This window comes from Pseudomonas sp. 58 R 3 (assembly GCF_900006605.1).
GTDB lineage: Bacteria > Pseudomonadota > Gammaproteobacteria > Pseudomonadales > Pseudomonadaceae > Aquipseudomonas > Aquipseudomonas salomonii.
The window spans coordinates 115343-228605 of record NZ_CVTT01000059.1; the positions used below are offsets into that span (position 1 = coordinate 115343).

Sequence of the window (113263 nt, forward strand, 5' to 3'; positions counted from 1 at the left end):
CTCGACCCGCTCCTCGTGCTCACTGCGTTGCGACATTTGATTGGCGCAGCCGCTGACCAGCAGGGCGCCGCACAAGGCGGCGCCCCCCAGGGCTCTGGTGTTTCGCTTGAACATGACTTCTCTTGATCTGGTTTTCAGCGACGAATACGCGCCTGAAGGAAAGACAGCACGTCAGCCACCGGCAACGGTTGGGCGCAGGCTTCGGTCCGGCTCTTGTATTCCAGATTGCCATCGGCCAGGCCGCGGTCACTGACCACGATACGGTGCGGGATGCCAATCAGTTCCATGTCGGCAAACTTGATGCCCGGGCTGGTTTTCTTGTCCCGGTCATCGAGCAGCACTTCAAAACCGGCAGCCGTCAGTTCGGCATACAGTTTGTCGGTGGCTTCGCGTACTTGCTCGTTGTCGTAGCGCAGCGGTACCAGAGCGATCTGGAACGGTGCCAGGGCGTCGCTCCAGATGATGCCTTTCTCGTCGTTGTTCTGCTCGATGGCAGCGGCAACCACGCGCGATACGCCAATGCCGTAGCAGCCCATGTCCAGGGTGATCGGCTTGCCGTTCTCGCCCAGCACTTCGCACTTCATCGCCTTGCTGTACTTGTTGCCCAGCTGGAAGATATGCCCGACTTCGATGCCGCGCTTGATTTCCAGGGTGCCCTTGCCGTCCGGGCTTGGGTCACCGGCCACCACGTTACGCAGGTCGGCCACGGTCGGAACCGGCAGGTCACGCTCCCAGTTCACGCCGAAGTAGTGCTTGTCGTCGATGTTGGCGCCGATACCGAAGTCGCTCATCAGCTCGACCGAACGGTCGATGATGATCGGCAGCGGCAGGTTCAGCGGGCCCAGCGAACCGGCACCGGCGCCAATGGCGTCGCGCAGTTCGGCATCGGTGGCCATGACCAGCGGGCTGGCCACGCCAGGTTGCTGGGCCGCCTTGATTTCGTTGAGTTCGTGGTCGCCACGGATCACCAGGGCGATCAGCTTGCCTTCTTCTTCGGCGCGCACGATCAGGGTCTTGATGGTCTTTTCAATCGGCAGATTGAATTTTTCCACCAGGGCCGCGATGGTCTTGGTCTCTGGCGTGTCTACCAGGCGCAGTTCTTCAGCCGGTGCGGCGCGGGACGTTTCCCGTGGCACGGCTTCGGCTTTCTCGATATTCGCCGCGTAATCGGAACCGTTGCTGAACACGATATCGTCTTCGCCGGATTCGGCCAGCACGTGGAATTCGTGGGAGCCGGCGCCGCCGATGGAGCCGTTGTCCGCTTCAACCGGGCGGAATTTCAGGCCCAGGCGCGTGAACACGTTGCAGTAGGCGGTGTGCATGCGGTCGTAGGTGGCCTGCAAGGACGCCTGGTCTGCGTGGAACGAATACGCGTCCTTCATGATGAATTCGCGGCCGCGCATCAAGCCGAAGCGTGGGCGGATTTCATCACGGAACTTGGTCTGGATCTGATACAGGTTCAACGGCAGCTGCTTGTAGCTGCTCAGCTCGTTGCGCATCAGGTCGGTGATCACTTCTTCATGGGTCGGGCCGGCGCAGAAGTCGCGGCCATGACGGTCCTTGAAGCGCAGCAACTCAGGGCCGTACTCTTCCCAGCGCCCGGATTCCTGCCACAGCTCAGCCGGTTGGGTGCTCGGCATCAACACTTCCAGAGAGCCGGCGGCGTTCATTTCTTCGCGAACGATGGCTTCGACCTTGCGCATCACCTTCAAGCCCATGGGCAGCCAGGTGTACAGGCCGGAGGCCAGTTTGCGGATCATACCGGCGCGCAGCATCAGCTGATGGCTGATCACAACCGCGTCGGAAGGCGTTTCTTTCTGTGTGGCGAGCAAATATTGACTGGTACGCATGGTAGGCCGTTGTCGGTTGCTTGAACTTGAAATGACTTGGGATTGTACGGGCGGTTGTCGCTGGAGTACAGGCGTGAGGTCGTGGCGGTGTTTCTGTTGAAGTAGAGCCTGTGTGGGAGCTGGCTTGCCTGCGATAGCGGTGTTGGATTCACCATCGCTATCGCAGGCAAGCCAGCTCCCACATTGACTGAGTCAGGTCAGTCTTCTGCGGGAGGATTCAATCGCGCCCGTCGGCTTTCCTGAAACCAGTGCAGCGCAATCAGGAACAGCGTCGGCACACCCAGCAGGCAGGTGATGATGAAGAAGTTGTGATAGCCGAACTTCTCCACCATCACGCCCGAGTAGCCACCAATCAGGCGCGGCAGCAACAGCATGATCGAGCTGAGCAGCGCGTATTGGGTGGCGGAGAACTTGAGGTTGGTCAGGCTCGACAGGTAGGCGACAAACGCCGAAGTAGCCAGGCCCGAACTGAAGTTATCCAGGGAGATGGTGAAGATCAGCATCTGCAGGTCGGGGCCCATGTCGGCGAGCATCACGAACAGCAGGTTGGTGGCCGCCGAGGCAATGCCGCCGATAAACAGGATCGGCAGGATGCCGAAGCGCACGATCAACAGGCCGCCCATACCGGCGCCGAGCAGGGTCATGATCAGGCCGAAGATCTTGCTGACCCCGGCGATCTGGTCCTTGGTGAAGCCCTGGTCGATGTAGAACACGTTGGCCATCACGCCCATCACCGTGTCGGACATGCGATAGGTCGCAATCAGCCCGAGCAGCAGCAGCGCCTGCCAGCGATAACGCAGGATAAAGTCGTTGACCGGCGTCAGCACCGGCGCCAAACCCCGGCGGCCCATGGCCGAGAGGCACAGGGTGGTGAGGATGATGTACAGAATGGCGCGCAGGAACGCGCGGTCTTCCATCAGCAGCTCCCACAGGCTCACGCCGTGGAACAGCACGCTGGCGAAATCGGTGTTGTACAGCTGGGTGAACATCGCCGGGACCGACACCAGCAGCACGATCAGCACAAAGACCGAAACAAGCTGATGTGCAAAGCTGTAGCGCCCGGCCTGCAGTTGGGTGCGCAGTGGTACGTCGGGTTCACGCATGAAGAAGGTGGTCAGCAGCGCCGGGATCATCAGCACGCCGAACAGCACGTAAGTGCCGGTCCAGGCCGAGTGCTTATAGTTGAAGCCGGTGGAACCGAAGCCTTCGGCAAAGAACAGCGCGCCGGCGGTGGCCAGCAGGGCGGCGATGCGGTAGCCGGACATATAGCTGGCAGCCAGCGCGGCCTGGCGGCTGTCGTCGGCGATTTCCAGGCGATAGGCGTCTACCGCGATGTCCTGGGTGGCCGAGGCGAAGGCTACGATGACGGCAATGGCGATCAGCCAGGACAAGTGCTTTTGCGGGTCGCAGAAGCCCATGCCGATCAACCCGAGGATCACCAGCGTCTGGGCAAGTACCAGCCAGGAGCGACGTCGTCCCAGTTTGCCGAGCAGCGGCAGGCGCCATTGGTCGAGCAGCGGCGACCAGACCCATTTAAACGCGTAGGCCAGGCCGATCAGGCTCGCATAGCCGATGGTCTCGCGGGCCACACCGGCCTCGCGCAACCACACGGACAGCGTCGAAAACACCAACATGTAAGGCAAGCCGGCGGCGAAGCCGAGCAACAACAGGACTAACGTCGAAGGGCTGGCATAGGCGGCGAGCGCGGCGCGCCAGGTTTTACGGGGCATGGGCTGGAGTCTGCCTCAGATTTGCGGAAACAAAGCGCGCACTCTAACCGCTGTGCTCTACCGGGCGCCAGCCATGACGCTGAATATCAACGCGATTATTCAGGATACTGACGCCTTCACTGCGCAAACGCGCACGTTGTTCGTCGCCTGAAGCACTGCCCACCGGCAGACTTATCCGACCACCGGCACCCAATACCCGATGCCAGGGCAGGCGGGTGCCCTCGGGAAGCTGGCTCAATGTACGCCCGACCCAGCGGGCGGCCCGGCCCAGCCCGGCCAGGTGCGCCAATTCGCCGTAACTCACCACGCAACCTTCGGGCACTTGCGCCAGGGTCAGGTACAAGGCCGTGCGGCGCATGTCTGCGGGGCTTTGGGGGGCGTCTTCGGGTGTGTGGGGTGTGGGCATCGCCGCGTCTTTATAAAGAGGTGTTTTTGTAAGAAACGTCTGTAATCATTCCGTTGAGAATTGAACTCAATATAAATCCTTGAGTCAGTCCAAGCTATCTAACACGATAACGCCCCTTTTTCGCCATTTTCGAGCCTCGAATTCGCTTATGTTGTCCAGAACCCTGCTCTGCCTTGCTGTTCTCAGCGCCTCCACGCCCCTGCTCGCCGACACCATATGGTTGAAGAACGGTGACCGCCTGACCGGCAAGATCAAAGTCTTCGACGGTGGAAAATTGCTGATTCAGACCAATTACGCAGGGGCCATCCCGGTGGACTGGAAACAGGTCAAGACCCTGGAAAGCGACCAGGAACTGCTGGTCAAGCAGGACGCTTACACCGGTGAAAAGGCCAAATCCCTGAAAGCGGCGGAGGATGGCAAGGTCACCCTGACCAATGGCGAAGCGCCGAAAACCGTGGACTTGGCCAGCATCCAGCAGATCCTCAAGCCAAAGCCTGTGATCGAAGACCTGGTGTGGAAGGGCAATGTCGACCTGGCGCTGGACTACAAACGCGCCGACAAAGACACCAACGACTATGACATCGACTTCAAGACCACCGCCCGTCACGGCCAGTGGCGGCATACCGCCCAGGGCGAATACAACCGCGAGTTCCAGGATGACGTGACCACCACCGACAACTGGTCGCTGGAATATGACCTGGACCGCTTCATCACCGAGCATTGGTACTGGCAGGGCCGCTTGACCTACAAACGTGACAAGGTTGAAGACCTGTCCCGCCAGCGCACCGTCGGTACCGGCCCTGGCTACCAGTTCTGGGACGATGAGCTGGGCGCGTTCTCCCTCGGCTCGCTGGTCAACCGCACCGATTACCAGTATTCGGACGATCGCAAGAGCAACTTCTATTCCCTGGCCATGAAGTGGAGCTACAACCGCTACCTGGTGGGCAAGACCGTGGAGTTCTTCACCAACGGTGAAGTGGGCAAACCGCTGGCCGGGCCGTCCGATTACTCCCTGGATGCGGAAATGGGCCTGCGCTACAAAGTCACCGAGTGGGCGTCGCTCAACCTCAAGGCCGAGCGTGACCTCATTAATGGCGAATCGCAAAGCAGCCTGGACAAGACCCGTTACACCGCAGGCTTCGGCGTCGCCTGGTAAAACAGCCCGGTAAAACCAGCAACGGGCACTCTGGCAACCCGCGCCGATATTGATTACCTTGTGTTGAGATTCATTCCCATAGACGCCATAGGCTGTGGGCGGCTGAACACCCGAGGAGTCATACCGTGAGCACGCAGGTTGCCAAGAACGCCCGAGAGCTGTTGCTCAAGGAATACCGTGGAGCGCTCTCCACATTGTCCAAAGCCATGCCGGGTTTTCCCTTCGGCTCAGTGGTGCCGTACTGCCTCGACGCGCAGGGCCAGCCGATCATCCTGATCAGCCGCATCGCCCAGCACACCCACAACCTGCAAAAAGACCCCAAGTGCTCGCTGCTGGTGGGTGAGCGCGAGGCGGATGACGTGCAAGCGGTAGGGCGCCTGACCTACCTGGCCGAAGCCGAAAAGCTTGAGGATGAGGCGGCGATTGAAGCCGCCGCCGAGCGCTATTACCGCTACTTCCCGGATTCGGCCAACTACCACAAGGCCCACGATTTCGACTTCTGGGTGCTCAAGCCGGTGCGTCACCGTTACATCGGCGGCTTTGGTGCGATTCACTGGGTTGACCAGCTCACCCTGGCCAACCCGTTTGCGGGCCAAGCCGAGCGCAGCATGATCGAGCACATGAACAGCGACCACACCAAGGCCATCGCCCACTATGTGGAGCTGACCGGCCTGCCGACCACTGAACCTGCGCAATTGGCCGGTATCGACAGCGAGGGCATGCACCTGCGTATCGGCCAGTCCTTGTATTGGCTGCCGTTTGCCGAGCCTTGCAACACGCCGACACAAGTGCGCGAAGCCTTGGTTTCATTGGCTCACGCCGACGTCTGGCCGAAAAAAGAAGCCGTCAGCGCTTGAATTCACGAAACGGCGACGTCATCTAAGGTGGACTGGCAAGGCATTCTTGCGTTGAGGAACCATTTGATGCGCCCTTTTTTATTGCTCTTTCTGCTGTTCCCGGTGTTGGAGCTGTTCGTATTCGTTCAAGTCAGCAGTGCCATCGGGTTTTTCCCGGCGTTGCTGTTGATCATTCTCGGCTCGATGCTCGGCGTGCTGGTGCTGCGCGTCGCCGGCCTGGCCACGGCGCTGCGTGCCCGTGAAAGCCTGAACCGCGGCGAACTGCCTGCACAGACCATGCTTGAAGGCCTGATGATGGCCTTGGCCGGTGGTCTGTTGATCCTGCCGGGTTTTATCAGCGATGTGGTCGGCCTGGTCATGCTGCTGCCGTTCACCCGCAAGCTGTTGGCCGGCAAGATGCGCCAGCGTGCCGAAGAAGCGGCGATCCGCCAGCGTGCGTTTGCCGATGACCTGCAACCCCGTGGCGGCCCGGCTCCGCGCCAGCCGTTGGGGCGTGAAGGGGATGTGATCGAAGGCGAGTTCGAACACCGCGACAGCAAATAACCGCATGACCTGCACGGCGCCTTTGGGTGCCGTGTTGCTTTTGCCGCCCGGCATTCATAAAAAATTTCCGTCGCGGCCTCTTGTAATAAGCTTATGCGCCCTTATGTAACGGTCACCGCAAGGTTTCTGGTGGCGACACCAGACAGACTTCCGCGTCTTGCTTGGCGAGGCGCGACCGGCACCGCCGGAATACAACTTGCCGGTATCGATACCGGCCGATGAAAAACACAATTAGGAGAGATCGACAATGAGCAAGCTTCGTCCTCTGCACGACCGCGTCGTAATCCGTCGCAGCGAAGAAGAAAAGAAAACCGCTGGCGGTATTGTTCTGCCAGGTTCGGCTGCTGAAAAAGCCAACCACGGTGTGATTCTCGCTGCAGGCCCGGGCAAGACGCTGGAAAACGGTCAAGTACGTGAGCTGGCCGTAAAAGTGGGTGACAAGGTTGTTTTCGGCCCTTACTCCGGCAGCAACACTGTGAAAGTCGACGGCGAAGACCTGCTGGTCATGGCTGAGAACGAAATTCTCGCCGTTCTGGAAGACTGATTCCCCGCTCATTTTCCCGTTACTACAAAGTATTTAAGGAATATCGATCATGGCTGCTAAAGAAGTTAAATTCGGCGATTCCGCCCGCAAAAAAATGCTCACCGGCATCAACATCCTGGCTGACGCGGTAAAAGCGACCCTGGGCCCTAAAGGCCGTAACGTGGTTATCGAGAAGAGCTTCGGCGCTCCGACCATCACCAAGGACGGCGTTTCCGTAGCCAAAGAAATCGAACTGGAAGACCGTTTCGAAAACATGGGCGCGCAGCTGGTCAAAGACGTTGCCTCCCGTGCCAACGATGACGCAGGCGACGGCACCACCACCGCTACCGTACTGGCTCAAGCCATCGTCAACGAAGGCTACAAGGCCGTCGCTGCCGGCATGAACCCGATGGACCTCAAGCGCGGCATCGACAAGGCGACCATCGCCATCGTTGCTGAGCTGAAAAAGCTCTCCAAGCCATGCGCCGACACCAAGGCTATCGCTCAGGTAGGCACCATCTCCGCCAACTCCGACAACTCCATCGGCGACATCATTGCCGAAGCCATGGAAAAAGTCGGTAAAGAAGGCGTGATCACCGTTGAAGAAGGCACTGGCCTGGAAAACGAACTGTCGGTTGTAGAAGGCATGCAGTTCGACCGTGGCTACCTGTCCCCGTACTTCGTCAACAAGCCTGAGACCATGGTTGCCGAGCTGGACAGCCCGCTGATCCTGCTGGTCGACAAAAAGATCTCGAACATCCGCGAAATGCTGCCAGTGCTGGAAGCCGTTGCCAAAGCCGGCCGCCCACTGCTGATCGTTTCCGAAGACGTTGAAGGCGAAGCCCTGGCGACTCTGGTTGTGAACAACATGCGTGGCATCGTTAAAGTCGCCGCCGTCAAGGCCCCAGGCTTCGGCGACCGTCGCAAGGCCATGCTGCAGGACATCGCTGTTCTGACTGGCGGTACCGTTATCTCCGAAGAGATCGGCCTGAGCCTGGAAAGCGCCACCCTGGAAAACCTGGGTAGCGCCAAGCGCGTGACCATCTCCAAAGAAAACACCATCATCGTTGACGGTGCTGGCGTTGAGCAGGACATCCAGGCTCGCATCACTCAGATCCGTGCCCAGGTTGCCGAAACCTCGTCCGACTACGACCGTGAAAAACTGCAAGAGCGTCTGGCCAAGCTGTCTGGCGGCGTTGCAGTGATCAAGGTTGGCGCCGGTTCCGAAGTTGAAATGAAAGAGAAGAAAGCCCGCGTTGAAGACGCCCTGCACGCAACCCGTGCAGCCGTTGAAGAAGGCGTGGTACCTGGCGGTGGCGTTGCGCTGATCCGTGCTCTGGAAGCCCTGGCTGACCTGACCGGCGACAACGCTGACCAAAACGTCGGTATCGCTGTTCTGCGTCGTGCCGTTGAAGCACCGCTGCGTCAGATCGCTGCCAACTCCGGCGACGAGCCAAGCGTTGTGGTCAACGAAGTCAAGAACGGCAAAGGTAACTACGGTTACAACGCTGCGACTGGCGAATACGGCGACATGATCGAAATGGGCATCCTGGACCCTACCAAGGTGACTCGTTCCGCGCTGCAAGCAGCAGCCTCCATCGGTAGCCTGATCCTGACTACCGAAGCTGCAATCGCCGACAAGCCAAAGGCTGAAGGCGCAGGCGGTGGCGGTATGCCTGACATGGGCGGCATGGGTGGCATGGGCGGCATGATGTAACCCAGCCTTACCCGGCTATTAAAAAGCCCCGCCTGCAGTGATGCAGGCGGGGCTTTTTTGTATTCAAAAATGTAGGAGAACCAATGTGGGAGCGGGCTTGCTCGCGAATGCGGTGTATCAGTCGGTGGATGTATTGACTGACACTGCGCATTCGCGAGCAAGCCCGCTCCCACATTAGGCCCGCGCTATATCTGTCTCAACCCAATGTACGGCGCCGCAACAGCTTCCTGAAGGTCATGCCCCGCGCCAGGGTTACTTGGGCAGCCGGCACAAGTGCCACGGGTTGCGGTGCAGCAGCTTGGTTGAGTGAGCCAGGGCCAGGCAGGTGCGCGAGTTTCTCAACGCCGGCGGCTCGGGGCCACCTCCGGGGTGGTGGGGTAAGGAGCGCATCCTGCGCCGTTGGCCGACGTGCCGTATTGGCGGTGTGATCGCCAGCGTGTTTGTCTTCCATCCGTGGTGATGGCTTGTCCGTAACCGCCAGGCGCGAGGCTGACGCATTACCGGGCACGAATGCGCCGGCAACGATGCACAGCGACAGCATCAAGGTGGGCAAATGCTTCTTACGGGGATGCATGAAAGGGCTCTCCAACCGGGGATTCAGTTGGCGAGGTTACGGGCGATGGGATGGCTTGGCTGTCACAGGCTGTAACAGCGCTCTAAAGAGGGCGCAACGGCAGTACCAGGCTCATGCGTGCGCCGCCCAGCGGGCTGCGGGTTACCGACAACTCACCGTGATGCCACTGGGTTGCGCGCTTGGCCAGCGCCAGGCCGAGGCCGAAGCCACTGGGTTCGTCGCCGCCCATGGCCAGCCGCACGAAGGGCTCGAAAATCTTTTCACGGTTCTCCGCCAATATGCCGGGGCCGTCATCGTCGACATGCAGCACCAAGTGCTGCTCACCCTGATAAGTGGCGCTCACGCACACTCGATCACGGGCATAGGTGATGGCGTTGCTCAAGAGGTTGCGCACGATCAGGTGCAGCAGGGCGCGGTCGCCGATCAGTTCAAGCTGTGCAGGCTCGGTTTCCAGGCTCAATTGGCGATGGTGCCCGTCCAGCAACGCGAACTCCTGGTGCAGCCAGTCACGCAGGTTGATGGGCTCATGCTGCAAATCAGTGGGCGCGCCGGCCATCCGCGCAAAGGCGAGGCTGGCGCGAACCAGGGCTTCGAGTTCTTCGACATCGGTTTGCAAGCGCTCTTGCAGGCGCGCGCGGGTCGGCGGGTCTTCACTTTTGCTCAGCAACGTAAGGGCGAAACGCATACGCGCCAGCGGCGTGCGCAGTTCGTGGGAAACAGCCTGAGAAACTTCGCGGTGGCGTTCGCTCATGGCGCTGATGTCCCGCGCATGCTGTTGCAAGGTCAGCAGCAACGGCGTCCATTCTTTGCCCAGAGCCGGCAGCATGACGTTTGGGGTGCGTGCCAGGGTGCCCAGGCAGTTGTTGAGCGTGGCCAGGTCCTTGTTATGCCGCCGGTACGCGCGCAAACCGAAGGCCAGCAGCAGCAACACCGGCAAGCCTGCGACACAGGCGGTGATCCAGAAAATCGGGAATTTCAGCAGGTCCTTGACCTCGGCGCTTCCCCACATAGGGCCGAATCGGATCACGGTATCGTCGTCCAGCGGGAAGTAACTGATGTCTTCGTCGCTGTTCAGCGCCGGCTGCTGGTGTTCGAGCATGACCATGGCTTCGGGCGGCAATTCGACGTCGTCATACGGAATCAGCTCTACCGGGTACTGGAAGTGCGCGCGCAGGATGTCCATGCGCGCTTCACGCTTCTCGGCAGGCACGCCTTTAAGCTGTTCGGCCACCAGGTAGCCCGGACCGGCCATCAAGCGCAAAAAGCTGTCTTCGCCGACAAACACCGAGGCGTTGGTGCACAGCCACAGCAGATAAAGGGTCAGGCTCGTCCAGCCCGCGCCCGCCACGGCCACCATCCAGGGGCGCAGTTTAAACATGCTGGGCCGCCTGGGGGATTTCGACAAACAGGTAGCCTTGGGCCGTGATGGTCTGGATGGTCACCGGGCAGGCCAGGCTCATCAGCTTTTTGCGCAGGCGCGACACACGCATATCAATCGAGCGGTTAAGCCCGTCGTATTCCAGGCCGCGCAAGCTTTGCAGAAGTTTCTCGCGGGTCAGCAACACGCCACTGTGGCGGGCGAAAATCGCCAGCAATTCGAACTCGGCCACCGAGAACTGCAACGGCGTGCCGTCGAGCCAGGCGAAATGACTGTTGAGGTCCAATCGAAACGCGCCCCACTGATAAGACGCGTTGGGCGCCTGGCGGTGACGGCGCAGTAATGAACGCACCCTGGCCAGCAACAGCAGCGGGTCGACCGGCTTGACCACGTAATCGTCGGCGCCCACGTGGAAACCGGTCAATTGCTCGGCGTTTTCATCCAGCGCGGTCATCATCAGGATCAGCCCGGGGTAGCTGTCGCGAATCTGGCGGCACAGGGTAAACCCGTCGATGCCCGGCAACATGACATCGAGGATCAACAGCGCCGGTTTTTCCTCAAGAATGCGCTGTGCGGCGCGATCTCCACGGTGCTCCACGGCGACGGTAAAACCTTCGGCGCGCAGGAACTCGGCCGTCAGCGCGGCCAATGGGCGGTCATCTTCGATCAGCAACAGGGAGTCGGACATGCAAGGGCGCCATCGCCGGAGGATGGCGCAAGTGTCACGCCCTTGCCCTGTGGTAGGCAAGGGCCAGAGCGCAGCTGTCAGCGTACGCTGATCGCAGGGGGCACTTCCTTCGGCGCCTTCCAGCTCAGCAATTGTTGTGTGTAGCCATAGCTGGCCGCTTGGTAGTAGGTGATGGCGCGTTGTATCAACGGATCATCACTGCCCACGCGTAACTCTTGGCTTTCACCCAGGGCTTGATCGTGGCGACGCAGGCCCTGGCGTGGGCTTAAAATGGCCAGGTCCTTGCCGTCAAACAGCCCCAGATACTGGTAGTTGCCGACCACCACGCGCGGTGGCAACGGGTTGTCCTGCAACAGGTTGCGGCCGAAGAAGGTCGACTCGTAGCTCAGGTTGATCAGGCCCAGCAAGGTCGGCGCAAGGTCGATCTGGCTGGACAGTTGTGCGGTTTCCCGGGCTTCGATCAGCTTGGGGGCATAGATGAACAGCGGGATCTGGTAGTTGGTGATCGGCAAGTCTTCCTTGCCTGCACTGCCGGCGGTGTGGTCGGCGACGAACACGAAAATCGTGTTATCGAACCAGGGCTTCTGGCGTGCCGCTGCGAGGAACTCGCCAATAGCGTGGTCGGTGTATTTGACGGCGCCGTCACGGCCTTTACCGGACTTGATATCAATGCGCCCGTCCGGGTAGGTGTAGGGGCGGTGGTTGGACGTGGTCATCAGTTGCAGCAGGAAGGGCTGCTGCTTGGCGTAGTCGGCGTCGGCAAGTTTCAGGGTTTGCCGGTAGAGGTCTTCATCAGCCATGCCCCAGGCGTTCTTAAACGAAATTTCCGCTTCAGGCACACTGCTCTGGTCGACGACCCGATAACCGTTGCCGCTGAAAAACGCGTTCATATTGTCGAAGTAACCGCGCCCGCCGTAGACGAACACGCTGTCGTAACCGACGGCACCGAGTTGTTGGCCAAGGCTTGCGAAACCGCTTTCACGGCCGATGCGCTTGACGATCGAGCGGCCGGGCGTGGGTGGAATCGCCAACGTGATCGCTTCCAGCCCACGGTCAGTGCGGGTGCCGGTGGCATAGAAGTTATTGAAGTACAGGCTTTGTTTACGCAGCGCATCAAGGTTGGGCGTCAGGTTGTTCTCATCGCCGTTGCTGCCCATGTATTTGGCGCTGAAGCTTTCGATGGTCACCAGCACGATGTTGGGTTTACGCAATGTGCCTGGGTTGTCGATAGTGCGGCGGATATCCAGCGGGTCTGTGCCGATAAAGCGCGCATTGGGTTCACTGAGTTCTGCGCGCAGTTGTTTGGCGACAACCTCGGTTGGCAGGCTTTTGTAGAACTGCGTGTAATCGAGTTCGTTATTGCGAAAGGCGGCAAAAAATTGGTAGGGGCCGTTGCTCGCCAATTCGTTCATATAGGCATTGCCGCCTTGGGCACGCGGGCTGTTCTGGCTGATCAATTGCACACTCAGACCGGCGGCTACCAACAGGCACAGGGCGTTCAGCAAGCGGCCGCGCATTGGCGGGAGCGGGGCGTTCATCGCCGTATTGAACGGCTTGCGCAGGGCCAGGCTCACAACTATCGCCAGCATCGCCAACAAACTGAGCAGTTTGCCGATCGGGTAGGACTCCAGCAGGTTGTTCAACACCTCCTTGGAATACACCAGATAGTCGACGGCAATAAAGTTGAAGCGCACACCGAATTCATCCCAGAACAGCCATTCAGCGACCGCCGTGAACAGCATGGCAAATACGCTTGCGGTGAGCACCGCTTGCAGGAACCAGCGATGGCCGCGACGGCGCCACAGCGCGGGCGGGCACAGCAGCAGGTACAGGCCCAGCGGCAAGGCGGCATACACCAGGAAGCTCAGGTCATAGAGCAAACCCACGCCAAACACCGGCAGCAAATTGCCGCCGACTTCATCCAGATGAGTGATCAGCAGCACGCTGCGGGTCAGCAGGAAAATCACCAGCCAGGTTGTGGTGACGAGCAGCAGAAAACGCATAGGCGCGTTTTTGAGAAACCCCATGTCCATATTCCTTATATCGATGGGCGAGATGTTCAACCTGGCACTGTAGTTAGTGTGTGAAGCTATAGTGAAAAACTTGTTGGAATATGTAATTGGTTGAAAACCTTTATCGGCATGGCTCCAAGGTCTATCCCTGAGCCACACTTGGCCTTAAGCTGCGCGAGCCAACAAGGCCGTTACCGCGTACGGAGACACTGCCCATGCGAATTTTATTGGTTGAAGACAACCGCGATATTCTGGCCAACCTGGCCGATTACCTGGGGCTAAAGGGCTACACCGTGGACTGTGCGCAGGACGGTTTGTCGGGCCTGCACCTGGCCGCCACCGAGCATTACGACCTGATCGTGCTCGACATCATGCTGCCCGGTATCGATGGCTACACGCTGTGCAAACGCCTGCGCGAAGACGCCCGCCGCGACACGCCGGTGATCATGCTCACCGCCCGCGACCAATTGGATGACCGGCTGCAGGGCTTCAAGTCCGGCGCCGATGACTACCTGCTCAAACCCTTTGCCTTGTCCGAGCTGGCCGCGCGCATCGAAGCCGTGCTGCGCCGTGCCCAGGGTGGCGGGCGCCGTGCCCTGCAAGTGGGTGATTTGAGCTACGACCTGGATACCCTGGAAGTCACCCGCGAAGGGCGCTTGCTCAAGCTCAACCCGGTGGGCTTGAAGCTGCTCGCGGTGCTGATGCAAAAAAGCCCGCACGTACTGCGCCGCGAAATCCTCGAAGAGGCCCTGTGGGGCGACGACTGCCCGGACAGCGACAGCCTGCGCAGCCACGTTCACCAATTGCGCCAGGTAATCGATAAACCCTTTGCCAAGCCGTTGCTGCAAACGGTGCACGGCGTGGGTTATCGCCTGGCCGAGGGCCGTGATGGAGTTTAAGCAAAGCCTTGCCCAGCGGATCATCATCGCCTTTGCGCTGATGAGTGCGCTGGTGGCGGGGGCCTTCGCCATGGGCATCGTTGCGACTGTGCACCTGGTGGAAGAAAAACTGATTTCGGCCGGCCTGGGCGGCGACCTGCAGCGCCTGTTGTTGATGGACAGCGTTGAGGACTGGAGCCACCGGCCCGAGCCCGATCAGCTGTTTTACTTCAGCGGCGGGCCTGGAGATTTCGAGCTGCCCAAAGACCTGCGGCACCTGGAACCGGGGTTTCACGAAGTATTCCGCGAAGCGCTGTCGTACCACGCCATGGTTGAAGTGGTAGATGGCCGACGGTATGTGTTGCTGCAAGACCAAAGCGATTTCGAAGAACGTGAGCGCGTGCTGTTTGCCGTGGTGCTGGTGGGCTTTGTGCTCAGCCTGGCGCTGGCGGTGTTCCTCGGTTGGGTGCTGGCCCGCAAGGTGATGGCGCCGGTGGTGCGTCTGGCCCGCCAGGTGCGCCATCGTGACCAATTGCTGGGCTTGGCGCCGCCGCTGGCGCCGGACTACGCCGCCGATGAAGTCGGCGAGCTGGCCGTGGCGTTCGACGCCACCCTGGGCCGCCTGCGTGCGGCCTTGTCCCGTGAGCAATTGTTTACCAGCGACGTGAGCCACGAACTGCGCACGCCCTTGATGGTATTGGCCAGCTCCTGCGAACTGCTGTTGGAAAACCCGGCCATTGACCAGCGTGGTCGCAACCAGGTGCTGCGAATCGCCCGTGCGTGTGAAGAGATGCGCGAGCTGGTGCAGACCTTCCTGATGCTGGCGCGTGCCCAGCACGATGATTCCGGCATGTCGGCCCAAGTCAACCTGACCCAGGTGGCCGAAGATCTGCTCGGCATCTGGCGCGGGCCCATCGAGCAAAAAGGCCTTGAGTTGATCTTCAGCCCGGGAAACCCGTTGGACACTCGCTACAACACCACCTTCTTGCATGCGGTGATGGGCAACTTGCTGCGCAATGCGTTGCACTACACCGAGCAGGGCTTTATCCGCCTGACACTCGAACCCAGCGGCTTTGTGGTGGAGGACACCGGGGTCGGCATTCCCGAAGACAAGCGTGAAGCGATGTTCGAGCCCTTTGTGCGCGGCAGCGAGAAGCGTGGCGAAGGCCTTGGCCTGGGTTTGTCGCTGGTGCAGCGCATTTGCGAGAGCCAGGGCTGGAGCGTCAGCCTGAGCACCATGGAGCCCAATGGCTGCCGTTTTCATGTGGAGTTGAGCCAGGTCAAACCCTGAAAGTAGACCTGGCCGCTATCCTGCCAGAGAACCCGCTAAATCGGCGAAGATGGCCCCATGCTATTGCTTGTGTCTGTAAAGTCTTGAAATGTATGGGATTGGACAGGACAAGTTTTTCACAACGGGTTGACCTGTTGATCACAGTTTGCTGCTTAAGGTTGTAGGCATCAGCTACTGGAGATCCGTTGATGTCTACCCCGATCAAGCTCGATTTTTCCGAAAAGTACGACGATCAGCACGCGCAGAATTATTTGCTCAAGCATCAGGACAATCTGGCTCGCCGGCTGTCCCACAAACGCGACGAGCAATTGGCGCGCGGTGCGCTGGCCATGGCCGGCGAGCCGGGCCTGGTGCTGGACCTGCCTTGCGGTGCCGGGCGGTTCTGGCCATTGTTGGCGGAGAAGCCCAACCGTGTGATTATCGGCGCTGACAATTCGGAGTCGATGTTGAAGGTCGCCACCGTCGCCCAGCCGGCGGAGGTGGTGAAGCGGGTACGGCCTTTGCACACGTCTGCCTTTGATATCGATTTGCCCGATAACGCGGTCGACAGTATTTTTTGCATGCGTTTGATGCACCACATTGGTGATCCGGCGCACAGGCTGGCAATACTGAAAGAATTTCAGCGGGTTACCCGCGACAGCGTGATTATTTCGTTGTGGGTGGATGGCAATTTCAAGGCTTGGAAACGCAAGCGCGCCGAAGCCAGGCGTCGCAAGAAAGGTGAGCAGGAAGGTTACCAAAACCGGTTTGTGTTACCGGCTGCTACTGTCGAGGCAGAATTTGAGCAAGCCGGTTTCCGGGTCCAGGAATCCCTGGACTTCATGCCGCTCTACGCCATGTGGCGAGTCTATGTATTGCGTAAGAGGTAACAGGATGGCAGTTGAGTGCGTATCAGGCAGTCACGTAGCTCCCGAAGAACGATTTGATTTTTTCTGGCGCCAGCAGGGCGAATGGGTCGAGGAACCCAACCGCCGACGCGGTGGTGAAAGCGGTGTGCAGCGAGTCGTGAGCCCGAATGGCCGCTTGCTCTACAGCAAACGCCAGACCGGGCATATTTACCGCAGTTGGCTTCACCCGTTCGGACGCCCGACCGTGTTGCGCGAACGTGACGCCCTCAAAGGTCTGCGTTCGCTGGATGTACGCGTTCCGGAACTGGTGTTCTGCGGCGCGCGCCGTGACCCCGAGCACCAATGGAAAGCCTTGTTGGTGACGGCGTCCCTCGACGGTTTCGACGAGATCGAAAACTGGTACGCCGCCGGTGGCCGTGAGCAGTACGGCGAGTTGGTTCACGAGCGCATGCTCAAGGAATTGGCGGGCACCCTGGCACGCATGCACAAGGGGCGCTGGCAACATGGTTGCCTGTACATCAAGCACATTTTTGTACGCGTGACCGGCGAAGGCGACTCGGCCAAGGTGGAAGTGGCGCTGCTGGATTTCGAGAAGTGCCGTCAGCGCCTGACCGCTTATCGGGCCGCCTCCCATGACATGCTGCAATTGCGCCGCCATTCGTCGTGGAACAGTACCGACTGGGAAAAACTCAGCTACTTTTACGAGACGGCGTTTGGCAGCGCTATCAAGGGTTTAAGTAGATGAAGCTAGAAATAGCACGAGGTGTGTTCCTGGTCGGCGCGTTGGGCATTGCAGCCCTGGCGCTGGCTGCGTGGGAACAACCTCGCACACAAGTGCTCAGTGCGGCGCAGGGTAGCGGGCAATGCTTGCTGCCACGTGTTGCCAAGGCCAGTGTGGCGGCCAAACCGGATCATGAGTTGCTGTTGTTCATGTTCGGCATGTCCCAAGGGATGAGGCCGCAGAGTTGAAAAGATTTTACCCCCCGACAAAGGGCCTTGCGACGCGAGGCCCTTTTTTTATCTCAAATGATCAGGTGCAGATGGTTATCCCAAAGCCCGGCCGGCAATTGCAGCGGCTTGGCCACCAACTGCGGCTGGCGGCAATCGTAGAAGCGGCAACGGCCCTGGCCTGAGGTGACGACAAAGCCATCCGCCACCGCGCCTACGCCCGCGCAGTCGGGCAACGGCCCGTCCAGACGCAGCGCACCGCTGTCCATGTCCCAGATAAAAAACCGGTTACCCCGCGGCGCCGTCAGTGCGACCAGACGCAGTTCGCTGTGCACGGCGACGCTGGCGGTGTAATGCCCCATGGCTTGCAGTTGCTCATCGGCCACCGGGAACGCCACGAACGGCTGCCCCGGACGCTTGATCGCGAGCAACTCGGAGCGCTCCTGGGACGGCCCCATGAACTGCTGCCCGGTGAGGATCGTGCCATCGCTGGCAATCCCCATATGGCGCACGCTGTTCATCTGTTGGCCCAGGGTTTCCTTGCTGATCAGGCTGCCGTCGCGGTGCATCAGCACCAGGCTCGGTTCCATGGCGTTGAGGTTCATCTCCACACGGCTTTCGGCTTCGGTGCGAATGCCGCCGTTGGCCACCACCAGGGTTTCGCCGTCGGGCATCCATGACACCTGGTGCGGGCCGATGCCATGGGTGGAGATTTCGCCGCTGTGCACCAGGCGCTCGCCCTCGAACTTGTACACACCGAGCAGGCCACGGCCGGGGTCGGAGGTGTCGTTCTCGGTGGCGTACAGCCAGTCGCCGCTCTTATGGATGACTGCGTGGCCATAGAAGTGGCGATTGGCATTGGACGTGATGGTTTGCAGCAGTGTGCCAGTACGCAGGTCGATCAGGTAACTCTCGGTGCCCGGGCGACGGGCGACGAACAGTGCAATCGGCAGTGTCGGGTGATTGATGATGTCATGGCAGCGCTGGCCGACCTGTGTGGCAAACACTTGCGTGCCGTCCAGGCGAAAACCCACGGCGTAGTGCTTGCCGTCCGCGTCATCGCGGGCCGACAGCAGCAGCGGTGCCTGCTTCTTTTGTTTGAACAGCGTCCAGCCACCCAACGTCAGTGCGCTGAGCAGCACACTGCCAACCGCCAAAGCCTGTCGCCTGAGCATCATCAGTCACCGTCGTTAGCGTTAAAGCCCAGTTGGATGCCCAACGCCTTGGCCAGATCACCTTCGTGCAGGCGGTGGACCACGTTGAGGCTGTCGTAAATGTCGTTAAGTTGCTGGCGCCCGGCATCATCGGCCAACAATTCGTTGAGCGTGCGCTGGTTGCTGGCGAACAGCTTGAGCGAGGCGGCGTAAGCGGCGTCGATCTTGTCGGCCAACGGCTTCTGCTCGGACCCCAACAGGCCGCGCAGGCCTTTGTTGTCGACACCCACCCACACGGTCTGGGCCGCCGCGAGGCTGGCCTGCAGGCTTTGCAGGGACGACTGGCTGCGCCAGGCATCGGCCTGGAACGGTTGCGGGATGCCCTTGGTCTGGCGGCCCATCGGTGTGCCGAGTTTTTTCTTCAAGGTATCCAGTGCGGTGACCTGCACACGCAGCAGATCAGCGATGGCTTCGTGGGAATCGGCGTAGCGCTGGTTCGGGAACTTGGTCATCTGCGCGAGCATGCCGTCGGTGCTGTTCCAGCTGGCCAGGATCTCTTCGGCCAGGGTTTTCTGACGCTCACCAATGGCCACCAGCAGTGGGCAGTAACGGGCTTTCTGGGCTTCGTCGGCGACGTCGGTCTTGGCGTCGTAGAGGATGTATTCGTAAGCCGACAGGCCTTGCACCACTACGCTGGACTTGGCCAGGGCGGCACCGTCGATCTGCGGCTGGGCGCTGACCAGCCGTTCGACCTGGCGACCCACCAGGTTTTTCTTGTCCGGCCAGAACTGCACTTGCCACGAACGGTTGCCCTCGGCCAGCGGGCCGATCAGCAGCGGTTGCAACTCAGCCCAGGCTTTTTGCGCGTGCAGGAAGTCGGCGCGGGCCGTCTCCAGGCTTTCCTTGCCCTGGCAGTAGGCGAGGGCGCTGACGGCCAGCTGGCGGTCAGCTTCAACCCAGCGGCTGTAGGTGGGCAGGATCACTTGCTTGGCGATGGCCGCCGAGGTCACCGCTTGCGGGTCCTGGGGCGAGCAGGCGCCGAGGGCGAGGGCGGCAAGGCTGGTGAACAGCAACTTGGGACGGAACATGTCGAGCTCCCTTCTGTCAGTGTGGCAATGCTTATAAGGAATTCAGGAACGCCAGCAACGCAGCACGCTGCTCGGCATTAAAGGACAACACATGCTGCTGCGCCGCTTGTGCTTCACCGCCATGCCAGAGCACGGCTTCGAGCAGGTTACGGGCGCGGCCATCATGCAAAAACTGGGTGTGACCACTTACGGCCTGCGTCAGGCCAATGCCCCACAACGGCGGCGTGCGCCAGTCGCGGCCGCCGGCCTTGAACTCGCTGCGGTGGTCGGCCAGGCCTTCGCCCATGTCGTGCAACAGCAGGTCGCTGTATGGGCGAATCACCTGGTTGGCCAATTCAGGTTCGGCGGCCGTGGCCGCCGTGGTGAACGTCGGCTTATGGCAACCCTGGCAACCGGCCTGGTAGAACAGGTTTTTACCGGCGAGCACCTGCGGCGTGTTGACGCCACGGCGTGCCGGCACGGCAAGGTTGCGGGTGTAGAACAGCACCAGGCGCAGGATGTTATCGCTGACTTCCGGCTCGCCCTCGGGGCCATTGCCATTGGGCGCCTGTTTGCAGGCGACTTGGGCGTCGGTGCAGTCATCAAAGGGTCTCAGGGACGTGGTGAGGCCCATATCACCAGAAAACGCGTGAACATTTTGTTGATTGAGGTTGGGTTGCCCGGCTTTCCAGCCAAAACGCCCGAGTACGGTTTGGTGCTGCGCGTCATCCCAGACCCAATTGGCGCGACCGACGAGGGCTTCCTTGTCGGCGGTTTTCGCGTCGGTGTTGCGCAGAATGTCGGCATCGCTGATGGCTTCGAGCAGGCCCAGGCCGATCATCGGTGGCGCAATCCGCGCCGAGAAAAGTGTTTCGGGGTGCATCGGGCCGTAGCCCAGCTGGGTGATTTGCAGGTTTGGCTTGCGTAACTCGACCACGCTGCCGTCCTTGAAGGTCACGTTGACGGGCGTGTAGTCGACCCGCACTTTGCCTTCAGGCGCTACGCCCGGCACGGCCATGTCCTGCAGTTGCCCACCGTAAACCGGCTCAGGCACCACACCTATCTGCTCGATGAGCCTGGCATCCACAGGCGCAGCCGGAATCGACAGGCGCACCAGCATCGACACCGCATTCGGCGCGTCGGGCAGCGGCGGATGGCCACGGCCGTCCTTGATATGGCAGTTTTGGCAAGCATTGGTGTTGAACAGCGGGCCCAGGCCATCACGCGCGGTGGTGGTGGACGGCGCAATCACCCAGGGGCTGCGAAAGAAGCTGTTGCCGACGCTGAAATCCAGGCGACGGGTGGGTGCCAGGTTGGCCGAAGGCAGGGAAAACGCGTTCTGATCGCGCTTGTTCACCGTCGTCGCGCCGCCTGCCCGTGATTCCCCCGGTTCTGCCTTGGTGAATCTGGGCGCGTCATCGCAGGCAGTCAGGCTCAAGGCCAGCAATGCTGAACACAGACGAAGAGGCGAACGGACCATCGGGTTTCCTGCGGCTAAGGCGAAAAATAAGGCCGCAAAGTCTAACAGGGCAGGGCGGATTGAATAAGAGCAATTATCGTTTGGTGGAATCCGATTCATTCCCGCTAGAATGACCGCACATTTTTTCTGGAGGTGGCCAATGCAGGCTCTCGACGCTTTGCTCAACCGTGTTTCCGTGCCGCGTCTGCTGGAACCGGCGCCGACCCAGGCGCAGCGCGACGTGCTGTTCGCCGCCGCCATGCGCGCGCCCGACCACGGCCAACTGCGCCCATGGCGCTTCCTCACCGTAGAAGGCGCCGCCCGTGAGCAGATGGGCACGTTGCTGGCCGAAGCCGCACGCCTGCAGGACGCCGACGCACCGCAAGCCGCTATCGACAAGGCTCAGAATGGGCCGCTGCGTGCGCCGTTGGTGGTGGTGGTGATAGCGCGGTTGCAAGAGCACTTTAAAGTACCTAAATCCGAGCAACTGCTGGCGGCTGCCTGTGCGGCCCACGGTATTTTGCTGGCGGCGTATGCGCAGGGAATTGGGGCGGTGTGGCGCACCGGTGAGTTGTCCTACTCGGCCCATGTGGCTAAAGGCTTGGGGCTGACGGCGGATGAGGAAGTGATTGGCTTCCTCTATCTCGGTACGCCGCAGAATCCTCCGCGTACGGCGGCCAAGGAAGATGTAGCGGCGTTCGTTCAGGCCTGGACTGGCGTCTGATTGTGGGAGGCTGGCTTGCCCGCGATAACGGCCTGTCAGTCATGGATGTACTGACTGACCCACCGCCATCGCGGGCAAGCCAGCTCCCACAGGGATCTTCATTGTTTTGAGGATCGGGTTTATACCTTGAACTGATCCATCAACTTCATTTGCTGGGTCGCCAACGCATTCAGCTGGCTGCTGATCGCCGCCGACTCGGTGGCCTGGCCGGTGAGGGTTTCGGTCACGGTGCGGATCGCCGAGACGTTGCGGTTGACCTCTTCGGCCACGGCGCTCTGTTGTTCGGCGGCGCTGGCGATCTGCAGGTTCATGTCGCTGATCACCGTGACCGCGTCACTGATCTTGCCCAGTGCCTGCACGGCTTGATGGATCTGCCCGGCATTGCTCTGGGCCTGCTGCTGGCTGGAATGCATGGTCGCCACCACACCACGGGTGCCGCTCTGGATGCGCTCGATCACCAGGCGAATTTCCTCCACCGAGTCCTGAGTCCGTTTGGCCAGGTTGCGCACCTCGTCGGCCACCACCGCAAACCCGCGCCCGCTTTCTCCGGCGCGTGCCGCTTCGATGGCGGCGTTCAGGGCCAGCAGGTTGGTTTGCTCGGCAATGCTGCGGATCACTTCGAGCACCGAGCCGATCTGTTCGCTGTTGACCGCCAGCGCTTCCACTTCGGTCACGGCCTTGCTGACCTCTTCGGCCAACGTGGTGATGTCGCGGGTGCTCTGTTCAATGATCGACATGCCGTCACGCGCCGACTGGTCTGCGCCACGGGCGGCGCTGGCAGCGTTGGAGGCGCTGTTGGCCACATCATGGGCGGTGGCGCTCATTTCATTGGAGGCAGTGGCCACCTGGTCTATTTCGCGGAATTGCACCTGCATGCCTTCGCTGGTCTGGCGGGCAATGGCTGAGGACTGGTCCGCCGTGCCACGTGCTTCGGTGATGCTCTGTTTGATCTGCGCAATGGTCGGTTGCAGCTTGTCGAGGAAGCGGTTGAACCAGTTTGCCAACTCGCCCAGTTCGTCCTTCTTGGCGTAGGTCAGGCGCTGGGTGAGGTCGCCTTCGCCGCTGGCGATGTTTTTAAGCATCGCCGCAACGGTGTTGATCGGCCGGGTCACGCCGGTGGCGGTCAGCCAGATCAGCAGCAGGCCGAGCAAGGCAGCAGCGGCGCCGACCAGCAAGGCTTTGAGCGTGCCCGAGGCCTGGGCTTTGTCGAGCACGTCTTGCAGTTTCAAGGTGTCGGCCAGCATCACGTTTTTGGGCAGTTTGATCACCACGCCCCAGGCCTTGGCGTCGGCAATCGGCTTGACCGGGTACACGGCGCGGATCGTGTCATCTTGCTCACGGATCGTGCGGGTATCGTTGGCCATCAGTTGCACGATTTCCTTGCCTTCACTGCCGAGGGTGTCGATCAGATTCTTGCCGACTTTGTCCGGCTGGCCGCTGTACGCCGCAATCAAACCGGTGCTGGACAGAATCTCCAGGTGCGCCGCGCCGTCGAACAGTTCTTTTTGCGCCGCGTCCGTCATCGCCTGCAGCGTATTGAGCGCCAGATCGATACCGACCACGCCGATGACTTTGCCGTCGACGATCAGCGGCAGCGAAATAGTGGTCATCAGCACCTGCTTGCCGGCCACTTCATCGGAATACGGGTCGAGCAGGCACACCGTGCGTGTGTCCCGTGGGCAGGTGTACCAAATGTTGTAGGGCGTGCCGCTGAGGTTGAGGGAGGTTTTGGTCAGGTCAGCCTCGACCATCACCGTGTTCAGTCCTTCGCCGCCAGCGCGGCTCCAGTAGCTGGCGAAACGGCCTTTTTCATTGGAAACGCGGGTTTTGTCGTTGACGAAGTCGCTGTCTTTGCCATCCAGGCCATTGGGTTCGAATGACAGCCAGATGCCCAGTACCTTGCTGTTGCGCTCAAAGGCGGTTTTGACACTCTGGTTGAGCTCTTCTCGCAAGGCGCCGGGTTCCAGCGCTCGTTTGTTGGCGAGGGCGCGCAGGTCTTTGACGTGATCGGCCAGCGCGGTGACCACCACGAGGTTTTCGCCAAAGGTTTTCTGTAACTGCACCGCCTGTTCGGCGGCCTTGGCTTGCAGCAGGTGTTGAATGTTTTGGGTGAGCATTCGCGAGCTTGAATCGCTGATCAAATGGTCATTCTGATCGGTCTCGTGCAGGTTGATACTGATGATCAGCGCTATCACCCCCAGCAGACAAAGGCCCGACAGCAGCACGATTTTCAAGCGGATGGAGAGGGTGTCGAACATAGGTTCACTCGCGATTGGACTCGTTGAAATGCAAGCAGGGCGAGCCAAGTCCATTCGGCGCTATGTCCGGAACATCGGCGTAAATGGATGTTTCATGAGGGAAAGGCGATGAGCGGTCGGAAAAAGACTACACGCCGCGTTATACGGGGGCTGCAAGCCGTTCGGGGCGCGACCAGATCCACAGGTTGCCCAGGCTCATCCCGGCAATCGCCAGGTAGATCGGCCAGCCGTGATCGAGCATCACCAGCATCAGCACGGCGCACAGCAGCATGCTCACGGTGGCGCTGACTTTGGCCCGGCGCGCGATGATCTTGCCATTGCGCCAGTTGAACAGAATCGGTCCGAACAGCCGGTGGTTTTCCAGCCAGGCGCTGAGGCGCGGCGAGCTTTTAGTCGCGGCCCAGGCGGCCAGCAGGATGAATTCAGTGGTGGGCAAACCCGGTATGACAATCGCCACCAACCCAATGCCCAGGCTGACGTAGGCCAGCAGGCCGAAGAGCAGCTGGGCGATTTTTGAGGTGGATTGGGTTTTGCCGGTCATGGGTCGGGTGATCACAAAAATCAATTCGAAATAAGTTTCAAATGTGGGAGCGGGCTTGCTCGCGAATACGGTGTGTCAGTCAATAAATTTATTAGCTGAACGACCCCTTTCGCGAGCAAGCCCGCTCCCACATTTGATTGCATTTCAATTCAAGTGTTACGCCAGTTCAGGGGCGCTAGCGTACGCCTGTTCCAGCAGCACGGTGAAGCGCACAAACGCGTCGATGGCACCTTTTTCTGCCGCGGCTTCTTCTTCGGCGCTGAACTCCAGGCCGTCGAGGGTGCGGGTGAAGCGCTTCCAGCCTTCAGCGCGGCCACCGGCCGGCTCGCCCAGGTGACGGGCACCGAAGGTTTCGCTCAGGCCCAGGCCCACGGCGCGCTTGATCAGGAATGCAGCGCCCAGCTTGGAGCCTTCGGACACGAACAGCCAGCCCATGGCTTCGGCTTTGCTCGGGTTTTTTACCGCGCCGGCAACCGGTGCCGGTACTTCGGTTTCCAGGTCGGCCAGGTCGAGTTTGGCGGCGTCGGCGCGGCAGCGCTCAGCCAGGTCCGGGACGATCTTGATCAACTCGGGGTCGTTGTACAGCGCCACCAGTTCCGACTGGAACAGGTACTGCGCCACCACAAAACGGGCGAAGTTGGCTGGGGTTTCAAACGGCGCGTGGGCTTTGACCAGGGCGTCGAGCTTGGTGTGTGGCGCGTGGGTGATCTGGTTCAGGCGCTGGGAGCGCAGGCTTGGGCGTTCTGCGGTAGGAGAAGCGGTCATCGAAAAATCCTTGAGAAGGGGAGCGCCTGGGGGCTCTAAAGAGAGCTGTTATCAACTAGACGAACAAGAAGACGCGGCACAGTAAAAAAACCTCACCTCGCCGCTGATATAGGGCGGCGAGGTAAGAGCGGCGGTCAGATGTCCCAGATCAGGTTGATCGCGAAGTTGCGACCCGGCTGGGTCAGGCGGTCGAGGTTGGCGGGCGCGGTCACGCCGGCTTCGCCGACGCCGTCGTAGCTGCGCACGTCGTCCCAGTTCCAGTACTTCTTGTCGGTGAGGTTGTAGATACCGCCGTTGATGGTCACGTCGTTGGTGACTTTGTAGAAGCCGGTCAGGTCGACCATGCCAAAACCCGGGGTCTTGAACGGCGCGCTGGTGCTGCCATCCGGGGCGTGGAAGGTGGTGCTGTCGACACGGTTCTGTTTCTTCACCAGCGTCCAGCTGACCAGCGCGCCGTATTGCTCCTGCTCGTAGCCCAGGCCGAACACGCCTTTAAGCGGGTTGACGCTGTTGAGCGGCTCGCCGTTGTCGTCGTTACGGCCGTAGGTGTAGCCCACCGAACCCTGGGTGTAGAGGCCTTGTGGTGCGCCGAACGCGTCCAGGTTCAGGCGGCCTTTGGCTTCAACGCCCTTGATAGTGGCGTGCTTGATGTTGTTGGCTTCGAAGGTTTGGATGTCGCCGCCGGCGACCGAGGCGTCTTCGTCGATAAAGTCGCGGTACTTGTTGTAGAACACCGCGATGTCGAAGGAGCCCTCGTCGAACTGGCCGCGAATTCCGGTTTCGATGCCCTTGCTGGTTTCCGGCTTGAGGTTCGGATTCGGCTCGACGGTGTAGCCCAGGTTGAGGTTTTCAAAGCGGCCATAAAGCGCCTTGGCCGACGGGGTGCGGAAGCCCTCGGCATATTGGCCGAACCAGGTGTACTGATCGGTCAGCGCATAGGTCAGGCCGAATTTTGGCGTGACGCGGTGCCAGGTTTTTTCTTTGTCGCTGACCGGGTAGGCGCCGGTCGGGTTGACGGTGTTGAGGAATTCCTGGGTCAGCTTGGGCTTGAGCCGGGTGTAGTCGTAACGCACGGCGGGCAGGAAGGTCCATTTGTCCCAGGTGATCTGGTCCTGGGCGAACAGCGAGTAGGTGTTAATGGTCGGGTCCGGGAAGTCGCTGGACTTTTTCACGCTGTCGCCGGCAGACGGGCTGGGTGCGCCGATGGCCGTGCAGCCTGAGCCGACGGCGAGGCAGTAGGCCGAGCCCTCGCGCGAACCGCTGACTTTCTGCTGCTTGAGGGTGGTGCCGTAGGTGACCTGGTGATCGGTTTCACCGAGGCTGAACGCCTTGTCCAACTGAGCGTCGAAAACCCACTGTTTTTCTTCGTACAGGGTGTCACGGGTGCGCATGACGCGACGGCCCGGCTGGTAGATTTCGGCGGTGCTCTGGTCGGTCTTGGCGATCTGGTAATTGAGGCTGGTCTTGATACGGTCAGCCATCGGCGAGTTGAGGCCGAAGGTGTTTTCCAGGCCGAAGCGCTCGCGGGTGATGGTGTCGTTACCCGAGCGGGCGCGGTACAGGTTCATTCCGCGACCGCCGATAAACGGTCCGCCCACTGCGTTCTTCAAGTTGACGTCGCGATCATCCTTGAATTTCTCGTAGGTCAGGCCAAGACGGTTGTCCTCGCCATAATTCCAGCCCATTTTCGCCAGGATATTGGTGGTGCGCGCATCTTCCGGGTTGGCGCCGGTGCGGGCCAGGCCGGTGGCGTTGTTGCCGTCGTAGGACTCCATTTCATGGCCATTGCGCTGGCTCAGGTGCAGTAAACCGTCGAAGTCCTGCACGCGGCCGGCGACGGTGCCGGAGGTTAGCCAGCTGTCGTCGGCGGAGCTGTAGCCGGTTTTGAGGCGGGCGCCGACGTCCTGGCCGGGCTTGATGATGTCGTCCGGGTCGAGGGTGAAGTAGCTCACTGCGCCGCCGATGGCGCTGCTGCCGTACAGGGCTGACGCCGGGCCGCGCAGGATCTCCACGCGCTTGACGATTTCCGGGTCGACGTAGTTGCGACGGGTCTTGGCGTACGGGCCGTTGAAGAAGTTGTCCGGCACTTCCACACCGTCTACCTGGGTGAGGATGCGGTCGCCGTCGATGCCACGGATGTTGTAGCCGGCGTTGCTGGCGCGGGTGCCTGCGCCGCCGACCGACACGTTGGGCTCGTAACGCACCAGCTCACGGATGGTATTCACGTTCTGGCGGTCCAGCTCCTCACGCGCATGCACGGTGACAGTGCTTGGCACGCTGTTGACGTCCTGCTCACTGCGGGTGGCGCTGATGGTCACCTGTTGCAGGTTGAGCGTGCTGCCGGCCGGGCGCTTTTCCAGCACGATGTTGTTATTGCCCAGTTTGCGGTAGCTCAGGTTGGTGCCCAGCAACAGCCGGTCCAGGGCCTTTTCCGGCGAGAGTGCGCCGCGTACGCCGGGGGACGACACACCCTGGCCGAGCTCTGCCGGCAAGCCGACTTGCCAGCCGGTCACGCTGGTAAAGGCATTCAACGCCGACACCAAGGGCTGCTGTTCGATGCTGAAACTGTAATTGCCGTGGCTGCGCGCGGCAGGTTCGGCGGCAGTAGCGGCCATCGCCGGCGCGCTGGCCAGCAGGATGGCGGCGGTTAGCAGCGACAGGACGGGCGAAGAGGACCGGCGGTTGAAACGAGAGGACATCGAGAGCGCTCCGGAGATACGAATCTTATAGTTGCGAGCTGATCAAATAGGAATCAGTTGCATTGGCTATAACGAGACGAACCACCTGTAGCTATCGAGTAAAAATAATTCTCATTTAGTTCAAGATGACCAGCGCCGGGTATTCCGAGAGCTTGGCCGAGGTGATGTGCGCCAGGGAGCGCACCACATCCAGCGGTTGATCGAGGCGGTAATTGCCGGTGACGGCCACGCTTGCGAGCTTGTCGTTGGTGTTGACGATCCAGCCGGGGTAATAGCGGCGCAACTCGGCGAGCACTTCGCTCATCGGGCAGTTTTCGAATACCAGGCGGCCCTGGACCCACGCCAAGTCTTTACCGGCATCCAGTTTAGCCGGTTGGCCGAAGCCTTTGGGGCCGATGCGGATACTCTCACCGGCGCTCAGGCGCACGCGGGCATCGTCAAAGGTATTGCTCAAGTCCACGTCGCCGCGCTGCACCTGCACCTGGGCTTCGCCATTGAGGTAGCGCACGGCGAAGTCGGTGTCGCGCACGCTGGCGCGCACGGGGCCGGCGTCAATCTCCAGCGGCAGACCACGGCTGGGCGCCACCTCAAAAAAAGCTTCGCCCTGGAACAGTCGGGCGACGCGCTGGTGGTCCTTGATGCTGCTGGAAAACGCCGAGTTGGTGTTCAGTAACACTTTGGAGCCGTCATCCAATTGCAGGCGCTGGCGTTCACCGACGACGGTGAGGTGGTCGGCTTGCAAGCGCACGGGCAGGCTGCTGAAGCTGAACAGACCGATCAGCAGCACAGCGGCGGTGGCCAGGGGTTTCCAATGCGGCTTGATACGCCGCCACGCGCTGGGTTTGCGCGGCACTGCCAGGGCCACGGCGGCGCTGTGAACCGGCGCGCCGCCCCAGGCGGCCTGGGCCTTGCTGAAGGCGAGCAGGTGCGCCGGGTCGCTGGCCAGCCAGGCATCGAACTCGGCTTGCTGCCCCGGTTGCGGGCATTGCAAGGCGATCAGCCAGTCGAGAGCTTGGTCCATGGCCGCGTCTTGCAACACCTCATGAGCCAGCTCATGGGGGCGCAGTTTATTCGGGTCCGTCACGGTGTTCCTCGGGTCTTCGCCACGTTCTATTCATTTTTCCTACAGCCTGGTTCGACACCTCTGTCGGGTGAAGCTTAAGGCTGATCCAGCCGTTCGGCCACTCCTACACAGATAGCCATGATCAATTTCAGTTCCTTCTGCACCGTGCTCAAGGACACTTGCAACTGATCGGCAATCTCCTGGTAGCTGCAACCGTGCAGGCGGCTGAGGATGAAAATCTGCTGCTGGCGCGCGCTCAACTGGCCCAGGCTGACGCTCAGGTGTTCGAGCAATTGCTCGGCCTGGGTGGCGTCTTCGGGCGTGCTCATCGGCGCGGCGACACTCTGCAGCACGTCCAGCGGCACATCTTCTTGCAGTGTGCGGGCCTGGATGCGGCGCGAGCGTAGATGGTCCAGCGCCAGGTTGCGCGCGGTTTGATAGACGAAGGGTTCGAGGTGATCGATCGGCCGCTCGCTGAGCGCCCGCGTAACGCGCAGGTAAGTTTCCTGCAACAGGTCCTCGGCGGTGCTGTGGTTATTCACCATCCGCTGCAAGGTGCGAAGCAGAATCACCCGCTGGGTGAGAAAGACTTGGTTGAAGCGAGATTGGCTCACAGTGATACCAGACCGGTTTGCAGTTAATGATAATGCTTATCATCAACTCAAATGGCAAGTGGCACTTTGAGATGCTGCGTCGCCACTTAGCAGCGGGACGCGGAGCGTCCGAGGCGGCATTCCCACGCAGAGCGTGGGAACGATCAACAACCTGGTCGGTTTACTCGGCGTTGCAGAGCGCTAGGCAGTTATCCAGCATACGGTTGGAGAAGCCCCACTCGTTGTCATACCACGCCAGTACCTTCAGCAACTTGCCGCTGACCTTGGTGTGATTGGCATCGAAAATCGACGACAGCGGGTTATGGTTAAAGTCGCTCGAAACCAGTGGCAGGGTGTTGTAGCCGAGGATTTTCGAATGCTGGCTGGCTTCTTTCAGCAGTGCATTGACTTGCTCGGCCGTGGCTTCTTTCTTCAGCGTCACGGTGAGGTCCACCAACGACACGTTGATCACCGGCACCCGCACGGCCATGCCGGTCAGCTTGCCCGCCAGTTCCGGCAGTACCAGGCCGACCGCTTCGGCGGCGCCGGTCTTGCTCGGGATCATGTTCTGGGTGGCCGAACGCGCGCGGTACGGGTCGGTGTGGTACACGTCGGTGAGGTTCTGGTCGTTGGTGTAGGCGTGAATGGTGGTCATCAGGCCGCTTTCGATGCCCAGCTCGCGATGCAGCACCTGAGCCACAGGCGCCAGGCAGTTGGTGGTGCACGACGCGTTGGAGATGATCTGGTGCGACTGACGCAAAATGTCATGGTTTACCCCGTAAACCACGGTGGCATCCGCGCCTTTGGCCGGGGCCGAGATGATCACCTTGCGCGCGCCGGCGGTAATATGGGCGGCAGCCTTGTCACGGTCGGTGAACAGACCGGTGCATTCGAACACCACGTCGATCTTGTGTGCAGCCCACGGCAGGTCGGCCGGGTTGCGAATGGCACTGACGGCAATCCGGTCACCATTGACGGTCAGGCTTTCCTGATCGTGGGCGACCTCTGCTTCGAAAGTGCCGTGTACGGTGTCGTATTTGAGCAGGTGGGCGTTGATCGAGCTGTCGCCCAGATCATTGATGGCGACGATCTGCAAATCCTGGCGGTAGCCTTGGGTATACAGTGCGCGCAGGACATTACGGCCGATACGGCCAAAACCATTGATTGCGATACGAAGAGTCATTGGAAAGTGCCTGTCGTCGATTTGTTGTAAGAATTACAAGATTATTCGCATAAAAATAGAAAACAAGCCTTTTTAGTGGCAATATTTTGTTCAATCTACAACGAGTGACCTGAATCAACTGGTCCGATGATTCAAACGACACCCTGCCATCCCATGCGCTGCGGGCGTTTGATCAGCATAGACACTCAGGTCGCCACATCCGTTAGCCTGGAGTTCTACACATGCATCCCCGCGTTATTGAGGTCACCGAACGGCTTATCGCCCGCAGTCGTGCAACCCGCGAGGCTTACCTTGCGCTCATTCGCGGCGCGGCCAGCGACGGCCCGATGCGCGGCAAGCTGCAATGCGCCAACTTTGCCCACGGCGTGGCCGGTTGCGGCACTGAAGATAAAAATAGCCTGCGCATGATGAATGCCGCCAACGTGGCAATTGTTTCGTCATATAACGACATGCTCTCGGCGCACCAGCCGTACGAACATTTCCCTGAACAGATCAAGAAAGCCCTGCGCGAAGTCGGCTCGGTCGGCCAGTTCGCCGGTGGCACGCCCGCCATGTGCGACGGCGTGACCCAAGGCGAGCCCGGCATGGAGCTGAGCTTGCTGAGCCGCGAAGTGATTGCCATGTCGACGGCGGTAGCGCTGTCCCACAACATGTTCGATGCCGCGCTGATGCTGGGCATCTGCGACAAGATCGTCCCTGGCCTGATGATGGGCGCGCTGCGCTACGGCCATCTGCCGATGATCTTCGTACCGGGCGGCCCTATGCCGTCGGGCATCTCCAACAAGCAGAAAGCCGACGTGCGCCAGCGTTACGCCGAAGGCAAAGCCAGCCGCGAAGAGCTGCTGGAATCGGAGATGAAGTCCTACCACAGCCCCGGCACCTGCACCTTCTACGGCACCGCCAACACCAACCAGTTGCTGATGGAAGTGATGGGCCTGCACCTGCCGGGCGCTTCGTTCGTCAACCCGTACACGCCGCTGCGTGATGCGCTGACCCGCGAAGCCGCGCACCAGGTCACGCGCCTGACCAAGGCCAGCGGTGACTTCACGCCGATTGGCGAGATCGTCGACGAAAAATCCATCGTCAATTCCATCGTCGCCCTCAATGCGACCGGTGGTTCCACCAACCACACCCTGCACATGCCGGCCATCGCCATGTCGGCGGGCATCATCCTCACCTGGCAGGACATGGCCGACCTGTCCGAGGTGGTGCCGACCCTGTCCCACGTGTATCCGAACGGCAAGGCCGACATCAACCACTTCCAGGCAGCGGGCGGCATGTCGTTCCTGATCCGCGAACTGCTTGAAGCCGGCTTGCTCCATGAAGACGTCAACACCGTAGCCGGCAAAGGCCTGAGCCGTTACACCCAGGAACCGTTCCTGGTCGACGGCGAACTGATCTGGCGCGACGGCCCGATCGAAAGCCTCGACGAAACCATCCTGCGCCCCGTAACCCGTGCGTTCTCGCCCGAAGGCGGCTTGCGCGTGATGGAAGGCAACCTTGGCCGTGGCGTGATGAAGGTTTCGGCGGTGGCGCCGGAGCATCAGATCGTTGAAGCACCGGCGGTGGTGTTCCAGGATCAGCAGGATTTGGCCGATGCGTTCAAGGCCGGCCAACTGGAAAAAGACTTCGTTGCGGTGATGCGCTTCCAGGGGCCGCGCTCCAACGGTATGCCGGAATTGCACAAGATGACGCCGTTCCTCGGCGTGTTGCAGGACCGTGGCTTCAAAGTTGCGTTGGTAACAGACGGGCGTATGTCCGGCGCCTCGGGTAAGATCCCCGCCGCGATTCACGTCAACCCCGAAGCCCAGAGCGGCGGGCCGCTGGCGCGGGTCAAGGATGGCGATATCATTCGCGTCGATGGCGTGAAGGGCACCCTGGAGCTTAAGGTGGACGCCGAAGAATTTGCAGCGCGCACGCCTGCCACGGGCCTGTTGGGCAACAACGTGGGGGCTGGTCGCGAGCTGTTTGCATTTATGCGCTTGGCCGCAAGCTCCGCAGAGCAGGGCGCCAGCGCCTTTACCTCTGCCTTGGAGACGCTTAAGTGAAGCTTGCGCTGGTCGGTGACATTGGTGGTACCAACGCCCGTTTTGCGTTGTGGCGGGATCAGGAGCTGCATTCGATCCGCGTGCATGCCACCGCAGACCACCACAGCCCTGAGGAAGCCATCAAGGTTTACCTCAAGGAAGAAGGCCTGGAAATCGGGGACATCGGCGCGGTGTGCCTGTCGGTCGCCGGGCCGGTGAGTGGCGATGAATTTAAATTCACCAACAACCACTGGCGGCTGAGCAAAACTGCGTTTTGCAAAACCTTGCAGGTTGATGAATTGCTGCTGGTCAATGACTTCACGGCCATGGCCCTGGGCATGACGCGGCTCAAACCCGATGAGTTTCGCGTGGTCTGCCACGGAACGCCGGAACCCTTGCGCCCAGCCGTGGTGATCGGCCCAGGCACGGGCCTGGGTGTGGGCACCTTGCTGGACTTGGGCGAAGGCCGTTACGCGGCATTGCCGGGGGAGGGCGGCCATGTCGACCTGCCGCTGAGCAGCCCGCGTGAAACCCAGTTGTGGCAGCACATTCACAGCGAGATTGGGCATGTGAGCGCCGAGACCGCGCTGAGCGGTGGCGGCCTGCCTCGTGTATACCGCGCCATTTGTGCGGTCGACGGGCACACGCCGGTGCTGGACACGCCCGAAGCCATCACGGCAGCGGGCCTGGCCGGCGACCCGGTGGCCATGGAAGTGTTGAACCAGTTCAGCATCTGGCTGGGCCGTGTGGCCGGTAACAACGTGCTCACCACCGGTGGGCGTGGCGGTGTGTACATCGTGGGCGGGGTGATTCCGAGGTTTGCCGACTTCTTTATCAACAGCGGTTTTGCCAAGAGTTTCAGCGATAAGGGCTGCATGAGCGATTACTTCAAAGGCATTCCTGTGTGGTTGGTGACGGCGCCGTATTCCGGGTTGACCGGGGCCGGTGTGGCGCTTGAGCAGGCTTTTGCGTAGGGACTGAAGGCCCCTTCGCGAGCAAGCCCGCTCCCACATTCGACTGCATTCCAAAGTTGGAACCCGGTCAAATGTGGGAGCGGGCTTGCTCGCGAAAGCGGCCTCAAGGGCAACAAATGACTTAAGCTTGGCCATAACAACAAGGAGGACCCCGTGAGCGTAATCAGTAAATCGATTCTCCTCGTCGACGACGATCAGGAAATCCGCGAATTGCTGCAGACCTACCTCAGTCGCGCCGGCTTCCAGGTGCGTGGCGTGCCGGATGGCGCGGGGTTTCGCCAGGCGATGAACGAGGCGCCGTGCGACCTGGTCATCCTCGATGTAATGTTGCCGGACGAAGACGGTTTCAGCCTTTGCCGCTGGATTCGCCAGCACCCGCGCCAGGCGCAGGTGCCGATCATCATGCTGACCGCCAGTTCCGACGAAGCCGACCGCGTGATCGGCCTGGAGCTGGGCGCCGACGATTACATCGGCAAACCTTTCAGCCCCCGCGAGCTGCAGGCGCGGATCAAAGCCCTGTTGCGCCGCGCCCAGTTTGGCCAGGAACGCACGGGCGGCGGCGATGTGCTGGTGTTCGATGAATGGCGCCTGGACATGATCAGCCACCGCCTGTTTCACGTGGACGGCGAAGAGGTGATCCTCTCCGGCGCCGACTTTGCCTTGCTCAAACTGTTTCTCGATCACCCGCAACAGATTCTCGACCGCGACACCATCGGCAATGCCACCCGTGGCCGCGACCTGATGCCGTTGGACCGTATCGTCGACATGGCCGTCAGCCGCCTGCGCCAACGCCTGCGCGATACCGAAAAACCTCCAAGGCTGATCCGCACGGTGCGTGGCAGCGGTTATCAACTGGCAGCCAGCGTGGTTGCCGGCAATGCCCACTGAGCCACTGACCGAGCGCCGCCGGCGCTTTCCGGTGCCGCGTTCGCTGCTGGGGCGCATGTTACTGCTGACCTTGCTCGTGGTGCTGTTCGCCCAGGCGCTGTCCAGCGTGATCTGGGTGTCGCAATTGCGCGCCACCCAGCTCGAAGGCCTGGTGACCAGCGCGCGCAGCCTGGCGCATTCGATGACGGCCAGTGTGAGTTACTTTCGCTCGCTGCCGGTGGCCTATCGCCCGTTGGTGCTCGACCAGCTGCGCAGCATGGGTGGCACGCGTTTTGTGGTGACCCTCAACGACCGCCCACTGGACATGCAGATTCTGCCGCAGACCCCGCGCAAGCAGGCGGTGCTGCAAGCCGTGGACGAAGTGCTGCGCCAAACCCTGGGCAGCGACGTGCTTATCTCGGTGGAATTCGTCAGCGCCGAGGACCTGCGTATTTTCAACGCGGGCCTCAAGCTTGATGAGCTGCCGCGTTCCTGGGCGCATTACGCCCTGACCCTGGAGCCGGTGAACCCGCCGGTGCTGGTCACACAAATCCAGCTGGCACCCGGCGAATGGTTGTACATCGCCTCGCTGCTGCCCGAGCCCTACACCAGTTTGGAAGAGCAAGGCCTGCCGTCGCAGCAAGTGTGGTTTATCGTGCTGACCAGCGGTTTCCTGCTGCTGTTTATCGGCCTGTTGGTGCACTGGCAAAGCCGGCCGCTCAAGCGCCTGGCGCGGGCAGCGCGGGACATGTCCCTGGGCGCCGACGTGGAGCCGGTGGCCGAAGGCGGTGGCAGCGAAGTGGTGGAAGTGGGCCGTGCGTTTAATGCCATGCGCGAACGCATCAGCCGCTACCTCACCGAGCGCAGCCAACTGTTCAGCGCGATTTCCCACGATTTGCGCACGCCGATCACGCGCCTGCGCCTGCGCGTGGAGTTGCTGGAAGACGAAAACCTGCAAGCCAAATTCGGCCGCGACCTGGATGAGTTGGAGTTGCTGGTCAAGGGCGCGTTGCAGTGCGTCAAAGACACTGACATTCACGAAAACATCGAGCCGGTCGACCTCAATCACGTGCTCGATTGCCTGGTGGAGCCGTACCTGGCGCCGAACGGTAATGGTCGCATCACCCAGCACGGCCGGGCGCTGACCCCTTATCCGGGCAAACCGCTGGCGCTCAAGCGCTGCATCGGCAACCTGATCGACAATGCCCTGAAGTACGGACAGAACGCGCATTTGCATATCGAGGACGATGGCGTGGAGTTCATCCTGCATGTGGATGACGAAGGCCCCGGCGTGCCGGAGCAGCGTTTGGAGCAAGTGTTTGAGCCGCACTTTCGACTGGCCGGGCAGCAGCAAGGTTACGGCTTGGGCCTGGGCATCGCGCGCAACATTGCCCACAGCCATGGCGGGGAAGTGAGTTTGCAGAATTTGCGCGAAGGCGGTTTGCGGGTGACCTTACAACTGCCGCGAACCCTGGACTGACTAACACCACCGATCAACTGTGGGAGCTGGCTTGCCTGCGATAGCATCACCGCGGTCTGACTGAAAGAACAGGGTACCTGCATCGCCGGCAAGCCAGCTCCCACACAAGCCCAATCCCACATTTTGATCCCGGTTGAGTCAGATACTTTGGCGCAGCCGGGCCAAATCCCGCAGCGGCGGCGCCCCGAACAACCGGCTGTATTCCCGGCTGAACTGCGACGGGCTTTCATACCCCACCCGATACCCCGCCGCCGACGCCTCCAGCCCTTCGGCAATCATCAATCGCCGTGCTTCCTGCAGCCGCAGTTGCTTCTGGTATTGCAGCGGACTCATCGCCGTAATCGCCTTGAAACGATGGTGCAAGGTCGAAACACTGAGGTTCACTTCCTTGGCCAGGTCATCAATGCGCAGCGGTTGTTCGAAGTTGCCGTTCAGCCATTTGATGGCCTGGCTCACGCGATGGCTCTGACTGTTGGCCACGGCGATTTCATACAGCCGGTAACCCTGTGGGCCACGTAGCAAGCGATAAAGGATCTCGCGATTGATAAGGGGCGCGAGCATGGCGATGTCTTTCGGCGTGTCCAGCAGCCGCGTCAGGCGCAGCACGGCGTCGAGCAACTGGTTGTCGATGCGGTCAACGTACATGCCACGGGATGTCGGCCGCGACGGCACGCCCATCGGACCCGCCTCGGCGATCAGCGCGGTGAGCTGGGCCGGGTCGATATTGATGCGCACCGACAGGTTGGGGTCTTGCGGTGTGGCGTCGATGATCCGCCCGGCGACCGGCATCGCCACCGAAAACACCAGATAATTGAGCGGGTCGTAGGCAAAGATTTCGTCGGCCAGGCGCACTTCCTTGCTGCCACTGGCCAGGATGCACAAGGCGGGTTCCACCAGCACCGGCATGAAGTCGCGGGGCGTGTTGTGGCGGTTCAGATACAGCGAGGTAATTGCCGTGCCGTAGGAGCCATCTTCCCAGGTGTGACGGTGAACAATGCTGGCCAGCTCGGCGCGTTGTTTTTCCATCTCGGCATCGAGGGGCATTGGCTTGGTTTCGGGCGACGACATGGGGTGTCCTCTACTGACTGCTTTGATGGGATCAGCTTAGCGGCGGCATTTCAAAAGGTGTTACGTCGATTCTGCTCAATCCTTGCCTGATCCTGCGATATGTCGTGAATCGGGCAAGTGGGGAGCCTGTCATCTGCCTGAAACACTGAGTATGGGCGTGGAATAAATCCCGGGGGCCAGACGTCTTATCTACGCTTCTCGCAGGATTGTGCAATAAGCCTGCAGGAATCGACTAACTGCGCCCGCCTTCGCGCCGCTATCTTTGATCCTGTGGCAACACGCCCTCACAGTGCTTGCCGAGCATCACTTCTCAACGGGAGAGTCGAACATGTCCACCCCCATTCCCGCGAGCCATATGGCCTTTATCCGTGCCCGTACCGGGTGCAGCACCGAACTCGGTGCACGCTTGAGCAGTTTGATCGAACCGGGCCGTCAGGCTCAGGGTTGCCTGCAATTCTCGTTGCAGCATTCCCAGGTCGATCCCGATGTATGGCTGGTCTCGGGCTTCTGGAGCAGCGAGCAGGCGATGAGCGCCTACTTCAGTTCCCCTGCCTTGATGATCTTTACTGAGCTGTTGAACGACATGGTAGTGCGCAGCATGGACTTCCAGACCTTCACCGACGCATCCGCCGCCCATGCCTACGGTGAGTACCTGCAACTGGCCGGTTAGCGGTTAGAATGGCCGACTTTCCATTGGCCGGGACCTGCAACATGGCACGTAAACAATTTGCCCATCACGAAGCCGTTTCTGCATTAGTGCGTGAAGAAGAGGGTGGCTACAGCGCCGCCGTCGCCGTCAAGGCACTCGATGGCATGGGCGCCCCGCAGTTTCACAAGATCCTGGCTGGCCAGACCTTCAAGACCGCCTCCGACGCCGACGATGCAGCGACGCTGCAACTTGAATGTCTGGTTGATGTGGACGAAGACGGTCAGCTGACTTGGGCAACAGCCGCAAGCTGAAGCCGAACACTTTATATCGCTCAACAAAGATCAAATGTGGGAGCCGGGCAAGCCCGGCTCCCACAGGGTTCTGTTGTGTTTGTTGGGCAGTATCGGGTCAGCGCGGGCGATACATCTTGAACAACGCCTCCGGCCCCAACTGGAAATAATCCGCCGGCCCACCACCACGCAAAATCGGCTCAGCGGCCGCCGTGTCGTAAACCCCATCCTTGAGCAGCCACTTGGCAATGTGCACGGCAACCACTTCACCGAGCACCAGCCAGCTCGGCACCAACGCCTTGTCGGCACGTTGCAGTTGAATGATCTGCGTCACCTTGCATTCAAACGACACCGGGCTTTCGCCTACCCGTGGCACCGCGACGATTTTCGAGGCCACCGGCGTCAGGACGGATAACTCGAATTCATTCACGTCCGGCGATACGGCCGCGCAACTCTGGTTCATCTGCTCGGCCAGCGGGCGGGTTGCCAGGTTCCACACGAACTCCCCGGTCTGTTCGATGTTGTTCAGGCTGTCTTTGCGCCCGACACTGGAAAACCCAATGATCGGCGGAATGTAGTTGAACGCGTTAAAGAAACTGTAGGGCGCCAGGTTCAGGCGGCCCTCGCCGTCGTGCGACGAAATCCAGCCGATCGGCCGTGGCCCGACGATGGCGTTGAACGGGTCATGGGGCAGGCCGTGGCCGTTGGCGGGTTCGTAGAAATGGATATCGTCGGACATGGCCCAGGGTTCCTGCAGCGGAGTTAGAGAAGCGTCATTTTGCACGCAATTATGCAAACAACGAAAACCAAATGTGGGAGCGGGCTTGCCCGCGATGGCGGTGTGTCAGTCACTGAATCCAAGACTGATAGACCGTTATCGCAGGCAAGCCAGCTCCCACATTTTTTACCGCGTTAAACCCTTAGTCGGTGGTGATGCGCGAGTGTTTACGGGTGTCTTTCATGGTCACGTAAACCACCAGCGACACCGCGATACACGCGGTCACATACCAGTAGTAACCCGTCTCCATGCCGATGTTCTTGAACCACAGCGCAATCACTTCAGCCGTACCGCCGAAGATCGACACGGTCAGCGCATACGGCAGGCCCACGCCCAGCGCGCGGATCTCGGTCGGGAACAGTTCAGCTTTCACCACCGCGTTGATCGAGGTATAGCCACTGACGATGATCAGCGCCGCCATGATCAGGAAGAACGCGCCCCACCAGCTTTGGATGGTGTGCAGGGTGGTGAGGATCGGCACGGTGAACAGCGTGCCGAGGATGCCGAAGGCGATCAGGATCGGTCGGCGGCCCACCTTATCCGACAGCCCGCCCACCAGCGGTTGCAGGCACATGAACAGGAACAGGGTGGCGGCCGAAATGGTGGTGGAGTCGGAGATGCTCATGCCCACCGTGTTCACCAGGTATTTCTGCATGTAGGTGGTGTAGGTGTAGAAGGCCAGGGTGCCGCCCATGGTCAGGCCGACCACCGTCATCACTTCCTTGGGGTGACGCATCAAGGTGCGCATCGCGCTTTCCTTGGCTTTTTCCTTTTTGGTGAACGACTCGGTTTCTTCCATGCCGCGACGCAGGAACAACGCGACCACTGCGCACAGCGCGCCGATGGCGAACGGGATGCGCCAGCCCCAGGCATACAGCTGCTCGGTGGTCAGGGTTTGTTGCAACACGATCAATACCGCCAGGGCGATGAGCTGGCCGGAGATCAGGGTCACGTACTGGAAGCTGGAGAAGAAACCGCGACGCTCCTTGGTCGCCATCTCACTCAGGTAAGTGGCCGAGGTCCCGTACTCGCCACCTACCGACAGGCCCTGCAGCAAGCGTGCAAACACCAGCAGGATCGGCGCGCCGATGCCGATGGTGTCGTAGCCCGGCGTCAGCGCGATCAGCAGCGAGCCGAAGCACATCAGCAATACCGAGGCCATCAAGGCGGCCTTGCGGCCTTTGTAGTCAGCGTAAAGCCCCATCAGCCAGCCACCGATGGGGCGCATGATAAAGCCCACGGCAAAGATGGCGGCGGTGTTCATCAATTGAGCGGTGGAGGAGCCGGCGGGGAAGAAGGTCTTGGCGAAGTACAGCGAGAAGGCGGCGTAGACGTACCAGTCATACCACTCGACCATGTTGCCGACGGAACCACTGAAGATCGATTTGATGCGGCTGGAAGTGGTGCGCTCTTTAGTCGGCACAGCCGCCGACCCCAGAGGCAGGGCGTTGGAGTTATCCATTGAAGGATCCTTCATCTAGTTGTTTTTATGGAGCGGCGCGAACGCAGCCTGGTTTGGGCTATAGCAGGAGCTGTGCCAAACAGATGAAGGCCCGGAATAGAAGGGTTACAGGATTTTTTTGAGCGGAAAGTTGCTGATGGTTTTGCGGTGGTGAGCGGAAATCCGCTTATGGCTGCCTGCGATGGCGTCTTCGAAAACAGCTACAGAAACATCTCCCGCACCAACCCATGCCGCTGCATCTTTTCATTCAAGGTACGGCGCGGCAGTTGCAGCTCGGCCAACACCGCCTTGATATCGCCTTTGTGCCGCGTCAACGCAGCCTTGAGACAATGCGCCTCGAACGCCTCCTGCTGCGCCGCCAGGGATTGCCCGGCCTCGATGCCTTCCGGCTCCGGTTCACTCAGGCCCAGCACCTGGCGTTCGGCGACGTTGGCCAGCTCGCGCACATTGCCCGGCCAGTCATGGCTGAGCAGGCGCCCCAGTTGCGCACCGCTCAACGGTTCGGCGCTGCGGCCCAGGCGCTCGGCGGCGCTTTGGGCAAAGTGGTCGAACAGCAGCGGAATATCCTCACGCCGCTCGCGCAACGGCGGCAGGCGCAGTTGCGCGACGTTCAAGCGGTACGCCAGGTCTTCGCGAAAACGCCCGGCGCGGGCCTCTTCGAGCAGGTCGGGCTTGGTGGCGGCAATGATGCGCAAGTCCACATGGATACTTTGGTTGGAGCCCAGTCGCTCCAGTTTCTGTTCCTGCAACACCCGCAACAATTTGACCTGCTGGGCCAGCGGCATGCTTTCGATTTCATCCAGGAACAGCGTGCCGCCGTGGGCATATTCCAGCTTGCCGATGCGTTTGCCCTGGGCGCCGGTGAACGCGCCGCTTTCGTGGCCGAACAGCTCGGCTTCAAACAGCTGCTCGGGGATGGCCGCGCAGTTGAGCGCGACAAAGGGCTTTTTGGCCCGTGGGCCAAAGTCATGCAAACAGCGCGCGACCAGTTCCTTGCCGCTGCCGGTTTCGCCACGGATCAGCACATTGACCGGCAGGCTGGCCAGGTCCAGCACTTGGCGGCGCAGGGTCTGTAAACCACGGGACACGCCGAGCAGGCTCGACTCCAGCTGCGCCCGATGGTCGGCCTGTTGATGCAGGCGACGGTTCTCCAGGATCAGCCCGCGTTTGTCCAAGGCGCGGCGCAGGCTGTTGAGCAGTGCGTCCGGGCTGAAGGGCTTTTCCAGAAAGTCGTAGGCACCGTCACGCATGGCTTCCACGGCCATCGGCACGTCGCCATGCCCGGTGAGCAAGATCACCGGCAAGTCGGCGTCACGCCGCTGCACTTCGGCCAGCAGCTCCAGGCCGCTGAGGCCGGGCATGCGCACGTCGCTCAAAATGACGCCAGGAAAGTCCTTGGGCAGATGTGCCAGGCATTCTTCGGCGCGACTGAACAACTGCACTTCAAACCCCGACAGGCTCAACCACTGTTCGACGGCGGAGCGAATACTCGTCTCGTCATCCACCACAATCACTGCGTTCAACATAGGTCGGGTGTCTCCAGCGCGATAGGCAGGGTCAGGGTAAATACCGCGCCGTCGCCACGGTTGCCGGCGAGCAGGCGCCCGCCCAGTTCATGCACGATGGCATAGGACACGGCCAACCCCAAGCCAAGCCCGTCGCCCACCGGTTTGGTGGTGAAAAATGGATCGAACACGCTGTTCAGATGCGCTTGGGCTATCCCGCCGCCGCTGTCGCTGACGGTCAGTTGCCACAGCTGCTGGTCGGCGTGCAGGCGGATTTCCAGGCGTTTGCGCGGTTTGTCGGCCATGGCGTCCAGCGCATTGCGTAGCAGGTTGATCAGCACTTGCTCCAGGCGGATCGCGTCACCACGCACCCAGGCAGGGCGGCTAAGGTCCAGCACCACGCCAATGCTTTCATCGCGCAGACGGGCGTCGAGCAGGTGCAAGGATTGGTCGACCACCGTGGCCAAATCCAGCCGCTCACGCAGGCCGCTGGGGCTCTTGCGCGCGAAGGTCTTGAGGTGGCCGGTGAGCGCCGCCATGCGTGTGAGCATGTCGTCCAGCGGCGTCAGTGCCTTATAGGCATCGTCCACGCGGCCGTGATCGAGCAGCAGGCGCAAGGTCGCCAACTGCATGCGCTGGGCGGTCAGCGGCTGGTTGATTTCATGGGCGAGGGCGGCGGACATTTGCCCCAGGGCCGCCAGCTTGGCCGACTGCACCAGGCCGTCCTGCGCGGTGCGCAGCGCCTGGGTGCGCTCTTCGACAAGCTGTTCAAGCTCTTCGCGGCTGCGTTGGCGCAAGCGGGCCAGGCGCCAGCGTTGGTTCAGGAACAGCAGCAGAAACACCAGCGCCAGCCATGAACCGGCGGCGGCAAGGCCGGCGTTGCGTTGGTCTTCAAAGGCGAACTGCGGTTTGCGCAGCAGGTGCAAGGTCCAGCCTTCGGCTTTCAGCGGCAGGGATTCCCAGATGTAATGGGCGTTGCCGTCGGGGCCGTTGACCCGCATCAAGTGGCTGTTTTCGTCAAAGCGCTGCAGCGTCTGAGTGTCCAGCGGCTGCAGCTGTTTCTTGTCGTATTGGCGAGTCGCCTTGAGTTCGGCAAGGTCATTGGCCGACAAGGGGCGCAAGTTACGGTAACGCCAGCCCGGCTGGTTGGCGATAAACACGATGCCCCGCGCATCGCTGACCAGCAGCAGGTCGTTGCCTTGGGCCCATTCGCGCTCAAGTTCGGGGAACTCCAGCTTCACCACCATGGCGCCGAGGAACTGCTCGTGTTCATCGACCACGGCGCTGGAGAGGAAATAACCCGGAATGCCGGTGGTCACCCCCACCGCATAAAAACGCCCGGTGCCCTGGCTTTTGGTCTGGCTGAAATACGGACGAAACGCGTAGTTGTGCCCGACATAGCTGCTGGGCAGGTTCCAGTTACTGGCGGCCACGGCCAGGCCGTTACGGTCCATCAGTTCCAGGGTGGAAGACTGTGCGGCACCGTTGATGCGCTCCAGCTTGCGGTTGAGCAAGTCCTGGGTAGCGGTGTCCAGCGGGGCTTTGAGGGCGCTGATCATTTCTGAATCCAGCGCCAGCACGGCGGGCAGGGCGCGGTAACGTTCGATCAGGGTGTGCAGCGAATTGGCATACAGCGCCAATTGCTGATTGGCGCGAGCGGCGTCATCCACCAAGGCCTGACGTTCGGCATGACGGGTGGCCAAGGCGGCGGCCAGCACGGCGCCGGCGATGATCAACAGCGAGTAGAAAGTCAGTCGCAGGGGGCGAGGGATCACGATCATACGGTGATGAACAGGCGCGGTAAGGGCGAGCACCATAGCATGAGTAGGACTGTATTTTGTGGCGAGCGCGGCTTGTGTGGGAGCGGGCTTGCTCGCGAATGCGGTGTATCAGTGACAGTTAAATTGACTGACCCACCGCTTTCGCGAGCAAGCCCGCTCCCACATGACTGTGTACACAATAAAAAAGGCGACTGGGCCATTAGCCACAGTCGCCTTCATCCTTGCGGGGAAGTGCTTACTGCACTTCTACCGCCAGGCTTTCACTGATCTTTTTCTGCCAGATGGCAGGACCGGTGATGTGTACGGACTCGCCCTTGCTGTCCACCGCAACGGTGACCGGCATGTCTTTGACGTCGAACTCGTAGATCGCTTCCATGCCCAACTCGGCGAAGGCAACAACGCGCGACTTCTTGATGGCTTGCGCCACCAGGTAAGCAGCGCCGCCCACGGCCATCAGGTACACGGCTTTGTGGTCCTTGATCGCTTCGATCGCAGTCGGGCCGCGCTCGGATTTGCCGATCATGCCGAGCAGACCGGTTTGCTCGAGGATCTGACGGGTGAACTTGTCCATCCGCGTGGCCGTGGTCGGGCCAGCCGGGCCAACCACTTCTTCGCGCACCGGATCAACCGGGCCGACGTAGTAGATGAAGCGACCCTTGAGGTCCACCGGCAGGGTTTCGCCCTTGTTGAGCATCTCGACCATGCGCTTGTGCGCCGCGTCGCGACCGGTGAGCATCTTGCCGTTGAGCAACACGGTTTCGCCCGGCTTCCAGCTTTGTACTTCTTCCGGGGTCAGGGTGTCGAGGTTGACGCGACGGGCCGACGGGCCGGCTTCCCAGACGATTTCCGGGTAGGCATCGAGCGGTGGCGCTTCCAGCGACGCCGGGCCCGAACCGTCGAGCACAAAGTGCGCGTGACGGGTGGCGGCGCAGTTGGGGATCATGCACACCGGCAGCGAGGCTGCGTGGGTCGGGTAGTCCATGATTTTCACGTCGAGCACGGTGGTCAGGCCACCCAGGCCCTGGGCGCCGATGCCCAGTTGGTTGACCTTCTCGAACAGCTCCAGACGCATCTCTTCGATACGGTTCTGCGGGCCGCGCTTTTTCAGCTCGTGGATGTCGATGGACTCCATCAACACTTCCTTGGCCATCACCGCAGCTTTCTCGGCGGTGCCGCCGATGCCGATGCCGAGCATGCCCGGTGGGCACCAGCCGGCGCCCATGGTCGGAACGGTCTTGAGTACCCAGTCGACGATCGAGTCGGACGGGTTGAGCATGGCCATTTTCGACTTGTTCTCGGAGCCGCCGCCTTTGGCCGCCACGTCCACTTCCACGGTGTTACCCGGGACGATGGAGTAGTGGATGACCGCAGGAGTATTGTCCTTGGTGTTTTTACGGCTGCCTGCCGGGTCGGCCAGGATGGAGGCGCGCAGGACGTTTTCCGGCAGGTTGTAGGCGCGACGCACGCCTTCGTTGATCATGTCGTCCAGGCCCATGGTGGCGCCGTCCCAACGTACATCCATGCCCACGCGCACGAACACGGTCACGATGCCGGTGTCCTGGCAGATCGGGCGATGGCCGGTGGCACACATGCGCGAGTTGATCAGGATCTGAGCGATGGAGTCACGGGCTGCCGGCGATTCCTCGCGCAGGTAGGCTTCGTGCATGGCCTGGATGAAGTCAACGGGGTGGTAGTAGGAAATGAATTGCAGGGCGTCGGCAACGCTCTGAATCAGGTCGTCTTGCTTGATCACGGTCATGAGTCGCGCTCCTCTATAAGGGAACATTCAATAAAGGTGGCTTCAGTGTTGCATCGGTCGGCTGAAACCACCTTTCCAAGGCACGCCACAGTGGTGCAAGGCGCGACGCTAAAAAGGCGCGGCAGTATAACCCGACGCGGTGGCCGATACACCCGACTATGGTCAAACTGTCGCAGGCATGATTTCCTGTGCGGGTCCCTTCTGATTGAGCCTTTATATGCCTGAACTGCACGTCGGCGAACGCCACTGGTCGGTAGCCACCGGCAGCAACCTGCTGGATGCCTTGAATCAGGCGGGGGTGGCTGTGCCCTACAGTTGCCGGGCGGGCAGTTGCCATGCGTGCCTGGTGCGTTGCCAGGGTGAGGTTGTGGATAAGCAGCCCGATGCCCTGAGCCCGGCGCAACGTCAGGACGGTTGGCGTCTGGCCTGCCAATGTGAGGTTGTCGCAGATTTACAGGTTGAAGCATTTGACCCGCTGCGCGATGGCTTGCCCGCGCATGTGGTGGGCGTCGACTGGTTGAACCCCGAGGTACTGCGCCTGCGCCTGCAACCCGAACGTGGCCTGCGTTATCGGGCCGGGCAGCATCTGGTGCTGTGGGCGGGGCAGGTGGCGCGCCCGTATTCGTTGGCCAGCTTGCCGCAGGAAGACCCGTTTTTGGAGTTTCATCTCGATTGCCGTCTGCCCGGTGAATTCAGCGATATTGCCCGGCAACTTCAGGTGGGCGACGGCCTGCGGCTCGGTGAGTTGCGGGGCGGGGCGCTGCAATATGATCCTGACTGGCAATCGCGGCCGTTGTGGCTGCTGGCATCCGGCACGGGGCTTGGGCCGTTATGGGGCGTGCTGCGCGAGGCGCTGCGCCAGGATCACCAAGGCGCCATCCGCGTGATTCACCTGGCCCATGATGCCGATGGGCATTATCTGGCCGAGCCCTTGGCGCAATTGGCTGCGCAGCACGCGAACCTGACTGTGGAGCTGTGGACGGCGGCTGAGTCGGCCCAGGCATTGGCGCAACTGCGGCTTGTTTCGCGGCAAACTCTGGCCTTACTCTGCGGGCACCCTGCCAATGTCGAGGCGTTTTCCAAACGCCTGTTCCTGGCGGGATTGCCGCGCAATCAACTGCTGGCCGATGTGTTCCTGCCGCGTGGTTGAGCGCTGATTTTTCCAGCCGCGAGATTCGCCATGACCGACGCCATCCTGCTGCAACGCGAAGGCGGGCTGCTGACCCTGCAGCTCAATCGCCCCGACAAGAAAAATGCCCTGACCCGCGCCATGTACACCCAACTGGCCGAGGCGCTGGAGCAGGCTGATGCGGACTCAGGTATCCGAGCGGTGCTGATCCAGGGCAGCCATGAGTGTTTTACCGCCGGCAACGACATCGCCGACTTCCTCGAACAGCCGCCCAGTGATCTGGACAGCCCGCCGTTTCACTTCATGCAAAGCCTGCTCAACTGCCGCAAGCCGGTGATCGCGGCGGTAGCGGGTGCGGCGGTCGGTATCGGCACGACCCTGTTGCTGCATTGCGATCTCGTCTATATCAGCCGCGATGCGCGTTTGCGCATGCCGTTCGTCAACCTGGGGCTGTGCCCGGAATTTGGCTCCAGCCTGATCCTGCCTCGGCTGCTGGGGCATGCGAAAGCGGCTGAACTGTTGCTGTTGGGCGAAGGTTTTACCGGCGAGCAAGCGGCCGCGTGGGGGATTGCGACTGAGGCGATGGGTAGTGGCGAAGCGGCGCTGGCCAAGGCGCGGGAAGTTGCGCAGCGCTTTGAAACCCTGGCGCCGGGCGCGGTGCAGGTCAGCAAGCAGCTGATGAAAAGTGTCGACCGTGAACAGTTGCGGCAGGTGATTGAGGACGAGGGAGCGTTGTTTGTGCAGCGCTTGAAGTCGCCTGAGGCGATTGCGGCGTTGTCGGGGTTTATCACCCGGCGCTGATGACGCCATCGCAGGCAAGCCAGCTCCCACATTGGAATGCGGTCAACTGTGGGAGCTGGCTTGCCTGCGATGAGGCCCTTTGATTCAACAGATCTCCAGGCCTTTAAATACAAAAAGCCCCGCCATTCACATGGCGGGGCTTTTGTTTTTCAGCGTGTCACTCAGAACTGCGGGTCGCCCACGTGCAGGATCTTCATGCCATTGGTACCACCGGTGGTGTGGTAGCTGTCGCCCTTGGTCAGGATGACCCAGTCGCCTTTCTCTACGACGCCACGCTTGACCAGCTCGTCGATCGCCTTCTGGCTCACTTCGTTCGGTGCCAGCGAAGCCGGATCGAACGGAATGGTGTACACGCCACGGAACATCGCCGCGCGGGCCTGGGCTTCGCGGTGTGGGGTGAACGCGTAGATCGGCACCGAGGAACGGATACGCGACATGATCAGCGGGGTGTAGCCACTTTCGGTCAGGGCAATGATCGCTTTCACGCCCGGGAAGTGGTTGGCGGTGTACATGGCAGCCAGTGCGATGCTCTGGTCGCAGCTTTCGAACACTTTGCCGATACGGTGGCTGGAGGTCTTGCTGGTCGGGTGCTTTTCGGCACCGACGCAGATACGCGCCATGGCCTGCACAGCTTCCAGCGGGTAAGGGCCGGCAGCACTTTCAGCCGAGAGCATCACCGCATCGGTGTAGTCGAGCACGGCGTTGGCCACGTCGGACACTTCGGCACGGGTCGGCATCGGGTTCTGGATCATCGACTCCATCATCTGGGTCGCCACGATCACGGCCTTGTTGTGGCGGCGTGCGTGCAGAATGATCTTCTTCTGGATACCGATCAGCTCGGCATCACCGATTTCCACGCCCAGGTCGCCACGGGCAACCATCACAGCGTCGGAAGCGTTGATCAGGGCGTCGAGGGTTTCGTCATCGGCCACGGCTTCGGCGCGTTCGATCTTGGCCACCAGCCAGGCAGTACCGCCGGCTTCGTCGCGCAGCTTGCGGGCGTATTCCATGTCGGCAGCGTCGCGCGGGAAGGACACGGCGAGGTAGTCCACTTCCATTTCGGCGGCGAGCTTGATGTCAGCCTTGTCTTTTTCAGTCAGGGCCGGCGCCGTCAGGCCACCACCGCGACGGTTGATGCCTTTGTGGTCGGACAGTGGGCCACCGATGATCACGGTGCAGTTCAGCTCCGTCGAGGTGGCGGTGTCGACGCGCATGACCACGCGGCCGTCATCCAGCAGCAGTTCGTCGCCGACGCCGCAGTCCTTGACCAGATCCGGGTAGTCGATACCCACGACTTCCTGGTTGCCTTCGGTCAGCGAATGGCTGGTGGAAAAGGTGAACTTGTCACCGATCTTCAGCTCGATGCGCTTGTTGGCGAATTTGGCGATACGGATTTTCGGGCCTTGCAGGTCACCCAGCAGTGCCACGAAGCGGCCGTGCTTGGCGGCCAGGTCACGCACCAGCTTGGCGCGAGCCTTGTGCTCGTCCGGGGTGCCGTGGGAGAAGTTCAGACGGGCAACGTCCAAACCAGCCAGAATCAGCTGTTCGAGGACTTCCGGCGAGTTACTGGCCGGGCCAAGGGTGGCGACGATTTTGGTACGACGGACGGACATGCACAGACTCCTGAGTTCAAGCGCTGAGGAAGGCTACTATGCTCTTTGGTTGTAGTCATTGTTCGTTTGCACTACTTATCGAAGATTCGCTTGTTTTAGCTCCAATTGAATAGATGAACACCCTTGAAGATTTTCGGCGCGGGGTCGATACACTGCACAAGACAGGAGAACCCCCATGCGAATTTTGCTCATTGCTGCCCTGGCCGTCAGTGTTGTCGGCTGTACCCGCTGGTCCATGGACCATCATTTGAACAACGCTTACCGCGCCTATGGGGTGGGTGATTGCGCGCGCGTGACCCTGGAATTGTCCCAGGTGGACCGCGAGAGCCGAACCCGTCGGTATGTGCAACCGGAAGTTTCGATGCTGCGCGGGCAATGTCTGGAGCGTCAGAAGCTGTTTGTTGATGCGGTGCAGACCTACCAGTTCATCATCAATCAATACCCGGCCAGCGAGTATGCCTACCGCGCCCGTGCCCGGCTCGACACCCTGCAGCAACTGGGCCATTACTCCGGCGCGAGTGTCGCGCAGCCACGGCCCGCATCACTTTGATGATATTTATCATTCCATAGCTGGCCCGTCGCCAGTCTTAAGCTATTCTTTGAGTGTTCGTTTGTACAAGTTTATGTTCAAACGAATGGATTGCTTGGGATTGGCAGCAGTAGGGCGATCAAGCGCACGCTGGATTCGCACCAATTTCCAGGGAGAGCGAACATTCCGTGTTCGTTCCGAATAACTGGCGCGGCCACTGATATGGCCAATGGATGGCGATTTCATCATGTTTACCGACCGAAGGATTGAGCGGCATCAGTTGTCTGGTTTCTTGAAAGTCTTCAACCGGCTTACGGATAAGCCTATTGGCTACTTGGGGAACGTGTCCGAAGATGGGCTGATGTTGATCAGCCAATTACCCATGATGGTTGATGTAGCATTTGAACTGCGTTTGAAAATCCCCATGGCAGACGGTGAGTTCCAGGCCATTGACCTCACGGCGATGTGCTTGTGGAGCCACGAAGATGTCAATCCGCAGCACTATGACTCAGGATTTCGCGTGGTCGAAGCGCCTGAGGCATACGGGCAATTGATCAGTGCCCTGTGTCATTACTTCAGCTTTGATCCTCTGCAGGCTTCCGTCTAGGCATTGCGCGTTGTCGACCCGGCTCGGATGGGGTTAGCCGAGCGTGTGGTCGTGTGCTTGAGTCATAAAACACCGGCCTTTTTCCAGCTCAGATAACGCGTCACCAAGGCGGCCCCCAGCCCCGAGGGGAGCGTATCCAGCACCGACAAGCCGTGGGCGCTCAAGCGCTCATGCAGATCGTTTCTTTTATTGAGATAGTCGACAGTCCCGCTGTAGGCCAGCGCTTCAGGCAAGGTTTGCACGGGGGCCTGGCGCAGTTGGTCGAGTACGTCTTCGCGCAGGCTGGCGACCAGCACCCGGTGTTGCCGGCTGATGCGCTTGACCGCTGCGAGTAACTCCTCATCATCTTCATCGCGAAGATTGGTCACCACGATCACTAATGCCCGACGTTTCTGCCGGGCCATTAATTGGCTGGCGGCGGCCGTATAGTCGGCAGTACGGCGGGTGGTGTCGAGGTCGTAAACAGCATTGAGCAACAGGTTCAGTTGGCCGCTGCCTTTGACGGGCGCCAGGTAGCGCGGCTGGTCGCAGGCAAAGGTGCTCAGCCCGACAGCATCGCCTTGGCGCAAGGCAACGTAACTGAGCAGCAGGCAAGCATTAAGGGCGTGGTCGAAGTGAGCGAGTTCAGCGTCCTGGCTGCGCATGCGCCGACCACAATCGAGCATGAGCACAATCTGCTGGTCGCGCTCGTCCTGATATTCCCGGGCGATGGGCGTGCGCTGGCGCGCGGTGGCTTTCCAGTCGATCTGGCGCAGGCTGTCACCCTCGCGAAACTCACGCAATTGATGAAACTCCAGCCCCAACCCCCGGCGTTGGCGCTGGCGAACCCCCAATTGGCTCAACCAACTTTCCACGCCCAGCAGTTGTGCGCCGTACAAACGGGCGAAGTCAGGGTAGACCCGCGTTGTATCCGGGGCTGCAACAAAGCGCCTCGCAGACCACAACCCGAAAGGGCTGGGTAGGTGAATCTCACAGCGACTGAAACTGAAGTGCCCACGCCGCAAGGGCCGCAATCGATAGCCCAGTTCGCTTCGCTGGCCCGGCAGAAGTTCGATGGGCTGCGGCATATTCTCCACGCTCAGGCCGTCAGGCGCGTGGTCGAATACCTGCACGGTCAGCGGCTGCGGCAAGTCATGTTCAAGGGTCAGGCGTACTTCACCCCAACGGCCCAAGGCCAGGCTACCCGGCATCTGCCGTTGCACCTGTGGGCATGGAAGACGCCGCAGGCGCAGGGCGTCCAGCAGTGCCAATAGAAACAGCGCCAGCAGAAGGCCCCACGCCACTTTATGCAGCGTGTCGGGTACGTTGAGCTGGAGCGCCGTAGCCGCGCCCAACAGGGTGTTCAAACCCAGGAGGACGCCAAGCCAGATCAGCAGCAGACGAGTTGGCTTCATGGCCGGGTCATTGCCGAGGTGCCGGAATCTGCTCCAGCAGTTGCTTGAGCACCTGATCCACTTCCAACCCGTCAATGTCCAATTCGGGGGCGATGCGCACGCGATGGCGCAGCACCGCCAAGGCGCAACCCTTGATATCGTCCGGGGTGACGAACTCGCCACCGCGCAGCAAGGCCCTGGCGCGGGCGCCGCGAACCAGGGCGATGGAGGCACGCGGGCCTGCACCGATAGTCAGCCCTGGCCAACTGCGCGTGGCGCGGGCCAGGCGCACGGCGTAGTCGAGTACTTGCTCATCCAGCGGCAGTTCGCTGGCAATTTGCTGCAACTGCAACACGTCCTCTGCCTGCAGCACCGTGCGCAGTGGCTGCACATCCAGCATGTCGGCCCTGGAGGAGCGGGTGACTTCGCGGACCATCTCCAGCTCCTGCTGCGCATCGGGGTAGTCCATGCGCACTTTGAGCATGAACCGGTCCAGCTCGGCCTCGGGCAGGGGGTACGTGCCTTCCTGTTCGATGGGGTTCTGGGTCGCCAGCACCATGAACGGTTGGTCAATGGGCAGCGCTTCGCCCTCCAGGGTGACTTGGCGTTCCTGCATGGCTTCAAGCAGGGCGGCCTGGGTCTTGGCGGGGGCGCGATTGATTTCATCGGCCAGCAACAGGTGGGTGAACAGCGGCCCCTTGCGCAGCTTGAACTGCTCACTGTGCAGGTCGTACACGGCGTGGCCGGTGACATCGCTGGGCATCAGGTCCGGGGTGAACTGGATACGGGCAAAGTCGCCACCAAAACAGCGTGCAAGCGCGCGAACCAACAGGGTTTTGCCGAGCCCTGGCACACCTTCGAGCAGTATGTGACCACCGGCGATCAATGCGGTGAGCACGTCGTCGATCACCTGGTCCTGGCCAATCACCGCCTTACGCAGTTCAACACGCAGAGCCTGTGCCTGCTGGCTGGCCTTTTGTAGGCTCTCGGCAGTCGGGGCGGTGGCCGTGGGAAATTCACTCATAGGGCATTCCTGAGGGTTTGCAGGCTCGCCACCTGACGGCTGAAATCGGCGCTGGTGAGCCGTTTTGCCGGGAGTGGGCCGAGGGCCTGGCGGATGACGTGGGAGGGTTGGCGCGTCAGGCGTTCGAGGACCTGCCACTGTGCGTCGCTGTCGAGGTGTTCAAAGCCTGGGTGGCGCCGTCGTGCCGCCCGCTGGATATCACGCTGCAAGGCGTGCAGCAGCGTGCCTTGGCCACTGCGGCGCAGCAGGAAGTCGGCACTGGCCTTCACGTGTTCCTGTAACTGGCGACGGGCCTTTGGGGCGGGCGCCCGGGTCGGCCCCTGGCGCATGCCGGCGTGCCAGAGTGCCAGGGCAATCAGTGCGCAGAGCGCCACCAGTGCCTGGGGGAAATTGCGCATCAACAGGGTAAGCAGGTCGTCCACGTCGCTGTTGAACAGCAGCGTTACATCCGTACCCCGGTTGAGATACCACAACAGCCAGGCGTTATCGTGTTTGCCGATGCCTGGGGTTTTCCACAGGTCGCTGTCGGTTACCACCGTTACGGTGCCTTGGCCGAAGTTGCGTTGCATCAAATGGCTGGACTTGCCGCTGTTGGCGGAGAACTGCGCCAGGTGCCTGGGGTCGGTGAGGTTGAAGTCGGTATCGAAGCTGAAATAGGCCGGGGCGGTCTCATTGTCGACGTAGAGTTTGGTCAGGTCCGGTGCTTTCTTTTTGCGTGGGGAAGCAGGCTCGTCAAAGCCCTCGCCGAGTGTCTGGTGGACGTCCAGCCGGTCCAGCAGCAAGTCGCCGCTTTTACCGGTTTCCTCATCCCAAAGCGCTTCGGCAACCAGCAGCAGATGGCCACCGGATTTTGCCCAGTCCAGCAGTTGCTCCGCCTGGCGTGGGGTCATGTTGCTGCGCTCGCCCAGCAATACCAGGCTACGCCCCTTGGCTGGCTGGTCGGCCAGGTGTTCAAGGCTGTTGGCGTGTTCCACGGCCAGGCCCTGCCGGCGCAGGAAGTATTCGGCCGCAAGGTAGGGGTTGGCGATGGCTTGTGGCGATGGGCCGCGATCGACTATTTCGTCGTAGGGAATCGCTTTGTGCCAAACGTAAAGGCCACCGGCTCCCAACAGGCAGGCCAGCAGCAGGCCGATCCACAGCATGGGGCGCTTCATTGGGCGGCTCCCGTACTGAACAGGGCGCGCCAATCGCGGCACAGTTGCTGGTGTACCAACGCCGGCGGAAGGCGGTGGCCATAGGCGAGGTTTTGCCAGTGGTGTGTCAGTGCTTCACTGAAGGCCAGCAGTTGCGGTTGTTGCAGTGAGTGGATGCGCTCCAGGACCTGGCCTTCGGTGTCGGCGCTTTTGAGGGGCAGGTTGAAGTCGTGCAGCAGTCGGTTGAGCAGGCCGCGATACAGCAGGCCGAGGGCTTCCCTGGGGTGGGTGGGCCACAGCTGTTCGGCGGTGCTGGCAATGTCGTCAGGCAAGGTCCCGCTGCCCAACGCCAGGCCGAACAATTGTGCAGGTGCCGCTTTGGCGATTTTGGCTTTGGCCGGCCCGCGTCGACTGACAAAGGCGTGCAGCCACTCCCGATAGCGCCAGACAACTAGCGCGAGGCCAGTCGCCAGCAGGCCCCAGAGCAGTACCTCCAGGCCGAGGGCAGCATTTTTGAAGGAGTTGCGGTTGAAGCTGTCCAGCAGCGCCTGAAGCCAGGCCGGAAGTTTACCGTCACCCTTTACCTTGTGTTGCGCGGCGTTTTTTTCGTCGCCAAAACGGTAGCGAGTGACGGTTTCCGGGTGCTTGAACGGGGGGCTGTCCAGCAGTGCCTTGATCGATTGGCTGGCGGCCTGGGTGGTGACTTGTTTGGCCGGTCCGGGCTCGTCCGCCATGACGGGGCGGCCGAATGGCACGAGCATCAGCCCAGCCACCAGCAGCAGCAACGTTGCGACGCTGCTCAGGCGTTGGCGTAACCGGCGGAACACCAGTTCAAGGTCCCAGGCTTCCAGCACGGTGCGGCGGTTGAGGTACAGGCTGAAACCGCAAGCGACATAGATGGGCTCCCAGAACACCAGAATCAGGGCGTAGAAGGCGTTACTCAAATGCTCCAGCCACAACCCTTCCGAGCCGCTTGCCAGTGCCAACCGTTGCCAGTCCCAATCGAGTTCCAGTTGCTGCGGGATAAACAGGTAGAACAGTGCCATGCAACCGAACCACAGGCCGATTTCCATATGCACGCCAAGGGTGGTAAGCCAGCGTGCAGCGCCAGCATTGCGTTGCAGCAGCACCCCCAGGCGTATTTGACGGGCATTGCCGTCCAGGCCTTCGAGTTGACTCACCGGCATGACAAAGCTGCGGCTCAGGCTCAGTCGCCTCCAGGTCAGGCTGGCCAGCAGTTGGCCTTTGAGCTGGCGCGGCCACTGGCGCACGGCCTGCTTGAGGCTGGGAGTCTCGCCAAACAAGGCCTTGGAGAGGATGTACAGCGGCAAGCGATCAAAGGCCGGTTTTAACCACCAGAACATGAACATGGCCGTGGACGGGTATTTCCACAGCAGCAGGGTCAGCAAGCTGAATATCGGCAACGTCACTATTGCCCAACTGCTCATCAACAGCAGTCGATGTTCCTGCGCCATCAATACACCCAGGTCCATGGCTTCCCAGGAAGTACGGGGACGAATCACTACACTGGCCTCACTCAGGCGCATGGCGAGTGCGTCCGGCAAGCGTGAGGTAGGCGGCAACCAACAGCCACAGCCCGGAGCCCGTTGAGTATTTGATCCAGGGCGCGATCGTGGTGGAGGAAGACCAATAGGCTTCAATAAACGCCGCGATCAGCAGCAATAGCATGACGCCGCAGAGCATTTGCACGCTTATGCGTGCCGCCAGCCGCAGGGATTCGCCGCGTGTCAGGTGCCCGGGAGCAATCACCGCCCAGCCCAATTGCAAGCCTGCCGCCCCGGCCAGGGCGATGGCGGTAAGTTCGAAAGCGCCGTGGCCGATGACAAACGACCAGAAGGTCTGGCCATAGCCGATCTCGGTGAGATGGCCGGAGATCGCGCCGATGATCAGGCCATTGAAAATCAGAAAGAACACGCTGCCCAGGCCCAACAGCAAACCGGCGGCAAAGGTCTGGAAGGCAATCCCGATGTTGTGCATCACGTAGTAGCCAAACATCATCCAGTCCTCACTGGACGCGCGGTCGGCAGCACGCGCGAGGTGACCGGCATCCGGGTCATACATGCTGTGCATCTCGGCCACCTGCGCAGGGCTAACGATGCTGTAGATCAGGTCTGGAAACAGGTAGACCAGCAACGCAACACCCACCAGGCTGCCGAAGAACAGCACGCCTGCGATCAACACGAAACGCCATTGTTCGCGCACCAGGCGCGGGAAACCCGCCAGGATAAAGCCCACTGCATTCGCGCCCAATTGGCTGCGATGGCGATATAACTGCTGGTGGCCGCGCAGTGCCAGTTGTTGCAGGGGGTCTATCAGGTAGCTGCTGTAGCCACGCTCCTGGGCCAGGGCGAGGTGCTGGCACAGGCGCCGATAATGATGGGGGAAGTCGGACATATCGCCGGCCTTGGCCTTGCCTTGCTCCAACCGGATGAGTTGTGCGGTGAAGGCTTGCCACTGCGGCTGATGGCGGCTTTCGAACAGGCTCTGCTTCATGTTGGCCCCACCAGGCCGCGGGCCACGCCATTGAGTTGTTCTACCGCACGCGCTGGCGATACGTGTAACGGCGTTGCCAGGATGGCCGCCAGTTCGTGCACCCGATCGGCGGACAACTCACCTTGGCGTTCGGCGAAACCCAATATGGCGCGTTGTTCGCTCAGCTCCAGCGTGAAGGGCAGGCGCAGGGCGGTGGCTTGAGGCACCTTGGGGCGCGCCAGTGGCTGCTCGCGGTAGACCACCAGCGTGCCCGCAGCAAGGTCGCCGAGCCGTTTGAAGTGAGGGTGTTGCAGGCAACTGATGGCGCCGAGGAAGTAGCCCAAAGGCAGCATGTCGACAAAGCGCAGCAGGTTGCGGATGAGTGAGGCCGGCCAGCCAATGGGTGTGCCGTCGTCCTGAATGACGCGCAAGCCCATGACCTGCTTGCCCGGAGAGCAGCCCTGGTTAAGGACTTCGAACAGCACCATGTACCACCAACTGATCAGGAACAGCAGCAGCGAGCCCAGGCCAATACCGATATTGCCGAGCAGTGCCAGTGGCACGAGCAGGATACCCATGATCAGGCCGCGCACACCCAGGTCGAAAGCAAAAGCCAGTGCGCGTGGCATCAGGCCGGCCGGGCGCAAGGGCAAGTCTATGCCCTCGGGCGTCTCGATCGGGTAGTGGGTATCCAATGGAACTGATGGCATCGCGATCCTTGGCAGTGCGGGCGGCTTGAAGACACGGATGCTAGCAGTGTCGACGGTGGAAGCAACCCTTCAAGGTTTTGCTGGATGTTTGTACAGCTATCTATCGCTGGCCCCGAGTGCCTTGCTGCGCCTAGACTTTGTCGATCTTCAGCACAGGAACAGCCCGTGACCACCATTTTCTGGTACGACTATGAAACCACCGGCATCAACCCGCGCAGCGATCGCCCGTTGCAGGTCGCCGGTATTCGTACCGACCTCGAGCTCAACGAGGTCGGCCCGCCGGTCAACCTGTATTGCCAGCCAAGCGACGATATCCTGCCGCATCCGGCTGCCTGCGCCATCACCGGTATCACCCCCGGCATTCTGGCGGAAAAAGGCCTGGCCGAAGCCGACTTCATGACCCGCGTGCACGCTGAGCTGGCCGCGCCTGGAACCTGTGGCGCCGGTTACAACACTTTGCGCTTTGACGATGAAATGACGCGTTACAGCCTGTACCGCAACTTTTTTGACCCCTATGCCCGTGAGTGGCAGGGCGGCAACAGTCGTTGGGACTTGATCGATGTGGTGCGCACGGCTTACGCACTGCGCCCCGAAGGCATTGAGTGGCCGCAGCAGGACGGGCGTGTCACCCTCAAGCTGGAGCGTTTGACCCAAGCCAATGGCATCGATCATGGCCAGGCTCACGATGCCCTGTCGGACGTGCGAGCCACCATCGCCCTGGCGCGGCTGATCCGCGACAAGCAGCCAAAGTTGTATGACTGGTTGTTTCAACTGCGCAGCAAGCAGCGAGTGATGGATCAGGTCCGCCTGTTGCAGCCCATGGTGCACATTTCCGGGCGTTTCTCCGCCGAACGTCATTACCTGAGCGTGGTACTGCCTCTGGCCTGGCACCCGCGCAATCGCAATGCGTTGATTGTCTGTGACCTTGGCCTCGACCCGCAGGGTTTGCTCGACCTCGACGCCGACACCTTGCGCCAGCGGCTCTACACGCGTCGTGATGATTTGGCGCAAGGGGAATTGCCCGTGCCGCTCAAGTTGTTGCATATCAACCGCTGCCCGGTGGTCGCGCCATTGAGTGTGCTGCGCGCACAGGATCGCGAACGCTTGAACTTCGATATGGACGTGTGCCAGGCACGGGTGCTGCGACTAACTGACGCACAGGAAGTTTGGCGCGACAAGTTGGCAGCCATTTATGCCGAGGAAGACTTTGCGCCGAGCACAGACCCGGAGCAGCAGCTCTATGACGGTTTTATCGGTGACCGTGACCGACGGTTATGCGAACAAGTCCGCGTGGCAGAACCAGCGCAGTTGGCACGTCAGCAGTGGCCTTTCGATGATCATCGATTGCCGGAATTATTATTCCGTTACCGCGCACGTAACTTTCCTGACACCTTGGACAACGATGAGCAACAACGCTGGAAACTTTTCTGTCAGCAACGTTTGTCGAGCGCGGAGTGGGGCGCACCCAATACCCTGTTGGCATTTAAGCAGGCACGTGAGGAGTTGGCTGTTAGTGCTACAGCGTTTCAGCGCCAGGTGCTCGATGAGTGGCAGGAGTATGCCGACTCTTTAGCCGCTCGCCTGGGCCTGTAGTCAGGTACTTGCAGAGTATTCGGACAATAAAAAACGCCAGCAAGCTGGCGTTTTTAATGTGTTGCATATCAGGCCTGAGCCCGATCAGGCTTAGCCCAGCAGGGTAGCCCAACCTTCAACCACGTCGCCGCCCCACTTGGCTTTCCACTCTTTCAGAGTCTTGTGGTTGCCACCTTTGGTTTCAATCACTTCGCCGTTGTGCGGGTTTTTGTACTGCTTGACCTTGCGGGCACGCTTGGTGCCGGTAGTTTTCACAGCGCCACGTGGTGCTTTAACTTTAGATTCCGGATCCAACAGCGCGATGATGTCACGCAGGGATTTGGAGTACTCACCCATCAGGGTGCGCAGTTTGCCTTCGAATTCCAGCTCGGTTTGCAGCTTGTCGTCTTGGGACAGGTTCTTCAAGCGGGCTTGCAGTTCTTTGATAGCTTCTTCGGTGGCGCGGTATTCGTTGATCAGGGACATGTTGACTACCTTATGTAGAGCGCTGATTGACAGTGAGTGGCCTAATAATAGTCAGGCAATTTCCCCAAGTAAACATTTAAGAAGGCATTTATGTGAATTACGTTGAATGTTTGTGGCAATGCTATGCAATCGAGTTAATTAATAGGTGGCAGGTGTAAAGATAATTCTGTTTGTTTTGCCTAACTGTCTAAGCCTGAGGGCGGGCCTTCATATAGTGGCGGTAAAACCTTACGCTATTAAGGGGTGTCGCCAGGGCCGGGCGGCAGAATAAGGTGCAAGGAGTACTGCAGTTTTTCTGCGTAATCGCTAGAATGGCGGCCTTTGCGAAGTTCTGGAGTTTCCCCCTAATGCGCACTTTTCGGCTGGTGATTGCTTGCCCGGACCGGGTTGGCATCGTTGCCAAAGTCAGTAACTTTCTGGCCTCCCACAACGGCTGGATCACCGAGGCGAGCCATCACTCGGACGATCTCAGCGGTTGGTTTTTCATGCGTCATGAGATACGTGCGGACACGCTGCCCTTTGGTCTCGAAGCATTTCGCGAGGCGTTTGCGCCGATCGCCGAAGAGTTTTCGATGACCTGGCACATCACCGACACGGAGCAGAAAAAGCGTGTCGTACTGATGGCCAGCCGCGAGTCCCACTGCCTGGCCGACCTGCTTCACCGCTGGCACAGCGATGAACTCGACTGTGAGATAGCCTGTGTGATTTCCAATCATGATGACCTGCGCAGCATGGTCGAATGGCATGGCATCCCGTACTACCACGTGCCGGTCAACCCACAGGACAAGGAACCGGCATTCGCCGAAGTCTCCCGCCTGGTAAAGCAGCACGAAGCCGATGTGGTCGTGCTGGCGCGCTACATGCAAATCCTGCCGCCGGAACTGTGCAGTGAGTACGCTGGCCGAGTGATCAACATTCACCACAGCTTCCTGCCATCGTTTGTGGGGGCCAAGCCGTATCACCAGGCCTCCCTGCGCGGTGTGAAGTTGATTGGCGCAACGTGCCACTATGTCACCGAGGAACTTGACGCCGGCCCGATCATCGAGCAGGACGTCGTGCGCGTCAGCCACAGTGACAGCATTGAAGACATGGTGCGTTTCGGCCGTGACGTCGAGAAGATGGTGCTGGCCCGTGGCCTGCGTTACCACTTGGAAGATCGGGTGTTGGTTCACGGTAACAAGACTGTGGTGTTCTGATAGCCGCGTTTAAGTTGAAGACAAAAGGGCCTGGGCGTTTAATCGTCCCAGGCCCTTTTTATTTGTCTGCGGTTGAGGAGTAAGTGATGAGCGACCCACTCGATAAAGCCACCTCCAAAGCGCCTGCGACGCTGGGCGAGGGCTGTTTGAGCCGTTTTGATCCAGATGAGCTTAACCCTGAGGACGGCACCGAGTTTCCCGGTGCCGCCGAGTTGTGGCGCCAGGAACACGCTAAAACCGATCCCGAGCAAGCCTAGCGGCCCGCCGCCTTAAACGCTCGGCGGGCCTTTGGATCAGATCCGGAAGCTGCCCACCAGCTGTTTCAAACGTGCGGCCTGTTGTTCCAGGTCGGTACAGGCGCGCAGGGTCGATTGCAGGTTTTCCACACCTTCCTGGTTGAGGGTGTTGATCTCGGTGATGTCCATGTTGATCGACTCCACCACCGACGTCTGTTCCTCGGTGGCGGTGGCCACAGACTGGTTCATGCCGTCGATCTCGCCAATGCGTTGGGTCACGCTGTTGAGACGCTCACCGGCCAGGTTGGCGATCTCGACGCTCTCCAGGCTATGGCGCTGGCTTTCACTCATGGTGCTGACCGAATCCCGGGCGCCGACCTGCAACTCTTCAATCATCTTTTGCACTTGTTGCGCCGATTCCTGAGTGCGGTGCGCCAGGTTGCGCACCTCATCGGCCACCACCGCAAACCCGCGACCGGCTTCACCTGCACGTGCCGCTTCGATCGCGGCGTTCAGCGCCAGCAGGTTGGTTTGCTGGGAGATGCTGGTGATCACTTCCAGAATTTGCCCGATGTTCACGGTCTTGCTGTTGAGCGCTTCGATATTGCTGCTGGAGGCGCTGATCATCTCGGACAGTTGGTTCATTGCCTTGATATTACGCTCGACCACTTGCTGGCCATCTTCGGCCAGGTGCCGGGCATCGCTGGCCTGATGGGACGCCTGGGCGGCGTTACGTGCGATTTCTTGCGCAGCCGCGCCCAGTTCGTTGATAGCCGCAGCCACGCTGTTGGTGCGGTTGGCCTGCTCGTCAGAGTTGACCATCGACGAGTTGGAGGCGCTGACCACTCGCAGGGCCACTTCATTGACCTGCTCGGTGGCCGAGGACACTTCGCGAATCGAGGTGTGAATGCGCTCCACGAAGCGATTGAATGCGTTACCCAGCGTGCCGAACTCGTCGTGATTCTGGATGTTCAGGCGGCGGGTCAGGTCACCTTCGCCCTCGGCGATGTCCTGCATGGCGCGGGTCATCACGTGCAGGGGTTGCAGCAGCACTCGGATCAGCATGCCGAGCAGCGCGATGATGATCACGACCGCAATGATCGTGGCGATAACGGCCGAGGTGCGAAATTTGCTGAGCATGGCGAAGGATTTATCTTTATCCACCGAAATACCCAGGTACCAGTTCACCGACGGCAGGCCTTTGATGGGGGTGAAGGTCACGATGTTGTCTTTGCCATTGGCTTCGACTTCGCTGAAATCACCACTGATTTTCGGGGTGTTTTTCGGGTACATGTCGGCCAGCGTCTTCATCACCAGGTTCTTGTCCGGGTGCACCAGCACTTTGCCGTCAGCGCTGACCAGGAACGCGTAGCCCATGCCGCCGAAGTTCAGCGCGCCGATGTTATCCACCAGGGTTTGCAGGCTCAGGTCGCCGCCGACCACACCGATGCTTTGCCCGGCCCTGGCGCTGGGGGTGGCCACGGAAATGATCAACTGGCCGGTCGCCGCGTCGATGTAAGGTTCGGTGAGGGTTGAGCCGTTGCTGCTTTGGGCGCCTTTGTACCAAGGGCGCACCCGTGGGTCGAAACCGTCTGGCATTTTGGTGTCGGGGCGGATGGTGAAGGCGCCTTTGCTGTCACCCACGTAGGTGGCCATGAACGAGGAAGTCAGGGTTTTCTGTTCGAGCAGGCCGGCAACCACGGCGGGTTCAGGGTTTATGGCGATGTTCTGTGCGGCATTTTCGACCAGGGCAATGCGCCCGGTGAGCCAGGTTTGAATGTTGCTGGCGGTGACATCACCCATTTCATGCAGGTAATTATCGAGGTCGTCGCGAATCGCGTTGCGTTGCAGGTAGTCGTTGTAGAGGGTAAACAGTGCAAAAGCGGCGATGACGATAAGGGAGGCTGCAAGCAGGATTTTGTGGCTGAAGCGCAGGTTTTTATTCATGGCTTGTAGGGTCCGCTAAGGTCTTAATATCCGAAGCGCGTCCTCGTGGGACGCGCAAAATGACAGCGTCAAAAAAGGTGTGATACTGCGTGTGATAATTCCGGTGGTCCCTGTGAGAACTATCTGACCTATTTTTAGACTTTGTAGGTCTTACCTCTGTCTGTATCGACCTGACGGCACTAAAGATTAACCAAAGGTGACGAAATGCCTGATTCCTCGCAACTCCTTATCGGCGCCGGCCTGGACGGCCAGCCCATCGCTCAGGCCATGCGCCTGGCCAACCGTCACGGGTTGATTGCCGGCGCCACCGGTACAGGTAAAACCGTCACGTTGCAGCGCTTGGCGGAAGCCTTCAGCGACGCGGGTGTGGCCGTGTTTGCCGCTGATATCAAGGGTGACTTGTGCGGCCTTGGCGCTGCGGCCAACCCGCAAGGCAAGGTGGCCGAGCGCATTGCGGGCATGCCTTTCCTTAATTACACGGCGAAGGCTTATCCGGTAACGCTGTGGGATATCCACGGGCAGTCCGGTCATCCGCTTCGCACCACCATCAGTGAAATGGGGCCGTTGCTGCTTGGCAGCCTGCTGGAACTCACCGACAGCCAGCAATCGGCGCTCTATGCGACTTTCAAGGTGGCCGACCGCGAAGGCCTGTTGCTGCTGGACCTCAAAGACCTCAAGGCGTTGCTCAACCACTTGCGTTATCACCCGCAACTGCTGGGCGACGATGCGGCGCTGATGACCACCGGTTCCAGCCAGGCGCTGTTGCGGCGTTTGGCGGTGCTCGAGCAGCAGGGCGCCGAAGCCTTGTTCGGCGAGCCGGCCCTGCAACTTGAAGATATCTTGCAGCCTGCCGGCGATGGTCGCGGGCGCATTCACCTGCTGGACGCGAGCCGCTTGGTGCATGAGGCGCCCAAGGTCTATGCGACCTTCCTGCTGTGGCTGTTGGCCGAGTTGTTCGAACAACTGCCGGAGCGTGGCGATGCCGATAAACCGTTGCTGGCGCTGTTTTTCGACGAGGCGCATTTATTGTTCGCCGATACGCCCAAGGCATTGCAGGATCGCCTGGAGCAAGTGGTGCGATTGATCCGTTCCAAGGGCGTGGGCGTGTACTTTGTCACTCAATCCCCGGGGGATTTGCCTGACACGGTATTGGCGCAACTGGGCCTGCGTATCCAGCATGGCTTGCGGGCGTTCACCACCAAAGAGCAGAAATCCCTGCGTGCGGTGGCGGACGGTTTTCGCCCCAACCCGGCGTTCGATACCTTGTCGGTGCTCACCGAGTTGGGCACCGGTGAGGCGCTGGTGGGGGCGTTGCAGGAAAAGGGCACGCCGGAAGTGGTCCAGCGCGTGCTGGTGGCGCCGCCGCAATCGCGGATCGGGCCGCTTTCCGAGGCTGAACGCGCTGCGATCATCGCCAGTTCGCCTTTATTGGGGCGCTACGACAAGCCGATTGACCGTGAGTCGGCCTATGAAGTGGTGATGGCGCGCAAGGAGCTTGGCCCGACCGAGGAGGCCAAGCCGTCCGGCGAAGAGCCGAGCTTTACCGACAAGGCCGGGGCGTTCCTGGGGACTACCGCGGGCAAGGCGCTCAAATCCGCCATGCAGCAGGCGGCCAATCAAATGGGACGGCAGTTGGTGCGCGGGTTATTGGGCTCGTTGCTGGGCGGCAGTAAACGCAAGTAGCGGTTCAGGGCTTGGGCCTGGCGTGGGCGGCCAACCGCTCCAACGCTGCGCGCAGGCCCGGATCGCTGATGCCGTCGGCCGTGGCTTGAATGGTTTCGGCCGCATTCTGCGACAGGTCCATGGTGTGGCCCACTGCGCCTTGCTGCACGGTGGGCGGCTGCACCTTGAACTGGATGCGGGTCAGGCTGGCAAACTCATCAAATGCCATTAATTGCCGCTGCAAGCGTTTTTGCTGGTAGCGCAGGCGGGTCGCCCAATGCCCGTCGGTGACAATTAACAGTAAATTGCCTTCGCGCCACGACGCCACATGACAATGTTCGCGGGCGGCAGGTTGCAGCTGGCTTTCTACAAGGCGTTGCAAATGGCCCAAGCGTTGCGCGTGGCCGAAGATGGCTTTCAACGGTTTGGCTTCGCGGAGCAACACGCTGGGCGCGCGGGCTGTAAGTGGGCGAAACGCCATGTTTAGACACCTTAAGTAACAGAGCCGCCATCTTAGCAGAAAGCGCCTGTGCGGCCCCAGGCAAAGCGATAGCAGGGCAAAGCGAGTGAAATCAATAGGTAACTTCTGCGCTTGATGGGTTGAAGTTCCAGCAAAAGCCCTTATTTTAAACAAGCCCTCTCACAGCGCCATGCCAGCATCGGGGAATAACGCCACTTTCCTCACCCACGATTCCGGGTAGAATGCGCGTTCGCATGCGGCCGTGAGGGCTGCTCGGGCCACTCACGGTGCGCCCTCCATCCCTATGTGTGGAAGAACCTGCCGATATGTTTGCGCCTTTGTTAAAGAAACTTTTTGGAAGCAAGAATGAGCGCGAAGTCAAACGCATGCTCAAGACGGTGCAGCTGGTCAATGCCTTCGAAGAGCAGATGGTTGCCCTGTCGGACGAGCAATTGCGCGCCAAGACCCAAGAGTTCAAGGCCCGCATAGCCAAAGGTGAAACCCTCGACAAGCTGTTGCCTGAAGCCTTTGCGGTCGCCCGTGAAGCCGGTAAGCGTGTCATGGGCATGCGCCACTTCGACGTGCAATTGATCGGCGGCATGACCTTGCATGAAGGCATGATTGCCGAAATGCGTACCGGTGAAGGCAAGACCCTGGTGGCAACCCTGGGCGTTTACCTCAACGCGCTGTCCGGCAAGGGCGTGCACGTTGTGACGGTGAACGACTACCTGGCCCGCCGGGACGCCAACTGGATGCGCCCGCTGTATGAATACCTCGGCCTGACCGTCGGCGTAGTCACGCCGTTCCAGCCGCCGGAAGAAAAGCGCGCCGCCTATGCGTGTGACATCACCTACGGCACCAACAACGAATTCGGTTTCGACTACCTGCGCGACAACATGGCGTTCAGCATGGAAGAAAAATTCCAGCGCGAACTCAACTTTGCCGTGATCGACGAAGTCGACTCCATCCTCATCGACGAAGCACGTACCCCGCTGATCATCTCCGGCCAGGCCGAAGACAGCTCGCGCCTGTACACCGAGATCAACAAGTTGATCCCGCGCCTGGTGCAGCACGTTGAGGAAGTGGAAGGCGTGGTGACCAAAGAAGGTCACTTCACCATTGACGAGAAGACCCGCCAGGTCGAACTCAACGAAGCCGGCCACCAGTTTGTCGAAGAGATGCTGACCCAGATCGGCGAGCTGGCCGAAGGCGAAAGCCTCTACTCGGCGCACAACCTGGGCCTGTTGACCCACGTGTATGCCGGCCTGCGCGCCCACAAGCTGTTCCATCGCAACGTCGAATACATCGTCCAGGACGGCCAGGTCGTACTGGTTGACGAACACACCGGCCGTACCATGCCGGGTCGCCGTCTGTCCGAAGGCCTGCACCAGGCCATCGAAGCCAAGGAAATGCTCAACATCCAGGCCGAAAGCCAGACGTTGGCGTCGACTACCTTCCAGAACTACTTCCGTCTGTACAACAAACTGTCCGGCATGACCGGTACAGCCGACACCGAAGCGTTCGAGTTCCACCAGATCTACAACCTGGCCGTGATGGTGATTCCACCGAACAAGCCGCTGGCGCGTAAAGATTTCAACGACCTGGTGTTCCTGACGGCCGAAGAGAAGTACGCGGCAATCATCAATGACATCAAGGACGGCATGGCCCAGGGTCGTCCGATTCTGGTGGGTACTGCCACCATCGAAACTTCCGAGCACGTGTCCAACCTGCTCAATAAGGAAGGCATCGAGCACAAGGTTCTCAACGCCAAGTTCCACGAAAAAGAAGCCGAGATCATCGCCCAGGCCGGTCGCCCAGGCGCACTGACCATCGCCACCAACATGGCCGGTCGTGGTACCGACATCCTGTTGGGCGGCAACTGGGAAGTGGAAGTTGCAGCGCTGGAAAACCCAAGCCCAGAGCAGATCGCCCAGATCAAGGCCGACTGGCAGAAACGCCATCAGGCGGTGCTGGAGTCCGGTGGTTTGCAGGTAATCGCCTCCGAGCGTCACGAATCGCGCCGTATCGACAACCAGCTGCGTGGTCGTGCCGGCCGTCAGGGTGACGCCGGTTCGAGCCGCTTCTACCTGTCGCTGGAAGACAGCCTGATGCGTATCTTCGCCTCGGATCGGGTGAAGAACTTCATGAAAGCCCTGGGCATGCAGTCCGGTGAAGCGATCGAGCACCGCATGGTGACCAACGCCATCGAGAAGGCCCAGCGCAAGGTTGAAGGCCGCAACTTCGACATTCGCAAGCAACTGCTTGAGTTCGATGACGTCAACAACGAACAGCGTAAAGTGATTTATCACATGCGTAACACGTTGCTGGCCGCCGACAACATTGGTGAAACCATCGCTGACTTCCGTCAGGACGTGCTCAATGCCACCGTCAGCGCCCACATCCCGCCACAGTCCCTGCCTGAGCAGTGGGATGTTGCCGGCCTGGAAGCCGCGTTGAAGAGCGACTTCGGTGTGGATTTGCCGGTTCAGCAGTGGCTGGACGAAGACGACCACCTGTACGAAGAAACCCTGCGCGAGAAGCTGATGACCGAGCTTTTGGCCGCGTACAACGAGAAAGAAGAGCAGGCGAGTGCCGAAGCACTGCGCACCTTCGAGAAACAAATCGTACTGCGCGTGCTGGACGACCTGTGGAAAGACCACCTGTCGACCATGGACCACCTGCGTCACGGTATCCACCTGCGTGGCTACGCCCAGAAGAACCCGAAGCAGGAGTACAAGCGCGAGTCGTTCACGCTGTTCTCCGAGCTGCTGGATTCGATCAAGCGCGATTCGATTCGCGTGCTCTCCCACGTTCAGGTGCGTCGCGAAGACCCGATCGAGGAAGAAGCCCGCCTGCGTCAGGAAGCCGAGGCACTGGCTGCGCGCATGCAGTTCCAGCATGACGAAGCACCGGGTCTGGAAGCGCCGGAAGCCTTGGGCGAAGAGGTCGATGTGGCCTTGGCTCAAGCCCCGGTCCGCAATGACCAGAAGCTGGGCCGCAACGAGCTGTGCTGGTGCGGTTCGGGCAAGAAGTTCAAACACTGCCACGGCGAAATCAACTAAGATTTTTGCCTGACGCTGCAACACCCTGCGCCGCGACCGGCCTTTGCCGTCGCGGCGTTTTGCCATTAATTTCACCGTTGATCGCGACGGTACAGACATCACCTATTCTTTAAGGAGCGCATTCATGGCTGTTGGTCTTGGTCCTTTGCCCACTTTGCACCCGGTCGCCGGTTTTGAACTCGGTATCGCTTCGGCCGGCATCAAGCGCCCGGGGCGCAAAGATGTAGTGGTGATGCGCTGTGCCGAAGGCTCGACGGTTGCGGGCGTGTTCACGCTCAACGCGTTTTGCGCCGCACCGGTCATCCTGGCCAAGCAACGCGTGGCAGGTTCGATCCGTTACCTGCTGACCAACACTGGCAATGCCAACGCCGGTACCGGCGAGCCAGGCCTGGTTGCCGCTGCGCGCACCTGCGCCAAGCTGGCCCAGTTGACCGGCGTCGATGCCAGCCAAGTGCTGCCATACTCCACCGGCGTGATCGGTGAGCCGCTGCCGGTGGAAAAAATCGAAGGCGCGCTGCAAGCCGCACTGGATGACCTGTCTGTGGATAACTGGGCGGCTGCGGCCACCGGCATCATGACCACCGACACTCTGCCAAAAGGCGCGAGCCGCCAGTTTGTACACGACGGCGTGACCGTCACCGTGACCGGCATCAGCAAGGGCGCGGGCATGATCCGCCCGAACATGGCCACCATGCTCGGCTACATCGCCACCGACGCCAAAGTCTCTCGCGACGTGCTGCAGCGCCTGATGCTCGACGGTGCCAACAAGTCGTTCAACCGCATCACCATCGATGGCGATACCTCGACCAACGACTGCTGCATGCTGATCGCCACCGGCCAGGCCAACCTGCCGGAAATCACCTCTACCGAGGGCGCGCTGTTCGCCGCGCTGAAGCAGGCGGTGTTCGAGGTGTGCATGGACGTGGCTCAGGCCATCGTGCGTGACGGTGAAGGCGCAACCAAGTTCGTCACGGTTGAAGTCAACGGCGGCGCTAATCACCAGGAATGCCTGGATGTCGGTTACACCGTGGCCCACTCGCCGCTGATCAAGACTGCACTGTTTGCTTCCGACCCGAACTGGGGCCGCATCCTCGCCGCCGTCGGCCGTGCCGGTGTGCCGGACCTGGACGTCAGCAAGATCGACGTCTTCCTCGGCGACGTGTGCATTGCCAGCCGTGGCGCCCGCGCCGAAACCTACACCGAAGCCCAGGGCTCGGCGGTGATGCAGCAGGAAGAAATCACCATCCGCATCGAGCTGGGTCGCGGCGAGTGCAGCGAAACCATCTGGACCACCGACCTGTCCCACGAGTACGTGAAGATCAACGCGGAATACCGCACCTGACAGCTAAGAGGAACGCGTGGTGAAACGAGTGCATGTAGCAGCAGCGGTGATCCGTGGCGTTGACGGCAGGATCCTGCTGGCACGCCGTGCCGACACCCAGCACCAAGGCGGCCTCTGGGAGTTTCCCGGCGGCAAGGTAGAGGCGGATGAATCGGTCGTTGCCGCGTTGTCCCGCGAATTGCAGGAAGAACTGGGCATCCTGGTGACCACGGCGCGCCCGTTGATCAAGGTGCAGCATGACTACCCGGACAAGCAGGTGTTGCTGGATGTCTGGGAAGTCTCGGCTTTTACCGGCGAGCCCCACGGTGCAGAAGGGCAGCCGTTGGAATGGGTGACGCCACGGGACTTGCTTAACTATGAGTTCCCGGCGGCGAATGCACCGATTGTTGCAGCTGCCCGTTTGCCCGCTGAATACCTGATTACCCCGGGCGAGTTGGAAACGCCGACCCTGCTGCGGGGCATTCAAAAAGCCATTGCCGGTGGCATCAAGCTGATTCAACTGCGTGCGCCCAACGGTTACGACCCTAAATACCGTGACCTGGCGGTGGACGCGGTGGGCTTGTGTGCCGGCAAGGCGCAACTGATGCTTAAAGGGCCGTTCGAATGGCTCGGGGATTTCCCTGCCGCCGGCTGGCACATGACCTCGGCGCAACTGCGTAAGTATGCGAGCAAAGGCCGACCGCTGCCGAAGGATCGCTGGTTGGCGGCTTCTTGCCACAACGCTGAGGAGCTGGCACTGGCAGAGATGATGGACGTGGATTTTGTCACGCTGTCGCCGGTGCAGCCGACCCAGACTCATCCCGATGCCCAGCCTTTGGGTTGGGAACAGGCGGTAGAGTTGATCCGTGGGTTCAGCAAACCGGTGTTTCTGTTGGGCGGGGTTGGGCCGGCTGAGCGGGAACAGGCTTGGGAAGCCGGGGCTCAAGGCGTGGCAGGCATTCGCGCGTATTGGCCTGAGGCATGATGATCGTTCCCACGCTCCGCGTGGGAATGCCTCTTGTGACGCTCCGCGTCACGCTTTGGGACGCGGAGCGTCCAGGGCTGCATTCCCACGCAGAGCGTGGGAACGATCTTAGTGGGGCTTCGCCGCCGCCTGCCACAACACTTCCGCTACACCCTGGCGCTTGGCAATCACCCGCGCCGCCACAAACAACACATCCGACAACCGATTGATATACGCAAGCCCCACGCCTTCCAACGGCTCCATCGCATTCAACTGCTGACACCGCCGCTCCGCACTGCGCGCCAGGCTCCGGCACACATGGGCCTGGGCAATCAGCGCCGAACCACCGGGCAAGATGAAGTTCTCCAGCGGCCCGACCTCCTCGTTCCAACGGTCAATCGCCGCTTCCAGCCGGTCGACCTCTGCGGCGTTCAACGCTTTGTACACCGGCATCGCCAACTCACCGCCCAAATCGAACAAGCGGTGCTGGCACGGTGTAAGCACCTCGATCACCTCGTTGAGCTGCGGGTGCTTGCCGCTCTGTTCTTCAAGGCTGGCCAGCAGCAAGCCCAACTGGCTGTTGAGCGTATCCACCTCGCCAATCGCCTCCACGCGAGGGTGGTCCTTGGGTACGCGACGGCCGTCACCCAGGCCCGTCTCGCCCTGGTCGCCGGTGCGGGTGTAGATCTTCGACAGGCGAAAGCCCATGGTCATTGCTCCAGTTGAGTCAGTTCATAGGGGGGCATCTGGCTGCCGGCCAACGGCAGGCGCAGGGTAAAACAGGTGCCCTGGCCGAGGGTGGAATGCACTTCCATCTGGCCTTTATGGTTGTTGGTGATGATGAAGTACGACACCGACAGCCCAAGCCCGGTGCCTTGGCCGATTTCCTTGGTGGTAAAGAACGGTTCGAAGGTGCGTTTGCGCACGTTTTCGCTCATGCCGATGCCGTTGTCTTCCACTTGGATTTCCGCCCACGGCGGGTTGAGGCGGGTGCGCAGGATGATGCGCCCCGGCTCGCTGTCGTCTTCACGCAGGTGAATGGCTTGCGCGGCGTTTTTCAGCAGGTTGAGCAGCACCTGTTCCAGCTCGTTGGCGGTGCCCGGCACCGGGCCCAGTTGGGGGTCGAACTGGCGGATGATCGCCTGGCCCTTGAAGTCGAAGCCGATGGTCAGGTCGAAGTCGTTACCGGCAATTTCCACGGCCTGGTCGATCAGTGCGGGCAAATCGCACGGCGCCATCTGGCGGTTGCTGCGGCGGCTGAAACTGAGCATATGGGTGACGATTTTCGCCGCCCGCGCGCCGGCTTGCTGGATGCCATCGAGCAATTGCGGGACTTCGCGGCTTTGCAGGTAATGGTTGACCGTCTCCAGCTCGATTCCGGCCTGTTCGGCGTGTTCCAGGTTCTTCGGCAGGTCGGGAGACAGGCGCCGGCGAATGTTCTGCACGTTATGCAGGATCGCCCCCAGCGGGTTGTTGATTTCATGGGCCATGCCCGCAGCCAGGCCGCCCACGGAGAGCATTTTTTCCGACTGCACCATCATTTCTTCCAGGGACAAACGCTGGGTGATGTCGTCGATACGGATCACCACGCCGCGCCCGGCGCCGCCCATCAATGGGTAGAAGGTCAGGGCGTAATGCTTGGGTTCGTCATCCTTGATCCAGGTGACGCGTTCGATGCGTTCGACCGTGTGCTGCTCCACCGTGGCCTTTATCTGCGGCAGGTACGGTTTGAGCGGCTGGAAGGCGAGAAAGATCGGCTGGTTCAGCGCTTCATCCAGGCGTGTGCCGGAAAGTGCCGTGGCTTCCTGGTTCCATTGGGTGACGTAAAGCTGTTCATCCAGAGCGATCAGCGCCGACGGCATTGAGTCGATGATGCTGTTGAGGTAGTTCTGGAAACCGGTGAGCTTTTTCTCGATCTTGCTGCGCACCTGCACTTCCAGTTCCAGCTTGCGGTTGGTGTGGCGTGTTTCTTCGGCCAGGCCCTGGGCTTGGTCGTAGGCGGCCTGAGAGTCGTCCCGCGCACGCTTGAGCTGCTGCTCGCGGGCTTCGATGCGCGACAACATGGTGTTGAAGGCTTCGGCCAGGCTGCCGATTTCATCATGGTTGCCGCGCCCGGCACGCAGGGCGTAGTTTTCTTCGCGGGTCACCTGGCGTGACAGTTCTTCCAGCTCATGGATAGGGCGGGTGATCAGGCGCTTGATCTGGCGGGCGATGACCAGCCACAGCAATACGCTGAAAATCAGGATGCCGAGGCTGGCGGTCAATGTGCCGGTATAGAACGCCACCGGCAACTCACTGCTGGCCACCAACAGCAAATGCCCGGATGGCTGGCCGGTGCGGGGCAGGGTGATGACCTGGTTGCTGCGAAACTCGGTAAGGCGCCAGGCTTCGATATGCCGGTAGTTTTCCGGCAGGTGCAGGCGGTTGCCGTGCTGCATCTGCGCCAGCAAAGTGCCTTCGCCGTCGTACAGCGCAGCGGCGCGCAAGGGCGAATAGCTGGTCAGCTCATTGAGCAGGGCGTCGGCCTTGGTCGGGGATTCAAGGGCTTCGGCGGCCAGCGACGGGTTGGACACCAATCGACCGATGGCCTGCAACGCCTGGGGCGCCATGCTTTCCTGGGAGATCCAATAGGCGGCGCTGATAAACGTCAGGTTGGCCACCAGCAATACCGTGGTCAACAGCACCAGCAGGGCGGCCAGCAGTTTCTGCCCTACCGGTAGGTTTTCAAGACGCTGGCGCAGTGGCATCAGGTTTTTTCCAGGTAATAGACAGGTAGGCAGGGTAGCGCGTGCCTCAGTCGCTGGCCAATCCGCGTGTGTGCAAGTAGTCGACCAGACGCGCCTGCAACTGTTGCAGATGCGGCAGTCCCAATTGATGGCGCGCTGCGGCCTGGCACGCATAACCGAGCAGGTAGCTGATTTCGGTGCGGCGGCTGGCGGCCACGTCCTGATACATGGACGAATAATTGGCCGCGGTGGCCTGGATCACCCGTTCCACTTCAGTGTGCAGGTCCTGGGCGGCGGCGGGTTGGCCGCAGCATTCAAGCAATTCGCTCAGTTCGGCGCACAAGGTCGCGACTTCGCATTGGTGGGCTTGCAGGCCGCCATTGCGGCACTGGTAAAGCACCGTTAACGGGTTGATCGCGCAATTGAGCGCCAGCTTGCGCCACAAACGCGTCAGGATGTCGGTGCTCCACTCATGGGGAATGCCGGCGGCGTGCAGGTCGTCCAGCCAAAGCGGGGGAGTGGGGCGGCGCGCGTCCCCCAGCCAGGTGAAGCCGTGGCCGGCGAAGACCACGCGCCAATCGCCGTCACGAAACGCGCCTTCGGTGCTGGAGGCAAAGAGACAGCGGGCCTGGGGCAATTGCGCGGCCACCGCATCCTGGCTGCCAAGGCCGTTTTGCAGCAGGACCAATTCAGCGTCCGGTACCAACCGGTGTTGCAGCTGAGCGATGGCACTTTGGGCATCATAGGCTTTGCACGCTACCAGCAGGCGATGAATCGGCTCGGGGCTGTCGGGTGTTTCGCCGATCACCGGGTAAGTATTTTCTATGCCGTGTTCCACCAGGGTCAGGCCGCCCGCCTTGTGATAGCTGGCCAGGCGCGCGGCGTCGCGCACTATCAGCCGCACAGGCAGGCCTGCGCGCGACAATCGCGTGGCCCAGAGGGTGCCCAGGCTGCCGGCGCCGAGAATATGCCAGGTGGTCGACATCAGTTTGTGCTCCGTAGGGTCGCCTGCGATGAATGGTGCGAAAGAACCGCTATAATGCCTCGGCATTTTAGCTTGGGCGCGCTCCATCTTTACTGAGCCCGCCCCTTATATTGGAGAAATGACATGCCTTCGTTCGACGTGGTATCCGAACTGGACAAACACGAAGTCACCAACGCCGTCGAAAACGCCGTCAAGGAACTGGACCGTCGCTATGACTTGAAGGGCAAGGGCAGCTTCGAGTTCAAGGAAAAGGAACTGACCGTCAACCTGACCGCTGAAGCCGATTTCCAGCTGGAAGCGATGATCGAGATCCTCAAGCTGTCGTTGGTCAAGCGCAAAATCGACGCACAGTGCCTTGAAATCAAGGACGCCTACGCCTCCGGCAAGCTGATGAAGCAGGAAGCCGTGCTCAAGGAAGGTATCGACAAGGAGCTGGCGAAGAAGATCGTCGCTCACGTCAAAGATGCCAAGTTGAAAGTCCAGGCTGCCATTCAGGGTGAGCAGGTACGTATCACCGGCAAGAAGCGTGACGACCTGCAAGAAGCCATCGCCGCCCTGCGCGCCAAGACCTTCGACATGCCGCTGCAGTTCAATAACTTCCGCGACTGATGGCACATTGGGGAACCTGTGCGCGTTTTTAACGTCCCACGCCCCGGAAACAGTGCCTACACTTGAGCCCTTCGGGGCTCATTTGCGTTTTAAGGCAGTCAATTAAGCCGCACATCCGCGCAACAGGAGAAGATAGATGGATTTAAACGCTGAAATGGATCACCTGATCAAGACCTCACAGTCCTGGATCCCCATGATCATGGAATACGGCAGCCGCGTGTTGCTCGCGGTAATCACCCTGGCCATCGGCTGGTGGCTGATCAACGTACTGACCCACCGTGTGGGGCGCTTGCTGGCCATCCGTAACGCCGACCTGGCGTTGCAGCACTTCATCACCAGCCTTGCGAACATTGCGCTGAAAGTCATGCTGGTTGTCAGCGTGGCCTCGATGATCGGCGTGGCCACCACCTCGTTCGTGGCTGCGATCGGTGCCGCTACACTGGCTATCGGCCTGGCGTTGCAGGGCAGCCTGGCTAACTTCGCCGGTGGCGTGTTGATTCTGCTGTTCCGTCCGTTCCGCATTGGTGACTGGATCGAAGCCCAGGGCACGTCCGGGACTGTCGATAGCATCCAGATCTTCCACACCGTGCTGCGTACCGGCGACAACAAGACCGTGATCGTGCCCAACGGCATTCTGTCCAACGGCATCATCACCAACACCAACCGTCAGCCGACCCGCAAAGTAGTGTTTGATGTGGGTGTCGACTACGAAGCCGATCTGCAGAAGGCCCGTGAAGTGCTGTTGGAGCTGGCCAAAGACCCACGCGTACTGGCTGACCCGGCGCCTGCGGCCGTGGTGTCGACCCTGGGTGACAGTTCGATCACTGTTTCCCTGCGTTGCTGGACCAATACCCCGGATTATTGGGATGTAGTGTTTATGCTCAATGAACTGGCGCGTGATCGTTTGAAAGGGGCGGGTATTGATATTCCGTTTCCGCAGCGAGTTATTCGCGTGATGCAAGAACCGCTTGCCAAATAACTAAGCGGCAGATTGTCGAACTTGGCCGATAGGTCAAGTTCGATGGGTAAGGCCAACATAGTTACTTAGCTTGCTAGTTATTTTTCTTGTGTAATCAAACTGAAATAAAAAAGCCGCTCCCCTGCAAAACAGGGGAGCGGCTTTTTAGTTAAGGCTTACGCCTTAAGTCATCGTTGTAATTAAACCGCTAATTACAAGATGTTCAGCGGGTATTGCGCGATCAGACGCAGTTCGTCGATCGACGCCGAACCGTAGTACACGCCATCAGACGAACGATAGGTCGCTTGACGAACGCGCAGGCTCAGGTCTTTTGCCGGGCCGCTCTGAACCACGTACTTGGCTTCGATGTCGCGTTCCCACTCTTTGCCGTTCGAAGTGGTGCCGGTGTTGGCGCCGCTGCCGCTGACATAACGAGTCATGAAGCTCAGGCCTGGCACGCCGAAAGTGGCCATGTTCAGGTCGTAGCGAGCTTGCCAGGATTTTTCGTCTTCAGCGTTGAAGTCGGAACGGGCGATGGAGTTGGCCAGGAAAATCGTGCCGCCGCCGTCTACGCCGTAGCCGTAGTCACCGTCACCGCTGACTTTCTGGTAGGCCAGGGTGAACGTGTGAGCCTGGATGGTGTACGCGCCTTGCAAGCTGTACGCACGGTTATCCAGTTTGGTGGTGTTGTCTTTTTCTGCGCGCTGCAGGCCGGCGCCGTCGCTTTTGGTGCTGTAGATGTTGAAGTCAACGGCCAGGGACTGTTCGTTGCTCAGCGCGTGAGTCCAGTTCAGGTTGGCGTAGGTTTTCTTCCAGTAGTCTTCGGTCTTCGCGTAGTAGAGGCTGGCGCTGACTTCCGGCGTCAGGGCATAGACACCGCCGATAAAGTCGGTTTTGGTCAGGCCCAGGCTGTCACGGTATGTCTGTGCTTGTGCCACGCTCGAGGTGAAGTGACCGCCTTCGAGTTTCAGGCCCTTGATCTCGTTGCTGGTGATCGAGATACCTTGCGGCAGCTCTGGCAGCAAGCGGCTGTCGTCGGAAGCGAATACCGGCGCGGTGGTGTACTGGTCGCCGACTTTAAGCACAGTGTCGGAGATGCGGAATTTAACCGCGCCGCCGCCTTTGGAGTAGTCGTCTTGCGAGCGACCGTCGGCACCGGTAGGGAACAGGCCAGTGCCCGAGCGACCCTTGCCGCTGTCCAGTTTCACGCCCAGCAGGCCGATCACGTCAACACCGACACCGATGGTGCCTTGGGTGTAGCCGGACTGGAACAGACCGTTGAAGCCCAGGCCGGTTTCATTGGTGTAGCTCTTGCCGGTATCGTTATTACGGAAGTCCCGACGGAAGTTCAGCAAACGGGTATTGATGCTGAACGTGCTGTCTTCAACAAAGCCCTTGGAGTCGTCCTGGGCGGACGCCATTGCGAACTGCGAGGTGCCTGCTGATACAGCCAGGGCGATCATGCTCCACTTCATCACGCGCATCGTGATTTGCTCCTTTGGTTTTAGGAAGAGTACTGCCGTCCCACCTGTATTTTTATCTGGGCGGCTCTTTCTTTTTTGTGTCGGCGCAAAGTTATATCACGCAGACCCTATTGACGATACTTACTCATCTATCCTTTCAGCTTCTTTACGAGGCTGTCGTAAATTGCTATTTCCCTGTCGCAAATTCACAGCCTGAGTGTCACCAGGCTGACAACTAAAGTGCGGTATTCCTACCCCTTGCGAAGTTTGAACTCATCCTTGAAATGCACCTGAACGTTACTGTTCTTATCGCGTAACACCCGTATCCAAACGGGTGCCGTTGCCGACGATACGGGTGTGAATGCAACAAGCGTGCACAAAGCGGTAACCGAATGTCATTTTTTCGTGAAAAACGTTACGGCCGTGTAAAAACCGCATAAGCACGGGCTTCTTACGTCGTTTGGTTTGGGCTTGACGCCCCGCTGAAACACCTTTTGGGAGGTACAAAAAAACTGTGCCAGGGCAAAGCGTTACCGGTTCACCCCTTGAGTGGGTAATTGGCGGATCCCTTTGAGGCACGGGTGGGTCATTTTGGTGCATCCCGCTGAGGCCCGATTTAGCGTAGCTCAAATATTTGCCTGCCTCGAAAGGGTGCGTGCTTTTTTCGCTCAGTGGCCTCAACGCTCCCGCATTCGCCGTGAAGCCTTGGGCATTCGAAGGTATGCTGAGCACCTGAAATTGACCTGCCGAACGGAGTGCCGCGTGTTCGCCTTAGACCAACGCCTGCAACAAGACACACTGGCCATTGGAGACTTTCCGCTCTGCCGCCTGCTGCTGTCCAACGACGCCAACTACCCGTGGTTCATCCTGGTGCCACGCCTCGACGGTATCAGCGAAGTGTTTCAACTGGATGTCGCCGATCAACACCGGTTGTGGCAAGAGACGACCACCCTGGCGCAGTTGCTCAATGAAGGGCTGGCCGCCGACAAAATGAACATCGGTGCGCTGGGGAATGTGGTCAGCCAGTTGCACGTGCATGTCATTGTGCGCAAGCGTGACGATGCGGCCTGGCCGGCACCGGTCTGGGGCAAACACCCGGCACGGCCTTATACCGATGAGCAAGTGGCGGCGATTCGCGGCCAATTGCGCGGGTTGTTACCTGCCGACTTCATCTTTACCCAGGACTGAATCATGGACCTGCAAGACCGCGTTACCGATCTGGAAAGCCGCCTGGCGTTCCAGGACGATACCATCGAGACCCTCAATGACATTCTGGTCACCCAGCAGCGTGCGGTTGAACGCCTGCAGATGCAGATGACGGCGCTGCTCAAGCGCCAGGAAGAAATGGGCGGGCAGTTCGAGACCTCCGAAGAAGAAGCACCACCGCCACATTATTGATAGCCACGGCATTAATGGCCGCACATAAAAAAACCGCGATCCGGCTCAGCCGGATCGCGGTTTTTTATGCGCTGCGGGTAGGAATCAGCGACGCGGCAGGGCCGCAATCACGTCTTCGGCTTGCAGGCCTTTGTCGCGGTTCATGACGGAGAACTCCACGCGCTGGCCTTCGACCAGGACGCGATGGCCTTCGCCACGGATAGCCCGGAAGTGGACGAAGATATCGTCGCCCGAATCGCGGGAAATAAAGCCGAAGCCTTTGGACGTGTTGAACCACTTGACGGTCCCGGTATCCCGGTTGGTCATGTCGTAGTTTTGCGACGCCGCAGCAGGCGACGAACGGTAGAAGCTGATGGCCAGGTGAAGAACGATGGCGACCACAGCAATCACCAGGCTGAGCAGGATGGCCGGGTGGCCGCCCACTTCAGGCATAGGTGCCAGGAGGGTGAGGGTTTGCACGACAACGGTCAGTACCAGCAGCGCGCTGACCAGGTTTTGCAGTTGATGACGCGTGCCTTTGTTCCAGTAAGGGATTACCGGTGCGAGCGTCAGGTTAAGAAGGCCGAACAAGGCCAGGTACAGGGCGTCATGTTGTTCCAGGTACGGCAGGCTTTCAGGCTGCAGACTCGGAATAAAGGACAGCAGCAAAGCTGCAACGCCCGTCAGGAGGTGGACGATTTTCAACATTTTGATTAACTCACGTTAAGACGGATCACAAGGAAGAGCTGACTGGCACGGTTCGCTTCTGAACAATGGGAGGCGTTGGGCACGTGCGCGGGTATCAGCCTATGTGGTGTCCCGCAGAAATGAACGGTAACCACACGCCGCCTATTTAACAGCAAAGGCTGTGCCTACTCAAATCAAGCATTTCGGGGCGTTGCAAGGGCAATAGCATTTCTGCGTAAAACACTTGTCCTAGACGGGTGCGGCTGTTTTGCGCGACATTTAGAGGCTTTCTCGCTGTGCAAAGGCTTTGTCGGCCGAGCGGGGCAATTTGCCGCATCTCACCCGGCCGGTGCCGGGCTGCACACCGCCGGCACTCTTGCTAGAGTGGTCCTGCACCTGATCAATGAATGTTCGTCAATTGAAGGGGAAAAACATGGCAATCGATATTGGTATCAGTGAAGAAGACCGTAAATCCATCGTCGATGGGCTTTCACGGCTGCTGTCCGATACCTATGTACTGTATTTGAAAACCCACAACTTCCACTGGAACGTCACGGGCCCCATGTTTCGTACGCTGCACTTGATGTTCGAGGAGCAGTACAACGAACTCGCACTGGCGGTGGACTCCATTGCCGAGCGTATCCGTGCCCTGGGCTTCCCGGCACCGGGAGCCTATTCGATCTATGCCCGGCTGTCTTCGATCAAGGAAGAAGAGGGCGTGCCCAGCGCCGAAGAGATGATCAAGCAACTGGTGGCCGGCCAGGAAGCCGTCACCCGCACCGCGCGCGGTATTTTCCCATTGCTCGACAAGGTCAGCGACGAGCCGACCGCCGACCTGTTGACCCAGCGCATGCAGGTTCACGAGAAAACCGCGTGGATGCTGCGTTCCTTGCTTGAAAACCAATAAAAGCACCCCCTGAGCGGCGCCTTCCTGGCGCCGCTCGCTTGTTTCTCCGCATTTCCTGGCGTTGTCCTACAACTTTCCAATCCGCGTCTTCTGGCTGCTCCTCTCGCCCTGCTGTTTTATAGGCCCACTGCCCAATGGGAGAAACCCATGGGCTGCTGTTTGGCAATGGAGTGTCAGGTGTATGTCACGCGGAGTGGGTAATGGAGTGATGGAAACCGCCGGTTTTCACAAGATAAAGGTCGACCCCTTTGCCAAAGGGTTCGACATGGGACTGGCCAAGCCATTGTCCCGGTCGGTCAGGCTCAATGGGTTTTCCACCTGCCTGCGTCTTGAGCAGATCTATTGGAATATCCTCACGGAGATAGCCAGGATCAATGCCTGTTCAGTCAGCGCGTTGCTGTCGTATGTCGATCGGGAAGTGCATTTGCGTTACGGGGGAGTGAAGAACTTCAGCGGGTTGGTGCGGGTGGTGTGCGTGGTCCACGTATTAAAAGATCGTGTCAGCGCCACGGGCCTGGATTAATCCGCCGGTTGCGAAGCGGGCCCACCGTCAAGGCGGGCCAGGCTTCGGGCAGAAAGCCGGCTGCGCTGTGTCGATTTACCAGATATAATCCCGCGCTTTGCTGCGCGCCCCGGCTTATCCACAGGGTGGGCGTGGCGCAGTTACGATCTGATCGCCGAGACATCTCCATGCCCATGTACGATTATCAATGTGCTTCCTGTGGTCATCAGTTGGAAGCCATTCAGAAGATCAGCGCCGCGCCGCTGGTCGATTGCCCTGCCTGCCAGGCACCTGAGCTGAAGAAGATGTTGTCCATGCCGGGCTTCCGCCTGAGCGGCGGCGGCTGGTATGAGACCGACTTCAAGACCGGCGCCAAGAAGAATCTGGCGGGCGGCGACAAAGCAGACTGAGTTGAACTCTACGCGCAGGCTCCTGCATTATCCGTCCCCTGCTTAACTGTACGGTGACGAGGCGAGCCTCCACCGAATTTCGAATTACGAGAAGTGAAACCACTACCATGATGCGCAGCCACTATTGCGGCCAACTGAACGAGACCCTGGATGGTCAGGAAATCACCCTTTGCGGATGGGTTCACCGTCGCCGCGACCACGGCGGGGTGATCTTCCTCGATATCCGTGATCGTGATGGTCTGGCCCAAGTGGTGTTCGACCCGGACCGCGCCGAGAGCTTCGCCGCCGCCGACCGCGTGCGCAGCGAATACGTCGTTAAAATCACCGGCAAGGTGCGCCTGCGCCCGGCCGGTGCTGTAAACGCCAACATGGCCTCCGGCGCCATCGAAGTGCTGGGTTATGAACTGGAAGTGCTGAACGAGTCGGAAACCCCGCCGTTCCCACTCAATGAATACTCCGACGTGGGCGAAGAAACCCGCCTGCGCTACCGCTTCCTGGACCTGCGTCGTCCGGAAATGGCCGAGAAGCTGCGCCTGCGTTCGCGCATGACCACCAGCATTCGCCGCTTCCTCGACGAAAACGGCTTCCTCGACGTCGAAACGCCGATCCTGACCCGGGCCACCCCGGAAGGTGCGCGTGACTACCTGGTGCCGAGCCGTACCCACGCCGGTTCCTTCTTCGCATTGCCGCAATCGCCGCAACTGTTCAAGCAACTGCTGATGGTCGCCGGCTTCGACCGCTACTACCAGATCGCCAAGTGCTTCCGTGATGAAGACCTGCGCGCTGACCGCCAGCCGGAATTCACCCAGATCGACATCGAGACCAGCTTCCTCGATGAAAAAGAGATCATGGGCCTGACCGAGCAAATGATCCGCAACCTGTTCAAGGAAGTGCTGGACCTGGAATTCGGCGAATTCCCGCACATGACCTTCGAAGAAGCCATGCGCCGCTACGGTTCCGACAAGCCGGACCTGCGTATCCCGCTGGAACTGGTGGACGTGGCCGACCAGCTCAAGGAAGTCGACTTCAAGGTGTTCAGCGGCCCGGCCAACGACCCGAAATGCCGCATCGCCGCCCTGCGCGTGCCTGGCGGCGCGAGCATGCCGCGCAAGCAGATCGACGATTACACCAAGTTCGTCGGCATCTACGGTGCCAAGGGCCTGGCGTACATCAAGGTCAACGAGCGCGCCAATGGCGTTGACGGCCTGCAATCGCCGATCGTGAAAAACATCCCGCTGGACAACCTGAACGCCATCCTGGACCGCGTCGGTGCAGTCGATGGCGACATCGTGTTCTTCGGTGCCGACAAGGCCAAGATCGTCAGCGAAGCCCTGGGCGCGCTGCGCATCAAGCTTGGCCACGACCTGGACCTGCTGACCTGCAAGTGGGCGCCGATGTGGGTCGTCGACTTCCCGATGTTCGAAGAGAACGACGACGGCAGCTTCAGCGCCTTGCACCACCCGTTCACCGCGCCGAAGTGCTCGCCTCAAGAGTTGGAAGCCAACCCGGCCGGCGCGCTGTCGCGTGCCTACGACATGGTGCTTAACGGCACCGAGCTGGGTGGCGGTTCGATCCGTATCCACCGCAAAGAGATGCAGCAAGCGGTGTTCCGCCTGTTGGGCATCAACGAAGCGGAACAGGAAGAGAAGTTCGGCTTCCTGCTCGACGCTCTGAAGTACGGCGCGCCGCCGCATGGTGGCTTGGCGTTCGGCCTGGACCGTCTGGTGATGCTGATGACCGGCGCCCAGTCGATCCGTGAAGTGATCGCCTTCCCGAAAACCCAGAGTGCTGCGGACGTCATGACCCAGGCACCGGGCGTGGTGGATGCCAAGGCGTTGCGCGAACTGCACATCCGTCTGCGCGAGACGCCGAAGGCTGAGTAAGGCTGCGGCGTGAAAGCGCGATAAAGTTGTACGCAGTCAAAAAGGCGCATCTTCGGATGCGCCTTTGCGTTTAAAAGAGGGAATTCCTGCCTGGGGCGGGATTGATAAGGTTTCTAGAGAATTTTCGGAGTTGTGTTATGGCTGGCCATTCCAAGTGGGCGAACATCAAGCACCGCAAAGAGCGTCAGGATGCCAAGAAAGGCAAAATCTTCACCAAGTGGATTCGCGAACTGACCGTCGCCGCCCGCCAAGGCGGTGGTGACCCAGGTTCCAACCCACGTCTGCGCCTGGCGCTGGACAAGGCTTTGGGCGCCAACATGAGCCGCGACATCATTGATCGCGCCGTGGCCCGTGGTGCCGGCGCTGCCGATACCGACGACATGGTCGAGCTGAGCTACGAAGGCTACGGCCCAGGTGGCGTGGCGGTGATGGTCGAGTGCATGACCGACAACCGCAACCGCACCGCGGCCGCCGTGCGTCATGCTTTCAGCAAATGCGGCGGCAACCTGGGCACCGACGGCTCGGTGGCTTACCTGTTCGAGCGCAAGGGGCAGATCACGTTCGCCCCCGGCACCGATGAAGACGCTTTGATGGAAGCGGCCATGGAGGCAGATGCCGACGATGTGGTGACCAATGAAGACGGTTCCATCGATGTGTTCACCTCGTTCGCGGGCTTCTACGCCGTGCGTAACGCCCTGGAAGCGGCTGGTTTCAAAGGCACCGACGCAGAAATCGTGATGCTGCCGACCACCAGCGCCGAACTGGACCTGGACGGCGCGCAGAAAGTGCTGAAGATGCTGGACATGCTCGAAGACCTGGATGATGTGCAGAACGTCTACTCGAATGCCGACATCCCGGAAGAAGTGGCAGCACAGCTAGTCTGAGGGATGATGTAGATCAAAATGTGGGAGCGGGCTTGCTCGCGAAAGCGGTGTTTCAGTCAACTCATATACGGACTGGCAGATCGCTTTCGCGAGCAAGCCCGCTCCCACATTGGATCTTCTCTGTTTAAGAAAATGTGTTTACCCAACCCGCAGGCGTTATGACTTTAATCCTTGGTATCGACCCCGGTTCGCGCATCACCGGTTTTGGCGTGGTGCAACACACCCCGCGTGGCTGCGTCTATGTCGCTTCGGGCTGCATCCGTACCGGCGCGGGCGAGTTGGCCGAGCGCCTGCAGATTGTGTACCGCGGCGTGCGTGAAGTGATCCAGACCTACGGGCCGGTCACCATGGGCATCGAAAAGGTCTTTATGGCCAAAAACGCCGATTCTGCCTTAAAGCTCGGCCAGGCCCGTGGCGCTGCTATTGTGGCCGGTGCGGAGGAGGGCATGGAAATCGCCGAATACACCGCGACCCAGGTCAAGCAGGCCGTGGTCGGCACCGGCGCGGCGAATAAAGAGCAGGTGCAGATGATGGTCATGCACATGCTCAAGCTCACCTCAAAGCCGCAAATCGACGCCTCCGACGCCCTGGCCATCGCCATTTGCCATGCGCACACGCGTTCCAGCCTCTTGCCGCATGGCTTGGGCACCGCACGCAGTCGTGGCGGGCGGCTGCGTCTCTGATAGCATCAGCGCAATCGTAATTTCCGGTCAGGCCGCGTTCTGACCCCAAGCTTTAAGGATCTGAACCGTGATTGGACGCTTGCGCGGCACCCTGGCTGAGAAACAGCCGCCGCACCTGATTCTGGATGTAAATGGGTTGGGGTATGAGCTGGAAGTGCCCATGACCACCCTGTATCGCCTGCCGTCGATTGGCGAGCCGATAACATTGCACACGCATTTGGTGGTGCGCGAAGACGCGCAATTGCTCTATGGTTTCATTGGCAAGCGCGACCGCGACTTCTTTCGTGAGCTGATTCGCCTCAATGGCGTGGGGCCCAAGTTGGCGTTGGCGTTGATGTCGAGCCTGGAAGTGGACGAACTGGTACGCGCGGTTTCGGCCCAGGACACATCAGCGTTGACCAAGGTGCCCGGTGTCGGCAAGAAAACCGCCGAGCGCCTGCTGGTCGAACTCAAGGACCGTTTCAAGGCCTGGGAAGTGGTGCCGAACATGTTTGCCCTGGTACCGAACCAGCCGGACATGCCGGCCGGCCAGGTCGCCAGTGCCGAAAGCGATGCGGTGAGCGCGCTGATTTCCCTGGGCTACAAGCCCCAGGAAGCCAGCAAAGCCGTATCGGCCATCAAGGACAAGAACCTGAGCAGCGAAGACATGATCCGCCGAGCCCTGAAGGGAATGATTTAAGTGATTGAAGCTGATCGTCTGATCGCGGCCACCGGCCCGCGCGACCGAGAAGAAGTCCAGGACCGCGCCATCCGCCCCGTCAGCCTTGCCGACTACATCGGCCAGCCGACCGTGCGCGAGCAGATGGAGCTGTTTATCCAGGCTGCGCGTGGGCGCAACGAGTCCCTTGATCACACGTTGATCTTCGGCCCGCCGGGCCTGGGCAAGACCACCCTGGCCATGATCATCGCCCAGGAGATGGGCGTGTCGATCAAGTCCACCTCCGGCCCGGTGCTGGAGCGTCCGGGCGACCTGGCCGCACTGCTGACCAACCTTGAGCCCCACGACGTGCTGTTTATCGACGAGATTCACCGGCTGTCGCCGATCGTCGAGGAAGTGCTGTACCCGGCCATGGAAGACTTTCAGCTCGACATCATGATCGGCGAAGGCCCGGCAGCGCGCTCGATCAAGCTCGACCTGCCGCCGTTTACGCTGGTCGGCGCCACCACGCGCGCCGGGATGCTGACCAACCCGTTGCGAGACCGTTTCGGCATTGTTCAACGTCTAGAGTTCTATAGCACTGCGGATCTTGCGACCATTGTCAGCCGTTCGGCGGGCATCCTGGGGTTGCCGCTGGACCCGGAAGGCGCGTTTGAAATCGCCCGCCGCGCCCGTGGCACGCCGCGTATCGCCAACCGCTTGCTGCGTCGTGTGCGCGATTTTGCCGAAGTACGGGCCAAGGGGCATATCACCAAGGCCGTGGCGGATTTGGCCTTGAACCTGCTGGATGTGGACGAGCACGGCTTCGATCACCAGGATCGACGTCTACTCTTGACCATGATCGAGAAGTTCGATGGCGGCCCGGTCGGAGTGGACAGCCTGGCAGCGGCCATCAGTGAGGAGCGCCATACCATTGAGGATGTGCTGGAGCCGTACCTGATCCAGCAGGGTTACATCATGCGTACGCCAAGGGGCCGCGTGGTCACGCGCCACGCCTATTTGCATTTTGGGTTAAACATTCCGTCACGATTGGGCGAGATGCCTGTAGTAGACGAATTCCTTGATGCAGTGGACGATTAATAACGCCACGCCAGACGATTTATCTGAAGTTTGTGCTGTCCTAGTGGCTGGTGTCGTCATTCAGTCGTTAGAAATGCTGAATAGAATGCAAAAACAGTTGCCCAGCCGGATTGGCAACCTGAGGAGTAAGCACTAGAGTATGCGCGCGCAAAACGGGGATCAGTCGTTCGCACATCGCTGTCGCGTTTATTACGAGGACACCGATGCCGGCGGCATCGTTTATTACGTCAACTACCTCAAGTTCATGGAGCGGGCTCGAACCGAGCGGCTACGGGAGCTGGGCTTTGCCCAATCCCAGCTGGCAGGGGAGGACCTGTTATTCGTCGTGCATTCCAGCGAGGCGCGCTACCACGCACCGGCGCGACTGGACGACGAATTGCTGGTCAGCGCTGAAGTTATCGAATTGAACCGTGTCAGCCTGCGCTTTAAACAGCAGGTCAGGCGGGCAACGGATGCAACGCTGCTCTGTGAGGGGCAGTTCCTGGTGGCCTGTGTGCGCACCAATAGTTTGAAACCCCGGGCCATTCCCGAAGCTCTACGTGCGGCCTTTGCCCACGTAAGCGGCGCGGGTAAACAATCAAAGCAGGAGATTTAGCGTGGAACCTACCGTCGTCGACCATTCCTCCATGTGGAGCCTGGTCAGCAATGCCAGTGTTGTGGTTCAACTGGTGATGCTGGTCCTGGTAGCCGCATCGGTTACCTCTTGGGTCATGATTTTTCAGCGCAGCAACCTGCTGCGTGCCGGTCGACGTGCCCTGGAGAGCTTCGAGGAGCGCTTCTGGTCGGGTATCGACCTGTCCAAGCTGTACCGCCAGGCCGGTAGCAACCCGGACCCGGATTCGGGCGTAGAGCAGATCTTCCGCGCCGGTTTCAAGGAATTCTCGCGCCTGCGCCAGCAACCGGGTGTTGACCCCGAAGCGGTCATGGAAGGCGTGGCCCGCGCCATGCGCGTCGCGATCTCCCGTGAAGAAGAGAAGCTTGAGCAAAGCTTGCCGTTCCTCGCTACCGTCGGTTCCGTGAGCCCGTACATCGGCCTGTTCGGTACCGTGTGGGGCATCATGAACTCCTTCCGTGGCCTGGCCCAGGCGCAACAAGCCACCCTGGCCACCGTGGCCCCGGGTATCGCCGAGGCTTTGATCGCCACCGCGATCGGCCTGTTCGCCGCTATTCCCGCAGTAATTGCCTACAACCGTTTTGCCGCCCGTGGCGAAACCTTGATCAGCCGTTACTACACCTTCGCCGATGAATTCCAGGCGATCCTGCACCGTAAAGTGCACACCAGCGAAGAATAAGCAGGTAATTTCCAATGGCTTTAATCGCTCGAGCTCGCAAAAAGCGCAAGCCGGTCGCCGAGATGAACGTAGTGCCTTACATCGACGTGATGCTGGTGCTGCTGGTTATCTTCATGGTGACCGCGCCGATGCTCAATCAGGGCGTGAAGGTTGATCTGCCCAAGGTTTCCAGCGAAGCCTTGCCGCAAGACAACAACACTCAGGTCCTGACCATTTCGATCAAGGCTGACAAGACCTATTACTGGAACCTTGGCAGCGAAGTCGACACCCAGAAACAGCAGGACAAGGCCATGACCTTGCCGCAGATGACGGACGCCGTGACCAAGATCATCCGGTCCGGCAACGAAGGCGGCAAGCACACGCAAGTGTTCATTCGCGGCGACAAAGTGGTCGACTATGGCTCCGTCATGGGCGCCATGGGCGGGCTGCAGAAGGCCGGCGTGGGTAACGTTGGCTTGATTACCGAGGCGCCCTGATGCAGCAACAGCGAGAGCCGTCCGCCTCGGAAAGCTACTTCTGGCCTAGCGTCTGGGCAATTGCCTTGCACGTCCTGGTGTTCGGCATGCTGTTCGTCAGCTTTGCCATGACCCCGGACCTGCCGCCAGCCAAGCCGATCGTGCAGGCGACCCTGTATCAGCTGAAATCGAAAAGTCAGGCCACCACCCAGACCAATCAGAAGATTGCGGGTGAAGCCCAGAAGTCGGCTGCGCGCCAGACCGAAGTCGAGCAGATGGAACAGAAGAAGGTCGAGCAGGAAGCGGTGAAGGCTGCTGCGGAACAAAAGAAAGAAGAGGCGGCTCAAAAGGCCGAGGAATCGAAAAAGGCTGACGAAGCCAAGAAAGCTGACGAGGCCAAAAAGGCGGATGAAGCCAAGAAAGCCGATAAAGCTGCCGAAGCTAAAAAGGCTGAAGAGAAACAATTGGCTGATATAGCCAAGAAGAAATCTGAAGAAGAAGCCAAAAAAGCTGCCGAAGAAGAGGCCAAGAAAAAGGCCGCTGAAGAGGCCAAGAAGAAGATAGTCGAAGACGCGAAGAAGAAAGCCGCCGAAGACGCCAAGAAAAAAGCTGAAGCAGACGAGGCGAAGAAGAAAGTCGCCGACGACGCGAAGAAGAAAGCTGCCGCCGACGCCAGCAAGAAAAAGGCCCAGGAAGCAGCGCGTAAATCCGCCGAAGAGAAAAAGGCCCAGGCCTTGGCAGATTTGCTCTCCGACACGCCGCAGCGTCAGCAAGCCTTGGCCGATGAACGTGGCGATGAAGTCGCAGGCAGTTTCGACGACCTGATTCGGGCACGGGCAGCGGAAGGTTGGACACGTCCACCTTCGGCACGTAAAGGCATGACAGTAGTGCTGCAGATCGGCATGTTGCCGGACGGTACGGTGACTTCGGTCAGCGTGGCCAAGTCCAGTGGTGACGGTTCGTTCGACAGTTCGGCGGTTGCAGCGGTCAAGAACATTGGCCGGTTGACCGAGATGCAGGGAATGAAACCAAGCGACTTCGCTCCCTATCGTTCATTCAAGATGACATTCACACCTGAGGATCTAGCCTTGTGAGAAACCTTCTTCGAGGAATGCTTGTCGTTATTTGCTGTATGGCAGGGATAGCGGCGGCGGATGAAAAGAACATCCTGGTCACCAGCGGTAGCGATCGGGCCACCCCGATCGCGGTAGTACCGTTTGGCTGGCAGGGCGGCAGCGTGCTGCCGGACGACATGGCCCAGATCGTCAGCGACGACCTGCGCAACTCCGGCTACTACGCGCCGATTCCAAAAGGCAACATGATCAGCCAGCCGACCCAGGCCAGCGAAGTCATCTTCCGTGACTGGAAAGCCGTAGGCGCCCAGTACCTGATGGTCGGCAGCATTACGCCGGCCGGCGGTCGCCTGCAAATCCAGTACACGTTGTTCAACGTGGCCACCGAGCAGCAGGTCCTGACCGGCAGCGTATCGGGCACCGCCGAACAACTGCGGGACATGGCGCATTACATCTCGGACCAGTCGTTTGAAAAACTCACCGGTATCAAGGGGGCGTTCTCGACACGTCTGCTTTATGTAACGGCTGAGCGTTTCTCCGTAGACAACACGCGTTACACCCTGCAGCGTTCGGACTACGACGGCGCCCGCGCCGTGACCTTGCTGCAGTCCCGTGAGCCAATCCTGTCGCCGCGTTTTGCGCCGGACGGCAAGCGTATTGCCTACGTGTCGTTCGAACAGCGCCGCCCGCGCATTTTCGTGCAGCACATCGACACCGGTCGTCGTGAGCAAATCACCAACTTTGAAGGCCTCAATGGTGCCCCTGCGTGGTCGCCGGATGGTTCGCGCCTGGCCTTCGTGCTGTCCAAAGATGGCAACCCGGACATTTACGTGATGAACATGGCTTCGCGCCAGATCAGCCGTGTAACCAGTGGCCCGGGCATCAATACCGAACCGTTCTGGGGTAAGGATGGTTCGACCATCTACTTCACCTCCGATCGCGGCGGCAAGCCTCAAATCTACAAAACAAGCGTAGGTGGCGGTGGCGCAGAACGCGTGACCTTTATTGGTAACTACAATGCCAATCCTAAGCTTTCGGCCGATGAAAAGACGTTGGTGATGATTCACCGTCAGGATGGTTTCACTAATTTCCGGGTTGCGGCCCAGGATTTGCAGCGTGGAACGGTAAAAATCCTCACAGATACCAACCTTGATGAGTCAGCCACTGTTGCGCCCAACGGCACCATGGTAATCTACGCCACCCGCCAGCAGGGCCGGGGAGTCTTGATGCTCGTGTCCATTAATGGACGCGTAAGGCTCCCGCTTCCTACCGCACAAGGCGAAGTCAGAGAACCGTCCTGGTCCCCTTACCTGAACTGACGCGGCGCTACAAAAAGAATTGCTTAACACACTGGGGTTCATTAGGAGTTTCACGATGGAAATGCTGAAGTTTGGTAAGTTTGCTGCTCTGGCTCTGGCTCTGTCCGTAGCCGTTGGTTGCTCGTCTAAAGGCGGCGACAATGCCGGTGAAGGCGCAGCTGTTGATCCAAACGCTGGTTACGGCGCTAACACTGGTGCAGTTGACGGCTCCCTGAGCGAAGAAGCTGCTCTGCGCGCTATCACCACTTTCTACTTCGAATACGACAGTTCTGACCTGAAGCCAGAAGCCATGCGCGCTCTGGACGTTCACGCGAAGGACCTGAAAGCTAACGGCGCTCGCGTTGTTCTGGAAGGTAACACTGACGAACGTGGTACTCGCGAGTACAACATGGCACTGGGCGAGCGTCGTGCGAAAGCCGTTCAACGCTACCTGGTACTGCAAGGTGTTGCTCCAGGCCAACTGGAACTGGTTTCCTACGGTAAAGAGCGTCCAGTTGCTACTGGCCACGACGAGCAGTCCTGGGCTCAAAACCGTCGCGTCGAACTGCGTAAGTAATTCGTCATGCGAACGTGCCGTCGTGCTCTAACTGTATTGGCTCTCAGCCTCGCACCGCTTGCGGTGTGGGCTGCGGTTCCTGTGGAAGATAGCAACTCTGGCTATAACAATAGCGGGAGCAGTTATCCGCCAGCGGGTTATGGCACGAACGGCGCCTATGCTGGGGGACCGGCAACTGCCGCTCCCTCGGCACAGGGCGAACTGTTCAACCAGCTGCAACGCATGCAGGATCAATTGTCGCAGCAACAAGGCACCATTGAGATCTTGCAGAACCAGGTGAACCAGCTGAAGCAAGAAGGCCTGGAGCGTTACCAGGATCTTGATCGACGCATTGGAGCCGGCGTAACACCTGCCGCAACTCCTGATAATTCTTCTACCGGTGGCGCGCCAAGCGCTGCCGCCGGTGGTGCAGCAGCAGGCGCAGCGGCTAGCCAAGCGCCTGCCGCCAGCAGCGAACCGGGTGATCCGGCCAAGGAAAAGCTGTATTACGACGCAGCTTTTGACCTGATCAAAGCCAAGGATTTCGATAAGGCCAGCCAGGCCTTTACCGCATTCCTGCGCAAATACCCTAACAGCCAATACGCGGGCAATGCCCAGTACTGGCTGGGTGAGGTGAACCTGGCAAAGGGTGATTTGCAAGCGGCAGGCCAGGCATTTGCCAAGGTCAGCCAGCTGTACCCAAAGCATGCCAAGGTGCCTGACTCGCTGTATAAACTGGCTGATGTAGAACGCCGCCTGGGTCACACCGACAAGGTCAAAGGCATTCTGCAACAGGTGGTTGCCCAATATCCGGGTACCTCCGCAGCCCAGTTGGCCCAGCGGGATCTGCAGCGCTTGTAAGCGATGCAACCCGTTTAGAAGAAACCCGCGCCTGGCGCGGGTTTTTTCGTTAGAATCCACGCCCTTTTATGAAACACGCTTTTTGGGGCCTGCGCGTTGGCGGGGTTCCTTGAAGTGCCTGACGGAGGCGGACAGCCTGTTTAGCTGTTACGCCCGTGGCGACTATGCAAGACACATTACGTATTACCGAAGTTTTTTACTCGTTACAGGGTGAAACGCGTACCGCTGGCCTGCCTACCGTCTTTGTACGGTTGACCGGCTGCCCGTTGCGTTGCCAATACTGTGACAGCGCCTACGCCTTCAGCGGCGGCACCGTGCGCACCCTCGACGACATCATTGAACAGGTTGCCGGCTTCAAGCCGCGCTACGTCTGTGTGACCGGTGGTGAGCCCCTGGCCCAGCCGAATGCCATCCCGTTGCTCAAGCGGCTGTGTGACGCCGGTTACGAGGTTTCACTGGAAACCAGCGGCGCCCTGGACATCTCTGCGGTCGACGCGCGGGTGAGCCGGGTGGTCGACCTCAAGACCCCAGGCTCCAAGGAGGCGCACCGCAACCTCTACGACAACATGGATTTGCTGACGGCCAACGATCAGGTCAAGTTCGTGATTTGTTCGCGGGATGACTATGACTGGGCGGCCTCCAAGCTGATCCAGTACAACCTCGACCGCCGGGCCGGTGAGGTGTTGTTCTCGCCGAGCCATCATGACTTGAACGCCCGCGACCTGGCCGATTGGGTCGTGGCGGACAACCTGCCGGTGCGCCTGCAATTGCAGTTGCACAAATACCTGTGGAACGACGAGCCGGGGCGCTGACATGACCGAGCAAAAACGCGCGGTCATCCTGCTCTCTGGCGGTCTGGATTCCGCCACGCTGGTGGCCATGGTCCGTGCCCAAGGCTACAGCTGTTACACCCTGAGTTTCGATTACGGCCAACGCCACCGCGCCGAGCTGCACGCCGCCGAGCGTGTTGCCCGTGACCTGGGCGTGGTCGAGCACAAGGTGATCGGCCTCAACCTCAACGGCATCGGCGGCTCGGCCCTGACGGACAGCAGCATTGATGTGCCTGAGGCACCCAGCGAAGGCATTCCGCTGACCTACGTGCCGGCACGTAACACTGTGTTCCTGTCGTTGGCGCTTGGCTGGGCCGAGGTATTGAAGGCCCGCGATATCTTCATTGGCGTCAATGCCCTCGACTACAACGGCTACCCGGACTGCCGTCCGGAATACGTCGAGGCGTTCGAACGTATGGCCAACCTGGCGACCAAGGCCGGTGTGGAAGGGCAGGGATTCCGCATTCAGGCGCCGCTGCAGAACATGAGCAAGGCAGACATCGTGAAGGCAGGTGTAGGGCTAGGCGTCGATTATGCGCTGACAGTTTCCTGCTACCAGGCAGACAATTCCGGTCGTGCCTGTGGGAAATGTGACGCTTGCAGACTGCGAGCAGAAGGCTTCAAAAACGCCGCAATTGCTGACCCAACGCGTTATTTCTGATTTATTTAAAATAAGGTGTTGAATAATCCTTAGAAATCAGTATTATACGCGCCACCACACAGCGGGTCGTTAGCTCAGTTGGTAGAGCAGTTGGCTTTTAACCAATTGGTCGTAGGTTCGAATCCCACACGACCCACCATTTTTGGCGGTTTAGAAAATCCGGAAGGCCCACGCAAGTGAGGATTTCCGGGTTTTTTTTTGCCTGCAATTTGGCGCTGGTAAAAAACCGCCTCCAAGAGACGGCTCCTTGCCCGGCCTTAGCCAAACCGCCCGGTAATATAGTCCTCCGTCTGCTTCATCTTCGGCGTGGTAAAGATCTGATCGGTCTTGCCATGCTCAATCAATTCCCCCATGAACATAAACGCGGTGCTGTCCGACACTCGCGCGGCCTGCTGCATGTTGTGGGTCACGATGATAACCGTGTACTGCGCCTTCAATTCCGTAATCAACTGCTCGATACGGCCGGTGGAAATCGGGTCGAGGGCGGAGGTTGGTTCGTCCAGCAGCAGAACCTGCGGGCGCAGCGCGATGGTGCGGGCGATGCACAGCCGTTGTTGCTGGCCGCCGGAGAGGCTCTGGGCGCTTTGGTTGAGTTTGTCTTTGACCTCATCCCACAGCGCACCGCCGCGCAGGGCTTGTTCGACGCGGTCGTTCATTTCGCGGCGCGAGAGTTTTTCGTGGTGGCGCACCGCGTAGGCGATGTTGTCGTAGATCGACATCGGGAACGGCACCGGCTTCTGGAACACCATGCCGACGTGGCTGCGCAGGCGGTTCATCGAGTAGCCGGGGGCGAGGATGTTTTCGCCGTTGAGCAGCACTTCGCCGCGTGCTTCCTGCTTGGGGTACATCGAGTAGATGCGGTTGAACACCCGCAACATGGTCGACTTGCCGCAGCCGGAGGGACCGATGATGGCGGTGATGCGCTTTTCCGAAATATCCATGTTGATGGATTTGAGCGAGCGTTGGTTGTTGTAGAAGAACTCCAACCCACGCACCTGGATTTTGGTTTTGTCGGGAGCAATGCCGGTGGCGTCCATCAGTGAGACCTATTGCGTAAAAGAATCAGGCGGGATGCCAGGCTGAGTACCAGCACGAACAACGTCAGGACCAGTGCACCGGCCCAGGCGAGTGCATGCCAGTCGTCGAACGGGCTCATGGCGTACTGGAAAATGACCACGGGCACGCTGGCAATCGGCTTGAGCAGGTTGCTGCTCCAGAACTGATTGCCGAAGGCGGTGAACAGCAGCGGCGCGGTTTCGCCGGTGATGCGCGCCAGGGCGAGCAGGATGCCGGTGACCACGCCGGCCTTGGCCGCCCGCAGCACGATTTGCAGCGTCAGCTTCCACTGCGGCACGCCAAGCGCCAGAGCCGCCTCGCGCATGGTGGACGGTTGCAACTGGAGCATTTCATCGGTGGTGCGCACCACCACCGGAATCACCAGCAGCGCCAGCGCCAGCGCACCGGCGATGGCAGAGAAGCCGACCTGATGATTGGTCAGCAGGTTCAGCGGCAGGATGACCCCGGTGTAGATGAACAAACCCAGCACAATCGAGGGCGCGGACAGCAGGATGTCATTGATGAAACGCACCGTAGTCCCCAGGCGCGAGTGGCGTGCGAATTCTGCCAGCCAGATGCCGGCCATCAGCCCGATGGGTGTGCCGATCACCAACGCAATACCCGACATCAACGCGCTGCCATAAAACGCATTGGCCAGGCCGCCTTCGGTGCCGGGTGGTGGGGTCATCTGGGTAAACAGGCGCAGGTTCAGGGCCTGGAAGCCGTTGATGATGGTGGTCAGCAGAATCCACGTCAGCCACAGCAAGCCAAAGGCGGTGGCGCCGCAACTGAGGAACATGGCCACGCCATTTTTAACGGCGCGTTTGCGGTACAGACGTTCGTTGGCGTTCATAGCCCTTCCTTGCGCGACAGGCGCATCAGCAGCAGCCGCGCCAGCGCGAGCACGACGAAGGTCACGATAAACAGCAGGAAGCCCAAGGCGATCAGCGCAGAGCGATGCAGGTCGGTGTAGGCCTCGCTGAATTCGTTGGCGATGACCGAGGCGATGGAACTGCTGGGCATCAGCAACGACGCGGAAAACTGTTGCGCGTTACCCAATACAAAGGTCACTGCCATGGTCTCGCCGAGGGCGCGGCCCAGGCCGAGAAAAATGCCGCCGACCACCGCCGAGCGGGTGTAAGGCAGAACAATGTCCCACACCACTTCCCACGTCGTGCTGCCCAAGGCGTAGGCGGATTCTTTCAGCTGTGTGGGCACGCTGCGAAACACCTCATGCATCACCGAGGTGATAAACGGCATGATCATCACCGCCAGCACAATCCCGGCGGTGAGCATGCCGATCCCCAGTGGCGGCCCCTGGAACAACGAGCCCACAAAGGGCAGGGCGCCCAGGTAATCATTGATCAACGGCGACAGGTGTTCGGCCATGAAAGGCCCGAACACGAACAGACCCCACATGCCATAGATGATCGACGGGATACCGGCCAGCAGCTCAATCGCCGACGCCACCGGCATTTTCAGCCAGGGCGGCGCGACTTCAGTCAGAAAAATCGCAATACCGAAACTCACCGGGACGGCAATCAGTAAGGCCAGAAAGGAGGTGACCAAGGTGCCGTAAATCGGCACCACGGCACCAAAGTGGTTATTGACCGCATCCCACTCGGTGCTGGTTATGAAACCGAAACCAAACGTCTTGAACGCCAGTCCGCCGCCCCACAGCGTCGAGGCGGCAATGGCGCCCAGCAGCGCCAGTACCAGCATGGCGGCGCCGAACATCGAGCGTTTGAACCACAGGTCGTGGCGTTGATCGCGGGCGGCGCGGCGGTCGCCCCCGGTGTCGCTCGCGTGAGTAGTCATAACCAGGGTGTGGACCGTGTCGTTCATATCAGAGGTGCTCAGCGCCTTCCTCAGTTATCGAGGAAGGCGGTCGTAGGGCGAATCAATGGGCGAAGTCAGACTTCCAGTAATCTTCGATTCGCGACACCAGAGAGCCCGGCAATGCGACATAGTCCAGGGCGGCAGCCTGTTCCTGGCCTTTTTCCAGCGACCACTTGAAGAAGCTGAACGCCGCCTGGCTTTGCTCGGCATTCTTGGGCTGCTTGTACATGATGATCCAGGTGGTGGCCGTGATCGGCCATGCGCCTTCACCGGGGGCGTTGGTCATGATCAGGTTGAAGTCTTTGGCACTGGCCCAGTCGGCGGTGTCGGCGGCGGCCTGGAACGCCTTGGCGTTAGGCTCGACGAACTTGCCGGAGGCGTTCTTCAGTGAGGCAAAGGTCATTTTGTTCTGCAGGGCGTAGGCGTATTCCACAAAACCGATCGAGTTCTTGATCTGCTTCACGTAGGCAGAAACCCCTTCGTTGCCCTTGCCGCCCACACCGACCGGCCACGGCACGGTGGTGCCGAAACCAATCCTGGTTTTCCAGCTGTCGCTGACTTTGGCCAGGTAGTTGGTGAAGTTGTACGAGGTGCCGGAGCCGTCCGAACGGTGCACCACGGTGATGTTCGCGCTTGGCAGCTTCACCCCAGGGTTGAGCGCGGCGATGGCGGGATCGTTCCAGGCCTTGATGTCACCGAGGAAGATTTTTGCCAGGGTGTCGCCGTCGAGTTTCAACTGGCCTGCGGCCACGCCTTCGACGTTCATCACCGGCACGATGCCGCCGATCACGCTGGGAAACTGGCCCAGGCCGCCGGCTTTGAGATCGTCGGCCGACAGTGGCGCGTCGGAGGCGCCGAAGTCAACGGTGGCTGCCTTGATCTGAGCGATACCGCCGCCGGAACCGATCGACTGATAGTTGATGCGGTTGCTGGAGTTCTTGCTGTAGTCCTGCGACCACTTGGACAGCACCGGGTAGACGAAGCTGGAGCCGGCACCGGTAACGTCGGTGGCGTGGGCCATGCCGCTCAGGCACAGGGCGCTCAACAAAACAGACAGACTTTTTTTACTCGGCAACATCACGACAACACCTCAAGGGAAGGGGTAAGTGGGGAGGCCCACCTGTCTAAGACGTGACGATTTAATTCCTGATATGTTGCTGTTTAATGACGGTTTGGCTTTATGAAGAAACATTTAGAAATGTTTGCCTGGGTGGCAGCGAGCTTCGTCACTGTTACCCAAGCGGTGCTGCAGTGAGTGAAACTGGCCGGTCACGATCAGGTTGAAAAGTCATAAAAAAGGCATGCTAAATCAGGCAAAGTCTTTGAAAGTATTGAGATTGTCCGACAATCCAGAGCATGAAAAACTCTTCATAAACGCCCCGCTCGAACGTTGGTAGTTTTCCCAGCGCTGCCCAATAATTCGAGTCCTAATAATGAATAACAAAACTCTTAAAAGCGCCTTGGCGCTCTCCATTTCCCTCGCCTCCACACAGCTGTTTGCCGGTGGCTTCGCCCTCAACGAACAAAGTGTCAGCTCAATGGGTACAGGCTACGCCGGGCGTTCTTCCTCGGCGGATGACGCCAGCACGGTGTTCGGTAACCCGGCCGGCATGTCGCGCATCAAGCACAATGAAGTCAGCATCGGCGCGACCTACCTGGATGCCAAAACCAATATCAAGGACGCCAGCTCCTCTCAAGGCGGTGTCGACAACCCTGGTACCAACAAAGGCGACATGGTCCCCGGCATTGCCGTGCCGATGGGTTACCTGGTGACGCCGATTGATGAGCACTGGGCCTTTGGCCTTGGGGTCTACGCGCCGTTTGGCCTGGTGACCGACTATGAACACGGTTTCCAGGGCAATGGCTTTGGTAACAAGAGCAAGATTCAGGTCATCACCGCGCAGCCGACGGTCAGCTATGCGTTCAACGACAAGGTCTCGGTAGGTTTCGGCCCTACCTTCAATAAAATCAGCGGCGAGCTGGACTCCAAAGTCCCGGCGTTTGGCTTGGGCACCGAGACGGCCAAGATCAAGGGCGACGACACCGCGATGGGCTTCAACGCCGGTATCTTGGTGCAGGCCCTGGACAGTACCCGCGTCGGCGTCACCTACCACTCGCAAGTGGTCTATCACCTGAGCGGCCATACCAACGCCTCGGGCGTGCTCTCCGATGTGCTGGATGGCGGGGCGCAGAAGTATGACGCCAAGCTGAACGTCACCACGCCGTCGTCCGTGGATTTCTCGGTCACCCACCAACTGACCGACGCCCTGACCCTGTACGTGGGCAGCACCTACACGCGCTGGAGCCAGTTGAAGAAGATCACGGTCAACAACGCCGGCGTATCTGACATTACCGCCGAGCTGGCCGGCCTGGGTTCCATTACCGAAGAGCAGCATTGGCATGACACCTGGTCCCACGCGATCGGCCTGTCGTACCAGCTCAACAAGCAGTTGGTGCTGCGCACCGGTTTTTCGGTGGACCAGACGCCGACCAACAACACCGACCGTTCGGTGCGCATTCCGACCGGCGACCGCACGGTCTTCAGCCTGGGTGCCGGTTGGACGCCCGTCGACAACCTGACCTTCGACGTGGCCTATTCCTACCTCAAGGAAGAGCCGATCAAGGTGCGCGACAACAACCCTCAGCTGGCGCTCACCTACGACGCCAAGTATGAAAACAGCGCCAATGGGTTCGGTGGTTCGGTCACTTATCGCTTCTAACCCGCGCCACCACGCAAAGAGCCAGTTTTTTTGCATGGCTCTTTGCCAGTTATTTCGGCTTTCGGGCTGTCAATCACGCTGTGTCTTGGTTAGATTGAAGGCTAATCAGCTTTTAAGACATGGACTGTCATGACTACGCTCACGCCGATCATCGCGACCAATCCCCTCATTGTGCGTACTGCCGCGACCACACCGCCGGCGACGCTTGCGAACACCCTCGACGTCTCACCGGCCAGGCCATCCTCGGTGGTCAGCCTCGGTAACCCGCTGGCCGATGCCGTCGACATCTACTCCAAAAACGGACTGTTGCCAGGCCAGGAAAGCGTGCGGGCCTGGGAGAACAACAACCAGGATGCGGTGACCAAGGCCATCAATAGCAGCTTCAATTCGGTCTCCACGGCCAGTCGCTATAGTGGCTTGGGCGCCGCGCTGGTGGCGCAGTTCACCCAAGGCGGCGGTGCCGGGATCTCCCAGTCAGTGCTCAACACCACGGTTGATCGCGCCGGCGATGCGGGCGCCCTGAAGGCCGATCAGGCGGTGCTGCACAGCAAGGCTGACAACCAGGTCAGCCTGAGCATCAAGACCGCCAGCGGCAAGACCGTGACCTTCAGCCTGTCCAGCCAGAAAGATGGCCTGGGCGTGCAGGCCACCGTGGACGGCGGTGACTTGAGCGCGGATGAGCTCAAGGCCGTCGGCCAATTGGGCGCGGCGTTCCAGGCCTCGGTCGACGGGCTGACCGCCGTGCCGCCCAAGCTTGACCTGAGCAAACTGACCCAGTTCGATACGCAGCTGCTGGCCTCGGTCGACCTCAATGCCAAGGTGAAGGCCGCCAACGGTGAAGACCTGAGCCTGGCCTTCCACGCCGACAGCCAAAGCCGCACCACACGCATGAGTGGCCCGGCAGGCGAAATTGACCTGGCGGTAGACCTGAAAAACACCGCGATCCTCGGCGATGCCAAGCAGCAGGCCAAGGCGCTGAAAACCTACCTGGCCCAGTTCGACCGGGTGGAAAAACGCGGCAGTGCGAATGCGGACTTCATGGCCATGTTCAAGGACGCCTTCAGCGCCATGAACAGCAACTACCCAGCCAGCGCCACCGCGTCGAATGCCTTGCCCCAGAACCCGACTGACAAAGGCTTGTTGACTGGCCTGGCGGACTTCAAGGCCTCGATCAAGCAGGCCGTCGACACCTCCAACCCGATGCGCCCTTCAGAGGTCGACAGCTTTTCCTACAACGTGTCACAGAAAACCCAGGTCAATGGCCGCAGCACTGCGGACCGTAGCGTCACCCAGCATCAGCAGTCGCTGCTGTCGGCGAACTTCCACACAGGCCTCGACGGCGGCAAACCGCCAATCTTCGACGGCAGCCGTGAATCGCAGAATTATCTGTATGTGCAAGTCCTGGACAAGGCCAGCAGCACCGCCAGTTTTGCTTATAAAGATGGCCAGTTGACCCATGCCTCGGTCACGCAATCGGCCTCCCAGAACACCCACACGCAGAAGTATGTGATGGCCAACCTGGTGGAAGACAGCGTGGTGCCCAAGGAAGGTTCATCCAAGCGCGATTATCTGGCGCTGCTTGAACACGCGGCCAAGGAAAGCAGAAAGTCCAAGGATGCGCTGGAGCAGTCGACGTTGAAAAATGCCCTGACGAAGATGCAAGACGCGGTCATGTTGCAGGACGACCCGGATGTCTTGATGCGCTGACACTCTTCGTGATCAAAACGGGAAGGCTCAGTGATGAGCCTTCCCGTTTTTTTGCCCGCTCGGCGTACCGCGCAATCCCAGATTAGGCTTTTGAATCGATTCGATATTCTGTAGCCTTGCGCAGCTTTCCCCGTGCTTGATGAACACAATCACTTCGTCCGGCGGCGCCCGAAGGGCTCCAGAACCGGTGGTACACTCGACTTTCGCGCTTACTGCGCTTGCAGGTCTTGCGAACATGACGCAAATTTCCGAACGCCTACTGGTACAAGCCCACCTCGACGCCAAGCAGCCCAAGGCGCTGAGCGCCGATGAAGAGGCAAGCCTGCGCAGCGCCATCGCCGCCGAGCTCAAGGCTCAGGACGCGGTGCTGGTTGCGCATTTCTATTGCGACCCGGTGATTCAGGCCCTGGCCGAAGAAACCGGTGGCTGTGTGTCCGACTCCCTGGAAATGGCCCGCTTCGGCGCGGCCCACCCGGCCAAGACGGTGTTGGTCGCCGGTGTACGTTTCATGGGCGAGACCGCCAAAATCCTCACCCCCGAAAAACGCATCCTCATGCCCACCCTGGAAGCCACCTGCTCCCTGGACCTGGGCTGCCCGGTGGATGAGTTCTCGGCGTTCTGCGACCAGCACCCCGAGCGCACGGTGGTGGTGTACGCCAACACCTCGGCGGCGGTCAAAGCCCGGGCCGACTGGGTGGTTACCTCCAGCTGTGCGCTGGAAATCGTCGAAAGCCTGATGGACAACGGCGAGACGATTATCTGGGGCCCGGACAAGCACCTGGGTACTTACATTCAGCGCCAGACCGGCGCAGACATGTTGCTGTGGGACGGCGCGTGCATCGTCCATGAAGAGTTCAAGTCCAAGCAGCTCGAAGACATGAAGGCGCTGTACCCGGATGCCGCGATCCTGGTGCACCCGGAGTCGCCGACGGCGGTGATCGAGTTGGCAGATGCGGTGGGCTCCACCAGCCAACTGATTGCTGCAGCCCAGCGCTTGCCGAACAAGACCTTCATCGTGGCCACCGACCGTGGCATCTTCTACAAGATGCAGCAGTTGTGCCCGGATAAAGTCTTCGTTGAGGCACCGACTGCCGGCAACGGCGCGGCCTGCCGCAGTTGCGCGCATTGCCCGTGGATGGCGATGAATACGCTGGAGCGCACGCTGCAATGTTTGCGTGAGGGCAGTAATGAGATCTTCGTCGAGCCGTCGGTGATCCCGCACGCCGTGCGCCCGCTCAAGCGCATGCTGGACTTTACCCAGGCTGCGCGCCTCAAGCTGGCTGGCAACGCCTGATTCAAGGCGCACCCGGTCAAAAATGTGGGAGCGGGCTTGCTCGCGAATGCGGTGTGTCAGTCGATACATCTGGTGACTGAACCAACGCATTCGCGAGCAAGCCCGCTCCCACATTTGGATCTTCACTCTTTCAGCGGTTACTTTTTCTGCTTGGGGACTCGCACCAACTGCGTATCCGAGTAGATGTCATGCCAGCTGCGCTTGCGCTTATCAAACACCGACCAGACAAACCCCAGCCCCACGCACAACCACGACGCAATCGCCACCACGAACCGCAGCAGCGCCTGCCACAGGCTGATGCGCGAGCCGTCGGCGTTCTGCACGCGTACGCCCCACACCTGCATGCCCAATGTCTGCCCGGAATGGGTCCAGAACTTGGCGAAGAAACCAAACAGCACAAAAAACAGAATCGTTGACAGCAGCGGGTCGCCGTCCAGCGCGCCGGACTCGGTGAGTGTGCGCATCCTGGCTTCGCCGATAAACGCCATCCACACCAGCTTGTAGATAAACGCGGTGACGATCAGCAGGGCAGTGCACAACAGGAAGTCATAGAACATCGCTGCCAGACGACGGCCCAGGCCAACGGCGGGGAATTCGCCTTGGGGGCTCAACAAAGGTTTGGGCATGGCCGTCTCTCTTGAGAAAAAAGCCATTTTACGAGCAAACGCACATAAAAAAGCCCCTGATGTCACCATCAGGGGCTTTTTGTCGCAGTAAGGATCAGCCTTCTGCTTGTACTTCGTCAGCCTGCATGCCTTTCTGGCCTTGCACGGCAAGGAAGGTGACTTTCTGGCCTTCTTTCAGGCTCTTGAAGCCGTTGCCCTGAATAGCGCGGAAATGCACGAACAGATCCGGACCGCTTTCTGGAGTGATAAAACCAAACCCTTTCTCGTCGTTAAACCACTTGACGGTACCGCTCTGACGATCAGCCATTTTCTTCTTTCCTTTGACGCTAAAAATTAATGACAGCCCCTTTCACATGAAAGAGTACTGGGCTGGGTTGCAGGAAAGTAAGAGACGTCGAACGGGTTGTAGCAAACTTATAGCTACTGCCCAGGTCCAGGTTCCAAGCGACCCATGCAAACACAGTGGCTAAACTCTACGTCAACTAATACAGAAAAAACAAGCCCCGAAAAAAGCCCAGGTTTTGCTCGGCCATATGACACTTCGTTGACTTAAAGCGGATCCCACATATTCGATAGCGTTGCTCACTTGTTATAGGTTGGTGCCTATTAAAATGTCTATCGTCAATGCACTATTTTATGGCGGTTGCGTTACAAATTAGTGCGCGTTAACGCAACCGCGTTACTTATAGGAACAGTCAATCAACCACGGTAGTAACGTTGCGGTACAAATGGCATTTTACTTACACGTAGTGGCACCTTTTTCCCACGTACCAACGCAGACACTTCGGTGTCCAGTGCCACACATGCACTGTCCAGGTAACCCATGGCCAATGGGCCGCCCAGGGTTGGGCCAAAGCCGCCGCTGCACACGCTGCCGATCACCGTGCCATGCTCATCGACGATTTCTGCACCTTCACGCACCGGGGTGCGTTCCTGTGGCAGCAGGCCCACGCGCTTGCGGCTTACACCGGCCTGCTGCTGGGTGAAGATGCGGTCGGCGCCGGGGAAGCCACCGGCACGTGCGCCATCGGCACGCCGGGCCTTGGAGATCGCCCACAGCAGGCTGGCTTCAATCGGCGTGGTCTCGGTGTTCATGTCATGCCCGTAGAGGCACAGGCCGGCTTCCAGGCGCAGGGAATCGCGGGCGCCCAGGCCGATGGCTTGAACTTCGGTTTCGGCCAGCAAGCTGCGCGCAAGGCTCTCGGCATTGGCCGCCGGTACGGAAATCTCAAAACCGTCTTCGCCGGTGTAGCCCGAGCGGCTCACGTAGCAGTCCACGCCCAGCAGGCGCAGGGTGGCGAACTGCATGAAGGTCATCTTGGCCACTTCAGGCGCCAGGCGTGCCAGCACTTTCACCGCTGCCGGGCCTTGCAGGGCCAGCAGGGCGCGCTCTTCGAACAGCGGCTCGATGCTGCACTGATCGCCAATGTGTTTGCGCAGGTGGGCCAGGTCCTGATCCTTGCAGGCCGCGTTGACCACCAGGAACAGTTCGTCGTTGCCCAGGTTGGCCACCATCAGGTCGTCAAGGATGCCGCCCTGGTCATTGGTGAACATGGCGTAGCGCTGCATGCCCACGGGCAGGTCGATGATGTCGACCGGCACCAAAGTTTCCAGGGCCTTGGCGGCGTTGGCGCCGGTCAGGCGGATCTGGCCCATGTGGGACACGTCGAACAACCCGGCTTGATCACGGGTGTGCAGGTGTTCTTTCATCACCCCCAGCGGATATTGCACCGGCATGTCGTAGCCGGCGAAGGGCACCATGCGCGCGCCCAACTCGATGTGCAGGGCGTGCAATGGGGTTTTCAACAGGGTTTCGGTGGACATGTTCAGCTCCTGAAAAACGTGCGGACGCGCGGGTGGGCGTCAGCACTCGATAATGTTGACGGCCAAACCGCCACGGGCGGTTTCCTTGTATTTGCTTTTCATATCGGCGCCGGTCTGGCGCATGGTGCGGATGACCTTGTCGAGTGACACGAAGTGCTGCCCGTCGCCACGCAAAGCCATGCGCACCGCATTGATGGCCTTGACCGAGCCCATGGCATTGCGCTCGATGCACGGCACCTGCACCAGCCCGCCAATCGGGTCGCAGGTCAGGCCGAGGTTGTGTTCCATGCCGATCTCGGCGGCGTTTTCCACTTGGGACACGCTGCCGCCCAATACTTCGCACAAAGCACCGGCAGCCATGGAACAGGCCACGCCGACTTCGCCCTGGCAGCCGACTTCGGCGCCGGAAATCGAGGCGTTTTCCTTGTACAAAATCCCGATGGCGGCGGCGGTGAGCAGAAAGCGCACCACGCCGTCCTCGTTCGCACCGGGGATAAAGCGCATGTAGTAATGCAACACCGCCGGCACTATCCCGGCCGCACCGTTGGTAGGTGCGGTGACCACGCGCCCGCCGTTGGCGTTTTCTTCGTTGACCGCCAGCGCATACAGGTTGACCCAGTCGAGTACCGACAACGGGTCGCGCAGCGCCGATTCGGGGTTCTTGCACAGCTGCCGATGCAGCGCCGCCGCACGGCGCTTGACCTTCAAACCGCCGGGCAAGATGCCTTCGTTGCGACAACCGGCATCTACGCAGTCCTGCATCACCTGCCAGATGTTCAGCAAACCGGCGCGGGTTTCCGCCTCCGGGCGCCAGGCGCTTTCATTGGTCAGCATCACCTGGCTGATGGACAGCCCGTAGGTGGCGCAATGGCCGAGCAAATCCTTGGCGTGCTTGAAAGGGAAGGTCAGCGGCGTGGTGTCTTCGACAATCCGGTCAGCACCGGCGGCGTCTTCATCCACCACAAACCCACCGCCGACCGAGTAATACTCGCGGCTGCGGATCTGGATGCCGGCGGCGTCAAAGGCGCGAAAAATCATGCCATTGGGATGGTAGGCGAGAGGCTTGCGAATCATCGCCAGGTGTTCTTTCTCGTTGAACGCAATGCTGTGTTCGCCGAGCAGGTTCAAGCGACCGTCACTGCGCATTTGCGCAAGGCGTGCGACGACGGTTTCGGTATTCACGGTGTCCGGGTGTTCGCCTTCCAGGCCCAGCAACACGGCCTTGTCGCTGCCGTGGCCTTTGCCGGTGGCGCCCAGTGAGCCATAGAGTTCCACCTTGATGCCGCTGGTGGTGTTCAGCAGGTTGTCACGTTTGAGGCCTTCGACGAATCGAGCCGCCGCACGCATCGGGCCGACGGTGTGGGAACTGGAGGGGCCGATGCCAATCTTGAACAGGTCGAACACGCTAAGGGACATGGTTGTTCTCCGGTTTCTTATTATGTGTCGGGTGTACTCGGTCAAATGGTGGAGGAGGACTATGTGGGAGCCGGGCTTGCCCGCGATGGCATCACCTCGGTCTATCAGGTAGACCGGGGTGATGCCATCGCAGGCAAGCCAGCTCCCACACAAGCCAGCTTCTACATTAAATCGTGTACAACCTCAGATCACGCGTAGCTCTCGATCGACGGGCACGCACACACCAGGTTGCGGTCGCCAAACACGTTGTCGACCCGGCCAACCGGCGGCCAGTATTTGCCTTCGATCAACGACGCCACCGGGTACACCGCCTGTTCACGGCTGTACGGGTGGCTCCACTCACCGACGATTTCAGCCGCCGTGTGCGGGGCGTTTTTCAGTGGGTTGTCGTCCTTGTCCAAGGTGCCGTTTTCCACTGCGCGAATTTCCTCGCGGATGGCGATCATGGCGTCACAAAAGCGGTCCAGTTCTTCCCTGGATTCGCTTTCGGTCGGCTCGATCATCAAGGTGCCCGCCACCGGGAACGACATGGTCGGCGCATGGAAACCAAAGTCGATCAGGCGCTTGGCCACGTCATCCACGCTGATGCCGCTGCTGTCTTTCAATGGGCGCAGGTCCAGGATGCATTCGTGCGCCACCAGGCCGTTGCTGCCGGTGTAGAGCACGGGGTAATGCTCTTCGAGGCGACGGGAAATGTAGTTGGCGTTCAGGATCGCCAGCTGCGAAGCGCGCTTGAGGCCCGCGCCGCCCATCATGCTGATGTACATCCAGGTGATCGGCAAAATGCTCGCGCTGCCAAATGGCGCCGCGCACACCGCGCCTTCCTTGCGCTCCATGGCCGCGTGGCCTGGCAGGAACGGCGTGAGGTGGGATTTAACCCCAATCGGGCCAACGCCCGGGCCGCCACCGCCGTGCGGGATGCAGAAGGTTTTGTGCAGGTTCAGGTGGGACACGTCGCCACCGAACTTGCCCGGTGCGCACAGGCCGACCATCGCGTTCATGTTGGCGCCGTCGATGTACACCTGGCCGCCGTTGTCATGAATGATGCCGCAGATTTCGCGGATGCCTTCTTCGAACACGCCATGGGTGGACGGGTAGGTGATCATCAGCGCGGCGAGGTGTTCGCGGTGCTCGATGGCCTTGGCGCGCAAGTCTTCGATGTCGACGTTGCCGCGGGCATCGCAGGCGGTGACCACCACGCGCATACCGGCCATGTTGGCGGTCGCAGGGTTGGTGCCGTGGGCCGACGATGGGATCAGGCAGATGTCGCGGCGTTCTTCGCCACGGCTCTGGTGATAAGCACGAATGGCCAGCAGGCCGGCGTATTCACCTTGGGAACCGGCGTTCGGTTGCAGGGAGATTGCGTCGTAACCGGTGGCCGCGCAGAGCATGGCTTCCAGGTCGGAAGTCAGCTCCAGGTAGCCGGCGCTTTGTGCGGCCGGTGCGAAGGGGTGCAGGGCACCGAATTCAGCCCAGGTGACCGGGATCATTTCGCTGGCGGCGTTGAGTTTCATGGTGCACGAACCCAGCGGGATCATGGTGCGGTCCAGCGCCAGGTCCTTGTCGGCCAGCTTGCGCAGGTAGCGCATCAGCTCGGTTTCGGAGTGGTAACGGTTGAACACCGGGTGGCTGAGGATCGGCGACTGGCGTAGCAGCGCGGCGGGCAAGGTGCTTTCGGTCGCAGCAAAGGCCGGCAGTGCCTTGCCGTCGGCGAAGATCGCCCACAAGGCTTCGATATCGGCCTGGGTGGTGGTTTCGTCGACCGACAGGCCAACGCGCTCGGCATCGACCACACGCAGGTTGATGCGCTGGACGCGGGCCTTGTCGTGCAGGGCGGCGGTGTTGGCGCCCGTGTTGAGGGTGATGGTGTCGAAGAAGTTTGCCTGCTCAACCTTAAGGCCCAGGGCGGTCAAGCCTTTGGCCAGGATCGCGGTCAACTGGTGAATGCGCTGGGCGATCCGGGTCAGGCCTTCAGGGCCGTGGTACACGGCGTACATGCTGGCGATGTTGGCCAACAGGACCTGCGCGGTGCAGATGTTGCTGGTGGCTTTCTCGCGACGGATGTGTTGCTCGCGGGTCTGCATGGCCAGGCGCAGGGCCGGCTTGCCGAAACGGTCGACCGACACACCGACCAGACGGCCCGGCATATCACGCTTGAACGCATCCTTGGTGGAGAAGTACGCCGCGTGCGGGCCACCAAAGCCCAGCGGCACGCCGAAACGTTGCGCGCTGCCGATGGCCACGTCGGCGCCGAACTCACCCGGTGGGGTCAGCAGGGTCAGGGCCAGCAGGTCGGCGGCGACCGCGACCAAGGCATTGGCAGCGTGGAAACGCTCGGTCAGTTCGCGGTAATCAAACACATCACCGTTGCTGGCCGGGTATTGCAGCAGGGCGCCGAAAAACGCGCTGACGTCGGTCAGTTCACGCTCATCGCCCACTACCACGTCGATGCCCAACGGCTCGGCACGGGTGCGCAGCACGTCGAGGGTCTGTGGGTGGCTATGCACGGAGGCGAAGAAAGCGTTGCTGCCCTTGTTCTTGCTCAGGCGCTTACAGAAGGTCATGGCTTCGGCGGCGGCGGTGGCTTCGTCGAGCAAGGAGGCGTTGGCGATCGGCAGGCCGGTGAGGTCGCTGATCAGGGTCTGGAAGTTCAGCAGCGCTTCCAGGCGGCCTTGGGAAATCTCGGGTTGGTACGGGGTGTAGGCGGTGTACCAGGCCGGGTTTTCCAGCAGGTTGCGCAGGATCGGCGACGGCGTGTGGCAGTTGTAGTAGCCCTGGCCGATGTAAGTCTTGAACAGCTGGTTCTTGCCGGCGATGGCCTTGATCTTGGCCAGGGCCTGGGCTTCGCTCAGGCCGTCTTCCAGGCCGAGCACGCTGGTGCCCTTGATGCTTTCCGGGATCACGCTGGCGCTGAGGGCTTCGAGGGAATCAAAGCCCAGGCTTGCGAGCATGTGCTGCTCATCTTCCTGGCGCGGGCCGATGTGGCGGGCGATGAATTCGTTGGCGGTGCTGAGATTGATGGTCATGGTGCGCTCCTCAGGCTTCAGCGTTGGCTTTGATCAGACGGTCGTACGCATCCTGATCCAGCAGTTTAGCCACCGCCTCGGCGTCGGCCGGTTTAAAGCGGAAGAACCAGCCTTCGCCCATCGGGTCTTCGTTAACCAGTTCCGGGCTGTCGCTGAGTGCGTCGTTTACTTCCAGCACTTCACCGGTCAGCGGCATGTACACGCCGCTGGCGGCTTTCACCGATTCCACGGTGGAGGCTTCGGCGCCCTTGTCGTAAGCCTGCAACTCCGGCAGTTGCACGAAAACCACATCACCCAGCGCGTTCTGCGCGAAAGCGGTGATACCCACGGTGACGCTGCCATCGGCTTCGGCGCGCAGCCATTCGTGATCTTCAGTGAAACGCAACTCGCTCATGGAAACTCCTCAGGGCCAGATTCGTCTGGTGGACGGGATGGGAATAATGGGGAGTTACTTAGCAATATTGCGGCCAATGTCATTAAGTCTTTATGAATCAATGGCTTAACTATTTTGGTTGTGAGGATATGATTTTTAGCTGTAGCGATTTCGATACACTTGAGCACACCAAAAAAAGCCTATGTGGATCAAAGCCTTGCATGGCGCGTAAAAAACAGGGTTGTAGCGATATCGTTACGCTGTAGCGCTTTCAGTACAGCGAGTGTCGTTTCTAGACTAGATTTGGAATGAAGTCCATGTGGGAGCGGGCTTGCTCGCGAATGCGGTGTGTCAGGCAGCTCATTTGTAACTGACCCACCGCATTCGCGAGCAAGCCCGCTCCCACAATTTGATCTCTACATTTTCAGGGTTTGTTTGGAATGCCGTACTTGCGCAAGCGATGGGCGATCGCCGTGTGGGACGTTTGCAGGCGGCTCGCCAGTTGGCGGGTCGAGGGGTAGCTGGTGTAGAGGGTTTCCAGCAGATTGCGCTCGAAGTCTTCCACCGCCTGTTCCAGGCTGTCGACTTCGCCGTCGCTCTGGCGCGCCACCGAGGTGCCGGCGATGTCGAGGTCGCCGATGTCCACCAGGCTGCTTTCGCAGATGGCGGCGGCGCGGAAGATCACGTTTTGCAGTTGGCGCACATTACCCGGCCAGCGGTTGCCGAGCAGGGCCGGGTAAGTGCCGGGCGCCAGGCGACACACCGGGCGCTGGATCTGCGCACAGGCTTGCTGCATGAAGTAGCGGGCCAGCAGCAGAATGTCCTGGCCGCGCTCGCGCAGTGGCGGCACTTCGACGTTGAGCACATTAAGGCGGTAAAACAGGTCTTCGCGGAAGGTGCCCTCGCTGACCATTTTTTCCAGGTCGCGATGGGTGGCGCTGAGGATGCGCACGTTGACCTTCACTTCACGGTCGCCGCCCACCCGGCGAAAGCTGCCGTCATTCAGAAACCGCAGCAGCTTGGCCTGCAAATACGGCGACATCTCGCCAATTTCATCAAGGAACACCGTGCCCTGGTTGGCCAACTCCATCAGCCCGGGCTTGCCGCCACGCTGCGCGCCGGTAAAGGCGCCAGGCGCATAACCGAACAACTCACTTTCGGCCAGGTTCTCCGGCAATGCCGCACAGTTCAAAGCCAAAAACGGTGCACTGTGGCGTGCGCTGATGGCATGGCAGGCGCGGGCGACCAGCTCTTTGCCGGTGCCGGTTTCGCCCTGGATCAACAGCGGCGCATCCAGCGCCGCCACCCGTTGCGCCCGCGCCTTGAGGGTGCGAATCACCGGCGACTCGCCCAGCAGCGCATCAAACCCTTCGGCATGGTCGTGATGCAGCGCCGACAGTTGCTCACCGATGCGGTTGGGTTGGTACAGGGTCAGCAGGGCGCCGGCGTCGGTGATCGGTGTGGCGTCGAGCAAAAAGGTCTGGCCGTTGACGCTGATCTCGCGCAACGGCAAACGAAAGCCCTGTTCGAGCAAAGTCTCCAGCAGCGCCGAGTCGTTGAACAACGCGCTGATGCTTTCACCCGCCGGTTCGCGGCCATACAGCGCGATCAGCGCCGGGTTGGCCAGCAGGATCTTGCCCGCGCTGTCCAGGGCCAGCACCGGGTCGGTCATGGCTGCGAGCAGCGCGTCGAGTTGCAGGTGGCGGCGTTGGCCGGGAAGGATATCCACCACGGTGACCGCCTGTACGCCGTGCACGCTGAACAGCGCATCGCGCAGTTCTTCGAGCACCTCGGCGCTCAGGGTCGGCGCGTCGATGTACACGTTGGGCGGCACCATCTCCACCGCATCCAGGTTGAGATTGCGCCCACCGAGCAAGGCCAGGACTTCCTGGGTAATGCCGACGCGGTCGATGAAGCTGACGTGGATACGCATGGGGTGGCGACAAATCTGCAGAGCGAGAGGCCGCAAGTATGCCTTGCAGCGGATGGAGATCAAAATGTGGGAGCGGGCTTGCTCGCGAATGCGGTGTGTCAGTCTCTTAATTTATTGACTCAAAGACCGCATTCGCGAGCAAGCCCGCTCCCACATTGATGGTGTTGTGTCAGCGCAAACTGGTTATTCCAGGTGTTCGGGCTTGACCGGATCGCCAGACTTCACATCCAACTGATGCCGTACATCCTCAAACATCAAGTCGTACTGCTTGTGCATCGAGCCGTTAAGCGTCGCCACCTTCGGCATCCCGTATTTCTGCGCGATGTTCATCGCATGCCGGGCAAAGTCGAAGGCCTGGTCCTTGGGCAAAAAGAATTCCTCCTTGAGGTCCTTGCCCTGCACCGAGCCGTGCAGCTTGAAGAGCATTCCCTTGCCTTCCTTTGGATCCTGGCTGACCTCGTAGTCGATGCACAGGTTGTAGCTGTAGTCCTCCTTGTTGAGCGCGTGACGTTCGATGTGCAGGTGACCGGGTTCAAAGGTGGCCATAGGCGTTTCTCCTCTACTTCACAGGTAGGTGATGCCAGGTTTTGCCGTGCTGATACGCGTGCCGGCGCTGCCCTGGACGATGGCTTCGATGTCCGAGAGTGAACCGATGACGGCAGTTTTGCCAGTCTGGCGGGCGAACTCGCAGGCCGCTTGCACCTTTGGCCCCATGGAGCCGGCGGCGAAGCCGAGCTTCTCCATGTCGTCGGGATGGGCCTGGCCGATGGCCTTCTGGGTCGGCTTGCCGAAGTCGATAAAAGCCGCATTGACGTCGGTGGCAATCACCAGCAAATCGGCGTCCAGTTGCGCGGCCAGCAAGGATGAACACAGGTCTTTGTCGATCACCGCTTCAATGCCGCGCAGCTTGCCGTCTTCGCCATACATCGTCGGGATGCCGCCACCACCGGCGCAAATCACAATGGCGCGTTTTTCCAGCAGCCACTTTATCGGGCGGATTTCAAAGATGCGTTTGGGGCGTGGGCTGGCCACCACACGGCGGTATTTATCGCCATCGGGGGCGATGGCCCAGCCTTTTTCGGCGGCGAGTTTTTCGGCTTCGGCCTTGGAGTACACCGGGCCAATGGGTTTGGTCGGGTTCTGGAAGGCCGGGTCCTTGGCGTCGACTCCCACTTGGGTGAGCAAGGTGGCGAACGGTACTTCGAAGTCCAGCAGGTTGCCCAGTTCCTGTTCGATGATGTAGCCGATCATGCCTTCGGTCTCGGCGCCGAGCACGTCCAGCGGGTAGGGCGAAACCTGGGTGTAGGCCGCCGCCTGCAATGACAGCAGGCCGACTTGCGGGCCATTGCCGTGGGCGATCACCAGCTCGTTGCCGGGGTGGATCTTGGCGATCTGTTCGGTGGCGATGCGGATATTGGCGCGTTGGTTGTCCGCCGTCATGGGTTCACCACGGCGGAGCAGGGCGTTGCCGCCCAGGGCTACGACGATGCGCATAATGCATTCCTTTTAGAAGGATCGTTCCCACGCTCTGCGTGGGAATGCCTCACTGGACGCTCTGCGTCCGCTCTTGTGACGCAGAGCGTCACTGGCTGCATTCCCACGCAGAGCGTGGGAACGATCAGAGTGGGGTTAGATATCCGCCAGCGCCGACACCAGAATCGCCTTGATGGTATGCATGCGGTTTTCTGCCTGCTCAAATGCGATGTTGGCCGGCGACTCGAACACTTCCTCGGTCACTTCCACGCCATTGGCCAGGTTCGGATAACGCGCGGCGATGTCCTTGCCCACCTTGGTCTCACTGTTATGGAACGCCGGCAGGCAGTGCATGAACTTCACGCGCGGGTTGCCCGAGGCTTTCATCATCTTGGCGTTGACCTGGTACGGCAGCAGTTGCTCGATACGCTCGTCCCACGCTTCCACCGGCTCGCCCATCGACACCCAAATATCGGTGTGGATGAAGTCCACGCCTTTCACGGCTTCTTTCGGGTCTTCGGTGATGGTGATGCGTGCGCCGCTTTCCTCGGCAAAGGCCTGGCACTGCTTGATGAAATCTTCGTGTGGCCACAGCGCTTTCGGCGCGCCGATGCGCACGTCCATGCCCAGTTTGGCGCCGATCATCAGCAGCGAGTTGCCCATGTTGTAGCGCGCGTCGCCCAGGTACGCGTAGCTGATGTCATGCAGCGGCTTGTCGCTGTGCTCGCGCATGGTCAGGGTGTCGGCGATCATTTGCGTTGGGTGGAATTCGGCGGTGAGGCCGTTGAACACCGGCACACCGGCGAACTTGGCCAGCTCTTCGACGATTTCCTGTTCAAAGCCACGGTACTCGATGGCATCGAACATCCGGCCCAGGACGCGGGCGGTGTCTTTCATGCTTTCCTTGTGGCCGATCTGCGACGACACCGGGTCGATATAGGTGACGTGGGCGCCCTGGTCATGGGCTGCCACTTCGAACGCGCAACGGGTGCGAGTCGAGGTTTTTTCGAAGATCAGCGCGATGTTTTTGCCTTGCAGGTGCGGACGCTCGGTGCCGGTGTACTTGGCGCGTTTGAGGTCGCGGGACAGGTCCAGCAGGTAGTTCAACTCGCGGGTAGTGTGGTGCATCAGCGACAGCAGGCTGCGGTTGCGCATGTTAAAAGCCATGATGAGTCTCCTTAATAGTCGATTGGGTCGCGGATGATCGGGCAGGTCATGCAGTGGCCACCGCCACGGCCTCGGCCCAGTTCACCGGCGCTGATGGTGATGACTTCC

The 113263-nt window shown here is 60.2% G+C and carries 106 protein-coding genes and 1 tRNA gene (2 of these 107 cut by a window edge); 53 read left to right on the forward strand and 54 right to left on the reverse strand.

All coding sequences use genetic code 11. The annotated features are described in order from the left end of the window. The 4 genes from BFP92_RS17100 to BFP92_RS17115 all read right to left on the reverse strand — a co-directional run. Window positions 1-114 carry the 5' end (the start) of a hypothetical protein gene (locus BFP92_RS17100; protein WP_065930398.1) on the reverse strand. 840 nt of this gene lie to the left of the window's left edge, so 114 of the gene's 954 nt are visible here — the first part of the coding sequence; the start codon lies at window positions 112-114; its stop codon lies off the left edge, out of view. Between the two features lie 20 nt (window positions 115-134). Then, the gene (locus BFP92_RS17105) at window positions 135-1850 is read right to left on the reverse strand and encodes a proline--tRNA ligase (protein WP_065930399.1); all 1716 of its coding nucleotides are present in this window, start codon (window positions 1848-1850) and stop codon (window positions 135-137) included. Window positions 1851-2047: 197 nt separating this feature from the next. Then, window positions 2048-3580, reverse strand: a complete 1533-nt coding sequence (locus tag BFP92_RS17110; RefSeq protein WP_017139744.1) for an AmpG family muropeptide MFS transporter — start codon at window positions 3578-3580, stop codon at window positions 2048-2050. A 43-nt stretch (window positions 3581-3623) separates the two neighbouring features. After that, complete coding sequence (locus BFP92_RS17115) at window positions 3624-3986, reverse strand: MGMT family protein (RefSeq protein ID WP_065930400.1); 363 nt, start codon at window positions 3984-3986, stop codon at window positions 3624-3626. Between the two features lie 148 nt (window positions 3987-4134). On the opposite strand from BFP92_RS17115, the gene BFP92_RS17120 reads away from it, so the two are divergent. The 5 genes from BFP92_RS17120 to groL all read left to right on the forward strand — a co-directional run bounded on the left by BFP92_RS17120 (window position 4135) and on the right by groL (window position 8782). Beyond that, window positions 4135-5142: a DUF481 domain-containing protein gene (locus tag BFP92_RS17120; protein ID WP_056858680.1), complete on the forward strand. Its 1008-nt coding sequence runs from the start codon at window positions 4135-4137 to the stop codon at window positions 5140-5142. A 125-nt stretch (window positions 5143-5267) separates the two neighbouring features. Next, complete coding sequence (locus BFP92_RS17125; protein ID WP_065930401.1) at window positions 5268-5999, forward strand: HugZ family pyridoxamine 5'-phosphate oxidase; 732 nt, start codon at window positions 5268-5270, stop codon at window positions 5997-5999. A 66-nt stretch (window positions 6000-6065) separates the two neighbouring features. After that, window positions 6066-6542, forward strand: a complete 477-nt coding sequence (locus BFP92_RS17130) for an FxsA family protein (RefSeq protein ID WP_016975517.1) — start codon at window positions 6066-6068, stop codon at window positions 6540-6542. Between the two features lie 247 nt (window positions 6543-6789). After that, window positions 6790-7086, forward strand: a complete 297-nt coding sequence (locus tag BFP92_RS17135) for a co-chaperone GroES (protein ID WP_017139748.1) — start codon at window positions 6790-6792, stop codon at window positions 7084-7086. 49 nt (window positions 7087-7135) lie between these two features. Then, entirely contained in the window at window positions 7136-8782 is a 1647-nt protein-coding gene (groL, locus tag BFP92_RS17140) for a chaperonin GroEL (RefSeq protein ID WP_056858678.1), read from the forward strand. 196 nt (window positions 8783-8978) lie between these two features. Here the strand turns inward: groL and BFP92_RS31305 are convergent, their stop codons facing one another. The 4 genes from BFP92_RS31305 to BFP92_RS17155 all read right to left on the reverse strand — a co-directional run bounded on the left by BFP92_RS31305 (window position 8979) and on the right by BFP92_RS17155 (window position 13449). After that, window positions 8979-9356, reverse strand: coding sequence for a hypothetical protein (locus tag BFP92_RS31305; protein ID WP_139114081.1), 378 nt, complete (start codon window positions 9354-9356; stop codon window positions 8979-8981). A gap of 82 nt (window positions 9357-9438) precedes the next feature. Next, window positions 9439-10734 (reverse strand): sensor histidine kinase, encoded by a 1296-nt coding sequence (locus BFP92_RS17145; RefSeq protein WP_065930402.1) that lies wholly within the window; start codon window positions 10732-10734, stop codon window positions 9439-9441. Continuing rightward, the gene (locus BFP92_RS17150; RefSeq protein ID WP_056858676.1) at window positions 10727-11422 is read right to left on the reverse strand and encodes a response regulator; all 696 of its coding nucleotides are present in this window, start codon (window positions 11420-11422) and stop codon (window positions 10727-10729) included. Before BFP92_RS17150 ends, BFP92_RS17145 begins: the two co-directional genes overlap by 8 nt. Before the next feature lie 77 nt (window positions 11423-11499). Next, window positions 11500-13449 carry an LTA synthase family protein gene (locus BFP92_RS17155; RefSeq protein ID WP_065930403.1) on the reverse strand — a complete coding sequence of 650 codons (1950 nt, stop codon included), beginning with the start codon at window positions 13447-13449 and terminating at the stop codon, window positions 11500-11502. Window positions 13450-13649: 200 nt separating this feature from the next. Here BFP92_RS17155 and colR point away from each other — a divergent pair, with 200 nt between their 5' ends. From colR to BFP92_RS17180, 5 genes are all read left to right on the forward strand, one after another. Next, window positions 13650-14333: a two-component system response regulator ColR gene (gene colR, locus BFP92_RS17160; protein ID WP_003175870.1), complete on the forward strand. Its 684-nt coding sequence runs from the start codon at window positions 13650-13652 to the stop codon at window positions 14331-14333. Next, a complete protein-coding gene (locus BFP92_RS17165; protein WP_065930404.1) occupies window positions 14323-15603 on the forward strand; it encodes a sensor histidine kinase in 1281 nt (426 codons plus the stop codon). Before colR ends, BFP92_RS17165 begins: the two co-directional genes overlap by 11 nt. A 188-nt stretch (window positions 15604-15791) precedes the next feature. Continuing rightward, on the forward strand, window positions 15792-16472 hold the full coding sequence (locus BFP92_RS17170) for a class I SAM-dependent methyltransferase (protein ID WP_056858673.1): 681 nt from the start codon (window positions 15792-15794) through the stop codon (window positions 16470-16472). 4 nt (window positions 16473-16476) lie between these two features. Further along, window positions 16477-17196 carry a lipopolysaccharide kinase InaA family protein gene (locus BFP92_RS17175; protein WP_058422710.1) on the forward strand — a complete coding sequence of 240 codons (720 nt, stop codon included), beginning with the start codon at window positions 16477-16479 and terminating at the stop codon, window positions 17194-17196. After that, the gene (locus BFP92_RS17180; protein ID WP_065930405.1) at window positions 17193-17420 is read left to right on the forward strand and encodes a hypothetical protein; all 228 of its coding nucleotides are present in this window, start codon (window positions 17193-17195) and stop codon (window positions 17418-17420) included. Before BFP92_RS17175 ends, BFP92_RS17180 begins: the two co-directional genes overlap by 4 nt. Window positions 17421-17473: 53 nt before the next feature. On the opposite strand, the gene BFP92_RS17185 is transcribed toward BFP92_RS17180, so the two are convergent. The 3 genes from BFP92_RS17185 to BFP92_RS17195 are packed head-to-tail and all read right to left on the reverse strand — an operon-like array spanning window position 17474 to window position 21100. After that, a complete protein-coding gene (locus tag BFP92_RS17185; RefSeq protein WP_065930406.1) occupies window positions 17474-18574 on the reverse strand; it encodes a DUF1513 domain-containing protein in 1101 nt (366 codons plus the stop codon). A 2-nt stretch (window positions 18575-18576) separates the two neighbouring features. Continuing rightward, entirely contained in the window at window positions 18577-19641 is a 1065-nt protein-coding gene (locus BFP92_RS17190) for an imelysin family protein (RefSeq protein WP_065930407.1), read from the reverse strand. A 31-nt stretch (window positions 19642-19672) separates the two neighbouring features. Beyond that, window positions 19673-21100 carry a di-heme oxidoreductase family protein gene (locus tag BFP92_RS17195; RefSeq protein ID WP_065930408.1) on the reverse strand — a complete coding sequence of 476 codons (1428 nt, stop codon included), beginning with the start codon at window positions 21098-21100 and terminating at the stop codon, window positions 19673-19675. A 139-nt stretch (window positions 21101-21239) separates the two neighbouring features. Between BFP92_RS17195 and BFP92_RS17200 the strand changes: the two genes are divergently transcribed. Further along, a complete protein-coding gene (locus BFP92_RS17200) occupies window positions 21240-21803 on the forward strand; it encodes an NAD(P)H nitroreductase (RefSeq protein WP_065930409.1) in 564 nt (187 codons plus the stop codon). 119 nt (window positions 21804-21922) lie between these two features. Here BFP92_RS17200 and BFP92_RS17205 read toward each other — a convergent pair whose 3' ends face one another. From BFP92_RS17205 to gap, 7 genes are all read right to left on the reverse strand, one after another. After that, window positions 21923-24061: a methyl-accepting chemotaxis protein gene (locus BFP92_RS17205; RefSeq protein WP_065930410.1), complete on the reverse strand. Its 2139-nt coding sequence runs from the start codon at window positions 24059-24061 to the stop codon at window positions 21923-21925. Between the two features lie 139 nt (window positions 24062-24200). Beyond that, complete coding sequence (locus BFP92_RS17210; protein ID WP_017139762.1) at window positions 24201-24602, reverse strand: YbaN family protein; 402 nt, start codon at window positions 24600-24602, stop codon at window positions 24201-24203. Between the two features lie 156 nt (window positions 24603-24758). After that, entirely contained in the window at window positions 24759-25367 is a 609-nt protein-coding gene (locus BFP92_RS17215) for a biliverdin-producing heme oxygenase (protein WP_065930411.1), read from the reverse strand. A gap of 134 nt (window positions 25368-25501) precedes the next feature. After that, window positions 25502-28066, reverse strand: a complete 2565-nt coding sequence (locus BFP92_RS17220) for a TonB-dependent receptor (protein ID WP_065930412.1) — start codon at window positions 28064-28066, stop codon at window positions 25502-25504. A 115-nt stretch (window positions 28067-28181) separates the two neighbouring features. Further along, window positions 28182-29150 (reverse strand): FecR family protein, encoded by a 969-nt coding sequence (locus tag BFP92_RS17225; RefSeq protein WP_065930413.1) that lies wholly within the window; start codon window positions 29148-29150, stop codon window positions 28182-28184. A gap of 74 nt (window positions 29151-29224) precedes the next feature. Next, window positions 29225-29743 (reverse strand): RNA polymerase sigma factor, encoded by a 519-nt coding sequence (locus BFP92_RS17230; RefSeq protein WP_065930414.1) that lies wholly within the window; start codon window positions 29741-29743, stop codon window positions 29225-29227. Window positions 29744-29903: 160 nt separating this feature from the next. Then, window positions 29904-30905, reverse strand: a complete 1002-nt coding sequence (gap, locus tag BFP92_RS17235; protein ID WP_065930415.1) for a type I glyceraldehyde-3-phosphate dehydrogenase — start codon at window positions 30903-30905, stop codon at window positions 29904-29906. A 221-nt stretch (window positions 30906-31126) separates the two neighbouring features. Between gap and edd the strand changes: the two genes are divergently transcribed. From edd to BFP92_RS17255, 4 genes are all read left to right on the forward strand, one after another. Then, entirely contained in the window at window positions 31127-32953 is a 1827-nt protein-coding gene (gene edd / locus BFP92_RS17240) for a phosphogluconate dehydratase (RefSeq protein ID WP_065930416.1), read from the forward strand. Next, window positions 32950-33906 (forward strand): glucokinase, encoded by a 957-nt coding sequence (locus BFP92_RS17245; RefSeq protein ID WP_065930417.1) that lies wholly within the window; start codon window positions 32950-32952, stop codon window positions 33904-33906. The genes edd and BFP92_RS17245 overlap by 4 nt, the downstream gene beginning before the upstream one ends. Window positions 33907-34059: 153 nt before the next feature. Continuing rightward, a complete protein-coding gene (locus BFP92_RS17250; protein WP_017139770.1) occupies window positions 34060-34794 on the forward strand; it encodes a response regulator in 735 nt (244 codons plus the stop codon). Continuing rightward, window positions 34784-36253: an ATP-binding protein gene (locus BFP92_RS17255; RefSeq protein ID WP_056858658.1), complete on the forward strand. Its 1470-nt coding sequence runs from the start codon at window positions 34784-34786 to the stop codon at window positions 36251-36253. The genes BFP92_RS17250 and BFP92_RS17255 overlap by 11 nt, the downstream gene beginning before the upstream one ends. 138 nt (window positions 36254-36391) lie before the next feature. On the opposite strand, the gene BFP92_RS17260 is transcribed toward BFP92_RS17255, so the two are convergent. Further along, on the reverse strand, window positions 36392-37321 hold the full coding sequence (locus BFP92_RS17260; protein ID WP_065930418.1) for an AraC family transcriptional regulator: 930 nt from the start codon (window positions 37319-37321) through the stop codon (window positions 36392-36394). A gap of 328 nt (window positions 37322-37649) precedes the next feature. On the opposite strand from BFP92_RS17260, the gene BFP92_RS17265 reads away from it, so the two are divergent. Next, on the forward strand, window positions 37650-37991 hold the full coding sequence (locus tag BFP92_RS17265) for an antibiotic biosynthesis monooxygenase family protein (RefSeq protein WP_065930419.1): 342 nt from the start codon (window positions 37650-37652) through the stop codon (window positions 37989-37991). Window positions 37992-37999: 8 nt separating this feature from the next. Continuing rightward, window positions 38000-38281, forward strand: a complete 282-nt coding sequence (locus BFP92_RS17270) for a hypothetical protein (RefSeq protein ID WP_056858655.1) — start codon at window positions 38000-38002, stop codon at window positions 38279-38281. Window positions 38282-38378: 97 nt separating this feature from the next. Here BFP92_RS17270 and BFP92_RS17275 read toward each other — a convergent pair whose 3' ends face one another. From BFP92_RS17275 to BFP92_RS17295, 5 genes are all read right to left on the reverse strand, one after another. Continuing rightward, a complete protein-coding gene (locus BFP92_RS17275; protein WP_065930420.1) occupies window positions 38379-38999 on the reverse strand; it encodes a flavin reductase family protein in 621 nt (206 codons plus the stop codon). A 181-nt stretch (window positions 39000-39180) separates the two neighbouring features. Further along, window positions 39181-40500, reverse strand: a complete 1320-nt coding sequence (locus BFP92_RS17280) for an MFS transporter (RefSeq protein ID WP_065930421.1) — start codon at window positions 40498-40500, stop codon at window positions 39181-39183. A gap of 200 nt (window positions 40501-40700) precedes the next feature. Further along, window positions 40701-42026 carry a sigma-54-dependent transcriptional regulator gene (locus BFP92_RS17285; protein WP_065930422.1) on the reverse strand — a complete coding sequence of 442 codons (1326 nt, stop codon included), beginning with the start codon at window positions 42024-42026 and terminating at the stop codon, window positions 40701-40703. Then, window positions 42020-43786, reverse strand: coding sequence for an ATP-binding protein (locus BFP92_RS17290; protein ID WP_065930423.1), 1767 nt, complete (start codon window positions 43784-43786; stop codon window positions 42020-42022). The genes BFP92_RS17285 and BFP92_RS17290 overlap by 7 nt, the downstream gene beginning before the upstream one ends. A gap of 235 nt (window positions 43787-44021) precedes the next feature. Continuing rightward, window positions 44022-45545 (reverse strand): fumarate hydratase, encoded by a 1524-nt coding sequence (locus BFP92_RS17295; RefSeq protein WP_065930424.1) that lies wholly within the window; start codon window positions 45543-45545, stop codon window positions 44022-44024. Between the two features lie 217 nt (window positions 45546-45762). On the opposite strand from BFP92_RS17295, the gene BFP92_RS17300 reads away from it, so the two are divergent. Further along, window positions 45763-46695 (forward strand): iron-sulfur-binding ferredoxin reductase, encoded by a 933-nt coding sequence (locus BFP92_RS17300; RefSeq protein ID WP_065930425.1) that lies wholly within the window; start codon window positions 45763-45765, stop codon window positions 46693-46695. Window positions 46696-46725: 30 nt separating this feature from the next. Beyond that, complete coding sequence (locus BFP92_RS17305; protein WP_065930426.1) at window positions 46726-47475, forward strand: enoyl-CoA hydratase-related protein; 750 nt, start codon at window positions 46726-46728, stop codon at window positions 47473-47475. Window positions 47476-47636: 161 nt separating this feature from the next. Here BFP92_RS17305 and pyk read toward each other — a convergent pair whose 3' ends face one another. Continuing rightward, window positions 47637-49088, reverse strand: coding sequence for a pyruvate kinase (gene pyk, locus BFP92_RS17310; RefSeq protein WP_065930427.1), 1452 nt, complete (start codon window positions 49086-49088; stop codon window positions 47637-47639). A gap of 175 nt (window positions 49089-49263) precedes the next feature. Between pyk and BFP92_RS17315 the strand changes: the two genes are divergently transcribed. Both BFP92_RS17315 and BFP92_RS17320 read left to right on the forward strand, forming a co-directional pair. Next, window positions 49264-49638 (forward strand): tetratricopeptide repeat protein, encoded by a 375-nt coding sequence (locus BFP92_RS17315; protein ID WP_056858550.1) that lies wholly within the window; start codon window positions 49264-49266, stop codon window positions 49636-49638. 226 nt (window positions 49639-49864) lie between these two features. Beyond that, window positions 49865-50224, forward strand: coding sequence for a PilZ domain-containing protein (locus tag BFP92_RS17320; RefSeq protein ID WP_065930487.1), 360 nt, complete (start codon window positions 49865-49867; stop codon window positions 50222-50224). Between the two features lie 62 nt (window positions 50225-50286). On the opposite strand, the gene BFP92_RS17325 is transcribed toward BFP92_RS17320, so the two are convergent. Genes BFP92_RS17325 through BFP92_RS17350 form a run of 6 tightly spaced genes read right to left on the reverse strand, consistent with a single transcriptional unit; the run spans window position 50287 to window position 56957 of the window. After that, window positions 50287-51618, reverse strand: a complete 1332-nt coding sequence (locus BFP92_RS17325; RefSeq protein WP_065930428.1) for a DUF58 domain-containing protein — start codon at window positions 51616-51618, stop codon at window positions 50287-50289. A gap of 7 nt (window positions 51619-51625) precedes the next feature. Continuing rightward, entirely contained in the window at window positions 51626-52621 is a 996-nt protein-coding gene (locus BFP92_RS17330) for an AAA family ATPase (RefSeq protein WP_065930429.1), read from the reverse strand. After that, window positions 52618-53775 (reverse strand): DUF4350 domain-containing protein, encoded by a 1158-nt coding sequence (locus BFP92_RS17335; RefSeq protein WP_065930430.1) that lies wholly within the window; start codon window positions 53773-53775, stop codon window positions 52618-52620. The genes BFP92_RS17330 and BFP92_RS17335 overlap by 4 nt, the downstream gene beginning before the upstream one ends. Continuing rightward, entirely contained in the window at window positions 53772-55301 is a 1530-nt protein-coding gene (locus BFP92_RS17340) for a DUF4129 domain-containing protein (protein ID WP_065930431.1), read from the reverse strand. The genes BFP92_RS17335 and BFP92_RS17340 overlap by 4 nt, the downstream gene beginning before the upstream one ends. Beyond that, complete coding sequence (locus tag BFP92_RS17345; protein WP_065930432.1) at window positions 55288-56268, reverse strand: stage II sporulation protein M; 981 nt, start codon at window positions 56266-56268, stop codon at window positions 55288-55290. Before BFP92_RS17345 ends, BFP92_RS17340 begins: the two co-directional genes overlap by 14 nt. Beyond that, complete coding sequence (locus BFP92_RS17350) at window positions 56265-56957, reverse strand: RDD family protein (RefSeq protein ID WP_065930433.1); 693 nt, start codon at window positions 56955-56957, stop codon at window positions 56265-56267. The genes BFP92_RS17345 and BFP92_RS17350 overlap by 4 nt, the downstream gene beginning before the upstream one ends. A 165-nt stretch (window positions 56958-57122) precedes the next feature. Here BFP92_RS17350 and sbcB point away from each other — a divergent pair, with 165 nt between their 5' ends. Then, window positions 57123-58550, forward strand: a complete 1428-nt coding sequence (gene sbcB / locus BFP92_RS17355) for an exodeoxyribonuclease I (RefSeq protein ID WP_065930434.1) — start codon at window positions 57123-57125, stop codon at window positions 58548-58550. 90 nt (window positions 58551-58640) lie between these two features. On the opposite strand, the gene mvaT is transcribed toward sbcB, so the two are convergent. After that, window positions 58641-59015 carry a histone-like nucleoid-structuring protein MvaT gene (mvaT, locus tag BFP92_RS17360; RefSeq protein WP_005790963.1) on the reverse strand — a complete coding sequence of 125 codons (375 nt, stop codon included), beginning with the start codon at window positions 59013-59015 and terminating at the stop codon, window positions 58641-58643. Window positions 59016-59362: 347 nt separating this feature from the next. Between mvaT and purU the strand changes: the two genes are divergently transcribed. Together purU and BFP92_RS31755 are read left to right on the forward strand one after the other, a co-directional pair. Beyond that, on the forward strand, window positions 59363-60211 hold the full coding sequence (purU, locus tag BFP92_RS17365) for a formyltetrahydrofolate deformylase (RefSeq protein WP_017139791.1): 849 nt from the start codon (window positions 59363-59365) through the stop codon (window positions 60209-60211). An 86-nt stretch (window positions 60212-60297) separates the two neighbouring features. Continuing rightward, window positions 60298-60468: a hypothetical protein gene (locus tag BFP92_RS31755; RefSeq protein WP_163005457.1), complete on the forward strand. Its 171-nt coding sequence runs from the start codon at window positions 60298-60300 to the stop codon at window positions 60466-60468. Between the two features lie 36 nt (window positions 60469-60504). On the opposite strand, the gene BFP92_RS17370 is transcribed toward BFP92_RS31755, so the two are convergent. Then, window positions 60505-62394 (reverse strand): methyl-accepting chemotaxis protein, encoded by a 1890-nt coding sequence (locus tag BFP92_RS17370; RefSeq protein WP_065930435.1) that lies wholly within the window; start codon window positions 62392-62394, stop codon window positions 60505-60507. Between the two features lie 204 nt (window positions 62395-62598). On the opposite strand from BFP92_RS17370, the gene BFP92_RS17375 reads away from it, so the two are divergent. Then, the gene (locus BFP92_RS17375; protein WP_065930436.1) at window positions 62599-64077 is read left to right on the forward strand and encodes a helicase HerA-like domain-containing protein; all 1479 of its coding nucleotides are present in this window, start codon (window positions 62599-62601) and stop codon (window positions 64075-64077) included. 4 nt (window positions 64078-64081) lie between these two features. On the opposite strand, the gene BFP92_RS17380 is transcribed toward BFP92_RS17375, so the two are convergent. Continuing rightward, window positions 64082-64537: a DUF721 domain-containing protein gene (locus BFP92_RS17380; RefSeq protein WP_056858560.1), complete on the reverse strand. Its 456-nt coding sequence runs from the start codon at window positions 64535-64537 to the stop codon at window positions 64082-64084. 305 nt (window positions 64538-64842) lie between these two features. Between BFP92_RS17380 and secA the strand changes: the two genes are divergently transcribed. The 3 genes from secA (at window position 64843) to BFP92_RS17395 (ending at window position 69884) form a co-directional block, all read left to right on the forward strand. Further along, complete coding sequence (gene secA / locus BFP92_RS17385) at window positions 64843-67578, forward strand: preprotein translocase subunit SecA (protein WP_017139796.1); 2736 nt, start codon at window positions 64843-64845, stop codon at window positions 67576-67578. A 124-nt stretch (window positions 67579-67702) separates the two neighbouring features. Then, a complete protein-coding gene (gene argJ / locus BFP92_RS17390; protein ID WP_017139797.1) occupies window positions 67703-68920 on the forward strand; it encodes a bifunctional glutamate N-acetyltransferase/amino-acid acetyltransferase ArgJ in 1218 nt (405 codons plus the stop codon). Window positions 68921-68939: 19 nt separating this feature from the next. Beyond that, complete coding sequence (locus BFP92_RS17395) at window positions 68940-69884, forward strand: Nudix family hydrolase (protein ID WP_065930437.1); 945 nt, start codon at window positions 68940-68942, stop codon at window positions 69882-69884. 108 nt (window positions 69885-69992) lie between these two features. Here BFP92_RS17395 and BFP92_RS17400 read toward each other — a convergent pair whose 3' ends face one another. The 3 genes from BFP92_RS17400 to BFP92_RS17410 are packed head-to-tail and all read right to left on the reverse strand — an operon-like array spanning window position 69993 to window position 73574. Continuing rightward, complete coding sequence (locus BFP92_RS17400; protein ID WP_065930438.1) at window positions 69993-70571, reverse strand: cob(I)yrinic acid a,c-diamide adenosyltransferase; 579 nt, start codon at window positions 70569-70571, stop codon at window positions 69993-69995. Window positions 70572-70573: 2 nt separating this feature from the next. Next, window positions 70574-72610, reverse strand: coding sequence for a sensor histidine kinase (locus tag BFP92_RS17405; RefSeq protein ID WP_065930439.1), 2037 nt, complete (start codon window positions 72608-72610; stop codon window positions 70574-70576). Window positions 72611-72656: 46 nt separating this feature from the next. Further along, on the reverse strand, window positions 72657-73574 hold the full coding sequence (locus tag BFP92_RS17410) for a putative 2-dehydropantoate 2-reductase (protein ID WP_065930440.1): 918 nt from the start codon (window positions 73572-73574) through the stop codon (window positions 72657-72659). A 123-nt stretch (window positions 73575-73697) separates the two neighbouring features. Here BFP92_RS17410 and BFP92_RS17415 point away from each other — a divergent pair, with 123 nt between their 5' ends. Both BFP92_RS17415 and BFP92_RS17420 read left to right on the forward strand, forming a co-directional pair. Then, window positions 73698-74183 carry a YajQ family cyclic di-GMP-binding protein gene (locus BFP92_RS17415; protein WP_003209785.1) on the forward strand — a complete coding sequence of 162 codons (486 nt, stop codon included), beginning with the start codon at window positions 73698-73700 and terminating at the stop codon, window positions 74181-74183. Between the two features lie 136 nt (window positions 74184-74319). Next, a complete protein-coding gene (locus BFP92_RS17420; RefSeq protein WP_056858566.1) occupies window positions 74320-75162 on the forward strand; it encodes a mechanosensitive ion channel family protein in 843 nt (280 codons plus the stop codon). A gap of 191 nt (window positions 75163-75353) precedes the next feature. Here the strand turns inward: BFP92_RS17420 and BFP92_RS17425 are convergent, their stop codons facing one another. Beyond that, window positions 75354-76625 (reverse strand): OprD family porin, encoded by a 1272-nt coding sequence (locus BFP92_RS17425; RefSeq protein ID WP_056858567.1) that lies wholly within the window; start codon window positions 76623-76625, stop codon window positions 75354-75356. Window positions 76626-77366: 741 nt separating this feature from the next. On the opposite strand from BFP92_RS17425, the gene BFP92_RS17430 reads away from it, so the two are divergent. Together BFP92_RS17430 and BFP92_RS17435 are read left to right on the forward strand one after the other, a co-directional pair. Further along, window positions 77367-77792, forward strand: a complete 426-nt coding sequence (locus BFP92_RS17430) for an HIT domain-containing protein (protein WP_065930441.1) — start codon at window positions 77367-77369, stop codon at window positions 77790-77792. A 3-nt stretch (window positions 77793-77795) separates the two neighbouring features. Continuing rightward, window positions 77796-78002: a SlyX family protein gene (locus BFP92_RS17435; protein ID WP_017139805.1), complete on the forward strand. Its 207-nt coding sequence runs from the start codon at window positions 77796-77798 to the stop codon at window positions 78000-78002. An 84-nt stretch (window positions 78003-78086) separates the two neighbouring features. Here BFP92_RS17435 and BFP92_RS32305 read toward each other — a convergent pair whose 3' ends face one another. After that, window positions 78087-78689, reverse strand: a complete 603-nt coding sequence (locus tag BFP92_RS32305) for a cold-shock protein (protein WP_003193875.1) — start codon at window positions 78687-78689, stop codon at window positions 78087-78089. 412 nt (window positions 78690-79101) lie between these two features. On the opposite strand from BFP92_RS32305, the gene BFP92_RS17445 reads away from it, so the two are divergent. The 18 genes from BFP92_RS17445 (at window position 79102) to BFP92_RS17530 (ending at window position 92840) form a co-directional block, all read left to right on the forward strand. Next, complete coding sequence (locus BFP92_RS17445; protein ID WP_003193874.1) at window positions 79102-79575, forward strand: Dps family protein; 474 nt, start codon at window positions 79102-79104, stop codon at window positions 79573-79575. A gap of 181 nt (window positions 79576-79756) precedes the next feature. After that, the gene (locus BFP92_RS17450) at window positions 79757-80098 is read left to right on the forward strand and encodes a ribbon-helix-helix domain-containing protein (protein WP_058422738.1); all 342 of its coding nucleotides are present in this window, start codon (window positions 79757-79759) and stop codon (window positions 80096-80098) included. A 167-nt stretch (window positions 80099-80265) separates the two neighbouring features. Continuing rightward, window positions 80266-80487 (forward strand): FmdB family zinc ribbon protein, encoded by a 222-nt coding sequence (locus BFP92_RS17455; RefSeq protein ID WP_017139808.1) that lies wholly within the window; start codon window positions 80266-80268, stop codon window positions 80485-80487. Between the two features lie 107 nt (window positions 80488-80594). Beyond that, complete coding sequence (aspS, locus tag BFP92_RS17460; RefSeq protein ID WP_065930442.1) at window positions 80595-82370, forward strand: aspartate--tRNA ligase; 1776 nt, start codon at window positions 80595-80597, stop codon at window positions 82368-82370. 137 nt (window positions 82371-82507) lie between these two features. After that, window positions 82508-83254, forward strand: coding sequence for a YebC/PmpR family DNA-binding transcriptional regulator (locus BFP92_RS17465; protein WP_058422739.1), 747 nt, complete (start codon window positions 82508-82510; stop codon window positions 83252-83254). A 158-nt stretch (window positions 83255-83412) separates the two neighbouring features. Next, entirely contained in the window at window positions 83413-83937 is a 525-nt protein-coding gene (ruvC, locus tag BFP92_RS17470) for a crossover junction endodeoxyribonuclease RuvC (protein ID WP_024077147.1), read from the forward strand. A gap of 67 nt (window positions 83938-84004) precedes the next feature. Further along, on the forward strand, window positions 84005-84616 hold the full coding sequence (ruvA, locus tag BFP92_RS17475) for a Holliday junction branch migration protein RuvA (RefSeq protein WP_056858571.1): 612 nt from the start codon (window positions 84005-84007) through the stop codon (window positions 84614-84616). After that, window positions 84617-85675, forward strand: a complete 1059-nt coding sequence (gene ruvB, locus BFP92_RS17480; RefSeq protein WP_017139814.1) for a Holliday junction branch migration DNA helicase RuvB — start codon at window positions 84617-84619, stop codon at window positions 85673-85675. Between the two features lie 139 nt (window positions 85676-85814). Further along, complete coding sequence (ybgC, locus tag BFP92_RS17485; protein WP_065930443.1) at window positions 85815-86270, forward strand: tol-pal system-associated acyl-CoA thioesterase; 456 nt, start codon at window positions 85815-85817, stop codon at window positions 86268-86270. A gap of 1 nt (window position 86271) precedes the next feature. Beyond that, window positions 86272-86967 carry a protein TolQ gene (gene tolQ, locus BFP92_RS17490; protein WP_003209819.1) on the forward strand — a complete coding sequence of 232 codons (696 nt, stop codon included), beginning with the start codon at window positions 86272-86274 and terminating at the stop codon, window positions 86965-86967. Between the two features lie 23 nt (window positions 86968-86990). Continuing rightward, window positions 86991-87443 (forward strand): protein TolR, encoded by a 453-nt coding sequence (gene tolR / locus BFP92_RS17495; RefSeq protein WP_161630238.1) that lies wholly within the window; start codon window positions 86991-86993, stop codon window positions 87441-87443. Continuing rightward, on the forward strand, window positions 87443-88516 hold the full coding sequence (gene tolA / locus BFP92_RS17500; protein WP_056858573.1) for a cell envelope integrity protein TolA: 1074 nt from the start codon (window positions 87443-87445) through the stop codon (window positions 88514-88516). The genes tolR and tolA overlap by 1 nt, the downstream gene beginning before the upstream one ends. A 17-nt stretch (window positions 88517-88533) precedes the next feature. Next, entirely contained in the window at window positions 88534-89814 is a 1281-nt protein-coding gene (gene tolB / locus BFP92_RS17505; protein WP_032865998.1) for a Tol-Pal system beta propeller repeat protein TolB, read from the forward strand. A gap of 55 nt (window positions 89815-89869) precedes the next feature. Beyond that, window positions 89870-90370: a peptidoglycan-associated lipoprotein Pal gene (gene pal / locus BFP92_RS17510; RefSeq protein WP_003209827.1), complete on the forward strand. Its 501-nt coding sequence runs from the start codon at window positions 89870-89872 to the stop codon at window positions 90368-90370. Window positions 90371-90376: 6 nt separating this feature from the next. Next, window positions 90377-91210 (forward strand): tol-pal system protein YbgF, encoded by an 834-nt coding sequence (gene ybgF, locus BFP92_RS17515; protein ID WP_065930444.1) that lies wholly within the window; start codon window positions 90377-90379, stop codon window positions 91208-91210. Window positions 91211-91374: 164 nt separating this feature from the next. After that, complete coding sequence (gene queE, locus BFP92_RS17520; RefSeq protein ID WP_017139819.1) at window positions 91375-92022, forward strand: 7-carboxy-7-deazaguanine synthase QueE; 648 nt, start codon at window positions 91375-91377, stop codon at window positions 92020-92022. A 1-nt stretch (window position 92023) separates the two neighbouring features. Then, window positions 92024-92701, forward strand: coding sequence for a 7-cyano-7-deazaguanine synthase QueC (gene queC / locus BFP92_RS17525; RefSeq protein WP_065930445.1), 678 nt, complete (start codon window positions 92024-92026; stop codon window positions 92699-92701). Between the two features lie 63 nt (window positions 92702-92764). After that, window positions 92765-92840: transfer RNA gene (locus BFP92_RS17530), tRNA-Lys, on the forward strand. A 118-nt stretch (window positions 92841-92958) separates the two neighbouring features. Here the strand turns inward: BFP92_RS17530 and pstB are convergent. Genes pstB through pstS form a run of 4 tightly spaced genes read right to left on the reverse strand, consistent with a single transcriptional unit; the run spans window position 92959 to window position 96674 of the window. Beyond that, entirely contained in the window at window positions 92959-93738 is a 780-nt protein-coding gene (gene pstB / locus BFP92_RS17535) for a phosphate ABC transporter ATP-binding protein PstB (protein ID WP_056858577.1), read from the reverse strand. After that, a complete protein-coding gene (gene pstA, locus BFP92_RS17540) occupies window positions 93738-94610 on the reverse strand; it encodes a phosphate ABC transporter permease PstA (RefSeq protein ID WP_065930446.1) in 873 nt (290 codons plus the stop codon). The genes pstB and pstA overlap by 1 nt, the downstream gene beginning before the upstream one ends. After that, on the reverse strand, window positions 94607-95602 hold the full coding sequence (gene pstC, locus BFP92_RS17545; RefSeq protein WP_017139135.1) for a phosphate ABC transporter permease subunit PstC: 996 nt from the start codon (window positions 95600-95602) through the stop codon (window positions 94607-94609). Before pstC ends, pstA begins: the two co-directional genes overlap by 4 nt. Before the next feature lie 55 nt (window positions 95603-95657). Beyond that, window positions 95658-96674 carry a phosphate ABC transporter substrate-binding protein PstS gene (gene pstS, locus BFP92_RS17550; RefSeq protein ID WP_083221758.1) on the reverse strand — a complete coding sequence of 339 codons (1017 nt, stop codon included), beginning with the start codon at window positions 96672-96674 and terminating at the stop codon, window positions 95658-95660. 355 nt (window positions 96675-97029) lie between these two features. On the opposite strand from pstS, the gene BFP92_RS17555 reads away from it, so the two are divergent. The 3 genes from BFP92_RS17555 to nadA all read left to right on the forward strand — a co-directional run bounded on the left by BFP92_RS17555 (window position 97030) and on the right by nadA (window position 101317). Then, entirely contained in the window at window positions 97030-98316 is a 1287-nt protein-coding gene (locus BFP92_RS17555; RefSeq protein WP_058422744.1) for an OmpP1/FadL family transporter, read from the forward strand. A gap of 129 nt (window positions 98317-98445) precedes the next feature. Then, on the forward strand, window positions 98446-100023 hold the full coding sequence (locus tag BFP92_RS17560; RefSeq protein ID WP_239694280.1) for a lactate dehydrogenase: 1578 nt from the start codon (window positions 98446-98448) through the stop codon (window positions 100021-100023). A 235-nt stretch (window positions 100024-100258) separates the two neighbouring features. Further along, window positions 100259-101317, forward strand: a complete 1059-nt coding sequence (gene nadA / locus BFP92_RS17565; RefSeq protein WP_056858584.1) for a quinolinate synthase NadA — start codon at window positions 100259-100261, stop codon at window positions 101315-101317. Between the two features lie 137 nt (window positions 101318-101454). On the opposite strand, the gene BFP92_RS17570 is transcribed toward nadA, so the two are convergent. From BFP92_RS17570 to arcA, 11 genes are all read right to left on the reverse strand, one after another. Further along, window positions 101455-101943, reverse strand: coding sequence for an RDD family protein (locus BFP92_RS17570; RefSeq protein WP_017139142.1), 489 nt, complete (start codon window positions 101941-101943; stop codon window positions 101455-101457). Between the two features lie 94 nt (window positions 101944-102037). Then, complete coding sequence (locus BFP92_RS17575) at window positions 102038-102250, reverse strand: cold-shock protein (protein WP_056858586.1); 213 nt, start codon at window positions 102248-102250, stop codon at window positions 102038-102040. Window positions 102251-102642: 392 nt separating this feature from the next. Beyond that, on the reverse strand, window positions 102643-103767 hold the full coding sequence (gcvT, locus tag BFP92_RS17580; protein WP_065930448.1) for a glycine cleavage system aminomethyltransferase GcvT: 1125 nt from the start codon (window positions 103765-103767) through the stop codon (window positions 102643-102645). A gap of 39 nt (window positions 103768-103806) precedes the next feature. Beyond that, complete coding sequence (locus BFP92_RS17585; protein WP_065930449.1) at window positions 103807-105183, reverse strand: L-serine ammonia-lyase; 1377 nt, start codon at window positions 105181-105183, stop codon at window positions 103807-103809. A 188-nt stretch (window positions 105184-105371) separates the two neighbouring features. Continuing rightward, window positions 105372-108209, reverse strand: a complete 2838-nt coding sequence (gcvP, locus tag BFP92_RS17590; RefSeq protein ID WP_065930450.1) for an aminomethyl-transferring glycine dehydrogenase — start codon at window positions 108207-108209, stop codon at window positions 105372-105374. A 10-nt stretch (window positions 108210-108219) separates the two neighbouring features. Continuing rightward, the gene (gene gcvH / locus BFP92_RS17595; RefSeq protein WP_056858590.1) at window positions 108220-108603 is read right to left on the reverse strand and encodes a glycine cleavage system protein GcvH; all 384 of its coding nucleotides are present in this window, start codon (window positions 108601-108603) and stop codon (window positions 108220-108222) included. 403 nt (window positions 108604-109006) lie between these two features. Continuing rightward, window positions 109007-110515, reverse strand: a complete 1509-nt coding sequence (locus BFP92_RS17600; RefSeq protein WP_065930451.1) for a sigma-54-dependent transcriptional regulator — start codon at window positions 110513-110515, stop codon at window positions 109007-109009. Between the two features lie 183 nt (window positions 110516-110698). Then, window positions 110699-111061, reverse strand: a complete 363-nt coding sequence (locus tag BFP92_RS17605) for a DUF5064 family protein (protein WP_065930452.1) — start codon at window positions 111059-111061, stop codon at window positions 110699-110701. A gap of 18 nt (window positions 111062-111079) precedes the next feature. Beyond that, window positions 111080-112009: a carbamate kinase gene (gene arcC, locus BFP92_RS17610; RefSeq protein ID WP_065930453.1), complete on the reverse strand. Its 930-nt coding sequence runs from the start codon at window positions 112007-112009 to the stop codon at window positions 111080-111082. A gap of 135 nt (window positions 112010-112144) precedes the next feature. Next, window positions 112145-113155 carry an ornithine carbamoyltransferase gene (locus tag BFP92_RS17615; protein ID WP_015885593.1) on the reverse strand — a complete coding sequence of 337 codons (1011 nt, stop codon included), beginning with the start codon at window positions 113153-113155 and terminating at the stop codon, window positions 112145-112147. A gap of 11 nt (window positions 113156-113166) precedes the next feature. Beyond that, window positions 113167-113263, reverse strand: partial view of an arginine deiminase gene (gene arcA, locus BFP92_RS17620; protein WP_058422253.1) — the 3' portion only. Its footprint extends 1160 nt past the window's final position; 97 of the gene's 1257 nt are visible here — the last part of the coding sequence; the start codon falls outside the window, past its right edge — the gene reads right to left on this strand; it ends in the stop codon at window positions 113167-113169.

What these genes read in the sequence shown, in the direction of transcription:
- BFP92_RS17110 (WP_017139744.1), bottom strand. Translation starts at nt 3,580, where the DNA reads ATGCCCCGTAAAACCTGGCGCGCCGCGCTCGCCGCCTATGCCAGCCCT.
- BFP92_RS17315 (WP_056858550.1), top strand. Translation starts at nt 49,264, where the DNA reads ATGCGAATTTTGCTCATTGCTGCCCTGGCCGTCAGTGTTGTCGGCTGT.
- edd (WP_065930416.1), top strand. Translation starts at nt 31,127, where the DNA reads ATGCATCCCCGCGTTATTGAGGTCACCGAACGGCTTATCGCCCGCAGT.
- BFP92_RS17260 (WP_065930418.1), bottom strand. Translation starts at nt 37,321, where the DNA reads ATGTCGTCGCCCGAAACCAAGCCAATGCCCCTCGATGCCGAGATGGAA.
- BFP92_RS17605 (WP_065930452.1), bottom strand. Translation starts at nt 111,061, where the DNA reads ATGGCCACCTTTGAACCCGGTCACCTGCACATCGAACGTCACGCGCTC.
- BFP92_RS17210 (WP_017139762.1), bottom strand. Translation starts at nt 24,602, where the DNA reads ATGACCGGCAAAACCCAATCCACCTCAAAAATCGCCCAGCTGCTCTTC.
- BFP92_RS17275 (WP_065930420.1), bottom strand. Translation starts at nt 38,999, where the DNA reads ATGTCCGACGATATCCATTTCTACGAACCCGCCAACGGCCACGGCCTG.
- BFP92_RS17130 (WP_016975517.1), top strand. Translation starts at nt 6,066, where the DNA reads ATGCGCCCTTTTTTATTGCTCTTTCTGCTGTTCCCGGTGTTGGAGCTG.
- BFP92_RS17370 (WP_065930435.1), bottom strand. Translation starts at nt 62,394, where the DNA reads ATGAATAAAAACCTGCGCTTCAGCCACAAAATCCTGCTTGCAGCCTCC.
- mvaT (WP_005790963.1), bottom strand. Translation starts at nt 59,015, where the DNA reads ATGTCCCTGATCAACGAATACCGCGCCACCGAAGAAGCTATCAAAGAA.
- BFP92_RS31755 (WP_163005457.1), top strand. Translation starts at nt 60,298, where the DNA reads ATGAGCGACCCACTCGATAAAGCCACCTCCAAAGCGCCTGCGACGCTG.
- BFP92_RS17400 (WP_065930438.1), bottom strand. Translation starts at nt 70,571, where the DNA reads ATGGGCTTTCGCCTGTCGAAGATCTACACCCGCACCGGCGACCAGGGC.
- BFP92_RS17295 (WP_065930424.1), bottom strand. Translation starts at nt 45,545, where the DNA reads ATGACCGTGATCAAGCAAGACGACCTGATTCAGAGCGTTGCCGACGCC.
- arcC (WP_065930453.1), bottom strand. Translation starts at nt 112,009, where the DNA reads ATGCGCATCGTCGTAGCCCTGGGCGGCAACGCCCTGCTCCGCCGTGGT.
- BFP92_RS17415 (WP_003209785.1), top strand. Translation starts at nt 73,698, where the DNA reads ATGCCTTCGTTCGACGTGGTATCCGAACTGGACAAACACGAAGTCACC.
- pal (WP_003209827.1), top strand. Translation starts at nt 89,870, where the DNA reads ATGGAAATGCTGAAGTTTGGTAAGTTTGCTGCTCTGGCTCTGGCTCTG.
- BFP92_RS17575 (WP_056858586.1), bottom strand. Translation starts at nt 102,250, where the DNA reads ATGGCTGATCGTCAGAGCGGTACCGTCAAGTGGTTTAACGACGAGAAA.
- pstC (WP_017139135.1), bottom strand. Translation starts at nt 95,602, where the DNA reads ATGAACGACACGGTCCACACCCTGGTTATGACTACTCACGCGAGCGAC.
- BFP92_RS17150 (WP_056858676.1), bottom strand. Translation starts at nt 11,422, where the DNA reads ATGTCCGACTCCCTGTTGCTGATCGAAGATGACCGCCCATTGGCCGCG.
- BFP92_RS17180 (WP_065930405.1), top strand. Translation starts at nt 17,193, where the DNA reads ATGAAGCTAGAAATAGCACGAGGTGTGTTCCTGGTCGGCGCGTTGGGC.
- BFP92_RS17350 (WP_065930433.1), bottom strand. Translation starts at nt 56,957, where the DNA reads ATGCCATCAGTTCCATTGGATACCCACTACCCGATCGAGACGCCCGAG.
- BFP92_RS17330 (WP_065930429.1), bottom strand. Translation starts at nt 52,621, where the DNA reads ATGAGTGAATTTCCCACGGCCACCGCCCCGACTGCCGAGAGCCTACAA.
- BFP92_RS17175 (WP_058422710.1), top strand. Translation starts at nt 16,477, where the DNA reads ATGGCAGTTGAGTGCGTATCAGGCAGTCACGTAGCTCCCGAAGAACGA.
- BFP92_RS17280 (WP_065930421.1), bottom strand. Translation starts at nt 40,500, where the DNA reads ATGGATAACTCCAACGCCCTGCCTCTGGGGTCGGCGGCTGTGCCGACT.
- BFP92_RS17325 (WP_065930428.1), bottom strand. Translation starts at nt 51,618, where the DNA reads ATGAAGCCAACTCGTCTGCTGCTGATCTGGCTTGGCGTCCTCCTGGGT.
- BFP92_RS17435 (WP_017139805.1), top strand. Translation starts at nt 77,796, where the DNA reads ATGGACCTGCAAGACCGCGTTACCGATCTGGAAAGCCGCCTGGCGTTC.
- BFP92_RS17320 (WP_065930487.1), top strand. Translation starts at nt 49,865, where the DNA reads ATGTTTACCGACCGAAGGATTGAGCGGCATCAGTTGTCTGGTTTCTTG.
- argJ (WP_017139797.1), top strand. Translation starts at nt 67,703, where the DNA reads ATGGCTGTTGGTCTTGGTCCTTTGCCCACTTTGCACCCGGTCGCCGGT.
- BFP92_RS17205 (WP_065930410.1), bottom strand. Translation starts at nt 24,061, where the DNA reads ATGTTCGACACCCTCTCCATCCGCTTGAAAATCGTGCTGCTGTCGGGC.
- pstB (WP_056858577.1), bottom strand. Translation starts at nt 93,738, where the DNA reads ATGGACGCCACCGGCATTGCTCCCGACAAAACCAAAATCCAGGTGCGT.
- gcvH (WP_056858590.1), bottom strand. Translation starts at nt 108,603, where the DNA reads ATGAGCGAGTTGCGTTTCACTGAAGATCACGAATGGCTGCGCGCCGAA.
- queC (WP_065930445.1), top strand. Translation starts at nt 92,024, where the DNA reads ATGACCGAGCAAAAACGCGCGGTCATCCTGCTCTCTGGCGGTCTGGAT.
- pyk (WP_065930427.1), bottom strand. Translation starts at nt 49,088, where the DNA reads ATGTCCGTCCGTCGTACCAAAATCGTCGCCACCCTTGGCCCGGCCAGT.
- BFP92_RS17555 (WP_058422744.1), top strand. Translation starts at nt 97,030, where the DNA reads ATGAATAACAAAACTCTTAAAAGCGCCTTGGCGCTCTCCATTTCCCTC.
- BFP92_RS17375 (WP_065930436.1), top strand. Translation starts at nt 62,599, where the DNA reads ATGCCTGATTCCTCGCAACTCCTTATCGGCGCCGGCCTGGACGGCCAG.
- BFP92_RS17115 (WP_065930400.1), bottom strand. Translation starts at nt 3,986, where the DNA reads ATGCCCACACCCCACACACCCGAAGACGCCCCCCAAAGCCCCGCAGAC.
- BFP92_RS17120 (WP_056858680.1), top strand. Translation starts at nt 4,135, where the DNA reads ATGTTGTCCAGAACCCTGCTCTGCCTTGCTGTTCTCAGCGCCTCCACG.
- BFP92_RS17300 (WP_065930425.1), top strand. Translation starts at nt 45,763, where the DNA reads ATGCCTGAACTGCACGTCGGCGAACGCCACTGGTCGGTAGCCACCGGC.
- BFP92_RS17220 (WP_065930412.1), bottom strand. Translation starts at nt 28,066, where the DNA reads ATGTCCTCTCGTTTCAACCGCCGGTCCTCTTCGCCCGTCCTGTCGCTG.
- gcvP (WP_065930450.1), bottom strand. Translation starts at nt 108,209, where the DNA reads ATGACCATCAATCTCAGCACCGCCAACGAATTCATCGCCCGCCACATC.
- BFP92_RS17185 (WP_065930406.1), bottom strand. Translation starts at nt 18,574, where the DNA reads ATGCTCAGGCGACAGGCTTTGGCGGTTGGCAGTGTGCTGCTCAGCGCA.
- BFP92_RS17455 (WP_017139808.1), top strand. Translation starts at nt 80,266, where the DNA reads ATGCCCATGTACGATTATCAATGTGCTTCCTGTGGTCATCAGTTGGAA.
- gap (WP_065930415.1), bottom strand. Translation starts at nt 30,905, where the DNA reads ATGACTCTTCGTATCGCAATCAATGGTTTTGGCCGTATCGGCCGTAAT.
- BFP92_RS17585 (WP_065930449.1), bottom strand. Translation starts at nt 105,183, where the DNA reads ATGTCCCTTAGCGTGTTCGACCTGTTCAAGATTGGCATCGGCCCCTCC.
- BFP92_RS17560 (WP_239694280.1), top strand. Translation starts at nt 98,446, where the DNA reads ATGACTACGCTCACGCCGATCATCGCGACCAATCCCCTCATTGTGCGT.
- BFP92_RS17135 (WP_017139748.1), top strand. Translation starts at nt 6,790, where the DNA reads ATGAGCAAGCTTCGTCCTCTGCACGACCGCGTCGTAATCCGTCGCAGC.
- BFP92_RS17380 (WP_056858560.1), bottom strand. Translation starts at nt 64,537, where the DNA reads ATGGCGTTTCGCCCACTTACAGCCCGCGCGCCCAGCGTGTTGCTCCGC.
- BFP92_RS17105 (WP_065930399.1), bottom strand. Translation starts at nt 1,850, where the DNA reads ATGCGTACCAGTCAATATTTGCTCGCCACACAGAAAGAAACGCCTTCC.
- ybgC (WP_065930443.1), top strand. Translation starts at nt 85,815, where the DNA reads ATGCGCGCGCAAAACGGGGATCAGTCGTTCGCACATCGCTGTCGCGTT.
- BFP92_RS17255 (WP_056858658.1), top strand. Translation starts at nt 34,784, where the DNA reads ATGCCCACTGAGCCACTGACCGAGCGCCGCCGGCGCTTTCCGGTGCCG.
- colR (WP_003175870.1), top strand. Translation starts at nt 13,650, where the DNA reads ATGCGAATTTTATTGGTTGAAGACAACCGCGATATTCTGGCCAACCTG.
- BFP92_RS17600 (WP_065930451.1), bottom strand. Translation starts at nt 110,515, where the DNA reads ATGCGTATCCACGTCAGCTTCATCGACCGCGTCGGCATTACCCAGGAA.
- BFP92_RS17285 (WP_065930422.1), bottom strand. Translation starts at nt 42,026, where the DNA reads ATGTTGAACGCAGTGATTGTGGTGGATGACGAGACGAGTATTCGCTCC.
- ruvC (WP_024077147.1), top strand. Translation starts at nt 83,413, where the DNA reads ATGACTTTAATCCTTGGTATCGACCCCGGTTCGCGCATCACCGGTTTT.
- BFP92_RS17465 (WP_058422739.1), top strand. Translation starts at nt 82,508, where the DNA reads ATGGCTGGCCATTCCAAGTGGGCGAACATCAAGCACCGCAAAGAGCGT.
- groL (WP_056858678.1), top strand. Translation starts at nt 7,136, where the DNA reads ATGGCTGCTAAAGAAGTTAAATTCGGCGATTCCGCCCGCAAAAAAATG.
- BFP92_RS17265 (WP_065930419.1), top strand. Translation starts at nt 37,650, where the DNA reads ATGTCCACCCCCATTCCCGCGAGCCATATGGCCTTTATCCGTGCCCGT.
- pstS (WP_083221758.1), bottom strand. Translation starts at nt 96,674, where the DNA reads ATGTTGCCGAGTAAAAAAAGTCTGTCTGTTTTGTTGAGCGCCCTGTGC.
- BFP92_RS17145 (WP_065930402.1), bottom strand. Translation starts at nt 10,734, where the DNA reads ATGTTTAAACTGCGCCCCTGGATGGTGGCCGTGGCGGGCGCGGGCTGG.
- BFP92_RS17445 (WP_003193874.1), top strand. Translation starts at nt 79,102, where the DNA reads ATGGCAATCGATATTGGTATCAGTGAAGAAGACCGTAAATCCATCGTC.
- BFP92_RS17425 (WP_056858567.1), bottom strand. Translation starts at nt 76,625, where the DNA reads ATGCGCGTGATGAAGTGGAGCATGATCGCCCTGGCTGTATCAGCAGGC.
- BFP92_RS17570 (WP_017139142.1), bottom strand. Translation starts at nt 101,943, where the DNA reads ATGCCCAAACCTTTGTTGAGCCCCCAAGGCGAATTCCCCGCCGTTGGC.
- tolA (WP_056858573.1), top strand. Translation starts at nt 87,443, where the DNA reads ATGCAGCAACAGCGAGAGCCGTCCGCCTCGGAAAGCTACTTCTGGCCT.
- pstA (WP_065930446.1), bottom strand. Translation starts at nt 94,610, where the DNA reads ATGAACGCCAACGAACGTCTGTACCGCAAACGCGCCGTTAAAAATGGC.
- BFP92_RS31305 (WP_139114081.1), bottom strand. Translation starts at nt 9,356, where the DNA reads ATGCATCCCCGTAAGAAGCATTTGCCCACCTTGATGCTGTCGCTGTGC.
- aspS (WP_065930442.1), top strand. Translation starts at nt 80,595, where the DNA reads ATGATGCGCAGCCACTATTGCGGCCAACTGAACGAGACCCTGGATGGT.
- ybgF (WP_065930444.1), top strand. Translation starts at nt 90,377, where the DNA reads ATGCGAACGTGCCGTCGTGCTCTAACTGTATTGGCTCTCAGCCTCGCA.
- BFP92_RS32305 (WP_003193875.1), bottom strand. Translation starts at nt 78,689, where the DNA reads ATGTTGAAAATCGTCCACCTCCTGACGGGCGTTGCAGCTTTGCTGCTG.
- BFP92_RS17450 (WP_058422738.1), top strand. Translation starts at nt 79,757, where the DNA reads ATGTCACGCGGAGTGGGTAATGGAGTGATGGAAACCGCCGGTTTTCAC.
- BFP92_RS17410 (WP_065930440.1), bottom strand. Translation starts at nt 73,574, where the DNA reads ATGTCGACCACCTGGCATATTCTCGGCGCCGGCAGCCTGGGCACCCTC.
- BFP92_RS17405 (WP_065930439.1), bottom strand. Translation starts at nt 72,610, where the DNA reads ATGCCACTGCGCCAGCGTCTTGAAAACCTACCGGTAGGGCAGAAACTG.
- BFP92_RS17270 (WP_056858655.1), top strand. Translation starts at nt 38,000, where the DNA reads ATGGCCGACTTTCCATTGGCCGGGACCTGCAACATGGCACGTAAACAA.
- BFP92_RS17165 (WP_065930404.1), top strand. Translation starts at nt 14,323, where the DNA reads ATGGAGTTTAAGCAAAGCCTTGCCCAGCGGATCATCATCGCCTTTGCG.
- secA (WP_017139796.1), top strand. Translation starts at nt 64,843, where the DNA reads ATGTTTGCGCCTTTGTTAAAGAAACTTTTTGGAAGCAAGAATGAGCGC.
- BFP92_RS17305 (WP_065930426.1), top strand. Translation starts at nt 46,726, where the DNA reads ATGACCGACGCCATCCTGCTGCAACGCGAAGGCGGGCTGCTGACCCTG.
- nadA (WP_056858584.1), top strand. Translation starts at nt 100,259, where the DNA reads ATGACGCAAATTTCCGAACGCCTACTGGTACAAGCCCACCTCGACGCC.
- BFP92_RS17170 (WP_056858673.1), top strand. Translation starts at nt 15,792, where the DNA reads ATGTCTACCCCGATCAAGCTCGATTTTTCCGAAAAGTACGACGATCAG.
- BFP92_RS17215 (WP_065930411.1), bottom strand. Translation starts at nt 25,367, where the DNA reads ATGACCGCTTCTCCTACCGCAGAACGCCCAAGCCTGCGCTCCCAGCGC.
- BFP92_RS17155 (WP_065930403.1), bottom strand. Translation starts at nt 13,449, where the DNA reads ATGGGGTTTCTCAAAAACGCGCCTATGCGTTTTCTGCTGCTCGTCACC.
- BFP92_RS17420 (WP_056858566.1), top strand. Translation starts at nt 74,320, where the DNA reads ATGGATTTAAACGCTGAAATGGATCACCTGATCAAGACCTCACAGTCC.
- purU (WP_017139791.1), top strand. Translation starts at nt 59,363, where the DNA reads ATGCGCACTTTTCGGCTGGTGATTGCTTGCCCGGACCGGGTTGGCATC.
- BFP92_RS17345 (WP_065930432.1), bottom strand. Translation starts at nt 56,268, where the DNA reads ATGAAGCAGAGCCTGTTCGAAAGCCGCCATCAGCCGCAGTGGCAAGCC.
- BFP92_RS17340 (WP_065930431.1), bottom strand. Translation starts at nt 55,301, where the DNA reads ATGCGCCTGAGTGAGGCCAGTGTAGTGATTCGTCCCCGTACTTCCTGG.
- BFP92_RS17200 (WP_065930409.1), top strand. Translation starts at nt 21,240, where the DNA reads ATGCAGGCTCTCGACGCTTTGCTCAACCGTGTTTCCGTGCCGCGTCTG.
- BFP92_RS17335 (WP_065930430.1), bottom strand. Translation starts at nt 53,775, where the DNA reads ATGAAGCGCCCCATGCTGTGGATCGGCCTGCTGCTGGCCTGCCTGTTG.
- BFP92_RS17195 (WP_065930408.1), bottom strand. Translation starts at nt 21,100, where the DNA reads ATGGTCCGTTCGCCTCTTCGTCTGTGTTCAGCATTGCTGGCCTTGAGC.
- tolB (WP_032865998.1), top strand. Translation starts at nt 88,534, where the DNA reads ATGCTTGTCGTTATTTGCTGTATGGCAGGGATAGCGGCGGCGGATGAA.
- BFP92_RS17190 (WP_065930407.1), bottom strand. Translation starts at nt 19,641, where the DNA reads ATGTTCCGTCCCAAGTTGCTGTTCACCAGCCTTGCCGCCCTCGCCCTC.
- BFP92_RS17615 (WP_015885593.1), bottom strand. Translation starts at nt 113,155, where the DNA reads ATGGCTTTTAACATGCGCAACCGCAGCCTGCTGTCGCTGATGCACCAC.
- BFP92_RS17290 (WP_065930423.1), bottom strand. Translation starts at nt 43,786, where the DNA reads ATGATCGTGATCCCTCGCCCCCTGCGACTGACTTTCTACTCGCTGTTG.
- gcvT (WP_065930448.1), bottom strand. Translation starts at nt 103,767, where the DNA reads ATGTCCACCGAAACCCTGTTGAAAACCCCATTGCACGCCCTGCACATC.
- queE (WP_017139819.1), top strand. Translation starts at nt 91,375, where the DNA reads ATGCAAGACACATTACGTATTACCGAAGTTTTTTACTCGTTACAGGGT.